Annotated in this window: 118 protein-coding genes and 2 pseudogenes; 29 read left to right on the forward strand and 91 right to left on the reverse strand. The window is 53.7% G+C overall.

Translation table 11 applies throughout. The features are described 5' to 3' along the window. Positions 1-83 precede the first annotated feature (83 nt). Together FHC48_RS01665 and FHC48_RS01670 are read right to left on the reverse strand one after the other, a co-directional pair. Positions 84-419: a hypothetical protein gene (locus FHC48_RS01665; RefSeq protein ID WP_220420490.1), complete on the reverse strand. Its 336-nt coding sequence runs from the start codon at positions 417-419 to the stop codon at positions 84-86. 79 nt (positions 420-498) lie between these two features. Beyond that, a complete protein-coding gene (locus FHC48_RS01670; RefSeq protein WP_047174609.1) occupies positions 499-1,056 on the reverse strand; it encodes a recombinase family protein in 558 nt (185 codons plus the stop codon). A 34-nt stretch (positions 1,057-1,090) separates the two neighbouring features. Here FHC48_RS01670 and FHC48_RS23660 point away from each other — a divergent pair, with 34 nt between their 5' ends. Then, the gene (locus tag FHC48_RS23660; RefSeq protein WP_310572864.1) at positions 1,091-1,855 is read left to right on the forward strand and encodes a tail fiber domain-containing protein; all 765 of its coding nucleotides are present in this window, start codon (positions 1,091-1,093) and stop codon (positions 1,853-1,855) included. Between the two features lie 27 nt (positions 1,856-1,882). Here the strand turns inward: FHC48_RS23660 and FHC48_RS01680 are convergent, their stop codons facing one another. From FHC48_RS01680 to FHC48_RS01800, 25 genes and pseudogenes are all read right to left on the reverse strand, one after another. Further along, positions 1,883-3,091 (reverse strand): tail fiber domain-containing protein, encoded by a 1,209-nt coding sequence (locus tag FHC48_RS01680; RefSeq protein WP_220420491.1) that lies wholly within the window; start codon positions 3,089-3,091, stop codon positions 1,883-1,885. Between the two features lie 62 nt (positions 3,092-3,153). Next, positions 3,154-3,387 carry a hypothetical protein gene (locus tag FHC48_RS01685; protein ID WP_045409817.1) on the reverse strand — a complete coding sequence of 78 codons (234 nt, stop codon included), beginning with the start codon at positions 3,385-3,387 and terminating at the stop codon, positions 3,154-3,156. 107 nt (positions 3,388-3,494) lie between these two features. Next, a complete protein-coding gene (locus FHC48_RS01690) occupies positions 3,495-4,166 on the reverse strand; it encodes a hypothetical protein (protein ID WP_220418828.1) in 672 nt (223 codons plus the stop codon). A 357-nt stretch (positions 4,167-4,523) separates the two neighbouring features. Beyond that, entirely contained in the window at positions 4,524-7,751 is a 3,228-nt protein-coding gene (locus tag FHC48_RS01695; protein ID WP_220418827.1) for a host specificity protein J, read from the reverse strand. 42 nt (positions 7,752-7,793) lie between these two features. After that, complete coding sequence (locus FHC48_RS01700) at positions 7,794-8,411, reverse strand: tail assembly protein (RefSeq protein WP_048993969.1); 618 nt, start codon at positions 8,409-8,411, stop codon at positions 7,794-7,796. Then, positions 8,404-9,123: a C40 family peptidase gene (locus FHC48_RS01705; RefSeq protein ID WP_220418826.1), complete on the reverse strand. Its 720-nt coding sequence runs from the start codon at positions 9,121-9,123 to the stop codon at positions 8,404-8,406. The genes FHC48_RS01700 and FHC48_RS01705 overlap by 8 nt, the downstream gene beginning before the upstream one ends. Positions 9,124-9,125: 2 nt before the next feature. Further along, entirely contained in the window at positions 9,126-9,863 is a 738-nt protein-coding gene (locus FHC48_RS01710) for a phage minor tail protein L (RefSeq protein ID WP_016063063.1), read from the reverse strand. Positions 9,864-9,918: 55 nt separating this feature from the next. Beyond that, on the reverse strand, positions 9,919-10,257 hold the full coding sequence (locus tag FHC48_RS01715) for a phage tail protein (RefSeq protein ID WP_001704112.1): 339 nt from the start codon (positions 10,255-10,257) through the stop codon (positions 9,919-9,921). Then, positions 10,254-13,391: a phage tail tape measure protein gene (locus FHC48_RS01720; protein WP_220418825.1), complete on the reverse strand. Its 3,138-nt coding sequence runs from the start codon at positions 13,389-13,391 to the stop codon at positions 10,254-10,256. Before FHC48_RS01720 ends, FHC48_RS01715 begins: the two co-directional genes overlap by 4 nt. Further along, on the reverse strand, positions 13,375-13,647 hold the full coding sequence (locus tag FHC48_RS01725) for a phage tail assembly protein T (RefSeq protein ID WP_259281111.1): 273 nt from the start codon (positions 13,645-13,647) through the stop codon (positions 13,375-13,377). The genes FHC48_RS01720 and FHC48_RS01725 overlap by 17 nt, the downstream gene beginning before the upstream one ends. A 50-nt stretch (positions 13,648-13,697) precedes the next feature. Continuing rightward, positions 13,698-14,129 (reverse strand): phage tail assembly chaperone G, encoded by a 432-nt coding sequence (gpG, locus tag FHC48_RS01730; protein WP_032677930.1) that lies wholly within the window; start codon positions 14,127-14,129, stop codon positions 13,698-13,700. 10 nt (positions 14,130-14,139) lie between these two features. Then, complete coding sequence (locus FHC48_RS01735; RefSeq protein WP_220418824.1) at positions 14,140-14,883, reverse strand: phage tail protein; 744 nt, start codon at positions 14,881-14,883, stop codon at positions 14,140-14,142. Between the two features lie 7 nt (positions 14,884-14,890). Beyond that, entirely contained in the window at positions 14,891-15,289 is a 399-nt protein-coding gene (locus tag FHC48_RS01740; protein WP_220418823.1) for a phage minor tail U family protein, read from the reverse strand. Beyond that, positions 15,286-15,864, reverse strand: a complete 579-nt coding sequence (locus FHC48_RS01745; RefSeq protein ID WP_310572865.1) for a phage tail protein — start codon at positions 15,862-15,864, stop codon at positions 15,286-15,288. The genes FHC48_RS01740 and FHC48_RS01745 overlap by 4 nt, the downstream gene beginning before the upstream one ends. Positions 15,865-15,879: 15 nt before the next feature. Further along, complete coding sequence (locus FHC48_RS01750; RefSeq protein ID WP_023292732.1) at positions 15,880-16,233, reverse strand: head-tail joining protein; 354 nt, start codon at positions 16,231-16,233, stop codon at positions 15,880-15,882. Positions 16,234-16,244: 11 nt separating this feature from the next. Continuing rightward, positions 16,245-16,658: a DNA-packaging protein FI gene (gpFI, locus tag FHC48_RS01755; RefSeq protein ID WP_048980339.1), complete on the reverse strand. Its 414-nt coding sequence runs from the start codon at positions 16,656-16,658 to the stop codon at positions 16,245-16,247. Between the two features lie 45 nt (positions 16,659-16,703). Beyond that, the gene (locus FHC48_RS01760; RefSeq protein WP_048980340.1) at positions 16,704-17,729 is read right to left on the reverse strand and encodes a major capsid protein; all 1,026 of its coding nucleotides are present in this window, start codon (positions 17,727-17,729) and stop codon (positions 16,704-16,706) included. A gap of 55 nt (positions 17,730-17,784) precedes the next feature. Next, positions 17,785-18,117 (reverse strand): head decoration protein, encoded by a 333-nt coding sequence (locus tag FHC48_RS01765; protein ID WP_023292735.1) that lies wholly within the window; start codon positions 18,115-18,117, stop codon positions 17,785-17,787. Between the two features lie 9 nt (positions 18,118-18,126). Further along, entirely contained in the window at positions 18,127-19,470 is a 1,344-nt protein-coding gene (locus FHC48_RS01770) for a S49 family peptidase (RefSeq protein WP_220418821.1), read from the reverse strand. Then, a complete protein-coding gene (locus tag FHC48_RS01775) occupies positions 19,451-21,040 on the reverse strand; it encodes a phage portal protein (protein ID WP_182278766.1) in 1,590 nt (529 codons plus the stop codon). Before FHC48_RS01775 ends, FHC48_RS01770 begins: the two co-directional genes overlap by 20 nt. Beyond that, positions 21,037-21,243: a phage head-tail joining protein gene (locus FHC48_RS01780; RefSeq protein WP_023292738.1), complete on the reverse strand. Its 207-nt coding sequence runs from the start codon at positions 21,241-21,243 to the stop codon at positions 21,037-21,039. The genes FHC48_RS01775 and FHC48_RS01780 overlap by 4 nt, the downstream gene beginning before the upstream one ends. Then, a complete protein-coding gene (locus FHC48_RS01785) occupies positions 21,243-23,165 on the reverse strand; it encodes a phage terminase large subunit family protein (RefSeq protein WP_220420492.1) in 1,923 nt (640 codons plus the stop codon). The genes FHC48_RS01780 and FHC48_RS01785 overlap by 1 nt, the downstream gene beginning before the upstream one ends. Next, positions 23,140-23,684, reverse strand: a pseudogene (locus FHC48_RS01790) (terminase small subunit). Before FHC48_RS01790 ends, FHC48_RS01785 begins: the two are co-directional and overlap by 26 nt. A 431-nt stretch (positions 23,685-24,115) precedes the next feature. Next, the gene (locus FHC48_RS01795) at positions 24,116-24,319 is read right to left on the reverse strand and encodes a hypothetical protein (protein ID WP_023292741.1); all 204 of its coding nucleotides are present in this window, start codon (positions 24,317-24,319) and stop codon (positions 24,116-24,118) included. A gap of 540 nt (positions 24,320-24,859) precedes the next feature. Beyond that, on the reverse strand, positions 24,860-25,219 hold the full coding sequence (locus FHC48_RS01800) for a cell envelope integrity TolA C-terminal domain-containing protein (protein WP_023292743.1): 360 nt from the start codon (positions 25,217-25,219) through the stop codon (positions 24,860-24,862). Between the two features lie 172 nt (positions 25,220-25,391). Between FHC48_RS01800 and FHC48_RS01805 the strand changes: the two genes are divergently transcribed. After that, on the forward strand, positions 25,392-25,745 hold the full coding sequence (locus FHC48_RS01805; RefSeq protein ID WP_220418818.1) for a hypothetical protein: 354 nt from the start codon (positions 25,392-25,394) through the stop codon (positions 25,743-25,745). A gap of 42 nt (positions 25,746-25,787) precedes the next feature. On the opposite strand, the gene FHC48_RS23435 is transcribed toward FHC48_RS01805, so the two are convergent. The 9 genes from FHC48_RS23435 to FHC48_RS01845 form a co-directional block, all read right to left on the reverse strand. Next, entirely contained in the window at positions 25,788-26,042 is a 255-nt protein-coding gene (locus FHC48_RS23435; RefSeq protein WP_227010006.1) for a hypothetical protein, read from the reverse strand. Beyond that, the gene (locus tag FHC48_RS01810) at positions 25,930-26,319 is read right to left on the reverse strand and encodes a DUF2570 domain-containing protein (RefSeq protein ID WP_220418817.1); all 390 of its coding nucleotides are present in this window, start codon (positions 26,317-26,319) and stop codon (positions 25,930-25,932) included. Before FHC48_RS01810 ends, FHC48_RS23435 begins: the two co-directional genes overlap by 113 nt. Next, positions 26,316-26,852: a lysozyme gene (locus tag FHC48_RS01815; RefSeq protein ID WP_023292746.1), complete on the reverse strand. Its 537-nt coding sequence runs from the start codon at positions 26,850-26,852 to the stop codon at positions 26,316-26,318. The genes FHC48_RS01810 and FHC48_RS01815 overlap by 4 nt, the downstream gene beginning before the upstream one ends. Then, positions 26,852-27,067, reverse strand: a complete 216-nt coding sequence (locus FHC48_RS01820; RefSeq protein ID WP_023292747.1) for a class II holin family protein — start codon at positions 27,065-27,067, stop codon at positions 26,852-26,854. The genes FHC48_RS01815 and FHC48_RS01820 overlap by 1 nt, the downstream gene beginning before the upstream one ends. 1,227 nt (positions 27,068-28,294) lie before the next feature. Beyond that, positions 28,295-28,900: a hypothetical protein gene (locus FHC48_RS01825; protein ID WP_220418816.1), complete on the reverse strand. Its 606-nt coding sequence runs from the start codon at positions 28,898-28,900 to the stop codon at positions 28,295-28,297. Between the two features lie 12 nt (positions 28,901-28,912). Further along, positions 28,913-29,932: a DUF968 domain-containing protein gene (locus tag FHC48_RS01830; RefSeq protein ID WP_220418832.1), complete on the reverse strand. Its 1,020-nt coding sequence runs from the start codon at positions 29,930-29,932 to the stop codon at positions 28,913-28,915. Further along, positions 29,932-30,300, reverse strand: coding sequence for a RusA family crossover junction endodeoxyribonuclease (locus FHC48_RS01835; protein WP_220418815.1), 369 nt, complete (start codon positions 30,298-30,300; stop codon positions 29,932-29,934). The genes FHC48_RS01830 and FHC48_RS01835 overlap by 1 nt, the downstream gene beginning before the upstream one ends. After that, complete coding sequence (locus FHC48_RS01840; protein WP_040017176.1) at positions 30,291-30,491, reverse strand: hypothetical protein; 201 nt, start codon at positions 30,489-30,491, stop codon at positions 30,291-30,293. Before FHC48_RS01840 ends, FHC48_RS01835 begins: the two co-directional genes overlap by 10 nt. A 415-nt stretch (positions 30,492-30,906) precedes the next feature. Further along, positions 30,907-31,140: a DinI-like family protein gene (locus tag FHC48_RS01845; protein WP_220418814.1), complete on the reverse strand. Its 234-nt coding sequence runs from the start codon at positions 31,138-31,140 to the stop codon at positions 30,907-30,909. A gap of 209 nt (positions 31,141-31,349) precedes the next feature. Between FHC48_RS01845 and FHC48_RS01850 the strand changes: the two genes are divergently transcribed. Then, on the forward strand, positions 31,350-31,892 hold the full coding sequence (locus FHC48_RS01850) for a GNAT family N-acetyltransferase (protein ID WP_220418813.1): 543 nt from the start codon (positions 31,350-31,352) through the stop codon (positions 31,890-31,892). A 139-nt stretch (positions 31,893-32,031) separates the two neighbouring features. Here the strand turns inward: FHC48_RS01850 and FHC48_RS01855 are convergent, their stop codons facing one another. The 8 genes from FHC48_RS01855 to FHC48_RS01885 form a co-directional block, all read right to left on the reverse strand. After that, on the reverse strand, positions 32,032-32,499 hold the full coding sequence (locus FHC48_RS01855; RefSeq protein ID WP_220418812.1) for a GNAT family N-acetyltransferase: 468 nt from the start codon (positions 32,497-32,499) through the stop codon (positions 32,032-32,034). Positions 32,500-32,720: 221 nt separating this feature from the next. Then, positions 32,721-34,562, reverse strand: coding sequence for a retron Ec67 family RNA-directed DNA polymerase/endonuclease (locus FHC48_RS01860; protein WP_220420493.1), 1,842 nt, complete (start codon positions 34,560-34,562; stop codon positions 32,721-32,723). A 647-nt stretch (positions 34,563-35,209) separates the two neighbouring features. Beyond that, positions 35,210-35,464 (reverse strand): DUF977 family protein, encoded by a 255-nt coding sequence (locus FHC48_RS01865; protein ID WP_220420494.1) that lies wholly within the window; start codon positions 35,462-35,464, stop codon positions 35,210-35,212. A 3-nt stretch (positions 35,465-35,467) separates the two neighbouring features. After that, positions 35,468-35,887: a PerC family transcriptional regulator gene (locus FHC48_RS01870; protein ID WP_220420495.1), complete on the reverse strand. Its 420-nt coding sequence runs from the start codon at positions 35,885-35,887 to the stop codon at positions 35,468-35,470. Positions 35,888-35,901: 14 nt separating this feature from the next. Beyond that, positions 35,902-36,447: a replication protein P gene (locus FHC48_RS01875; RefSeq protein ID WP_259281112.1), complete on the reverse strand. Its 546-nt coding sequence runs from the start codon at positions 36,445-36,447 to the stop codon at positions 35,902-35,904. After that, complete coding sequence (locus FHC48_RS23440; RefSeq protein WP_259281113.1) at positions 36,359-37,417, reverse strand: DnaT-like ssDNA-binding domain-containing protein; 1,059 nt, start codon at positions 37,415-37,417, stop codon at positions 36,359-36,361. The genes FHC48_RS01875 and FHC48_RS23440 overlap by 89 nt, the downstream gene beginning before the upstream one ends. Before the next feature lie 36 nt (positions 37,418-37,453). Beyond that, positions 37,454-38,008 (reverse strand): toxin YdaT family protein, encoded by a 555-nt coding sequence (locus FHC48_RS01880; protein WP_220420497.1) that lies wholly within the window; start codon positions 38,006-38,008, stop codon positions 37,454-37,456. Positions 38,009-38,010: 2 nt separating this feature from the next. Then, the gene (locus FHC48_RS01885) at positions 38,011-38,238 is read right to left on the reverse strand and encodes a YdaS family helix-turn-helix protein (protein WP_155022689.1); all 228 of its coding nucleotides are present in this window, start codon (positions 38,236-38,238) and stop codon (positions 38,011-38,013) included. Positions 38,239-38,369: 131 nt separating this feature from the next. On the opposite strand from FHC48_RS01885, the gene FHC48_RS01890 reads away from it, so the two are divergent. The 6 genes from FHC48_RS01890 (at position 38,370) to FHC48_RS01915 (ending at position 43,397) form a co-directional block, all read left to right on the forward strand. Further along, positions 38,370-38,780, forward strand: coding sequence for a helix-turn-helix domain-containing protein (locus FHC48_RS01890; protein WP_220420498.1), 411 nt, complete (start codon positions 38,370-38,372; stop codon positions 38,778-38,780). A gap of 253 nt (positions 38,781-39,033) precedes the next feature. Then, positions 39,034-39,156, forward strand: coding sequence for a hypothetical protein (locus FHC48_RS23445; RefSeq protein ID WP_259281114.1), 123 nt, complete (start codon positions 39,034-39,036; stop codon positions 39,154-39,156). Beyond that, the gene (locus FHC48_RS01895) at positions 39,153-39,398 is read left to right on the forward strand and encodes a YebW family protein (protein WP_259281115.1); all 246 of its coding nucleotides are present in this window, start codon (positions 39,153-39,155) and stop codon (positions 39,396-39,398) included. Before FHC48_RS23445 ends, FHC48_RS01895 begins: the two co-directional genes overlap by 4 nt. Positions 39,399-39,510: 112 nt before the next feature. Then, a complete protein-coding gene (locus tag FHC48_RS01900; RefSeq protein ID WP_259281116.1) occupies positions 39,511-41,994 on the forward strand; it encodes an exonuclease in 2,484 nt (827 codons plus the stop codon). A 52-nt stretch (positions 41,995-42,046) separates the two neighbouring features. Then, positions 42,047-42,292 carry an excisionase gene (locus FHC48_RS01910; RefSeq protein ID WP_072262275.1) on the forward strand — a complete coding sequence of 82 codons (246 nt, stop codon included), beginning with the start codon at positions 42,047-42,049 and terminating at the stop codon, positions 42,290-42,292. After that, on the forward strand, positions 42,273-43,397 hold the full coding sequence (locus FHC48_RS01915) for a site-specific integrase (protein WP_220420499.1): 1,125 nt from the start codon (positions 42,273-42,275) through the stop codon (positions 43,395-43,397). The genes FHC48_RS01910 and FHC48_RS01915 overlap by 20 nt, the downstream gene beginning before the upstream one ends. Before the next feature lie 56 nt (positions 43,398-43,453). Here FHC48_RS01915 and FHC48_RS01920 read toward each other — a convergent pair whose 3' ends face one another. The 3 genes from FHC48_RS01920 to icd all read right to left on the reverse strand — a co-directional run bounded on the left by FHC48_RS01920 (position 43,454) and on the right by icd (position 46,696). Further along, positions 43,454-44,587 (reverse strand): hypothetical protein, encoded by a 1,134-nt coding sequence (locus tag FHC48_RS01920; protein ID WP_220420500.1) that lies wholly within the window; start codon positions 44,585-44,587, stop codon positions 43,454-43,456. Then, the gene (locus tag FHC48_RS01925; RefSeq protein ID WP_220418741.1) at positions 44,584-45,153 is read right to left on the reverse strand and encodes a DUF4365 domain-containing protein; all 570 of its coding nucleotides are present in this window, start codon (positions 45,151-45,153) and stop codon (positions 44,584-44,586) included. The genes FHC48_RS01920 and FHC48_RS01925 overlap by 4 nt, the downstream gene beginning before the upstream one ends. Before the next feature lie 292 nt (positions 45,154-45,445). Then, positions 45,446-46,696 (reverse strand): NADP-dependent isocitrate dehydrogenase, encoded by a 1,251-nt coding sequence (gene icd, locus FHC48_RS01930; RefSeq protein WP_023292761.1) that lies wholly within the window; start codon positions 46,694-46,696, stop codon positions 45,446-45,448. 117 nt (positions 46,697-46,813) lie between these two features. On the opposite strand from icd, the gene rluE reads away from it, so the two are divergent. The 8 genes from rluE (at position 46,814) to FHC48_RS01970 (ending at position 54,623) form a co-directional block, all read left to right on the forward strand. Further along, entirely contained in the window at positions 46,814-47,467 is a 654-nt protein-coding gene (rluE, locus tag FHC48_RS01935) for a 23S rRNA pseudouridine(2457) synthase RluE (protein ID WP_008500753.1), read from the forward strand. A 9-nt stretch (positions 47,468-47,476) separates the two neighbouring features. Further along, positions 47,477-47,950 (forward strand): NUDIX hydrolase, encoded by a 474-nt coding sequence (locus FHC48_RS01940; protein ID WP_025911756.1) that lies wholly within the window; start codon positions 47,477-47,479, stop codon positions 47,948-47,950. A 40-nt stretch (positions 47,951-47,990) separates the two neighbouring features. Further along, entirely contained in the window at positions 47,991-49,103 is a 1,113-nt protein-coding gene (mnmA, locus tag FHC48_RS01945; RefSeq protein WP_021241033.1) for a tRNA 2-thiouridine(34) synthase MnmA, read from the forward strand. A gap of 28 nt (positions 49,104-49,131) precedes the next feature. Next, positions 49,132-49,761, forward strand: a complete 630-nt coding sequence (hflD, locus tag FHC48_RS01950) for a high frequency lysogenization protein HflD (protein ID WP_059363128.1) — start codon at positions 49,132-49,134, stop codon at positions 49,759-49,761. Positions 49,762-49,780: 19 nt separating this feature from the next. Beyond that, positions 49,781-51,151: an adenylosuccinate lyase gene (gene purB, locus FHC48_RS01955; RefSeq protein ID WP_008500757.1), complete on the forward strand. Its 1,371-nt coding sequence runs from the start codon at positions 49,781-49,783 to the stop codon at positions 51,149-51,151. Between the two features lie 123 nt (positions 51,152-51,274). Beyond that, positions 51,275-51,946: a two-component system response regulator PhoP gene (phoP, locus tag FHC48_RS01960; RefSeq protein WP_025911763.1), complete on the forward strand. Its 672-nt coding sequence runs from the start codon at positions 51,275-51,277 to the stop codon at positions 51,944-51,946. Beyond that, positions 51,947-53,410 carry a two-component system sensor histidine kinase PhoQ gene (phoQ, locus tag FHC48_RS01965; RefSeq protein WP_008500759.1) on the forward strand — a complete coding sequence of 488 codons (1,464 nt, stop codon included), beginning with the start codon at positions 51,947-51,949 and terminating at the stop codon, positions 53,408-53,410. It begins immediately after the preceding gene. Positions 53,411-53,501: 91 nt separating this feature from the next. Then, entirely contained in the window at positions 53,502-54,623 is a 1,122-nt protein-coding gene (locus tag FHC48_RS01970; protein ID WP_059364141.1) for a cupin domain-containing protein, read from the forward strand. 90 nt (positions 54,624-54,713) lie between these two features. On the opposite strand, the gene FHC48_RS01975 is transcribed toward FHC48_RS01970, so the two are convergent. Continuing rightward, positions 54,714-55,205, reverse strand: a complete 492-nt coding sequence (locus FHC48_RS01975) for an REP-associated tyrosine transposase (RefSeq protein WP_059364139.1) — start codon at positions 55,203-55,205, stop codon at positions 54,714-54,716. Between the two features lie 95 nt (positions 55,206-55,300). Next, positions 55,301-56,524 carry a peptidase T gene (gene pepT / locus FHC48_RS01980; RefSeq protein ID WP_023292767.1) on the reverse strand — a complete coding sequence of 408 codons (1,224 nt, stop codon included), beginning with the start codon at positions 56,522-56,524 and terminating at the stop codon, positions 55,301-55,303. 237 nt (positions 56,525-56,761) lie between these two features. Between pepT and potA the strand changes: the two genes are divergently transcribed. The 4 genes from potA to potD are packed head-to-tail and all read left to right on the forward strand — an operon-like array spanning position 56,762 to position 60,570. Next, the gene (gene potA / locus FHC48_RS01985) at positions 56,762-57,910 is read left to right on the forward strand and encodes a spermidine/putrescine ABC transporter ATP-binding protein PotA (protein ID WP_185949895.1); all 1,149 of its coding nucleotides are present in this window, start codon (positions 56,762-56,764) and stop codon (positions 57,908-57,910) included. Beyond that, positions 57,894-58,751, forward strand: a complete 858-nt coding sequence (gene potB / locus FHC48_RS01990) for a spermidine/putrescine ABC transporter permease PotB (protein WP_059364136.1) — start codon at positions 57,894-57,896, stop codon at positions 58,749-58,751. The genes potA and potB overlap by 17 nt, the downstream gene beginning before the upstream one ends. Next, positions 58,748-59,539 carry a spermidine/putrescine ABC transporter permease PotC gene (potC, locus tag FHC48_RS01995; protein ID WP_008500765.1) on the forward strand — a complete coding sequence of 264 codons (792 nt, stop codon included), beginning with the start codon at positions 58,748-58,750 and terminating at the stop codon, positions 59,537-59,539. The genes potB and potC overlap by 4 nt, the downstream gene beginning before the upstream one ends. Continuing rightward, positions 59,536-60,570 carry a spermidine/putrescine ABC transporter substrate-binding protein PotD gene (gene potD, locus FHC48_RS02000; RefSeq protein WP_059364134.1) on the forward strand — a complete coding sequence of 345 codons (1,035 nt, stop codon included), beginning with the start codon at positions 59,536-59,538 and terminating at the stop codon, positions 60,568-60,570. Before potC ends, potD begins: the two co-directional genes overlap by 4 nt. Positions 60,571-60,617: 47 nt before the next feature. Here potD and FHC48_RS02005 read toward each other — a convergent pair. Beyond that, positions 60,618-61,847: pseudogene (locus tag FHC48_RS02005) on the reverse strand (EAL and HDOD domain-containing protein). Positions 61,848-62,083: 236 nt separating this feature from the next. Here FHC48_RS02005 and FHC48_RS02010 point away from each other — a divergent pair. Beyond that, a complete protein-coding gene (locus tag FHC48_RS02010) occupies positions 62,084-64,015 on the forward strand; it encodes a methyl-accepting chemotaxis protein (RefSeq protein WP_220418743.1) in 1,932 nt (643 codons plus the stop codon). A gap of 45 nt (positions 64,016-64,060) precedes the next feature. Here the strand turns inward: FHC48_RS02010 and cobB are convergent, their stop codons facing one another. Genes cobB through lolC form a run of 5 tightly spaced genes read right to left on the reverse strand, consistent with a single transcriptional unit; the run spans position 64,061 to position 68,999 of the window. Further along, positions 64,061-64,882 (reverse strand): Sir2 family NAD+-dependent deacetylase, encoded by an 822-nt coding sequence (gene cobB, locus FHC48_RS02015; RefSeq protein WP_021240739.1) that lies wholly within the window; start codon positions 64,880-64,882, stop codon positions 64,061-64,063. A 14-nt stretch (positions 64,883-64,896) separates the two neighbouring features. Further along, a complete protein-coding gene (gene nagK / locus FHC48_RS02020) occupies positions 64,897-65,808 on the reverse strand; it encodes an N-acetylglucosamine kinase (RefSeq protein ID WP_021240740.1) in 912 nt (303 codons plus the stop codon). Between the two features lie 53 nt (positions 65,809-65,861). Then, complete coding sequence (gene lolE / locus FHC48_RS02025; protein WP_008500771.1) at positions 65,862-67,106, reverse strand: lipoprotein-releasing ABC transporter permease subunit LolE; 1,245 nt, start codon at positions 67,104-67,106, stop codon at positions 65,862-65,864. After that, positions 67,106-67,807, reverse strand: a complete 702-nt coding sequence (gene lolD, locus FHC48_RS02030; protein WP_008500772.1) for a lipoprotein-releasing ABC transporter ATP-binding protein LolD — start codon at positions 67,805-67,807, stop codon at positions 67,106-67,108. The genes lolE and lolD overlap by 1 nt, the downstream gene beginning before the upstream one ends. Then, a complete protein-coding gene (lolC, locus tag FHC48_RS02035) occupies positions 67,800-68,999 on the reverse strand; it encodes a lipoprotein-releasing ABC transporter permease subunit LolC (protein ID WP_023616594.1) in 1,200 nt (399 codons plus the stop codon). The genes lolD and lolC overlap by 8 nt, the downstream gene beginning before the upstream one ends. Before the next feature lie 256 nt (positions 69,000-69,255). On the opposite strand from lolC, the gene FHC48_RS02040 reads away from it, so the two are divergent. The 3 genes from FHC48_RS02040 (at position 69,256) to FHC48_RS02050 (ending at position 75,034) form a co-directional block, all read left to right on the forward strand. Next, a complete protein-coding gene (locus tag FHC48_RS02040; protein ID WP_032663773.1) occupies positions 69,256-70,329 on the forward strand; it encodes an acyltransferase family protein in 1,074 nt (357 codons plus the stop codon). Between the two features lie 148 nt (positions 70,330-70,477). Continuing rightward, on the forward strand, positions 70,478-73,924 hold the full coding sequence (mfd, locus tag FHC48_RS02045; RefSeq protein WP_059364127.1) for a transcription-repair coupling factor: 3,447 nt from the start codon (positions 70,478-70,480) through the stop codon (positions 73,922-73,924). Positions 73,925-74,068: 144 nt separating this feature from the next. Beyond that, on the forward strand, positions 74,069-75,034 hold the full coding sequence (locus tag FHC48_RS02050; RefSeq protein ID WP_059364173.1) for a L,D-transpeptidase family protein: 966 nt from the start codon (positions 74,069-74,071) through the stop codon (positions 75,032-75,034). Between the two features lie 76 nt (positions 75,035-75,110). Here the strand turns inward: FHC48_RS02050 and bhsA are convergent, their stop codons facing one another. Continuing rightward, entirely contained in the window at positions 75,111-75,368 is a 258-nt protein-coding gene (gene bhsA, locus FHC48_RS02055; protein ID WP_023616599.1) for a multiple stress resistance protein BhsA, read from the reverse strand. Between the two features lie 244 nt (positions 75,369-75,612). Between bhsA and comR the strand changes: the two genes are divergently transcribed. Then, the gene (gene comR, locus FHC48_RS02060; RefSeq protein ID WP_008500778.1) at positions 75,613-76,248 is read left to right on the forward strand and encodes a TetR family copper-responsive transcriptional repressor ComR; all 636 of its coding nucleotides are present in this window, start codon (positions 75,613-75,615) and stop codon (positions 76,246-76,248) included. Positions 76,249-76,307: 59 nt separating this feature from the next. On the opposite strand, the gene FHC48_RS02065 is transcribed toward comR, so the two are convergent. The 22 genes from FHC48_RS02065 to yceD form a co-directional block, all read right to left on the reverse strand. Further along, positions 76,308-76,847, reverse strand: a complete 540-nt coding sequence (locus tag FHC48_RS02065; RefSeq protein ID WP_008500779.1) for a glycine zipper 2TM domain-containing protein — start codon at positions 76,845-76,847, stop codon at positions 76,308-76,310. A 193-nt stretch (positions 76,848-77,040) separates the two neighbouring features. Beyond that, positions 77,041-78,345, reverse strand: coding sequence for an NAD(P)/FAD-dependent oxidoreductase (locus FHC48_RS02070; protein WP_008500780.1), 1,305 nt, complete (start codon positions 78,343-78,345; stop codon positions 77,041-77,043). Between the two features lie 237 nt (positions 78,346-78,582). Further along, positions 78,583-79,125, reverse strand: coding sequence for an alpha/beta hydrolase YcfP (gene ycfP / locus FHC48_RS02075; protein WP_008500781.1), 543 nt, complete (start codon positions 79,123-79,125; stop codon positions 78,583-78,585). 34 nt (positions 79,126-79,159) lie between these two features. Continuing rightward, positions 79,160-80,185 (reverse strand): beta-N-acetylhexosaminidase, encoded by a 1,026-nt coding sequence (gene nagZ / locus FHC48_RS02080; RefSeq protein WP_220418749.1) that lies wholly within the window; start codon positions 80,183-80,185, stop codon positions 79,160-79,162. Positions 80,186-80,208: 23 nt separating this feature from the next. Continuing rightward, the gene (gene thiK, locus FHC48_RS02085; RefSeq protein WP_059362923.1) at positions 80,209-81,021 is read right to left on the reverse strand and encodes a thiamine kinase; all 813 of its coding nucleotides are present in this window, start codon (positions 81,019-81,021) and stop codon (positions 80,209-80,211) included. Continuing rightward, entirely contained in the window at positions 81,002-81,649 is a 648-nt protein-coding gene (gene lpoB / locus FHC48_RS02090; protein ID WP_008500784.1) for a penicillin-binding protein activator LpoB, read from the reverse strand. Before lpoB ends, thiK begins: the two co-directional genes overlap by 20 nt. A 10-nt stretch (positions 81,650-81,659) precedes the next feature. Continuing rightward, on the reverse strand, positions 81,660-82,034 hold the full coding sequence (locus FHC48_RS02095) for a YcfL family protein (protein WP_008500785.1): 375 nt from the start codon (positions 82,032-82,034) through the stop codon (positions 81,660-81,662). A gap of 1 nt (position 82,035) precedes the next feature. Next, positions 82,036-82,395, reverse strand: a complete 360-nt coding sequence (gene hinT / locus FHC48_RS02100; protein WP_008500786.1) for a purine nucleoside phosphoramidase — start codon at positions 82,393-82,395, stop codon at positions 82,036-82,038. A gap of 246 nt (positions 82,396-82,641) precedes the next feature. Then, entirely contained in the window at positions 82,642-84,075 is a 1,434-nt protein-coding gene (gene ptsG / locus FHC48_RS02105; RefSeq protein ID WP_008500788.1) for a PTS glucose transporter subunit IIBC, read from the reverse strand. A 296-nt stretch (positions 84,076-84,371) separates the two neighbouring features. Then, positions 84,372-85,166 (reverse strand): metal-dependent hydrolase, encoded by a 795-nt coding sequence (locus tag FHC48_RS02110; RefSeq protein ID WP_008500789.1) that lies wholly within the window; start codon positions 85,164-85,166, stop codon positions 84,372-84,374. Positions 85,167-85,176: 10 nt separating this feature from the next. After that, a complete protein-coding gene (gene holB, locus FHC48_RS02115; RefSeq protein ID WP_059365190.1) occupies positions 85,177-86,181 on the reverse strand; it encodes a DNA polymerase III subunit delta' in 1,005 nt (334 codons plus the stop codon). Continuing rightward, entirely contained in the window at positions 86,178-86,819 is a 642-nt protein-coding gene (gene tmk / locus FHC48_RS02120) for a dTMP kinase (RefSeq protein ID WP_059365189.1), read from the reverse strand. Before tmk ends, holB begins: the two co-directional genes overlap by 4 nt. Next, a complete protein-coding gene (gene yceG, locus FHC48_RS02125) occupies positions 86,809-87,831 on the reverse strand; it encodes a cell division protein YceG (RefSeq protein ID WP_059365188.1) in 1,023 nt (340 codons plus the stop codon). The genes tmk and yceG overlap by 11 nt, the downstream gene beginning before the upstream one ends. A 2-nt stretch (positions 87,832-87,833) precedes the next feature. Beyond that, entirely contained in the window at positions 87,834-88,643 is an 810-nt protein-coding gene (pabC, locus tag FHC48_RS02130) for an aminodeoxychorismate lyase (protein ID WP_023327109.1), read from the reverse strand. Between the two features lie 121 nt (positions 88,644-88,764). Next, a complete protein-coding gene (gene fabF, locus FHC48_RS02135; RefSeq protein WP_008500794.1) occupies positions 88,765-90,006 on the reverse strand; it encodes a beta-ketoacyl-ACP synthase II in 1,242 nt (413 codons plus the stop codon). Positions 90,007-90,097: 91 nt separating this feature from the next. Next, positions 90,098-90,334 carry an acyl carrier protein gene (gene acpP, locus FHC48_RS02140; RefSeq protein ID WP_003857954.1) on the reverse strand — a complete coding sequence of 79 codons (237 nt, stop codon included), beginning with the start codon at positions 90,332-90,334 and terminating at the stop codon, positions 90,098-90,100. 154 nt (positions 90,335-90,488) lie between these two features. Continuing rightward, the gene (gene fabG / locus FHC48_RS02145; RefSeq protein WP_008500795.1) at positions 90,489-91,223 is read right to left on the reverse strand and encodes a 3-oxoacyl-ACP reductase FabG; all 735 of its coding nucleotides are present in this window, start codon (positions 91,221-91,223) and stop codon (positions 90,489-90,491) included. Between the two features lie 12 nt (positions 91,224-91,235). Then, positions 91,236-92,165: an ACP S-malonyltransferase gene (gene fabD / locus FHC48_RS02150; protein ID WP_008500796.1), complete on the reverse strand. Its 930-nt coding sequence runs from the start codon at positions 92,163-92,165 to the stop codon at positions 91,236-91,238. Between the two features lie 15 nt (positions 92,166-92,180). Then, positions 92,181-93,134: a beta-ketoacyl-ACP synthase III gene (locus FHC48_RS02155; protein WP_008500797.1), complete on the reverse strand. Its 954-nt coding sequence runs from the start codon at positions 93,132-93,134 to the stop codon at positions 92,181-92,183. 6 nt (positions 93,135-93,140) lie between these two features. Continuing rightward, positions 93,141-94,175, reverse strand: coding sequence for a phosphate acyltransferase PlsX (gene plsX / locus FHC48_RS02160; protein WP_021240758.1), 1,035 nt, complete (start codon positions 94,173-94,175; stop codon positions 93,141-93,143). Between the two features lie 80 nt (positions 94,176-94,255). After that, the gene (gene rpmF, locus FHC48_RS02165; RefSeq protein WP_003857964.1) at positions 94,256-94,429 is read right to left on the reverse strand and encodes a 50S ribosomal protein L32; all 174 of its coding nucleotides are present in this window, start codon (positions 94,427-94,429) and stop codon (positions 94,256-94,258) included. A 16-nt stretch (positions 94,430-94,445) separates the two neighbouring features. After that, entirely contained in the window at positions 94,446-94,967 is a 522-nt protein-coding gene (yceD, locus tag FHC48_RS02170; RefSeq protein WP_021240759.1) for a 23S rRNA accumulation protein YceD, read from the reverse strand. 140 nt (positions 94,968-95,107) lie between these two features. On the opposite strand from yceD, the gene FHC48_RS02175 reads away from it, so the two are divergent. Then, positions 95,108-95,692 (forward strand): nucleoside triphosphate pyrophosphatase, encoded by a 585-nt coding sequence (locus FHC48_RS02175; protein ID WP_032622831.1) that lies wholly within the window; start codon positions 95,108-95,110, stop codon positions 95,690-95,692. A gap of 76 nt (positions 95,693-95,768) precedes the next feature. On the opposite strand, the gene rluC is transcribed toward FHC48_RS02175, so the two are convergent. Beyond that, entirely contained in the window at positions 95,769-96,716 is a 948-nt protein-coding gene (rluC, locus tag FHC48_RS02180) for a 23S rRNA pseudouridine(955/2504/2580) synthase RluC (RefSeq protein ID WP_021240761.1), read from the reverse strand. A gap of 572 nt (positions 96,717-97,288) precedes the next feature. On the opposite strand from rluC, the gene rne reads away from it, so the two are divergent. Next, positions 97,289-100,408 (forward strand): ribonuclease E, encoded by a 3,120-nt coding sequence (gene rne / locus FHC48_RS02185; protein ID WP_059365186.1) that lies wholly within the window; start codon positions 97,289-97,291, stop codon positions 100,406-100,408. A 46-nt stretch (positions 100,409-100,454) separates the two neighbouring features. Here the strand turns inward: rne and FHC48_RS02190 are convergent, their stop codons facing one another. Next, a complete protein-coding gene (locus FHC48_RS02190; protein ID WP_404997225.1) occupies positions 100,455-101,357 on the reverse strand; it encodes a LysR family transcriptional regulator in 903 nt (300 codons plus the stop codon). Between the two features lie 145 nt (positions 101,358-101,502). Here FHC48_RS02190 and FHC48_RS02195 point away from each other — a divergent pair, with 145 nt between their 5' ends. Then, positions 101,503-102,717, forward strand: a complete 1,215-nt coding sequence (locus tag FHC48_RS02195) for an MFS transporter (protein WP_059365185.1) — start codon at positions 101,503-101,505, stop codon at positions 102,715-102,717. A 75-nt stretch (positions 102,718-102,792) separates the two neighbouring features. Here FHC48_RS02195 and flgL read toward each other — a convergent pair whose 3' ends face one another. The 11 genes from flgL to flgB all read right to left on the reverse strand — a co-directional run bounded on the left by flgL (position 102,793) and on the right by flgB (position 112,647). Then, positions 102,793-103,746 carry a flagellar hook-associated protein FlgL gene (gene flgL, locus FHC48_RS02200; protein WP_021240765.1) on the reverse strand — a complete coding sequence of 318 codons (954 nt, stop codon included), beginning with the start codon at positions 103,744-103,746 and terminating at the stop codon, positions 102,793-102,795. 14 nt (positions 103,747-103,760) lie between these two features. Beyond that, positions 103,761-105,401: a flagellar hook-associated protein FlgK gene (gene flgK / locus FHC48_RS02205; protein WP_119312071.1), complete on the reverse strand. Its 1,641-nt coding sequence runs from the start codon at positions 105,399-105,401 to the stop codon at positions 103,761-103,763. 75 nt (positions 105,402-105,476) lie between these two features. Then, positions 105,477-106,430 carry a flagellar assembly peptidoglycan hydrolase FlgJ gene (flgJ, locus tag FHC48_RS02210; protein WP_021240767.1) on the reverse strand — a complete coding sequence of 318 codons (954 nt, stop codon included), beginning with the start codon at positions 106,428-106,430 and terminating at the stop codon, positions 105,477-105,479. After that, complete coding sequence (locus FHC48_RS02215; protein ID WP_008500808.1) at positions 106,430-107,527, reverse strand: flagellar basal body P-ring protein FlgI; 1,098 nt, start codon at positions 107,525-107,527, stop codon at positions 106,430-106,432. Before FHC48_RS02215 ends, flgJ begins: the two co-directional genes overlap by 1 nt. 12 nt (positions 107,528-107,539) lie before the next feature. After that, positions 107,540-108,238: a flagellar basal body L-ring protein FlgH gene (gene flgH / locus FHC48_RS02220; RefSeq protein WP_008500809.1), complete on the reverse strand. Its 699-nt coding sequence runs from the start codon at positions 108,236-108,238 to the stop codon at positions 107,540-107,542. Between the two features lie 57 nt (positions 108,239-108,295). Beyond that, positions 108,296-109,078: a flagellar basal-body rod protein FlgG gene (flgG, locus tag FHC48_RS02225; protein ID WP_008500810.1), complete on the reverse strand. Its 783-nt coding sequence runs from the start codon at positions 109,076-109,078 to the stop codon at positions 108,296-108,298. Between the two features lie 11 nt (positions 109,079-109,089). Next, entirely contained in the window at positions 109,090-109,845 is a 756-nt protein-coding gene (locus tag FHC48_RS02230; protein ID WP_008500811.1) for a flagellar basal body rod protein FlgF, read from the reverse strand. A 20-nt stretch (positions 109,846-109,865) separates the two neighbouring features. After that, positions 109,866-111,074, reverse strand: coding sequence for a flagellar hook protein FlgE (gene flgE, locus FHC48_RS02235; protein WP_008500812.1), 1,209 nt, complete (start codon positions 111,072-111,074; stop codon positions 109,866-109,868). Positions 111,075-111,100: 26 nt separating this feature from the next. Continuing rightward, the gene (flgD, locus tag FHC48_RS02240) at positions 111,101-111,811 is read right to left on the reverse strand and encodes a flagellar hook assembly protein FlgD (protein ID WP_220420502.1); all 711 of its coding nucleotides are present in this window, start codon (positions 111,809-111,811) and stop codon (positions 111,101-111,103) included. A gap of 11 nt (positions 111,812-111,822) precedes the next feature. Then, positions 111,823-112,227, reverse strand: a complete 405-nt coding sequence (gene flgC / locus FHC48_RS02245; RefSeq protein WP_008500814.1) for a flagellar basal body rod protein FlgC — start codon at positions 112,225-112,227, stop codon at positions 111,823-111,825. 3 nt (positions 112,228-112,230) lie between these two features. Next, positions 112,231-112,647, reverse strand: coding sequence for a flagellar basal body rod protein FlgB (gene flgB / locus FHC48_RS02250; RefSeq protein WP_008500815.1), 417 nt, complete (start codon positions 112,645-112,647; stop codon positions 112,231-112,233). Between the last annotated feature and the right edge of the window lie 23 nt (positions 112,648-112,670).

Below are 112,670 nucleotides of genomic sequence, written 5' to 3' on the forward strand. Positions count from 1 at the left end.
ACGAGCGCTGAACAAAATGACGAAAGCAGGTATGCCTGAAAGCGTGCGTATTGCCTGAAAACACAACCCGCTACGGGGGAGACTTACCCGAAATCTGATTTATTCAACAAAGCCCCTTCATCATTCCAAACCGCCGAATTCAACCCCCAATAGAAGGTGAATTTTTTCCCACCTTTTTCTCTAACTGGTATCAGATTTTTACCTGACCGAGTATTAATAATTATTTCATCACCTTTTTTCGCATCATAAGAAGGCAACCAATAAGAATGCCTCAGTTTTGAAGAAATATTACCGTTATTCGTGTATGTAGTATCTTGCAACATGTAATATTGTAATTTGCAGTCTTCATTCACATCTAAAACAACGTATTCCTCTTTCGCATCCCCATGATTATGGATACTTCTTATGCTTACTTTCATTTTAACACCTCGCTTTTTAATCAATATTAGAGAGGTATTAGCCCTGAAACAACAAGGTTTTATGTGACAGTTGTCACGACTAGGTAGTTTGATCAGCTGGAAACTTCTTATAAAGAGTGCATACCGCTACATCATAAATAATTGCCACCTGCTTCCGATCCACACCATTTGCGATCAATCTGCCAGCCTGAGCCCATTGCTCTTCGGTCAACTTTGGGCGTCGCCCACCTATTCGCCCTTTCTCACGAGCTGCGGCCAGACCGGCCCGGGTGCGCTCCACAATCAACTCCCTCTCCATTTCCGCCAGGGCTGACATAATATGAAAGATGAAGCGGCCCATCGGGCTTGAGGTATCGATGCTGTCAGTGAGGCTCTTAAAGTGGATGCCGCGCTGCCGGAGTTCGTCCACCAGCAGCACCAGATTCCGCATGCTGCGCCCAAGGCGATCCAGCTTCCAGACTACCAGCGTATCCCCCTCATTCAGCGCCTTAAGAAGCTTCTTCAACGCTGGCCGGTTCGCCACTGTTCCGCTCATTTTTTCTTCGAAAATCTGCTCACATCCTGCGCGTTCGAGTGCTTGCCGCTGAAGATCCGTATTTTGGTCATTTGTTGACACCCTTACATAGCCAATTTGCATGTTTTTCACCCAGTTATTTCTGTAAAAAAATCAGGTGAAGTTATCGGCAAGGTCGCTCAAGTGCAATCTACAAAAGGTCGGTTTAGGAAACAGCGCTACCAGGGACGTTGGATCAGCGGCGGGAACGGTCGCCGCCGGAGATGATTCGAGATTTGTCACTGTGAATGGCAAAACTGGTGGTGATATTTCCACTCAGATTTCAGTGTCTGGAAATGTTTATGCAATTAATAAATCCGTCTCAGATCCAGCCTCAGGTACTGAAGTGTCAGGTAGTGCGTTCTCATCAAATTATATAGTTAACGGTGTCACACGGGTTCTTACAGGATTGTCAGGTAGATATAAATGGGGTGACTCTAATGGATATGGTCAGCTTGACGTAGCTCTTTTAGACGGCTCTGGCAACTATGTGAGGGGGGCATCGTACATTTTTTCTGGCAATGGTTCAGCAACTGCTCCTGGGTCATGGGTTCCTAACTCAGATGGTAGACTTAAGTTCGACATCAAACGCATCGAGGACCCGTTAGGAAAAATGGTTAAGCTTCGCGGCGTAACCTGGCAGCGTCTGGATAGCGTGGCCCCAGGGATTGGGTTTATTGCCCAGGAAGTGCAGGATGTATTTCCTGAATTCGTTTTCGAGGGTGGTGACCGTACTCTGGATGATGGTACGGTCGTAGAGAAGGTTTTAAGCCCTGATACCTACGGTGTGGCTGCGGCACTTCACCATGAAGCGATCCTTGCTCTCATGGATGAGATTGAAAGGCTTAAAGCACAGGTCGATAATTTGTTATTGGCTCAGTAATATATTCATAAGCCGGTAGCGGATTATTCAGCTCCCGGCCTGCATCGCCTCAACTTTTCCCGTTAGTTCTTCGATTTTACTCATCAACATGAGAATGGCTTCGTGGTGAAGAGCTGCAGCTACATCACCAGGTGATAGTGCTAATGGTTTCTCTATCACTTGTCCATCTACTGTCAAAGAACCCTCCCGGGAATGTGATACAGCTTCAGGGAACACCTCCTGCACCTCCTGGGCCACAAAGCCAATCCCAAAAGAGCCTTTCATCTGGTCATCTTTCCGCACCCAAGTATAACCACGTATTTTTTTCATTTTCTCAAATACGTCTTCAATTGGGGTGAGTTTATCTTTTATTCGGCGATCGGAGTTATTTACCCATGCCGCGGCAGCGTAAGCATTTCCGCTTGAATGGTCAAAGTACCAGTCTTTAAATGTCGACGTATCCCATACACGCAGAAATCCATATCGGGTATTCCCAGCCATCTGAGTAAACATGTGAAACTGTGAAAGGGCAGATCCGCCAGAGTTTTGAAGAACTGACTCAAGCTCGCCACCGGACGCGGGGTTGGAATCAGAAGTTCTTTTAGCAATCACAGCTCCTGTGATCCCCCCTCCCGTTTTACCTTCAAGAGTGTTGAGCCGATTGTCATTCCCAGCGGCGACCGTTCCCGCCGCTGATCCAACGTCCCTGGTAGCGCTGTTTCCTAAACCGAGGTTTTTGCGAGCGCCTGATTCGGTTGTCGAACCGGTACCGCCCTGCTCCAGAGACAGCGCTGTCGTAAGTCCGCTTAGCGAGGTAATGTCATCGTTTGCACCTTTTGCCGCCTTGCCTGAGAGAATAGTGGTAATGCTATTCCATGCTGGTCCCGTCCATTTCGTCCCATCCGGCAAAGTTACTGTTACATTGCCGTTTCCAGAAAAAATACTTTGCCAGTTCTGTTTGTCGTAATTCAGTCCACGCAGCGCTTCTGCACTTTGTGCCACCAGCGCGGCAGTTACCATGTTCAGCGCAACGCGGGGGACGGCTGACCAAGCAGCGCCGGATTGCGTTGGCCCGGTAAAGTTGCTGACCAGCGTCACCTGGGTATTACTGTCGACCGTTTTCACCGGCAGCGTGTAGGGCACACCGCCCACAGTCGAAACAATGAAATCACCTGCGGCGAGTTCGGTTGCGAATGAGGTTCCGGCACCGCCAACAACAGCGGACCCATTTGTCAGGGTGATAGTTCCTGCAGACATATGCGCTCCTTTCGGGCAATAAAAAACCCCGCCGAAGCGAGGTTTATTCAAAAATGTTTGAGTTAATGGCAGGTGGTACTACTGAACGTGTTTGCGCTGACCCATGACCAGTTAAATGGGTAACCGGCGCGGTACTGGGTCTGGTTACTTTGCTTGCGCACTCCGTAAATCTGGACGATGTTTTCCTGTCCGCCGATCAGGGCCGTTCCGGTACATATGGGTTGCTGCTTCTGAAGAACGCCAGCGCAACCGGAGAGCAATACAGCCACCGCCAGGCAAAGAATCATGTTTTTCATCGTGGTTATATCCCAGGGTATTAACGAAGATAAACAATAACAAGATGAATCAAAGGGATATAATTGATTCTGTAGATCAATTTCATAAGATTGATCGCTGAAAACGATCAATCGTAGTTGGCGCAGTTGATGGCCATAATCACGTTTCTCAGATTTGAATACGCGACGTTCTGAAGGTTTCCGCCGGGCGTTGTTTGTGGTCTGGCGAATATTCGCGTATTGCCTCCCTCAAGTTTTGCCATGCTCTTGTAAATCGCCGAGTAGGGCTGCGGCTGGCCGCCAGCCGATATCACTCCAGTAATCAAACCCAGCATGGCAGGCATACAGGCCCATTTCCCCGCCAGCGTGATATTGATGTTATAGCCTGAACTTGCATCTATCCCGGCAGTACCGAGGGTTACCACATCACTGAGTGTCCGCGTTTCGTTTGTCAAAATAAGCGTCCCTGACGCATCCCAGACGGCCAGCCCGTAGTCTGGCTTTGTCTGTGGGAAAATAGAGAAAAAATAAACGTACGCTGTGCCGGTTGCATTTGGTCTGAGGAAATCAATAGTGATGGTGTTCCCGCTTATCGTCTGGGTGATTTCCACCTCAACCGTGCAATGAACAAAGGCGACAACGGGCTGACCTGAGGGAAATGTGTGCGTCACTTTGGTATTGAAACCCGATGTCCCCTGTAGTTCTGCTGTCTTCCGTGCCTGCAACGAAATAGGCGAACTGTTAGCGGTGACCCATACTTCTCCGGCCTTCGTCGTCAGTAAAACGCCATACTGCGCCATTTATGCCCTCTCTATCTGGAAAATGAGATACGCCGCGGCCGCAGGCTCAGTCCCTGCAGAGTAGTCGGTATCGCCTACTGCCGATACCGTTGCGGTCCCACCTGAAATAGTGATCTTCCTCCGACTCGTTCCCCACTGATCGCCGTTCATGATCTGAAAATAAGTAAGCTTACACCCCGGTGGAAGCACTACGGAGTAAGAGCCTGTTTTTTCATTCTGGGCCAACTGTAGGTAGCCGCTTACACTGACAGGCTTAATTCCATAGTTGTTCACCCTGCCTGAGGCGTCCCAGGTTTCAACACCGTAATGAGCCATCGCTGTTCATCCTAAAAAAGGGCCCCACCTCAGGCCCAATGTTTACCATGTTCCCGTGATTCTGCCGATCTGCACCCTCAACACATTGTTGGCGTCACGCACACTGATTGTCTGGTTTGTCTGTTTCATGGCTCCCTCTCCAGTTGTCGAACCGTAGTTCTCAAATGTTCCTGATTTATCCAGCCTCCACCCGACAGACCCTGCAACATAATTGTTGGACTGGATAAAGTTACCGATTTTGGCATTGGTGATCGTGCCATCCTGAATAAACGCTGAGCTGATAAACACCTGACCGTTTACCACCGCGAACGGCGAATACTGGGTATCACCACTGCCGCTCATCAGCACGAACTGGTTAGCGTTGAAACCAACCCGCGTGACTACCGGCTTCCCTGCCTCTGCAAGCACTGCAATAGACATCCCGGCGTTGTACATCACCCCGTTTATTCTCACGCCCGTTTTGAGGGTGTAGATTGCCGAAGCACCGGAGGCATCTACGACAGCTGTAAGCTTGTCTTCCAGGGAAGCGGTAACATCCTCAATCTGCGCCTGCACCTGCGTCGAAAGTTCGGCCATTGCCTGATCAACTTCAGCAATGGTCGTTTTAACCACCAGGATATCGGCACGCACTTCCCCGTACTGTGCCCACTGGTGCTCAACTGTTCCGTGGTTCGCCAGGGCGTTCTGCAGTATTCCCTCAATGTTGGTATCGATGTCACCGGTGAGGCGTTCCCCGTCGGCAGAGGTTAGGAAATTGTCTGCGATATCACCCAGATAATCATCGGCGTTATCGTTTGACATGCCGCGAACCCAGTCGGTCCAATCACTCTGATTACCAATGCGGTCAACCAGGCGGGCCCGGTACCACTGATGAACGCCAGCAGGCATGGGGCCATGCTGATAATCTGCAGCCGGGTACGGCACCAGGACCAGTAGTTCAGGATTGGCGTAGTCGGCAGTTGTGGCGCGCTGAATCTCTGTATAGGCCGTGTCGCCTGAGCCATCGGGAAATTTCCAGGTCAGGTCGATATGCCAGACCACATCTTCGGTCGCCAGGAAGTTTAGCGGGGTACCCGGTTTTCCCGTTTTTCCGGAAAGATACGTTGTTTCGGCGTATCCCCATGGTGACGACGTATCCTGCGCATTCAGCGCCCGGACGCGCACATCATAGCTGCCTGAATAAATGCCCTGAAACGAGAACCCCTGCGCGCTGGTAACCGGAACGTTGATCCAGTCCCCGTTATCCTTGCGCCATTGGGCAACGTACCGGATTGCGCCCTCAACCTTGTCCCATGACACGTCAAGGCTTGCCACCGTCAGCCCCTGAGACACATGATCGCTCTCAGTAACCACGATATTCTTCGGCGCAGACAGGACGCTTATCGGCGTGACGGTGATCGGGGGCGACTCGATCCGAACGCCGTCATCGATGTAACGGTATTTGTTTGGATCGTGCTGAACGGCCGTAATCGTAAAACCGCCTGTGCTGTCGTCGTTGGCCGCGATTGAAGTGACCCGGAAGTACTGTATCGCGAGGTTATCACTGTCTATCGCCCACACAGCACCAGCGGCAGGTGCCTGACTGAAGGCTGTAGCCACCGTCACCGTTATTCTATCTGCGCTCACAGCGCTGATTGTCCGCGTCTGGGCTTTTCCATCTGGCAGGTTAACCACCAGCCGGTCTTTTGCCGAATAGTCTATTTCCCGATCCAGCGTAATCTCGCGACCGTTGACCGCCCTTATGCGTCCCCCGTTCTCCTTGCCGGAGCGGAAAGGATCGGCGACCCCGATAATTTCAGCGGGCAGCGGGATGTAACCGTCCAGCCCCACGCCAAACGATACGGTGCCGTCTTTGGCATTGGAGAGTAATACCCAGCGACCGCGCCGGTGCGCTTCACTTTGCGAGGTGCAGCCGATTGCGGTCAGGGACGCCTGCCGGACGTCGTAACGCTCTACAAGCGCCGAATCGTAGACCCCCTCAACGGTATCGCTGTAATGGTTCTGCGGATCTGACCAGGACACGAGGCAGGAGCTGTAGCGATTCTTGTATGAACCGCCCGCATAGGTAAATAGCCCATCGATAACGTTTGAGGCGTTATAAACCCAGTCAACATCGTCCTGCGGGACGTCTGCCTGGACATAAATCTGATCGTTGCCCCAGAACGTTATTCCACGAAATACCGCGGCGAGATCGTTAAGTACCCGCCAGGCGTCCTCCTGGCTCTGAATGAAAACGTTGCAGGTGAAACGCGGTTCGGTGCCACCGGCCCCGTCGGAAACCATTTCGTCACAGTACTGGGCGATTGAATACAGCGCCCACTTATCCACCATGGACGCATCCACGCGCGTGCCCATGCCGTAAATTTCATCCAGAACCAGATCGTAAAAGATCCAGGCAGGGTTATTGGACCAGGCCATTTTGAACCCGCCGGACCATGAACCAGAATAGGTTCGGGTTATCGGATCGTAATTATCCGGAACATTAATCAGCTTGCCTTTTATCTTACAGGTCACTTTCGGCGCGCTGCCGTTGAACTGGCTGCTGTCCACTTCTACATACAGGAGCGCGGTTAAAGGGTAACGAAGCTTGCTGTCAATGACTTCCGCATACGAAAACACCTTGAAGGCGTTAACCAGTTTCGAATTTGATCCGCTGGCATCAGCCGTAATACGCCTAACCCTGACAGACCAGCCGGACGTGGATTTTGGCAGATCGATACGGTGGTCACGCTGATATTCCGTCGTGGTCTTTCCGTCAAACTTGCCGTTTACAACCGTTTTCCAGGCGCCGCCGTCCGTTGATAAATCGATCGCATACTCGGTGACCGTGCCCACCATATCGCCGTTATCTTTATAGAGATACTGGACCGGAAGGCTGAGCTTGATGCGGATGGCATCGAGGGAAAGATTGGTAAACTGGCGTGTCCAGGGCGCGGTGGTGGTGACAGTTGTTCCCACCGCAAGCTCGTTATCGACCTGGGGCATCCCGGCAATATAGGTCTGGTCCTGTGTGCCCTTGCGGAACTCCCATTTCACGCCGCTGAAGTTGTATTCCCCGCTGTCATTTGCCAGCGGCGTATCGTTGAGAAAAATGTTCTGAGCAGTCAGGTCGCCCTGTATTTCCCCCTCAGAAACGGCAATGAGCATTTTTAATTTTGCGACCGACAGCAGATCGTCAGGCTGCTCAACCGGAGTATGTGAACTGCCACCTCCCCCTTTGGCACCCTGCAGGATGGTTTCTTGTTTAAGAAGCTGCATTTTTTCACCCATAAAAAAAGATGCCGAAGCACCTTTAAGTTAGTGGCCGCTGGCCTATTGCTGATCGCTCGAGTACATACCGGCGCTGACTATCGCTCCCCCTGCCTCGATCAGACCGTAGGCCAGGGGGACAGGATGCCCCATAGCGACCGTATTGACCGGCGCCCCGAAGGCGTAGTTAGGCGTATTGTCCGTGCTAGAGGATTTACCCGCGCCGAAGGATGGCTGGGGCGTGAGCATCTGGACAACGCCACCCAGCATCATTGACACCCCGACCCCAGTCAAAATTGACGTGGCGCTGATGGCTGTTGCACTCATCGCAGCCCCCCAGGCTGCCATACTCGCACCGGCGGTAAAGAAAGCAGCGACCAGCGCAACGGCACCGACAACTATCTGCAGGACGCCCGAACTTTTGGCCCCCTCATAAACGGGCACGATCCGGTACACGCTTCCACCGCGGGTCATATCAAACTCTTCCAGCCCGATATTGTTGTCACCGTTAAAAAAGGCGAAACGGATCCCCTTCATATGAGCTTCCGACATATATTTTTTGAATCCAGGAACCTGTGAACACATGGCCCTGAGCATTTCGCGCAGATCGGCAACATCAAACTGAACGCGTTTACCGAATTTTTTAGCCATTTTCCCTTCGAGAATAAGCGTCTTAACCATGCATTCGGTCCTTATGCCTGACCACCCGGACCGTTCTGTCGCGATAATATTTTCCATAAGGCGTTCGCGAAGAAAGATGCCCGAACAGATGATGGAGAATGATGTTGTCACCCACATATACCGCGGCGTGATTAGTCACCGATGCCTGCACACTCATCATGATGATGTCCCCGGGCTGCATTGCACTGGCGGCAATCTCAACGAATCCCTCGCGCTCCCAGTTGTCGTCATAGAGCCGCTCCTTGCCACTCTCCCACCATTCGTAAGGTACCGAATAGTCCCCGAGAACAATGCCGTATTCGCGCAGATAATATTCACGGATTAACGACCAGCAGTCCGCGTAACCCAGCACCCACTGCCGCCCGGCATAATCCCGGTCTTCACGCGGGGAGATCGTACAAAAGTCCCCGTCCGGCCAGGACATGATCCCCCACTCAATACCCGACCAGTCGCACTGGATCCGGTCCAGCTCTGAGGGCACCAGCCGAACCACATCCGGATGGGAATGAATTAGCATGATGATCTCACCGCGCGCGCGGGCAGCGAGCTGGTCTTCCGGGGAGAGCGTGAATGTTTCCTCGGGTTTATCGGCAATGTTGCGGCAGGGAATATAGATTTGCTGCAGGCCTAACTGAACAATCAGGCCGCAGGCTTCTTTGGGGTATTCAGCAGAGACGTGCTGACGGATAGCATCCAGCAATTTTTCACGCATTTTTATTTCCCCTGCAGGTTTGCAGCCGGAAAACCGCCGAACGGCAGCGGCGCGTCCGGGCCGTGACGATCCTGACAATCCTGCCGGCGGCCGCCACAAACATCTTTCGACGGGTCATCGGTCGGCGTACCATCTTTGGTAAAGTATTTCGTGCCGTTGTAATCGCATCCGGTCCCGCTTCGGTACCAGCCCCGCATACACCAGGTGCAGACAGGAGTAATCTGCCGTGTCGGCAGCTGCAGGCTCTGAATATCGAAAGGAGAACACAGCTCGAAATCAACCTGTACCCGCGTCTCTGCGGTTTTAGCATTGACGTAAAAGAGCTGTACGCGCTCATCGGCCGGGCTGGCACCCGGATTACCGTTTTTCCAGTTGGCGGCATCGAGATACTTCGAAAGCGTGGTATGGATTTTGACCTTAGCCCTGACCATATCGTCATATTCAAGACACAGCGCGGTGACATAGTTTCCGACGTTCCCGACGGACAGCGTGGGCGTTGGCTGGGAACCTGTACTCGATAACTCCATCCCCTTCAGTTCGTAGGGATGGGGATCGTACTGGTTTCCCTGCCAGATAATGGCGGGCAGATTTTCTGCGGCGAAGGCTGCCCACCCCTCTTCCTGAATATTGTGCGCATGAAAACGCAGCACCTGATCCATACCGAATTCAGTGCCGTCGATCTCAATCAGCTGAATAACGCTGCCGGGCTCAAGCTGTTGGATGTCTGCCGTAAAACTCATACTCCCCCCATAAAAAAAGCCGCCCGGAGGCAGCTTTCAGTGTTTGTCGATAAAATCAGGGCGCGAACGCCTGTTCAAAAGTGAAGGCCACAGTGGCTTTTTTCCCGGTAGGGAAAGAAACGCTGAACGAATCGGCCTTCATTCTGAACAGCTTTTTTTCACCCCATGGCGTGGTCCACCAGAACGATTTAGTAACGTGAGACATCAGGAAAGCGCGCAGCGCAGCCGCCTCCTGTCTGGTGCCCGTCCAGTCCAGGTTCCACGTTTCCTGTTTGTCGTTGATCCCCATCCCCGCTATCTGTTTGTAGCCATCCCCGAACTGGGCCTGCAGCGTTCGGGCTGTTTCAGTGCCCTGCGCTGTTTTTCTCGTGCGCCAGGTAAACGTGTCTGTCACGGTGTCCTCCTCGAATAAAGCACGCCGCCTGCGGACATTTCTTTTTTCAGTCGCTCGGTAATTGTCTGCTGAACAATCGCCTGCAGCTGTTTCGCCGTCCCCGTGGCATTCGCCTGATTTATGCTTCCGTCACTCCCCTGTTGGCTGATGCTGACTGGGGCATAAACACTGATCCCACCCATGCCAGCACCGGCTGCGCTCCCGCCGCCGACCAGCCCCCCCGAGGCATACCCGCGCATCAGGCGATAGAGATTAGCCACGCCGATGCGGCTGGTTGACTCTTTGGTGAAGACGAATTCCCCGCGGTGAACGATACCTGCTGGCTCGTACTTGCCGCCGTGCCCGGTAAAACCGCCCACGTCAAAACCCTGTGGCCGGTATGACGGGACCGCAAATGACTGACCTGCAGAGGAGGTTTTCGTCCCCCCGCTCACCCAGCCCATTGCGCTCTGGATGGTGTAAGCCACCAGCAGCTGGTTGATAACGGACACTATCATTTTAAGGATCGAGCTGGTGAATTCCCTGAAGCTCGCCTTCCCGGTTGTCGTCAGGCTGGTAAGCTGACCCGCAAGCCCGCTAAACGTTGCCTGCGAAATCTGCTGAACAGAGCTGAAAACGTTTGTCGCTGAATCCTGATATTCGGCCCAGCCCTGTTTAGCCCCGGCCAGCCAGTTTGCGCGCAGGGCATCTTCAGCCTCGAATGTCGCCCTTTGCTCTTCCAGAACCTTTTGCTGCGCCTGAGGGTTGTACGAATAGCTTTCGCTGAGACGCTGCAGCGTAGTTTGTCGCCCGGCTTCCCGGGTGGATACCCCCTCAGACTGAGCCTGCAGGCCCGCCCTGGCGGCTTTTTGCTGCTGCTCAAACTTCACGGCCTGATCGGCCAGCTGGTTGAGCTTTTGCTGGCTGGCAACCTTATCGCCCAGGTCGGCCAGCTGCCGCTTGTACTCGAGCGTTTCTTCCTTGTGCGCCAGCAGGGATTTTTCCTGCGCCGTAAGCTGACGACGCCCCGCGGCCTCCTGCAGAACGGTGAACTGATTTTCAGTCTGCCAGAGATCCTGACGCTGTTTACTTATGACGTCGTTCACGCTGGTGTGCTGCTCAAGCGTTTTAAGCTGGGCCTGAAGGGTGAGAAGTTCGGCCTGCGCCTTTTCCTCGGCCTTGTCTCCGGCGGGCGTTGAGTAGCTTTTGCCTTTCGGCGTTTTTGGATCCTTCCACTGCTTTTCAATCCCGGCGCGGGCCGCGGCAATGTCCTTTTCAGTCCATAGCGTGGCGACACCGTCTTTCGCATCCTGGCGGTTTTTCTCAATAAGCTGACTGAGCTTTTTCTCTGCTGAAGCCCGCTTTTCTGCCGCCGTCGCGCCGGACTCCACCAGCTGGTTAAACTGCTGCTGGCTTCGGATTGCCTGAGCCTGCTGGTCCGTTCGCATTTTTTCCCGCGCGGCTGCCAGCCCTTCCTGGGCGTATTGCTGATCGGCAAGATCGTAAGCCTGTTTTTTCAGCTCCACCTGCTGGCGCGCGTTTCTCAGCCTTTCCGCATCCGCTTTCTGCAGAACGTTGTTACCGGCATAATCCGGGTCGACCTTAAGATTGCTGAACAGCGCGCGGTACTCTTTCTCTGCTGCCTGCCATTCAGCAAAAGAGTCCTGGCGCTTCATCGCGGTGTCAGGATTACGCCCGACGCCCAGCATCGCATCCCACGCACCGAAGGCGGCATTCTTCACCCAGTTCCAGGCTTTTTCGAGGGATCCGAGATTATCCTCGACCGCCCCGGCGCGCTGAATGACCGCGTCGGAATATGCCCGCATGGCCAGCTCAGCGGCCTTCTGAGAATCCCCCAGCGCCTGAGCAGAAGCTATCTGTTCATACTGGGTGGCTGTCAGAAAATGAAGGGAATCGTTGAGCGTCGCGACCGCGTTAACCGGATCATCCTTCAGGCGTTTAAACTGATTTATGGTTTCGTCAACGGCCTGCCCGGTAGCCTGCTGCAGCCTGGCGGCAACATTGCTGACCATGCTGACGTCATTCCCGCTGAACGCGCCGCTTCCAACGACCTGTGCCAGCACGCCTGCAGCGGCATGCTGCGTGATGCCATTACCGGCCAGCGAGCGCGCCAGCGCCTGAAGCTGCCCTGACGTTTTCCCCGCGTAGCTCCCGGTCAGGATCAGCTGCCTGTTAAATTCCTCAGACTCTTTGCTGCCGTCATACCAGGCCTTACCCAGCCCGAATACCGCCGCGGCAATCCCACCAACCAGGCCGGCGATCCCCAGGCCGCGCAGCGACAGCAGCTGGTCTATCCATCCTGCCCGGTTCGCCAGCGTGATCCCGGAGCCGCGCAGCGCACCGAAGTTACCGCGCATGACCTCGCCGATAAGTACCCCGAGCTCCTGCCGGGCAGCAGCACTTTGCAGCCCCAGACCGTGCGTGGCCACTTTGGCAGCTTCAAGCTTGCGGATATAGATCTCAGCCGCATCGCTGGCACCGACCTGCGCCGCCTTCATGCGCAGCAGCTCGGTACCGGAGAGCTTTTGCTCTGCAACCTGTTGCTTCAGCTGGCTGAGGAATCGCGTGCGCGTTGCGGCCGATTTTTCCTCCACGATCTGCAGTTCTTTTTGCCGGGCCGTGGTGCGGGAAATAAGGGCGAGATAATCCTGCTGGGTTATGTTGCCCTGTGCCCTCGCTGCGCGAAAGCGCGCCTGCACGTTCGCAAGCGACTGTGTTTCACCATTGAGCTGGCGAACGCCGTCAATCTGGCGGAAAAATGATGCCGCCAGTTCATCCTGTCGGCGGGCAAGCGCTGCAGCCTGCCCGTCATTCTCACGCATGCGCTGATTAAGCTCGGTCACGCGGCGATGAGTTTCATCAACGGACCTGGAAACGTTCTGCCAGTCTTTTGTCAGCCCTTCCGTTGCGGCTGACTGACGGGCTTTCATGTCTGCGGCAGCCGCCGCGCCAGCGTCGCCCACACTCTTTAGTGCAGCGCTCTGACGGTCCGCAGCACGCTGCATTCGCGCCTGAACTTTATCAGACTCATCCGCCATTCCTGTCAGTTGCCCTTTGATTCGGGCGACCTGCTCGCTGAAGGTTGCGCGGTCAACATCCAGCTTAATAACCAGATCGCTAATCTGCTGGGCCATATCGGATACCTCCTGTTATCCCCTCAGCGGCGGTCATCAGCGTGTTATCATCCGGCTCGTCATCGCTGAAGACGACATTCGAAGGAGAAAGCAGGCTGAAATGTGCGGGGGTAAGTTCCGGTTCGCGGAAGAAAAGTGTGGAGATGGAATAAAGCAGCTCTGAGAAATGCGCATCGAGCTGCGCGTCCTGAAAATAATGCTCCCGGTAGAACTGGTGCCAGTCGCCCAGCTCACTGGAAGTCATTCCAGCCAGCATGACGCGCCAGTCGGGTCGACCGAACTCGCGCGCCAGATTCAGGACAAACTTCAGCTCGCTGGCAAGGGCTTTTCCGCCGTAACGGGTTCTGCGCTTTCGGCCTCCGCTGAGGCATCCGGATCGGCAGGATTGTCATCCTCAACCGGAACGAGCATGCCGGAGAGCAGCTTTATTTCCATTTCTGCTTTACCGATCGCCTCTGGCGGCCAGCCGCTAAGCACCTGCTGATAAAGCGTTTCCACATCCGTGCCAGCCGGATCGTTATGCCACAAAGACATCGCGATCAAACGCGCACCGCAGCGAATATTTGAGCCAATCAGCCTGGCCGTCATTTCCTGATCGCTGATGCCGTCGCTGTCAGCGCTGACGGCCTTTTCCTCTGCGGCCATAAACGTGATGTACTCAATACGCTGCAGCGCCGACAGCTCGAAGATGGTCAGGGATTCTGTTTGCCAGGTGAACTTCTCTTTTTTAAGAAACATGCGTCCTTCCTTACGCTGCAGTTACGGTGACTTTGCAGACCGCTACGAAATTACCGTCGCTGGTCATAACAATAACGTCAGCGGTGCCTGCTGCCACGCCGGTGACGGTGATCGCGTTGCCGCTAACGGTGACCGTTGCTTTTGCCCCGTCGGAGGTTGCCACGCGGAACGAGGTATCTGAGGCACTGGCAGGGTTAACCGTCACATTTAGCGTTGTGGTTGCGCCCACGACCACGCTTGCCGGGGCTTTATCGAGCGTAACGCCGGTCACGGGGATATTCGGGGTCCCGCTTTCTTCTGCCAGCTCCGGCTTGCCGGTATTGGTGATTTTCGCTGTACGGGTAATGACCTCTTTTGCCGGAATGGCTTTACCCAGGCTGCTGCACCAGCCGCGGAAAACGTCGACGGTACCGTTCGGGTATTTGATTTTGTAATAGCGCACTGAGCCATCAATAAACCATGCGACCAGGTCTTTTTGCCCTTCTTCGCCCGGCTTCCAGGCGAGGGTGAACGAGGTATCGCCAGCAGATTTTGCCCCCTGGGCGGTGGCGTTCCAGTCGGCATCCTCGTCGTCGAGGTAAGTGTCGTCATACGATTCGGCGGTCATTTCGCCCGGCGTCAGCTCTTTAATTTTCGCCAGACGGTTCCAGTCGATATCCGAGAGTGGGTTAGCGAAAGCGTTGCCCGTTCCGGTGTAAAGCCAGAGGGTGGTACCGGCGCCTTTTACAGGAGCAAGTGGATTTGGTGTTGGCATCTTTTCCTCACATTTCGTAAGTGATTGAATATTTCATATCGGCGGAGGTCCACAGCCCCATCACATCATCGCGCTGGTAATCGAAGCCTTGTGGAACCATGAGCGTTAACAGTGAATCGAGGCCGGGAACATCAGCGAGGGCCGGATAGATATGGCTCTCCATCCATTCATCCAGTTCGGAATCTGGTACCTGCGAGGACAGGAAGACCTCGATATGTAGCGTTGCCGCCCACATATCGGCATCAAGTTCTTCGCCGGTATACTCCGCATCGGTCAGATAGACCGCGACGGCAGGAAAATCCTCCTCCTCAATGACAGCCGGGCGCCCGTCAAAAAACATGACGTCGATCCCGATGGCCGCTTCAAGCACATCAATAATTTTCTGGCGAATGAGAGTGTGTTTCATCGTGTCAGATGCAACCTCAGTTGTTGCCTGAGGGCATAGCCAAGTTGTTTTGGCATTTCCTCTTCAAGCATGCGTTTCTTCTCTGCTTCGAAAGCAGTAGTGAGGGGCGCGGACAATGGGATTTTGACCACGTCGATGGGATAACGACCTTTTCCTGCAATGCGCTTCATGACGTGCCAGCGGCCGTTCGCCAGGCGCTGGATAAAGGCGTCGCGAAAAACATAACGGCCAATTCTCAGCACGCTACTTTTTCGAACCAGCGGACCTTTTCGGTTCGTCGCCCTGACCTGCGCGGCACCGAGTTTGATGGCGGGAAGGTTGCCCCGGTTAACCTTAATTCGGGCCGCTGAGTGCCCTGAAGCCGAGGCTTTGTTGATTCTCACCCTTTGTCTGACCAGCTTTACAGGTATCCCCGAAACGCGGTTATCACCGGCTACCGTTTCTTTCGCCACCCTTCGGACGGCAACCGAGACGCCATTAGCAGCAACCCGGTTCACAGCCCATGCGCTGGCATTGGGAACCATATTTCTGTCCAGGCTATCCAGGTTAGCAATCGCCTGCTCAAGACCTTTTATCGACATGAATGCTCCTTAACGACGCCGCGATCCGCCGGGAGGTGATCCACTACCCAGCCATACATGGCAGGAACCGCAATCATCCGGGCCCACGCGATCAACCCAAAATTCACGCCCGTTTACCTTCAGCGTGTCCAGACGTTCCAGCCCGCTTACATCCGATGAGTTCACAAAAAACGTCGGCCTGGTTCCGTCAATTCTGATCCCCGCTTCTGCGAAACCGATGTTCTCTGGATCGTCAAAGACCCCGCGGAGCGTGACGCCGGATAAAGATCCAGAGGTTATCCTTGCCTCTGCGCCCATCACTCCACGTATAGTGGTATCCGCGCGCGCCATCGCTTCATCAAAAAGATTATCGAAATCAGCCATTAGGCCCCCTGTCAGACTTCCCGGGCCAGCCCCTGAGAAATCAGTTCGTCAGCCTCTGCGTCGGTCACGCGAATAACGACACCAGGCTCAACAATAGAGAGGGACTCGTTGCGTGTGGCGTGAAGTGCATCAATGTGCAAGGTCACCAGTGTCTCAACCGCCACCAGCTCGCCGGGCTCCTTTGATGCAGGATTTTCGTTAATCGAGCCTGAGGTGTTCTCTGGGCAGGGCTCGCCGGAGGTACTGCTGGCAGTAGTACTGGCCACGGGCACCTCATCGCCCTCTTGTCCGTCTTCGTCGAGCTCCTCTTCGAGCTCAGAAATACGTAACGTAAGCTCCTGGATGGTGCCTGTGACGTTGACCTCACGATCAAGCTTTACGCCCAGCTCTTTCAGTCGGGCGATAAGGGTTTCTTTTTCTGTCATGGAAAATACTCCTGAAATGTGGCCCAACAGGGCCACTGGGGAAAGTTATGCCAGCTTGACTGAAACGAACGCGTCCGGATCTGGCAGCAGCATCAGCGGAGCTGACTGAATCATTGTGAACTCGCGCGCCGGGTCACCCGTCTGTACCCAGTTCTTCGGGTAACGTGTTGAGGCGTTGATACCTTCGCGCTGGGCATCTGCATCAAGAATGCAGCCATAGGTGCGCAGGCCACGGGCCAGGGTATTACCCAGGACCATAGTCAGGTCTGGCAGAGCATTCTTTTTGATGTCATTTTCAACAAGCTGGCCTGCGTAAACGACAATGGCCACATCGCCGTACATGCCCTTATAAGAAACGGCTTCACCCAGGTCTTTCAGGGCGGTTTCCAGCTCGGAGTTAGAGCCGCGACGTGTATCCAGCTTCTCCTTCACAGCGTCGAAAGAACGGAACAATGCCCAACCCTTCGGATCGAACACGATAATGTTAATTGTGCCGCTGGCGTTGAGCGCATAGGCTTCAATGTCATCGGTCGGGTCGTACGTTTTTTTGTCGCGAGAAGACCAGGCAGCTGCACCCGCCTGGATGATGTTGTTACCGGCACTGCGGCCCATATCTACTTCTACTGGCTCAAATGCTTCTCCGCTCATGGTGTATTTCCCATAGAGCACAGCTTCAATTGCTTGCTTCTCTTCCACCTGTGCAATCGCCAGCTCTTCATCTTTCATGTTCTGAAGGATGATGCGTCGACGTCGATAGGCAGGGTCTGCCAGATTTTGTGGATCTTCATCAGGCAGGCGGCGAAGAGTCATCTGCGGGTTTACTTCGTGTTTTGGCTTCACATACCCCGGCGTAAATTCCGACGTGCTGCCGCCGCGGGAACGTATCACCTTGCCGGAGACAATCGGCGACACATAAAGAGCCATGTTGACCAGGCCAGGAATTTGAGACAGATAAACTTTCTCTGTACTGAAGGGATAAGTTTCGCGAAAGAAGATGCGCAGGAAGAGCGGATCGAACTTGAATTTCTTCTCATTGACCGCCAGAAGCTGGGCTGTTGTGTAAACTGACATAGATTTTTCCCGTAAAAAAAGCCGCATAAGCGGCTTTTATGAAAGTTGAGGGTGATTAAACGATGCTGATCGCAGTACCGGCGAACGCGTTACGCTTGATATTTTCGTCGGTAACGGCAGATGGCCAGAGCACATCTTCGATGCGGAAAGAACCAGATTTATAAAATGCCAGTTCAGCACTGCTCTGATCAGCGGTAACCGCAAGAATGCCGGTTGCTGCACCTGCATGCTCGCCGTCCCAGACGGTTAGCTTGCCGGACGTAGCATCGAGCATGAGCGGGGTCATTGCCGGGGTGGATGCTGTCAGTTCGCCCGGTGCATACGCGGTGTGTGCCGGATCGCTGTTACCGAGCGGCTGGTGATGAGTAAATACTTCGGTGATTGCCATGTTAGCCTCTTAAACGGGGGTGTTTAACAAATCGTCGCCGGCTTCAGCAGAGGCATTCCCTGCTGAAAGAGCGCCTGGTGCGGTTTCCATCAGGCGATCCAGCGCCGTATCGGTACGCGCCTGGGCGCTTTGCGGCGCCGCGGCCAGAATGCGCTGTGCACTCTCGACCGTCATGCCCGGCGTTTCTGCCAGCGCACGGGCCTGTGATTCACGACCTTTTGCCTCTTCGCAGTTCAGAATACCCATGATGCGACCATTCTCGGCGGCTACGGCTGCCGATACCTGAGCGCTGAGGTCTGCCGGGGCCATTAAGGCAGCAGTTGTTGTATCAACGGTGGTGACCTGCTCAGCCGGTGCAGTCGTCTGTGTTGCTGCTTGGTCAGCTGGCTGATTGGTCGCTGCAGATGCAGAAGGTGATGGCATAGTTCCTCCAGTGGTTGTTTTTTTGCGTCTGTCGAGTGCTTCACGCATCACGCTGAGCGCGTCGGTATTGTTAACAAGTTCATCCGCCAGACCGTTATCCACGGACTCCTGACCGGAGAAGACGGCCGCTTCGGTGTCCAGTACGGCCTGCACTGACATGCCGGTATAAGCGGAAACCTTTTCGGCAAACATCTGACGAGTGGCATCGATGCGTATCTGAAAATCAGCGCGAACGTCCTTTGGTAGTTTTTCGTAGGGATTGCCGTCGACTTTATGATCGCCGCTGTAAATCAGCGTGACCTCAACGCCGTTAGTTTTCAGCGCAGCGCCATAATTACTGTGCGCCATCATGACGCCGATGGAGCCGGTTCTGGCCGTTTGCGTGACAAGCCGTCGCGATGCAGAACTGGCAATTAGCTGCCCTGCGCTGCAGTTCATATCATTTGCCAGCGCCCAGACGGGCTTGATATCCCGCATCCGGGCAATAATGTCAGCACAGTCGAAAGCCCCGGACACCATCCCGCCCGGCGTGTCCATATCCAGCAGAATACCGTCTACTCCTGGATCGCTCATTGCCTGCTGCAGTCGGGCAATGACCCCGTTATAGCCCGTCATACCGGAATAAGGCTGAAGTGACCGGGTTTTGCTGACCAGCGTCCCGGAAACGGGCAGCACCGCGATCCCGTTTGTTACCTGATAGCTCCGCGCTGGCCGGGGCCCCATTTCCTCGTCATCGCCAAACAGCGCCAGCGGCTCTGCAATTTGTTCAGCGCCGAGCGAGACGCCAGAAGCGGAATCCGTCAGTCGGGTGATACCCAGCTGGCCTGCCAGCGCGCAAAAGAAAACCCGCGCGTAGGCGGGTTCAAGCATCAGCGGCTCATTGAAGGCCATGCTGGCAATATGCGGGAGATTACGCAGCTCTGGCGTCATCTTTTACCTCCTCGTTTGATTTTTTCAGCCCAGATTCAAATGCAGCTGCCGCCCATGCCGGAGGTTTAAGTCCCGCACTCCGGCGCTCCATAGTTTCACGTACCTGCTGAGAAAATATTTCCTGATAGTCATCTCCGCGTTTGGCACACTCCTTCTCATATGTGCTGAGACCAGCCTCAATCAGCATCACGGCCTCCTGCACCTCCTTCAGCCCATCAATAGCCATGCGCCCCGAGCCAATCCAGTTTGCGTTACCCCAGGCAGTTCTCGCCTCCTGGAAGCTAAACCTGGCTTTGGACGGGAGCGTGACAACCCGGCGCGCAATCGCCTCTTCGAGCCAGCAGACGAACATCTGGCAGGCTTGCCGGGCCGCGACAAACTTGCGACGCCCCATAAAGAACGCCCAGGATTCATTGGCGCTGGCGCGCGCCGTCGAATAGCTCATCTGAGAGTAGTTACGGGAAAGCTGCTCATACGAAACACCAAGACCGGCCGAAATATAGCGCAGGAGTGATTGTTCAAAGGTGGAATAACCGTTATCGGTATCCTGTGCTGACTGAAGGTTCAGGGAATCGCCCGGCATAAGATGAGGAACTTTCGCGCCACCGAGGCGAACCGGCGCTGCAGCGTAGTATGCTGCCATTTCGCCAAGCCAGCCCGTCAGCTTATTTTGCTGCTTACTATCCGCGCCGAGGATAAAGTCCATCGCCGTATCGGTATCAAGCTCGCTCTCGATTGTCGCCGCATACATCGCCTTTACAATTGAGCTCTGGAGCTGAGTATTTTGCAGGGTGTCGAGCATTTTCATCTGCTCCATCACGCTGTAAAACACGTTTGCGCCGCGGGTCTGTCCATCCTCAAGCGGTTCAAAAATATGGATGAATGATGGCCTTCCGCCCGGCAGTTCCCGTGGTATATAGGTCCATTTTTGCGACATCCAGCCAGGATAGCTGTCTTCACTGACGTAGTACCCCAGCGCTGCGCCGCTATCACTGATTTTGACACCCGCGCGACAGTTACGCGTGTCACCTGTATTACCGGGATTACTCACGCGTTTTGGACTAACCATTTTAAATTGCGTGCGAAAAAGTCGCGATGAATCACTGTCCCAGGTGGGCTGGACGCACAGTTCACCGTTAAATGCGTGCGTCGCAACGCCTTCACGGATCATCATCGTAAAGGTACGCTTGCGCTCGGCATCAATCCCGCAAAAGTCATCCTCCGCATATTCATACCAGGCGGCCTCCACCTCCCTGGCAAATGCCCGGCTTTCCTCTTCTTTAATGCCGAGATAACGCCAGCTCGGGCAGTAACTCAGTCTGAAAAAAGACCCGACGATGTGATCCTGGTGAAGCTGAACGGCGTTTGCCGCATATCCATTGTTACGGACCAGATCATCAGCACGGGCATTCCCCCGGGCGAAGTTCGGCAGAAGTGCGGCGTCGGCACTTTCACTCTGGGGATTCCAGGCATTTAGCTGCCCACCGAATCCGCCGCCACCGGCGTGATAGCCTGCATATTCCCTCAGGGAGGTTTTCCCGTCGGGGCCAACTAAAGAAGGAATTTTCATGCGTAGAACCTTGCCGGCCCGCGGCGTCGTGAAGTGGTACCGACCTGTGACTCTAGATCGGCGATGTACTTTTTCAGATCGCTGACTGACGTCGCCGTAAATTCCACCCTTCGACCGTCTTTCTGTACCGTCGCAACCCGTTTTCCCATCATCAGATCATGTAACGCTGCGCGCGCGGCATCCAGTTCAGCCTGTGTTGCCATTATTCATCTCCCGCTAATGCCCTGGCATAATCCGCCAGAGATTTATTATTTTTACGGCCAGTGTCTTCTTCCCGTAAGCTGGCCAGAAGAGAATCCAGATCCAGCTGCCAGCGGGAGATACTTATCCGCAGAGCTGCAAGTGCATAGACAAAACAGTCAAGCGCCTCATTTCGTCGTTTTTTACTGTCCCAGACGATTTTTTTCTTCCCGTCTACCCACTTCTCAACCTGCTCTTCAGCCGTAAGCTGCTGAGCCTCAGCTAAATCATATATTTCAGGGTTATTAGGGAAGTGAACCGCTCCCGCCAGCGGTTCGTCGCCTTCTGCCACCAGCGTGAAACGGTTATAAATTTGCTCTTTCGCGGTGTCTGTTCCTACCTCAGTGAGATAAACGCCGTTCTTGTTACGCTTACGAGGCATATTCGCCACGGGCTTGCCGTAGACAGATGCGCCTTTAACGGGGATGACACGAAACAGACCATGCTTTTTCGAGCGGTTATAAACAATCGTTGGGTCTATGCCACCGATATCCCAGCAGATGCGGGAAATAAGCATCTCAACGCCGTTAGGCCTCGGATAGGTTTTGTTGATCGCCTCATCCAACCTCAGAAGCGTGGATTCATCATCATGTCGCCCCATAATGATAATTTTGTCGATAAGCCAGCTTTCCTCACCAGGCCCCCAGCCCCAGACACGCATTTCGTAACGGTCAAGCTGGGAGTCAATACCGGCAGTAAGATAGGCCACGCGCTCCGGCACCCTGGCACCGAAGTGCTCAATACGTTCGGCCATCACCTCAGCATCAGGACGCTCACCAATTTTAGGCTCCCACGTTTCACCAAGCGTTGTGTTGACGAACGTCTTACGCTTTCCCGTGTCCCCTTTGGTCTTGATCCAGTCCTTGACGATTTGTACCCAGGTTGTGAAGGGGCTATAGGCTGTCCAGATGTGAAAGGTTACGCTGTCAGGCGGATCAATTTCGGCACCCGATGATGAAAACCAGCAAAGTCCGTCGCGCGTCCAGATCCCGGTTTCATCACAGATGTACCGCGCCTGCGAAAAATCGAGCTCCTGCTGTTTAATTACGCAGGCATTGTGTTCACACAGATATATAACGCTGGCAGGATCGCCCGGCGTCCATTTGAACCCGAATGGCGTCTCTTTATCGCCGAATTTAAGGAACTGCTCCTCACCACAATGTGGGCAGGGAACATAGAAGCGCAAGAAATGCTCAGACTCCTTGGCGGCACGTTCAATCTGGCATGTCCCTTTAATTTTGGGTGTGGATCCTCGTATAGATTTAGGCCAGACCGACCCTTCAATACGTTTATCCCCCAGGAACGTTGGAGAGCCCTCTTTCTCGATATCATCGTCAAATGCCGCCAGCTCGTCATAACCCGCCACATCAACAGATTTTTCACGGTAGTTTTTTGCAGCTTTACCACCGAGGCACCAGAAACCTCGCCCATTCGAGAAACGTTTGATACTCAACGTGTTGTCCCGGTGCTTTTTACCGTACCAGGGCGCCAGCGCCAGCAGTGAGGGGATGTCCCGGATTGTCGGTTCGACATGGGATTTCATGAAGTTTTCTGCATCACCGTCGGTAGGTAACCAGATAAGCGAGTTACGCTGTTTATGCTGGATGAAATACGCATACACGCCGAGCAGCATTTTTGAATAGCCTACTCGGGCAGACTTAACAACATTGACCTCGCGGATATAGTCATTACCCATCGCATTCATTATCGCACGCTGAAACGGCAGCGTTTCCCAGCGCCCTTCCTGATAAGCAGACTCTTTTGGAAGGTAATAATTTTCGTCTGCCCACTCAACCGCCGTTTGCGGTTCTGGCCGGTACAACGAACGGAGCCCCGAGCGCGCGGAGTGCTGTAGCCCCTTAACCTGACTGTTCGATATATTCACTCAGCAACCCCGGTATCATTTCATCCAGCGCAGCTGCTTTGTTCATGGCTTTTATGATGTCCTTCTTGAGGAAATCAATATGTCGATTTTCCAGTTCCGGAAAGCGCCGCTGAACCGACAGAGGTATTCCATCAAGGATACTGGCAATTTCTCCGGCTATCCGCGACAGCACGAACGTGCAGAATGCGGTCTCCACCACCTCAGCGGACTCTTTTGCATTTTTAGTTCCTGAGCATCAGCCTGGGCTCGGGTAAGCCTATGGCGCTCATAATCAATCGTGCCAGGCACAAGGTCTGATTCTGAATCAAATCTCAGCTGTTCAACCTCTTTGCGCAGCTTTTCGTTTTCTATCGCTGCGTCACGGGCGGAATACCATTCGATTACGGCGGCAGAGTCATAAAGCACTTCATTACCTTTTCCACCACCGCGCGCAACTGGCATTCCCTGATCCTGCCAGTTCTGGATCGTGCGGATGCTGACACCAAAAATCTCTGAAAGGCGTTTTTTATTGACCTCCATGACGAACTCCAGGCGAAACACAGGGTAAGGAAACCATGCCGGGTAAAATGACTACTGCCAGGCTTTAACACTTCCTTTCTTGTGGTGGGTTATACCCAGCAAAGACAGATACTTAGCAAGAAGAAGAACGGAAAAGGCAAAATCCTGAAAATTTTCATAAATAGCGAGAACCTGCGAGGTCGCCGCCCCGTAACAAGGCGGATTGGCGGAAAGGACCCATAATGACATTGATTATCATTTACATGCATTCATCAACAATCATTTAGACATCTAAACGTCTGTTTTGCATTAATGAATGTAGGTCATATCATGCAGCGCGGCTTCGCCGCAGTGGCAGGCTCACATCTGAAAGACCTTCTTCGATCTGCACGTACGATGTACATTAAAAAGCCCCGCTAACGCGAGGCTTGGTTTGATATGGATAATGACAATCAATCTTCTTTTTTAATCACTACTTCCTGCGGCCGCATCTGCTGTATGGCTCGGACAATGCAGTAAGGAATTACTGCCCAGGCAACTCCCATGGCTGCTCCTGCTGCTTGCTGAGGTGCGCTGACAGCGCCGAAAACCCCAACGATACCTTGAACAAAACCAATAGCCCCGAAAACAACACAAATAGCCCAGAGGATTCTCATAAGCCTAACTCCTTTTATTAAAGAGCTATTAGGATAATACTGAATGCTGTTTAGTAAAGCTCTAATGCACGGCAAAGCCGCCGAAAGTTAACGGTTTGCCCAGGCTCACAGCTGCAAGACTTTCTTTGATATGCGCGTGCGATGCGCATTAAAAATGCCACCAGCGGATGCCAGTGGCCAATGAGGATAAAGTTATGCTTCGAGTTTTTGGATTGGCTGGATTGAGGTAACAACACACTGGCGACGGCTGACGTTGTTTGCTTCAGCAATACCCATCTCAGTTAACAAAACCTGAGAGTCTATATCCTGCCCCTCTTCTAATCGAAGGAAGACATTCCCCTTCTTTACTAAAATCCAATCAGCGGAGTAAATCTCCCACACTAGAAAATACAACATAAGCATCCTTATCATACAGTTATAAAAACTGTATGATAAGGCAGCGTATACTCTTCTGAAAGCATTATCACAGGCACTCCGTGAATGTCTGCTGTATTGCGATGGCGAAGGCAATACAAAAGTTATAGTGGTTCTGAGACGCGTCTATGGTTTGAAATCCAACGGAAACTCCTCACCGATAAGCTCCGGCGTAAGGGGTAATAAACCATCATCACTGGCGGTCTGTATAGCTTTAACTGCCGCTTTACACAATTCCGGGTTCCCTTCTACTACATGCATATTGGTGATTTTATTTGTTCCTTTCGGCTGATGAACACGGATAGTGCATGTATCTCCGACATATCTACTGGCATATGGAAATCTACTTTCAACTGCCTCTTTAAATTTTACAGCCCATTGATTGATTATGGGGAACTCCTGTCTCTGCTTTGGTGTTAATGTTTGTTGTTTTGGCCCCTGACATCCCACCAGGAATAATACGAGGAAACATAAAAACTTACTCATTCTGCGCTCCTTACTAAATGTTTCCGAAGTTATAACATATATACAAACGAAGAATGAACGAGCTATTCTTACTTTGTATTGCAGGCATCTACACAGGGCCTGATGTAATGCTTAACAGTCGGCAACTAGACGCTCTACAGCACGACATGCCCACCAGCAGGCGAGCTTTGTAATGGCTGCCACTATCCGAAGTAGCTCCTACAGAGAAATCATTCCTGTCAAGGAATCACATCTTTACCAAGGAGGATTAATGGTTGATGTAATGCATTACGTTGTTATCAAGAAGCATGCGATTGACCACGCACATTTAGTCGTTTATCTCTTCGAGAGCGACGGAGGCAGGTATTTTTCTGCGGCACGCGCACCAGAGGATGTTGCGTTTGAGATCGGCGATATCCTCAAACATGATGTTGCGAATATCTGGGTTCGTAGCGATGGGACAAAACTAAAATTAGAGGGTAATATTTCTTGCTATACCCTCCAAGAGGCTGAGGCCCGATTTACACAACTAATTGCCGAAATTTGATGAGAAATCTAAGGCACTCAGTGAAGAACTACTGAAGTGCCTTTATTGGCTGGCTCTTGCTTTCTCAGCCTGCCTTATGTCGGCCTTGTCGCGGTTACACTGCCCAAGCGCAGAAAGCAGGCTGACATTCAGGTCCAGACTTTGCCCCCATGACATCGGATCCAGGATAGCCGGGTAAGGCGTCTCAGCCGTGAGGTTTGCCGGAAGCGGCACCACCGGCACCTTGATGTAAACCGTCCGCGTATTGCTGCAGCCGCTTAACTGCGCCATCAGGAACAGGGCGGCGAGCACAATCATCGTTCGCAACAGCAACCTTGATATCTGCCGATGCTCCCGATGCGTCCAGTGCGATCTGCTCTTTTGCATGCTGGTTGACCTCGGAGATGGTGTTGAAAATGGTCATGTTGGTCAGGACGTTAGAGGTCACTGACTCAGCGGCGTTAATCTGCTGCTCTGCGGTTTCTGCGCGCGTCTGCTGCTGACTGGCAGCGTTGTGGTAGTGCATTGCCAGCCAGCCAAGGCAGACAATCAGGCACACCAACACCACGGAGATAATGGCGGTAAGGCGGTTCACTGATCTATCCCCCAGCATGCCAGTGCGCTTTCCTGGACGCGCCGCTCGACCTGACCGTAACAGCCGTTCTTTTGGCCTTTGGTTAGTCGGCAATCACGGCCACCGTCTTTAATCCACCAGCGGATTGCTTCGCATGCCCCTTTACGGTCACCAGCGTTGATGCGATGGTAGAATGTCGATGGATAGCATTTCCCGGGACCAATGTTGTACGGGCAGAAGGACGCAATGCCTACCTTTTGTGGCTCTGTCAGAGGCACTTTGATATTGCGATCAACCCAGGCTAATGCCTTATCGCGTTCAATAGCGTTAACCTTGCGACATTGTTCTTCAGTGGCCGTCATGCCTTTAACAACACGCCTGCCATCGATGACGGTCACGCCGTGACATAAAGACCAGACCCCACCCGGATCAACAACGGCCACCAGCGCATTGCCTTCTTTCTCGCTGATGAACTGGTCAAAAATGAGTGGAGCAGATGCACCTGATGCGATTAGTGCCAGCACTGCTGCGCTGAGTTTTGATTTATTAGACATCATTCACCTCGCGCAGCTCTTCGACGGTCTGCTTTGATTTGGAAATAGAGGTTGGTGAGAAAGGTGAGCAAGCCGAACAGTAAACTACCGATCACACCTATAGCCGCCCACTGCTCTGGGGAGTAACCGTCAAGAAGTCTTCTAAACCAGTAAATGGCACTACCTCCCGATGCGCCGTAGGAAATGCCAGTAGTTATTTTGTCCATTCGATACATGCTCTCACCTCGCTCTATGCGGGTGCTGTTGTGAGAATAAAAAAAGCCCGCTTTTGAAGGCGGGCTAATGAGTTGACTATTTGTAAGGTAGGTGTGAGTAAGGCCTATGCTCAGGAGTGAAGCTGTATCGGCTGATTCACTATCGGTCCAGGAGAACCACAGGGCATTCAGTTACTTCCCACAACTCAAAGAGTAGCAGCAGTTTGCAAAACCATAAAAAAAGGCCTGCTTTTTATGGCAGGCTCTCAAGGAATTTGAAGCTTGTATTATTGTTGTCATGGTGCCGGGTGCCTCCCGGTGACTCTACCCCAGTCAGCAAAGCCGCGCGCATACCTGCAGATAGCAGTCGACTGGAACGCCCTTTCGCTTAGAAAGGATTCACCACAGAAATAAATTACGCTGAACTTATTCCTTCGGTCAATGGGATTAGTCATTACTTCATGATGGCGGATTTACAAATGAAAAAACCTCGCCGAAGCGAGGCTATTTGAATTTGAGGCACCTCATCCAACAAACCACCCCGGTTAGTTGGATTTTGACGAGATGCTTTTGGATGAGCGCTGAACCCAAGGGTCAGTATTTTCACACAGCAATTTTGCGAAAAGCAGCGCTCACGCAAAAACATCTATGGGAGATGAAGGAAATTGGCATCGACAATGAAATCCGAGATAACATCAATGTAAATAACAACTCCAGCTATAAGGCTGGCAATCAGTATCAGGGCAATCAACCAGACGCCCATAGGTCACCTCTTCTGTGGTATTCCCAATACAATCCTTATTCATCACTACATAGAGATGAAAGTACATTGCACAGCTAACCACAAAACAGATTACCAACGCCAGCGTTTTGAGTATCTTTAACAATACATTCTCCCTGTTCATTTATTGTACGCAGTTTAATTCAAACTGGATCAACAAACTGTCAACACAAGAGATAAACCATAGCTTGCAGCACAGGGCCCTTAAAATTTTTTTACTTCGAATATGTCTGGTTAGTTCGGCGATATGACAGGGGTACTGGTGCAATACACCTTCGCGAATACCCCTGTCGTATCGCCGTAAAGCAAAAGCCCCTACTGGCGGGGCTTTTGTTATTTTCAAATTGTCGCTTAAGTTCGCTGCCATCGCGGCGCAGCTCTGCCAAGCATGAATGAATTATCTAAATTCATGGCTCGTTTTCAATATATAAATAGAATTAGAGCACAAAAAGTTAAAACCCAATCATTCAGCTCTGCTCAGCCAGGAGTTTCCGCGTAGATAAAAAGACCTTCGCCCTGAATATCTCCAGGCACCAGCGAACTCGTTTTCTGGCCTCCCAGTCCGTTAGCCACGGTGCGATAGACTGTAGTTCCCGCGTAATGTCTGAGATTTTTTTGCGTGAGGTGTAATACTGCAGACCGACGATATACACCGGGTCAGTTACATCTAGCGCCTGCAGCACCGACTGCTCTACAAAATCCACATCATCATCGTGCATAGCTTCATCAATGATGCTGGTGGCGGGCTGTGGCCACAAAATTGCGTGAGCACGATTTAACGCCTGCGGCCCTCTGAATCCCTCTGCTCGAGCTTGTTCCAGTGCAGCTGTAAAGCGAGACAATGCCTTATCCGACCATCGCCCGCCCTTAAGAACATCCCAGCATGCATGAGCGCGAGGCAATCGTGGGGCTGTTCCACCGCTTACCCCCTCGCCCCATGTTGTCAGCAATGATTTAATCCATGCCGACTGAATACCTGTAAGAAGCATGCTTTTACCCAGCCAGCTTTTACGCGGCGCACTCGCTGCTTTACCCAGCGCTTCAATATGATTACGGCGTTGACGTGGTGTCATCCTGTTCGCTCCTTACGCCAGAACGCCGAGCGCGTAGGCCCGGTCCAGCACTCTAATGATCATTTCCAGCTGCGAGCCATATTTGCGCTCGAATGCCAGGCGGTCGTTATGAAGTTCGGTATGATGTTTTCGGCAAAGTGGAATCGTGAAGATGTCGTGAGCTTTTGTTGCCATGCCACCCTGCCCCCATCCGATTAAGTGATGCGGGTCATCTGATTGCTGCTGGCAGCATTCGCAGGGCTGTGTTTTTACCCAATTCAGATAATTGCGACTTTCCCAACGCAGACGCTTCGGTCGACGCATGAAAGACTGAGGCGGCGCCGGTTCCACCATCACGCCCACCAGCGGTTCTGTCAGCGCATCAGGCAGGTCAACAGCTGAAACTAATTCCCAAAGGATGCTGCTGGCCGGTACAGAAGGCGTAATATCGCTTTCGCGACCAATCTTGCTTTCTCGAGGTAAACGAAGCGCTTCACGAACGCATGATTCTGGAAGTGCATCCGTAACCCCTTTACGTACTGTCCACCAGCAGAGCTCTGCAAGTGAGATCTCACGGCTTTTGTCCAAGCAAAGATAAATGCGGACAGAATCCAGCACATAGGCAACCACGTTATTACAGGCCAGGTCTTCCAGACCCTCGGTATGTTGTTCACGCAGCTGATTATCACAATAACCACAAAGTAAAATGGAACCCGGCTCATGGTGCATGATGGTTAATTCGTGATAATGGTAATCGCTATGAGCGTACTGGCAATTTCCTCCTCCATACTTCAGCAACCAATAATCAAGCCCGCTAATACCACCAGCAGCAGTCAGGACCTTTTCATTCAAAAAGAAGCTTCGCAACTGCTCGTTTTCAGCCAGTGGCTGCCTAGCATCGGGAACACGGCCTGTTTGATATTCGCGCATGCTTTCAGGCTGACGCTCGATCAACACTCTACCTGCGGTGAACAACTCCATCAGCTCTCTGCCTGGCTTCAACAGTACGACACCCAACTCCCGTGCAATCACAGGTTGAAGAAGCGCACGCATCACACTCTCTCCCTGATAATGATCTGCCCATTCTCGCCCCAGAGCTTTGTTATCCTTGAATCCCAGATATGCGTGTCGTCTTCGAAGAGCGCATCCATCAAAGACTTCATAAGATTATCAAGATCGGGCTTACCCTGATGGGGCTTCCCGTTCATCTCTGCCCGCTTTTTCTTGCTCCAGCTCTTCGGCATTGGAAGAACGAAGGTAACGTGTGAATTTGATTCGGGCATGCAAATGCCCAGGAGCCGGACGTGATCGCAAAAGGCCCGGTAACGCATAACTTCAGGGCGCTTCTTCCATTTGTCGGCACGCGTCATGCGTGGCTTACCCATCGGGAGGATGTTGTACACTGTCACGATCACCCCCATGCACGAGAACGCATGCTTTGCGCTGTCTTAGCTGAGGATTTTTGCTGAGGTAGTAATGCGCTGACTATCCAAAAACGAGGGTCAATATCGAGGCTTTTCTCGACGGGGACGCCTTTAGACTTGTAGCGAGCCACCAGTTCATTGGCTTCTTCGGTTGTCAGCCCGGTGTGAGTGAACCAGCTTTTCTTCATGACGCCTCCTGCAGGAGTGACATCAAAAGAAAAATGCTGGCCCGTTGAGGGGTCAGTAGGCATTTATTCGGGTTTGGTGTTTGCGCCATGGTTTCTCTCCAGTGGCGCAGCAGGTATAGGGTGTTCAGGCCTATGACGGGAGTGTAACAGAATTCTTGGAAACGCGATAACCAGCCCGTTCAAGCATCTGCGTAAAGAGTGTCGGTGCTCCTACTATCTCATCATCCTGTAACGGCATAAAGGATACTTCATCCCCACGTCTGTACATGAGCGCGCGACCACTATCAGGAAATGAGTGCAGTCGCGCAACGATAACCCCATCGTTGCATCTGATGACCGCATAGCCCTTGTTAGGTAATTCTTCTTTTTGTTCCACCAATCTCCCCTCCAAACTGGAAAATTTCTGCATGCTGTTTCAATAAAACCAGTCGTCTGCACTTTCCCAGGTCTGCTGGAGGATTTCCTCAACCGTCTTTTTAGCTTCTTTTTCGCCACCGTAAACACTTAACCCATCGGAACCTGCGCGACGCACAATCAGACAGCACTCCTCGAACTGACTCTGGAGTCGTTTTAATAATTCTCTCTCAAGTGCCGGGACTACACCCTCTGGAAGTTCTTTAGTACGATCAATGGTTAATTCAACTTTCATAAGCGCCTCCACCGCAAAAGCTGTATGTTTATACAGTACACTTATGGAGAAGTTTGATCAACGCCTTAACAGCACGAATTGTTAAAGTATGATTATGTTGTTTACAAACGAGACAGTGAGCGGTAATGTCGAAGCCAGTATTACTCACCCAATAAATTCTTCATTAAATCAGCACTATATAACTAATCTTTTATTGGAAACGACAAGCCATGAAAATAGCCACTTCACCCAGACTCATTCTTCGTTCATTTAAAGAGAGTGATGCTTTAGCTCTTCTGGACTATCTGTCTTCGCCACGTACTCCCTGTTTTCAGGATGAAACGCTCAACTCAGTTGAGGATGCCGAGGATGAGGTATGCAGAAGGGCAAAAGATCCAAGCCAATTTGCTGTTTGCCTCAAAGACACCGACCTCGTTATTGGCCATCTGTTTGCAGAAAATAGTGGCGAGCCAGATGCTAATACGTGGTCCGTAGGTTGGCACTTTAATCAGCGCTATGAAGGGTACGGGTATGCAACAGAATCAGTTGGGGCCCTGTTTAAATATTTGTTTAATGTCAAACAAGCAAGACGCCTCTACGCATACGTTGAAGACTACAACCTGTCCTCACAAAGATTGTGTTCCCGCCTTGGGATGCGACAAGAGGGTTGTTTTAAAGAGTTTGTTTCATTTATTACGGATAAAGGCGAGGAAAAATATGACAATACATTTGTTTACGCATTATTAAAAAAAGAATTTAAATCAACGAGTTAAATTACGTTTCAAGTACTTATCAGAGTATGTAAGTTTTGGCTGTGCCATATAAATCCCCTGTGCGCAAGGAGCGGACATCCATTGTACTGGTTTGTTGAGCTCAATCAGGCAAACAATGCTGCCTGCTGCAGGTTATTTATTATTTAGCCAAATGTTTTCTCATCAGTGCATTTTCTAATGTAATTCCACGGCAAATAGGAAAACCTCTCTCCACTACATGAAAGCCGTGTCGTAGAAAGAACGCTTCCGCAGCCTTACTTACATTTGAAGTAAGCTCACTAGTTCCATGTTGCCTCGCTTCCTCATGAATGCAATTCATAAGTAATGTCCCTACCCCCTGTCCTGAATAGGTTCCTGAGACATAAAAATGGTCAATGTACCCATTTGGTTGGAGATCTGCATATCCAGCTATTTCGCCTTCAACCTCTACAACAATAGGGGATAGTTTCCTCATGTGATTGGCCCATTGTTCCTGGTCGATTTCTGCCGGGGCCCAAGCATCAATTTGTTCATGTGTGTAGTAGTGTAATGCGACGGTATGTACAGAAGAATAAAACACGTTAAATAATGAGATTTCATCCCCATTACGGAACCTTCTTATTTTCATAAAACCTCATTATGAAAGCTGCTTGTAGAACAATACTACTTTTTGTGAAACAGGGTGTCATCTCCTCTCTCACAGTGGGCCCCTGCCCAGTTAGCCAGTCCGTTCCGTGCCAAAATCAGACTGATACTTCATGTTCGAACGCATTCGCTAAAACCCGCAGTTTACCGACAATCAAAACCTTACCAGTGCCTAGATTTGATATCCACCTGCTAAAAGCGAGATCACTTTATTGAATTATAGTGTTCTATCACTTTTTCTATGCGTTCTAAAAGAGGAGTAAACCGTGAAAAATCAATAATACCTTTCTGCGCCTTAACAATATGCGTCGCAAATGCTTCTTTACTTAAGTCATTAACTTTGTCACGGTCAGCGACCGTATTAAAACGCTTTCCTTTATACTCCCTGAGCCGATCAGCATCACTAAAGAAATACTCAATATCAGTCTCAGAATCTCCCGCTCCCTGAGGAGTGAGCACCAGATAAAGATTGCAAAAAATATGAACAAATTCAGACTGACGGATATCGTCCACACTTAGACCCGCTGGGAAAATATCAATACCCTTAACTCTTTTAACATCATTAATAAGGTTAATAGGGCCGGAGTCATTATCCACGAACATTATTACTGGGTGCGATGGTTTAGGTGCTTTGTAAGTATTAAACAATGCTTTGTAATTGGCTACAAAATCCCTCAGATAATCGCCACCACCAAAAAGCTCTAATAAGTATCGGGTTCGCTCATTATATTTGAAAAACTGAGTTAAAGCCTTATAAGGCTCTTTGGCACTTTTCCCACTTGCCAGTTTAGGGAATTGGACTGCGAGCTTCCATATTGCTGATTTTAAATAAATATTATCAGTCTGACCTTCAGTAAGAATCGTAGGTTTGGTGTTACCATAGAACCAGCGATAAAAAAGAAACTTACTAAATGTTGTCTCTCTGGACGTATGTAAATAACGCCTTCTTGAAGGGTTACTTTTTCTGATGGCGTCTTTTTTTAAATGATACTTAGGATTTAACTTTTCGCCCTGACGAAGCCGGTTATAATGATCAACTTGGTCAATGAAAGTCAGTTTCCCTTCGAGCCTGTGAATATTGCCAGTCACCTCAGCGCCATTTATCGTCTCTTTAAACTCGCCCGAGTTAAACAGATGATTACACTGAGCACGAACAAGCCGCCAGTATTCTTTTTTAGTATTTGGTTTTTTATTTACAACTAACCCCGTAACTTCCTGCCGGGAGTCTTTGTATTGGTCTCTCGTTTTCGATTCATTAATCGAAAATCCTGAACGGGCAATCTCTCTTCTGATGACCTTCCCTGCAACAAAAGTATGATCATCTGATTTTGCTACAGAAGAGGATAAACTTTCCCTCCTAGTTGAAAAGGTTATATCGTCTGCATATCTCGTATACGTACATGAATGCTTTGCGGCGACCGCCGCTAATTTGATATCTAAAGAATGAGTGATTAAATTAGAAATTACGGGTGAACACGGACTGCCCTGGGGCAGTTCGTTATTATAACAGGCTATTTTTGCAATCACCGTAGCTATTTCTGGTTCAAGCAAAAAGTTTCCGTTTTTAATGAAAAAACCTCTCACCCTTCCGAAATTAAAACTACCGAAGAAGTTTTCTAAATCGATATTAAAAACATGCTTTTTCCCTAAATGCATCATTGCGTTGGTAATAATTGAACGCTTTCTTTCAAATCCATGCGAAAGCGAGGGCTGTTTTATTTCTGAGCCAGAGCACTTCACTTTTAAAAAAGGAGAATTCTTTGCTTTTTGCCTCGTTATCTCTGAATCTGGGAACTTCAGAAAGATAATTTCATCCAAGCAGTCAAGTAATAAATCTGAAAGGCAGGATTGCAGTTTTTTTAGCATGCCTGAGGGAGCGCTGATAATTCTTTTACCCCCGTTTCTCTTGGGGATCTCGAATTTCACGTATTGATTTTCAGGCTTGACGATGTATAAGCAATGCGTTAATGCAGAGGGCTTGACGCCTAAAATCCTTGCTAAATCCGGCTTTGTCTTTGCCGATTTTAATAATAAAAGTCTATTCACTGTACGTCACCATTTGAAAAGGTTTATGGGCACTCTTACGCAAACTTGACAAGAATCTAAGTAGCGCCAGGACAATGAGTTCCTGAAAGGGCAATCCTATCGGACATTTTTTTCACTGATCGCGAAACGCGACCCAAAATCTGCCCATAAACCTTCTTCAATATATCAAAAATCGGGCGACTTGCAATTTATCTGTTCCTGCTCGACTGACATTTTGTGATTTCAGCAGCATCCGCTTCTTGTACATAGGGACGTTGTTCACATTTCACGACCTGACCGCCCCTGATTTTTTTTCTTTCCTTTCGGTAAAACGCCAATTCTATCTAATCCGCCTGATACAGCTCAGAGCTCTATATATTGTGCCTCTCTCAGAAGGGAGACATACCAGATATAGGGGACTGGCGGTCGGCACCGAGCAAGAACGCGCCGGTTTGCCTGCTGCACCATTCGGTGAAACTCCGAGCTTTAACCGAGTACGATTTACCGCCAGCTGAGCTTTTACCTTCCTTTTTTACAGACTTCACAATAGTTAGGTGGAGTTAGAAAATGTGATTGCTGACATTAATCAAATGTCCGCTGTGCGCTCAAAGCGGACCTTCATGAGCATGAGATGCCGCGGTTAAGCGGCATTCTCTTCTACATTCACCTTACTTTCTGGTGTGTGAGAAGCGTTTCAGGTCGAAATCGATAATTGCTCGTTGGTCACGGAAAATGCCGCAACGACCGTAACGGATCAATTCGTCCCGTGCAATGGCTATTCGTATGTATTTCTCTGCGGTTGTGCGATGCAGATCGAACAGCGCAATGACTTCTTTTGTCGTGATACGGCCATGCTTTTTCACCAACTCAATGATCCTTGAAATGATTTGATTGCGTTCACTCTGTGTTTTTGGTCTCGGCATTGGTTACACCCTCCCCGCCTGGCGCAGGCAGTCTTTACGACGCTTAGCGATACGGGCTACTTCAACAGCGCTACCGGCGATACCAAACATGTCCGAATATACTGCTGCTGCTCTTCGCCAAAGCCCCCTCTCCTCTAGCTCCTTCGCTTTCTGCTCGGCAGCCTGCATCCTGACCGGATCACTTTTTTCAACCATGCATGGGAGGATTACGTCTGGAATTTCTGCGTGCGGTACCGCCCGGTATGTGTACTGAACGCTGTCACGTGAGCGAATAATCACGCCTTCGTCACTGAGTTCGCGCAGCAGCCTTCCGGCTGTACCTCCAGTCATGTCCAGCGCTTCGGAAACATCGCCAACGGTGCAGTTCGGTCGGTAGCGCACAAATACCGCCACCTGCTCTTTTTGTGTTAATGCTTTGGTCATTGGTCAATACTCGATTAGTTGGTTAAACCTGCCGCTTTGAGGCGTTGGTATTCTTCCATCAGTAGCTGTGCCGGAGTTGGCCCTGCCGGATGCTGCGGTGCAGCTAGCTGTCGACGGATTGGTGGAACTGAAAGCCCGTTGCTTACGTGCTTCGTCCATTTGATTAATAATTTCTCTGCCAGTTTTTTAAGTTCCCCCTCGGTCATCTGACGCTCAATACCAGTTCTGCGCATTTCTATGCAGATGTGATACAGCACCGGCTGCGGCCACGGATATTTGTCGCTACCCGAAAAACGATACGACTCGTTACGCCAGCGACGGTATTCACTCATCACCCGGTCAGATGTCAGCCCGAACGGATTGGCACCACTCTCTGAAGTCAGCGAAACGAACTCAGCAAGATCCGGGGGCCATGTATTTCCTACTGCGCAACGGTCCATGCATTGCCGACAAACCAGTTTGATCTGGCCCTCAGTCATCGAACCTATCTGAGCTATCCACAGGGCCGTGGGTTCTACCCCATTCTTCTGCGTCCAGCGGTTCGAGAAGATTTCCCCCATCACCTGCCATAGCCGCCACGCCGTCTCCGTCGCCATCAAGTCCGTTCCGGCGTCGCCACTCTGCGTGTGCTGATTGGATTTGCTGAACAGCTCGGGACGCTGCTGGCTGTGGTCTAACTGATGCATTCTCGGTACCTCCCGTTTGTGGTGCTTTAAGAACCTTTGCGCGATCCAGGTGGCGAGCGAACTTCTGCTCCCACTGAATTTGATGAAACACTTTCCCTTCGGCTTGCCAGTAAGCGATGAAGCTGCTCAGCTCGGCTTCGATATTTATGCCCGCCTTGATCGGCATGCCCCACAGATTTGCCTGTCGAGCAAAGTCGGCTGTTGGATTCCAGTTTTCAAACATCCGGAATTTGCCGATTGTCTGCTGTTGCCCAATTCCGAGACCTGGCTGATCCGGATAATCAGGAATAACAGGTTCGACCAGTTCTCTATGTGTGGGGTTTAGATCTTTATGGTTCATTGGTAGATTCCGTGTCCCGTTTTTGGGACTGTTTAAAGGGAAAAACGGTACTCTTTGGTTAAAATCTGAACTATTAACAATCCCGTTTTTGGTACCCTTATCACCTGAAATAGTCCCGTTTATGGCACTGTTTGTATTAACAGTTCCGTTTTCGGTACGGTTCAAATTAACCGTCCCGTTTTTGGGATCCTTTAAAGAGTTCCAGTTTTGGGTCTGTTCGGAATCGGGGATGCTTTCCTCAACACCGACCAGCTTGTACACAGGAATTTGCTTTGTCCTGCCGCGCCGTTCGCCTGTATCGACAACCAGGCCGATTTCCTGCAGATGCTGCAAGCCTGCAAGCACCGTCTTTCTGTCCATCTCAGTAGCCTCTGCAAGCGCAGCGACGGATGGGTAAGCGCACAAGTCAGCGCCGCACATATCAGCCAGCCAGGTCAGGATCGCCTTACTGGAGGATTTTCCGGTCTTAACTTTCTTGGCCCACCGCATTGCATCAATGCTCATGAAGCCTCCGGGCAGAATTCATTGATCAAAACTCGATTAAAAAAATTGCGGCGCTACGGCGCTGATACTCGCCAGTAGTGGTCCCGCCGCGTCAGCAGGTAACATGTTGAATAAAGCGATTGCCGCTTCGCGGATCTCCTTCTCAAGCTTTTGCAGCGGTGCGCCCAGCAACTTCGCCTGATGTGCCTCACTGCATTCTTTGATAGCGCTCGCCACCAGCTCGGCTTCCGTTCTGGCATTACTCAGGCCATGCTTTCTGGCAAGCTCAATGGGCATAGCGGCGACGATTGCCCCCGACAACTGCATGACGTAAGCGGTGTATTTTTCCGAGCCACCTTCGTTTTTCAGATACCGGAATAGATTCTGCTTGTTGACCGCGATACCGCGGCCCCCTTCCTTCGCCCACTGCTCTGCCACCAACTGAGCGATTTTTTCCTGCGCCTGGCCGGGCAAAGTGGATTCCCACTCCCGAACTGCAACCTGTATTGAACGGTGCTTAAAGCTATCTCGCCGATGCGCCATAAATTGATTTTGAGTTTTCAGCGGTCCGGCCAGGCGTTGGTTATGATGTTGATATGTAGCTGACTGCATGATTAAGCCTCCTTCTGAGGTAAACCATCTTTTGGATTGGGATAAAGATCAGGACGTAATTCATTAGGAGTAACTTGCCAATCGACGGCCTTACTCACTTTGAGCACCAGCTCTCCGGGAACTTTGTTTTTAAACCAGCCGTTTACAGTTTGGGCTCTCCTTTTCATCCGGCGTCCTAGCTCAGCCTGACTGCAAATCGATAAGAGCTTTTTTTGAATTGATGTCTTCATCAGTTGTTCTCAGTAGTTAACGATGAGTGACAATAAAACAAATTAAATCGATATAGTCAAATTATTTCGATAGTAAGAGCTACAGAAAAAATCTGTATAATTGCTAATAACTAGATGAATTGGATGAAGAGATGAACTTCGGTAAGAGATTGCAAAAGGCGATAAAAGATCTCGAAATATCACAATCTGAGCTGGCACGCAGACTGGGAGTCAAGGCTCAATCTGTTAATGGCTGGTGCAATTCTGACATTTTACCCAGATCTGAAATACTGAATCTTCTTCCCGCTGCGACTGGGTATCCACTCTCATGGTTCTTTATGGAGGATGGTGAGACCCTCGAAGAGCACGATCCTTGGGCACCAAAACCAAAAGTTAAGCCGTCAACAGAACTTCAAGAAAGACTTCTGGATGCATTCGAACAATTGCCAACAGATGATGAAAAAGAACGAATTATCAAGATAATAGACCTTAGACTTGAAGAGCTCGATAATTTTGCAAAGACTTATCTGCAGAAACGTAATCTGATCCCGCCAACCAAATAGCCTTTCTTTTAATTCACCCTCTTGTGCTCGGGTCATCAATGACCCTAGGTTTTTCTCGCCCCAAGCTATCGATTTAATTTGACACATATCGATTGTATTGATAATAATATCTCTATCGCAACGAGTCATCGAGGCAGGACGCCCACGAAGTAGCTGCCGGCGGCATACGAAACACCGGATGAGATGGCAAGACAATCGCGCAGCAGGTTTACCGTTCCGCCAGCCTGGCGTTAAAGGCACACAGGAGTTAACCATGATCGATTTCGCACGCAAAAAAGCTGGCCCCCAAGCCGTTCGCTTAAATCTGTTTGAAGTTCTGGTTCGTAAGCTTTGCTACTTACTGGCCCAAAAAGGCAATCCAGAGCTAAAAGCATGAGCTCGTTCTTTGCCCTGATCGTTACCGTCTGTGCCCTCACCGGGGAATGCTCAGACATCATGCTCGGTGTATACAAAACCGATATGGCTGTGATGCAGCTACCAAAGAGCAGCACATTAAAGGAGAGTGTTACCCGTACAAATCGGCTGACGACCAACAGCCAGCTTTCAAATTTTAATCGAGTTGTGACCAATGGCTGCTACCAGCCCCTAAAAGCACAAAACCCGCGCAAGGCGGGTTAAGTACCCGGTCAGCCGACCAAAGCTTTCCGGAATCGAGTTTTGACCAATGACCACTACCCAAGGCGGCAATCACTAGCTACGGGTATCTTACAACCAAAATTAAGGACCCGATATGGAATTCTTTCATTTAATCAAGGCAACACAGAAATCCGGCAAAGAAGATGCCGTCATCTGGTTCACTGCTAAATCAGAAGCGCGAGCCAATTTGCAGCTGGATGTAGAGCTTGAAGATGCTGGCATTGAAACCGGCCGGGGCAAGGATTATAGCAAGCCTGTCCGTACCGATTTCCCTGTTTACAACGACCTACCGGAAGAATGCACAGTGGATTACACCTGGTGCAAACGCTACGAACTCCAGGACGATGGACGCACCTGGCTGCCAAAGGCTGGTGCGGAGTCTACTGGAGCCGTGGACAACAACACTGCCGCTCCGGAAGCGACCACTACAGTTGAAACCACCGTCGAGAGTGTCCCGCTTGAAAACCGCACTCCAGCAGTACGTTTTGCCGTTCACCTGACCAGCGACAAGTATCAATCACACATCACAAAAGAGCAGCAGCTTGCTGCCAGCGAAATGTCACTGGATGAAGGCAACACCTATCTTCAGAACCTGCTGCTGGCGAAGAGCGACATCCCTGAAGTTGCCGAACTCAGCCCGAACGCTGAGTGGAAACTCGTTCAGGCGATTAAGCAGGTATTCGCGCCAGATGAAACGCACGAAACTGAAGATATCGCTGCATTCATGGCTGACTGGGCTAAAGCAGATGCCAGCGCTCGCAACCAATTAGTGGAAGACTGGCGCAGCGGCAAATTTCCCCCTCTGAAATCTGAAAGCACCAGCGACACTGGCGTTATAGCAGGTCAGGGTCTTGAACCTGATAACGCTATCCAGATTGACGAGAATGATGACGAAACCACACGTTATCCAGTCGTTCGTATGCCCTTCCGCAAGCAGCTACTCGCCCAGTTCACCGCCGACGAACTGCGCCACCACTTAACCCGCGAAGAATACGAAGGTATCAGCGCGCTTGAGATGGACACTGACAATAGCTATGTCCAGAACCTGTTGCTGGCGGCAGAAAACTGCGAACAGGTAAAGGGTTACGACACCAAAGACCTGTGGCGCTATACCGATGCCATTCGCAAGGTGTTCGGACAAGAAAAGCGTCACGAACTCGCTTTGGTTCTCCGATTCACCAGAATCTGGGCGGCGACTGATTACATTGACCGCGGCCTGCTGGTAAAAGAATGGGCTAAAGGTAGTCGCGTTGCAGAAATACAGCGCACTGAAAGCGGTACGAATGCTGGCGGAGGCAACAAGACCGACAGAAACCCTGACCTTAAACATGATCTCGACACTCTCGATTTAGAGATTGCGCTGGCCACGTTACCAATGGATTTCAACATTTATGATATCCCTGGTGGTGTTTTCCGTCGGGCAAAAGAGATCGTTAGTAAAAAAGAAAGTCCATTCAAAGAATGGTCTAGAGCTCTTCGCGCAACTCCGGGGGTTTTGGACTACTCGCGTGCAGCTATCTTTGCACTTATCCGCAGCGCTCACCCAGAGCATTACCTGTACCCGGCACGTCTCAGCGGATTCATTAACGCGAACCTGACTGAAAGCGATCATTCTGCTCCATCAGACGAAACTCTTGCGGCTGCGCGCCATAACCCTGAGGTGAGCTGGACAAACGAGGTAGCGACTGATTCTGATGTTGAAACTGGCGGCCAGAATGAAGGGACACATGTCGACGACGGCACGCAGCCGGCTCTCGAAAAAGTTAGAAATGGCCTTTTTTCTATTGAAGGGTTGGCCACCAGCAACGCTGAAATCGACCAACAAGATACCGCGGCGGAGTACGTTGATAATATGCAGATGGAAGAAACTGGCAATGATGAAACCCCGGACGGTGCTGCGTTATCAGAAGGCACGGAAGAAACTATCTCAAGCGCAAGCGCTACTGAAACTTATAGCAGCACAACTGCCATAAATAATGATTCCGGTCATCATAATCATGCCGAGCCTGAAATGCTTTATACACACCTTATGATCGACATTGAAGCTTTTGGTAAAAAAGCTGATTCACCAGTCGTATCTATCGGGGCCGTGTTCTTTGATCCATCTACAGGTAATACCGGATCGGAATTTTACAAAGTTATTAGCCTGGAATCTTCAATGGCCAGCGGCGGAGTTCCGGATGCATCTACCATTATCTTCTGGCTAAAAGCTTCGCCCGAAGCGCGCTCTGAGTTGGTAATGGATGACGCTATTCCGCTCGATGATGCATTACTGCAGCTAAATGAGTTTATAGGCGAGAATGCGGTTAACGGCCACGATTCTGTTCAGGTCTGGGGGAATGGTGCCACTTATGACAATGTCCTGCTTGAGGCATCTTATGACCGGACGGGGATCCCCTGCCCATGGAAGTTCTGGAATAACCGGGATGTAAGAACCATTGTCGAGTTGGGTAAAGCCGTTGGCTGCAAGCCTCGCTATGAGATCCCATTTGAGGGTGAACCTCACAAGGCTATTTCGGATGCTCTTCACCAGGTCAAATACGTGTCAGCAATCTGGCAGCGTCTGACAGAACACTGATTTTTTAATTTCAGAAAATGGCCCTGATATGGGCCATTATGAGGTAAATCACATGCTTCAAATGCTGACTTTAGAAGAATGGGCTGCGGAAAAATACCGGAGTAATCCTCCAAGTCTGAATACTTTACGCCGATACGCTAAAGAGAGCATGTTCACTCCCCCGGCCACCAAAGAAGGAAGATACTGGCGGGTAAGAGAAGATGCCGAGATTACAGGTAATTTAACCAAGCCCGTTATTAAAAAATCTGATTCTCCTATGCTTCAAAGGATACTGTCTGATGGCTGCCCGACCACGTAAAAACAACGTTAAGATACCTAATCTTTATCCGCTCTACAGTCGTAAGGTAAATAAAATCTACTGGCGCTATAAGCATCCTGTTACTGGTAAATTTCACAGCCTCGGAACTAACGAGGCTGAAGCAACAGCAATAGCAATCGAAGCTAATGAGCGACTAGCTGAACAGCGCACTAGGCAAGTTTTGGCTATCAGTGACAAGATCGCCACCAGCAAAGGAAAGGCGATAACAACAAATACGTGGTTAGATCGTTATTGGAAAATTCAGGATGAAAGACTGGAGAACGGTGATATCAAGCCGAACACTCATAAGCAAAAGGCTAAACCAGTAGCCCTACTTCGTGAGAGCGTGGGAATGAAATTGATTTCATCCGTCGATGTTCGGGATGTTGCCCAGATACTGGAGTCCTATGTTGCAGAAGGCCAGCCGCGAATGGCTCAGGTCATACGCTCAGTGTTAATAGATGTCTTCAAAGAAGCACAGCATTATGGCGAGGTACCGCCGGGTTATAACCCGGCTCTTGCTACAAAACAACCACGCCGACGGATTACCCGACAACGTCTTAACCTTGACGAATGGAAAAAGATTTTCGAGATTGCAGACGCTAATCACCAGTACATGGGCAATGCAATGCTATTGGCTCTCGTTACTGGTCAACGCCTTGGGGATATTTCCAACATGAAGTTTAGCGATATTTGGGATGACCATCTTCATGTCGTACAGGAGAAGACGGGGAGCAAGCTAGCGATTCCGCTATCCCTCAGACTTAACGCGATTGACTGGAGTTTAAGGGATGTAGTTGCTCGTTGCCAAGATTATGCAGTGAGTCCATACCTAATCCACTTCTTCCGGGCAACCTCAATGGCAGAACGAGGGGCACAAGTGAAGTCGAACACATTAACGATGAATTTCAGTAAGGCACGGGATAAAGCAGAAATAAATTGGGGGGATGGAACACCGGCTACTTTTCATGAGCAGCGTTCTTTAGCAGAACGTCTGTATGAAGCCCAGGGTATTGATACCCAAAAATTATTGGGACACAAGTCCCCTAATCAGACTGCTCGGTACCATGATGATCGAGGGAAGGACTGGATTAAAGTGATTTAATTATATCCTTGTTAAGGAAAACATCGAAAAAATCAATGAAAACCCGCAAAAGCGGGTTAATCAACAAGTAATTTTATATTTCTTTTAAAAATTCGAGGATTCGTTAAATATGACTTCCGGCCAGAAACAACCAACACTCCTTTAAGATGTAACCTTAAAGATTTACTATGAGCTTCGATTGCTTGATTATATAATCCCTCATCAAGTAGACACTCCACTGTACGTCTTTTAATGTTTCGCTGATTTTTTTGTTCAATAATAGTTGCTATACCATTACCGATATCATTTTCTCTAGCAAGCTTGATAACTTTCCCGATTAATATGTAATTTGGAATTGTGTATTGGTTTAAATAATAACCCTTAGCGCGTTTAATAAATGGAATATCAGTAGCGCATATTTTTATAGCTTTGGAACGTAAATTTTCCGTATCAGCATATGGTGAAGGCTGCACTGATATTTCAATTGAACGGGTGTGATTCGAGCCGCTCAGGCCAATAATGGCGGAGCATAATGACGCATTAACACCATGCCTAATAATTTCTTCGAAATACATGAAGTTATTATTATCTTTGAATAGGTTTACGGCTTGGCCTAACTTAGATACACTGTCAATAACTCGCTCGGAAACACTACGGCCAAATGGTTTTGAACAATAGTCTTCTTGATCACTATTAGTGAAGCAAATCGGAGATTCAACCTTCAAAACATAGCTACCAATCTCTGTCTGAGACAATTTCAAACCATCAAAATATTCACTAACTATTGTCGGTGCTTTACCACCATACATACCTTTCTGGGTTTTGATTAATGATCTTGCAGCTGATATCAAAAGCTCTTTCGTTTTAACAAATAATTCAACTCCATCATTGAATGGAATGGAACCATCAGCTACATCTTCATGTATAACTCTAATACGTATAACATCATCACTGATTTCATTTATTTCAGAAATAATGTTGTCAATGCTTTTATTTTGAGTTATAGACAACACGTCAATTAGATCAAGTACTCTTCTCTTAAAATCTGAGGCGGTAGGGATGAGTGGCTGCAAGATCTCATAATTAGAATGATCATCAGACTCCCATATATTAAAAATATTACTCTTACTCGAGATTAAACTCCAGCCATTGAAAGATAAGTATTTCCCAAAATCAGCCGTAGCAATGAATTTCTCGTTTTCAATCTTCATGCTTCTAGCCCCATAACGCTAGCCTGCTTCATCAAATTCTTAAGCAAAGAAACTGTAACCTTTTGAGCTTTTGGTATCTTAACCCTTACAGTTGATGTGTTTGAAGATGCTGGAAAACCACGCAATGATAACCAGTAGCATTTATTGTTAAGAGTAATTCCGTTGCCAGTTTCATCAATCCAGTCACTCACCGACTCAGGCAAGTGTAAAACCATTAAGTATTGAGGAGAAGACACATATTCATCACGTAAATGATCATAGTTCCTGAGATTAAGATCATAAAGATAAAAGTCGCCTTGTTCTTCAAAACGCTGTGTAGCCTTCAATTGTATATCAATGCAAGGGTTACGCCTTCCAGGCCTTGGATAGTCCACGCCTTTTAAAGTCACATCTATACAATCGTTATCTACATCCCATCGTCCAGTGTCAAATCCTGCACAAGAGACTAGGGCTTTAAGATATCCAACCTGAAACTGTTCTTTTTTATGAGATATGTACATTATTCGAGGTTCTACTTTCGTTAGTGAAAGAATAAGACCTATCACTTCTCGGAAATTATTAGCCATTGTGTCAATATCATATCAATCTAAAGTCAGTTTCGTTATATGTGTATTTGATCAGCATCCACGCCTGTTCATATACACAGTATAGACTGTTACCGGATTTTTTATGTAGCACATTTACATAGGTGATTACGACTGTGTAAATATACCATCCATTACAAAATGCTCACTAAAACAATATTATAAGAATTTCGTTTTGATAAATCATTTTGATAAAATTTTGATAACCGTTCGAAAACTATTAATAAAAACGGGAACCAATTGGCTCCCGTTCTTTTTTAACCCAGCACGTGGATTACATGTTCGCGATAATCGCGTCGCCAAACTCTGAACATTTCAGCAGCTTAGCGCCTTCCATCAGACGTTCGAAGTCATAGGTGACGGTTTTCGCGTTGATCGCGCCTTCCATACCTTTGACGATCAGGTCTGCGGCTTCGAACCATTCCATATGACGCAGCATCATCTCTGCGGACAGGATGATAGAGCCCGGGTTCACTTTGTCCTGGCCTGCGTATTTAGGTGCAGTACCGTGGGTAGCTTCGAACAGGGCGCACTCGTCACCGATGTTCGCGCCAGGGGCGATACCGATACCGCCAACCTGAGCTGCCAGGGCGTCAGAGATGTAGTCACCGTTCAGGTTCATACAGGCAATCACGTCGTATTCCGCAGGACGCAGCAGGATCTGCTGCAGGAACGCATCGGCGATCACATCTTTAATGACGATCTCTTTGCCGGTGTTCGGGTTTTTGATCTTCTGCCATGGGCCGCCGTCGATCAGCTCACCGCCGAACTCTTCTTTCGCCAACTGGTAGCCCCAGTCTTTGAACGCGCCTTCGGTGAACTTCATGATGTTGCCTTTGTGAACCAGGGTCACAGAGTCACGGTCGTTGGTGATCGCATATTCGATGGCCGCGCGCACCAGACGCTTGGTCCCTTCTTCGGAGCACGGCTTAATGCCGATACCGCAATGCTCAGGGAAGCGAATTTTCTTCACGCCCATCTCTTCGCGCAGGAATTTAATCACTTTCTCTGCATCAGCAGAGTCCGCTTTCCATTCGATACCCGCGTAGATGTCTTCTGAGTTTTCGCGGAAGATGACCATGTCGGTCAGTTCCGGGTGCTTAACCGGGCTTGGGGTGCCCTGATAGTAACGAACCGGACGCAGACAGACGTACAGGTCCAGCTCCTGACGCAGTGCCACGTTCAGGGAACGGATACCGCCGCCAACTGGCGTCGTCAGTGGGCCTTTGATAGCAACGCGGTAGTCGCGGATCAGGTCCAGCGTTTCGGCTGGCAGCCAGACGTCCTGGCCATAAACTTGCGTCGATTTCTCACCGGTGTAAATTTCCATCCAGGAAATTTTACGCTCGCCTTTGTAGGCTTTCTCAACAGCGGCATCAACCACTTTCAGCATTGCCGGGGTAACGTCTACACCGATACCATCACCTTCGATGAATGGAATGATCGGATTGTGAGGAACGTTAATCTTGCCGTTTTGCAGGGTGATCTTTTTACCTTCCGCCGGAACAACTACTTTGCTTTCCATTAACCTCTCCTTCGAGCGCTTCTGGTTGTTACTGATCTTATGTTAATAAATTGTAATGAGCCCTTCGATAGTACCTGATTGTCCGACGCCATGAAAGGTCTTCGTTATTAGGCTATAATGCGGCAATTGATAACGCCTGAAAATACCATGAAGAAAACTTCTTTTACAAAACACCGGGTTGAGCGATTCAGCTCGCGACAAGCCGCCAGACGACCGCAAGAAACCCAGCCAAAGCGGGTGATTCTGTTCAATAAACCCTACGATGTTTTGCCGCAGTTCACCGATGAAGCCGGACGCAGCACGCTTAAGGACTACATCCCGGTTCAGGGGGTCTACGCGGCCGGGCGTCTGGACCGCGACAGCGAAGGCCTGCTGGTCTTGACCAACGACGGCGCGCTGCAGGCGAAACTCACGCAGCCGGGGAAACGCACCGGCAAAATTTACTTCGTCCAGGTAGAAGGCGAGCCGGATGACGAGACGCTGGAAAAATTGCGCAAAGGCGTCACGCTCAACGACGGTCCCACCCTGCCGGCAGGTATTGAACGCGTGAATGAACCGGAGTGGCTGTGGCCGCGTAACCCGCCTATCCGCGAACGCAAATCGATTCCGACAAGCTGGCTCAAAATCACCCTTTATGAAGGCCGCAACCGCCAGGTTCGGCGCATGACCGCACACGTCGGCTTCCCCACCCTGCGCCTGATTCGTTACGCCATGGGCAACTACACCCTGGAAACGCTGGCAAATGGTGAATGGCGGGACGTTACCTCTTAAGGAGTCACTATGTTTAAACCTCATGTCACGGTTGCCTGCGTGGTCCACGCCCGGGGGAAATTCCTTGTTGTCGAAGAGAGCATTAACGGCAAAGCGCTGTGGAATCAGCCTGCCGGGCACCTTGAAGCCAATGAGACCCTCCTGCAGGCGGCAAAACGCGAGCTGTGGGAAGAGACCGGTATTCACGCCGAGCCCCAGCACTTCATTCGTATGCACCAGTGGATTGCCCCCGACCACACGCCGTTCCTGCGTTTTTTATTTGCCGTTGAGCTTAGCGAAACGTGCGCCACTGAACCGCAGGATAACGATATCGACCGCTGTCTGTGGGTCACCGCCGACGAGATCCTGAACGCGCCAAACCTGCGCTCGCCGCTGGTTGCGGAAAGCATCCGCTGCTGGCAGTCAGGCGCACGCTTGCCGCTGGATGTCATCGGCGCATTTAACTGGCCGTTTACAGAGGGTGCCAATGGTGGGGGGGCGTGATAGAATACGCCGCCTTGAAGTTCAATGTCGTGAGTATTCCATGTCAGATAACAGCCAGAAAAAAGTGATCGTCGGCATGTCCGGCGGTGTCGATTCCTCCGTTTCCGCCTACCTGTTACAGCAACAGGGCTATAAGGTGGAGGGCCTGTTCATGAAGAACTGGGAGGAAGATGACGGCGAGGAATACTGCACTGCCGCAGCGGATCTCGCCGATGCGCAGGCCGTGTGCGATAAGCTCGGCATTGAACTGCACACCGTTAACTTTGCCGCAGAATACTGGGACAACGTTTTTGAACTCTTCCTCGAAGAGTACAAAGCGGGCCGCACTCCGAACCCGGATATTCTGTGCAACAAAGAGATCAAATTTAAGGCCTTCCTGGAATTCGCCGCGGAAGATCTGGGCGCAGACTACATTGCGACCGGTCACTACGTGCGTCGCGCTGACGTGAATGGCAAAAGCCAGCTGCTGCGCGGTCTGGACGGCAACAAAGATCAAAGCTATTTCCTCTATACGCTGAGCCACGAGCAAATCGCCCAGAGCCTGTTCCCGGTCGGCGAGCTGGAAAAGCCTCAGGTGCGTAAAATCGCCGAAGAGCTGGACCTCATCACCGCGAAGAAAAAAGACTCTACCGGCATCTGCTTCATCGGCGAGCGCAAATTCCGCGATTTCCTCGGACGTTACCTGCCCGCACAGCCGGGTAAAATTGTCACCGTCGACGGGGAAGAGATTGGCCAGCATCAGGGGCTGATGTACCACACCTTAGGCCAGCGTAAAGGCCTGGGTATCGGCGGGACGAAAGAAGGTAGCGAAGATCCGTGGTACGTGGTCGACAAAGATGTCGAAAACAATATTCTGGTTGTTGCTCAGGGCCATGACCATCCGCGTCTGATGTCCGTTGGCCTGATCGCGCAGCAGCTGCACTGGGTCGATCGTGAGCCGCTGAAAGGCACGCTGCGCTGCACGGTGAAAACACGCTACCGTCAGACCGATATTCCTTGCACCGTTACCGCGCTTGATGACGACCGCATTGACGTGCGCTTCGACGAGCCGGTCGCCGCCGTCACCCCGGGTCAGTCCGCTGTCTTCTACAGCGGCGAAATCTGCCTGGGCGGCGGGATCATTGAACAGCGCCTGCCGCTGCCCGCTGTTTAACAGCGTTTGCACACATAAAGGAGACCGTGTGGCGAAGAACTACTATGACATCACCCTGGCCCTGGCGGGAATTTGCCAGTCAGCCCGTCTGGTGCAACAGCTGGCGCATCAGGGTCATTGCGACGCTGATGCCCTGCACGTTTCACTCAATAGCGTTATCGACCTCAACCCCGGTTCGACCCTGGGCGTGTTCGGTGGCAGTGAAACCAATCTTCGTCTCGGTCTTGAAACCCTGCTTGGCGTGCTTAACGCCAGCAGCCGTCAGGGGTTAAACGCAGAGCTGACCCGCTACACGTTGAGCCTGATGGTGCTGGAGCGTAAGCTGAGCGCAGCACAAGGTGCGCTTAATACCCTGGGCGATCGCATTGCCGGGCTACAGCGTCAGCTTGACCATTTTGACCTGCAGTCCGACACGCTGCTGAGCGCCATGGCTGGCATTTATGTTGACGTCATCAGCCCGCTGGGCCCACGGATTCAGGTCACCGGCTCCCCTGCCGTGCTGCAAAGCCCGCAGGTACAGGCAAAAGTACGCGCCTCCCTGCTGGCAGGGATCCGTGCCGCCGTACTGTGGCACCAGGTTGGCGGTGGCCGCCTGCAGTTAATGTTTTCTCGTAATCGCCTGACCACTCAGGCAAAACAAATTCTTGCTCATTGTTAACCTCCCGGAGTTGCGAATTATGGAATTATCCTCACTGACCGCCGTATCCCCTGTCGATGGACGCTACGGCGATAAAGTCAGCGCGCTGCGCGGGATCTTCAGCGAATATGGTTTGCTGAAGTTCCGTGTTCAGGTTGAAGTACGCTGGCTGCAAAAGCTGGCCGCCCAGGCAGCAATCAAGGAAGTTCCTGCTTTTGACGAAAAGGCAAACGATTACCTTGATAAAATCGTTGCCGAGTTTAGCGAACAAGACGCCGCGCGCATTAAAACCATTGAGCGCACCACCAACCACGACGTGAAGGCGGTTGAGTACTTCCTGAAGGAGAAAGTGGAAAGCGTTCCTGCGCTGCACGCCGTGTCTGAGTTCATTCACTTCGCCTGTACGTCTGAAGACATCAACAACCTCTCTCATGCGCTGATGCTCTCCACCGCGCGCAAAGAGGTGGTGCTGCCTTACTGGCGTAAAATCATCGACGCGGTGAAAGCGCTGTCCGTGGAATACCGCGACATTCCGCTGCTCTCCCGTACCCACGGCCAGCCAGCCACCCCATCCACGATGGGTAAAGAGATGGCGAACGTCGCGTACCGTATGGAGCGCCAGTACCGTCAGCTGGAACAGGTTGAAATTCTGGGCAAAATCAACGGCGCGGTCGGTAACTATAACGCCCACATCGCCGCGTATCCGGAAGTGGACTGGCACCAGTTCAGCGAAGAGTTCGTGACCTCGCTGGGCATTCAGTGGAACCCGTACACCACCCAGATTGAGCCGCACGACTACATCGCCGAGCTGTTTGACTGCATCGCGCGCTTTAACACCATCCTGATCGACTTCGATCGTGACGTGTGGGGCTACATCGCCCTGAACCACTTCAAGCAGAAAACCATCGCCGGTGAAATCGGCTCTTCCACCATGCCGCACAAAGTGAACCCGATCGACTTCGAAAACTCCGAAGGTAACCTGGGTCTGGCGAACGCCGTGCTGCAGCATATGGCGAGCAAACTGCCGGTATCCCGCTGGCAGCGCGACCTGACCGACTCCACCGTACTGCGTAACCTGGGCGTGGGCATCGGCTACGCGCTGATCGCGTATCAGTCCACGCTGAAAGGCGTGAGCAAGCTGGAAGTGAACCGCGATCGTCTGCTGGACGAACTGGATCACAACTGGGAAGTGCTGGCGGAGCCGATTCAGACCGTGATGCGTCGTTACGGCATCGAAAAACCGTACGAGAAGCTGAAAGAGCTGACCCGCGGCAAACGCGTTGATGCCGAAGGTATGAAGCAGTTTATCGACGGCCTGGCGCTGCCGGAAGAAGAGAAAACCCGCCTGAAGGCGATGACTCCGGCGAACTACATTGGCCGCGCCATCACCATGGTTGACGAACTGAAATAATCCCTTCTCCCCCCTTTCCGCCCGGAAAGGGGGTTGCTTTTCCCCGGTTTACTCAATGTTTATCCCCACAGCAAGATAATCAGCGTTAAACTATTCATACTATTTATTCTGGGAGAAAAGATGATGCGCGTACTGGTTGTTGAGGATAACGCATTGCTACGCCATCACCTGAAGGTTCAGCTTCAGGAGATGGGACATCAGGTGGACGATGCTGAAGATGCAAAAGAAGCCGATTATTATCTCAATGAACACCTGCCGGATATCGCCATTGTCGATTTAGGGTTGCCTGACGAAGACGGCCTGTCGTTGATTCGCCGCTGGCGCAGCCACGATGTTTCCCTGCCGGTTCTGGTGCTGACCGCTCGTGAAGGCTGGCAGGATAAAGTTGAAGTGCTCAGCGCGGGCGCAGATGATTACGTCACTAAGCCGTTCCATATTGAAGAAGTGGCGGCCCGCATGCAGGCGCTGCTCCGTCGCAACAGCGGGCTGGCGTCGCAGGTTATTTCCATCCCGCCTTTCCAGGTCGATCTCTCCCGCCGCGAGCTCTCAATTAACGATGAAGTCATCAAGCTGACCGCATTCGAATATACGATTATGGAAACGCTGATCCGCAACAGCGGCAAGGTGGTGAGTAAAGATTCTTTAATGCTTCAGCTCTACCCTGACGCTGAACTGCGCGAGAGCCATACCATTGACGTGCTGATGGGACGACTGCGTAAGAAAATTCAGGCCCAGTACCCGCAGGATGTGATTACCACCGTCCGCGGTCAGGGCTACCTGTTTGAATTACGCTAAATGAGACGGATTTTGCGTCATCTTCTGCCCCTCTCACTGCGGGTTCGTTTTTTACTGGCAACGGCTGCGGTGGTGCTGGTGCTGTCGCTCTCCTACGGCATGGTCGCCCTGGTGGGGTACAGCGTCAGCTTCGATAAAACGACCTTTCGTCTCTTACGCGGCGAAAGCAATCTGTTTTATACCCTTGCGAAATGGGAAGACAACCGAATCACCGTCGAAATGCCGGAAAACCTTAATCAGCAAAGCCCCACCCTCGCCCTGATTTACAACGAAAAGGGAAAGCTGCTGTGGGCGCAGCGCGACATTCCGTGGCTGGTCAAAAGCATTCGTCCGGAGTGGCTTAAAACCAACGGGTTTCACGAAATTGAAGCCGATCTCAACACCACCAGCTCGCTGATCCGTGAAGATCGTTCCCTGCAGCAAAAGCTGAACGAGATCCGCGCCGACGACGCCGAAACGGAGATGACGCACTCCGTTGCGATTAACCTCTATCCGGCGACGCTAAACATGCCGCAGCTGACCATCGTGGTGATCGACACCATTCCGGTCGAGCTGAAGCGTTCTTATATGGTCTGGAGCTGGTTCATCTACGTTCTGGCGGCAAATCTGCTGCTGGTGATCCCGCTGCTGTGGATAGCGGCGTGGTGGAGCCTGCGCCCCATTGAATCACTGGCGAAAGAGGTTCGCGAGCTGGAAGAACATCATCGCGAAAAGCTAAATCCGGAAACCACCCGCGAGCTCACCAGCCTGGTGCGAAACCTCAACCGCCTGTTGAAAAGCGAACGCGAACGCTATGATAAATACCGTACCACGCTTACCGATCTGACCCACAGCCTGAAAACCCCGCTCGCGGTGATGCAAAGCACCCTGCGTTCCATGCGCAGTTCGAAGCTGAGCGTCGACGATGCCGAGCCGGTGATGCTGGAGCAGATCAGCCGTATTTCCCAGCAAATTGGCTATTACCTCCACCGCGCCAGCATGCGTTCCGGTAGCGCCCTGCTGAGCCGCGAGCTGCATCCGGTCGCCCCGCTTCTGGATAACCTCACGTCCGCCCTCAACAAGGTGTATCAGCGTAAAGGGGTGAATATCAGCCTCGATATCTCGCCAGAGATAAGCTTTGTGGGTGAAAAAAATGACTTCATGGAAGTGATGGGCAACCTGCTGGATAACGCCTGCAAATACTGTCTGGAGTTCGTGGAAGTGTCGGCGCGCCAGACGGATAACGAACTGCATATCATCGTGGAGGATGATGGCCCGGGGATCCCGCGCAATAAACGAGATGTGGTGTTCGATCGCGGTCAGCGCGCCGATACGTTGCGTCCTGGCCAGGGCGTTGGATTAGCCGTCGCCCGGGAGATTGTCGACCAGTACGACGGGAAAATCGAAACCAGCGAAAGTTTGCTGGGCGGCGCGCGAATGGAGGTCATTTTTGGTCGCCAGCAGCCCACTTCGAACGATAGTTAACCCGTTATGTGAAAAATGCGAGGATCTCGCAGCCGGGGGGCTGAGCTTCCGTTATAATCCGAGTCAGTAAGAGCCTGCGGAATAAAAAAATATGGATTATCACTTAACGCTTAACTGGCCCGAGTTTATTGAACGTTACTGGCAAAAACGCCCGGTCGTTCTGAAACGCGGGTTCAGCAATTTTGTCGACCCTATCTCGCCTGACGAGCTGGCCGGTCTGGCCATGGAAAACGAAGTCGACAGCCGCCTGGTCAGCCACCAGGACGGGAAATGGCAGGTTAGCCACGGTCCTTTCGAAAGCTACGATCATCTCGGTGAAAACAACTGGTCGCTGCTGGTACAGGCTGTCAACCACTGGCATGAGCCGACGGCCGCATTAATGCGTCCGTTCCGCGCCCTGCCCGACTGGCGCATGGACGATCTGATGATCTCCTTCTCCGTGCCGGGCGGCGGCGTGGGCCCGCATCTGGACCAGTACGATGTGTTCATCATTCAGGGTACGGGCCGCCGCCGCTGGCGCGTGGGCGAAAAAGTGCCGATGAAGCAGCACTGCCCGCATCCGGACCTGCTTCAGGTTGACCCGTTTGACGGGATTATCGACGAAGAGCTGGAGCCGGGCGACATTCTCTACATCCCGCCGGGATTCCCTCATGAAGGCTACTCCCTGGAGAACTCCCTCAACTACTCCGTCGGGTTCCGCGCGCCAAGCGGCCGCGAGATGATCAGCGGATTTGCCGACTATGTTCTGCAGCGCGAGCTGGGCAGCTATCGTTACAGCGATCCCGACGTGCCTGCGCGTGAGCACCCGGCAGACATCCTGCCTGAGGAGCTGGATAAGCTGCGCGGCATGATGCTGGATCTGATCAACGAGCCGGAACATTTCCGTCAGTGGTTTGGCGAGTTCATCAGCCAGTCCCGCCACGAGCTGGACGTTGCGCCTCCGGAGCCGCCGTATCAGGCGGACGAGATTTACGATGCGCTTCAGCAAGGCGACAAGCTGACGCGCCTGGGCGGGTTGCGCGTGCTGCGCATTGGTGAGGACGTGTTCGTCAACGGCGAGAAGCTGGACTCTCCGCACCGACCGGCGCTGGAAGCGATTGCCAGCCATCTGGTGCTGACTGCGGATACCTTTGGCGATGCGCTGGAAGACCCGTCCTTCCTCGCGATGCTGGCCGCGCTGGTCAACAGCGGGTACTGGTTCTTTGAGGACTGAGTCGCTTTAGTGCCCAGTGGCGCTTCGCTTACCGGGCCTACGGGATCGAGCTTTTGTAGGCCGGGTAAGGCGTAGCCGCCACCCGGCTTTTCACTTCCGCTCCCCCGCGGCAAAATCCTCAATCTCTCCTGCCCAATCCACCGGATACAACCCTTCAGCCACGTCCCGATGAAACGTTGAAAACGGCCAGTCGCTGACTTTACTGACATAGCCATGCTTCAGCGGATTGATATAAATGTAATCCACATGTCGCCGGTAGTCCTCTTCGTTGCGGATAGTGTGCCCCCAGAATCGTGGCTGCCAGATATAGCGCATGTCGATGCTGCGGCTGAATGTCTTTTTGATATCCCGCCAGCGGGCGGAAAAATCACTGTCCCCGTCCGGTAGGCTCCAGATACAGTGCATATGTTCAGGCAAAATAACCCACGCGTTGATGGTGAAGGGCTTCGCACGCTTAACCGTTGAGGTGGCGGAACGCAGGCTATCGATATGGCGGGTAAGCAAATCGCTCTGACGGTTTTGCAGGTTGACGGTGAAGAACCAGGTTCCACCGGGGACGTAATGGCGACGGTAGTTTGACATGGGCACTCCTTGCCTCATTGCCGGGTGGCGGCTTTGCCTTACCCGGCCTACATTCGGATCGTAGGCCCGGTAAGCGCAGCGCCACCGGGCATTTTTTAGCGTTTAGCGGTCAACTCAGCTATCCGCACTATCACCTTCACCGCCTTTTCCATCCCTTCCAGCGTCACAAACTCATGTTTACCGTGGTAGTTATAGCCACCGGTAAACAGGTTCGGGCACGGTAGCCCCATGAATGACAGCTGAGAACCGTCGGTACCGCCGCGAATCGGTTTTAATATCGGTTCAATATCGCAGTCGCGCATCGCCTGCTGGGCGATATCGAGAATATGCGGATGGGCCATCACCTTCTCGCGCATATTGTAATAGCTGTCTTCGATGATGAGCTCAATATAGCAGTCAGGATGTAATCCTTTACCAACCTTCTTAGCGATCTCCATCATCTTACGCTTGCGCGCCTCAAAGGCTTTACGGTCAAAATCGCGGATGATGTAGTGCATCTGCGCGCTGTCCACGGTGCCTTTGATGCTGGTCAGGTGGTAGAAACCTTCATACCCTTCGGTCTGTTCGGGGCTCTCTTCCGCCGGGACTTCCGCGTGAATTCGCGACGCCAGCGACAGCGCGTTGACCATGACGCCTTTGGCAGAGCCTGGGTGGACGTTGTTGCCGACAATTTTGATCGTGACTGACGCGGCATTGAAGTTTTCATACTCCAGCTCACCGACGCCGCCACCGTCGACGGTGTAGGCCCACTGGGCGTTAAAGGCGTCCACGTCGAAGTGCTTCGCGCCCTTGCCGACCTCTTCATCCGGCGTAAAGGCCACGCGGATATCACCGTGCGGAATATCGTTGCCCTTCAGCACCGCCAGCGCCGTCATGATCTCCGCGATGCCCGCTTTGTCATCCGCCCCCAGCAGCGTTTTACCATCGGTGGTGATCAGCGTCTGACCGAGCAGCTGGTGCAGCACCGGGAACATGACGGGTGAGAGCACTTCGTCGCCAATGCCCAGCGCAATGTCGCCGCCGCGGTAGTTTTCAACAATCTGCGGGTTCACATGTTTACCGCTAAAATCCGGAGAGGTGTCGACATGGGAGATAAAGCCAATCGCCGGAATGTCGCCCGGGACATTCGCTGGCAGCGTTCCCATCACAGTGCCTTTCTCGCTTAACGTGACGTTGACCAGCCCCATGGCGTCAAGCTGCTCTTTAAGCAGGTTTAATAGCTTCCACTGGCCTTCGGTGCTCGGCACCTGGCGAACACCCGGCTTAGATTGGGTATCCAGCGAAACGTACTGTAAAAAACGCTCAAGTAATTTATCCATGCAGTCACCCTCACTTTTTGTGACAACATTATCAATAAGCATCAAAACGCAAATATTGCGTCAGGTCACTTTTATCCCGCAAACGAGAATATTTTCCGTTTATATCGTTGTGCGTTAGTAAATGTAGCTTATGAATCAGTGACAAGGATTGGCGATTGCGGGGGATTGCCGTAGAATGTCCGCCCTCATTACGAGTCACCAAGGTGGTTACACACAAACCCCGCTTCAGTCTGCTGCCTGAGGCGTCTATATGGGACAGCGCAAAAATTGAATACACAATCCCGTTCACGTTCACCGCTGGTGCAACTGGAACGAATTCGTAAAAGTTTTGATGGCAAAGACGTCATTTCCGACCTCACTCTCACCATCAATGACGGTGAGTTTCTGACGCTGCTTGGCCCCTCCGGCTGCGGCAAAACCACCGTACTGCGCCTTATCGCCGGGCTGGAAAGCGTCGATAATGGCCATATCCATCTTGAAAGTCAGGACATCACCCAGGTTCCCGCCGAAGACCGCCACGTCAACACTGTCTTTCAGAGCTATGCCCTCTTCCCGCACATGACCGTGTTTGAAAACGTGGCGTTTGGCCTGCGGATGCAAAAAACCCCGGCGGGTGAGATCGAACCGCGCGTCACCGAAGCCCTGCGCATGGTACAGCTCGAGACGTTTGCCCAGCGAAAACCGCATCAGCTTTCCGGCGGCCAGCAGCAGCGCGTGGCCATCGCCCGCGCCGTGGTCAACAAGCCGCGTCTGCTCCTGCTGGATGAATCCCTCTCCGCGCTGGATTACAAGCTGCGCAAGCAGATGCAGAACGAGCTTAAAGCCCTGCAGCGCAAGCTCGGCATTACCTTTGTCTTCGTCACCCACGACCAGGAAGAAGCCCTGACCATGTCCGACCGCATCGTGGTGATGCGCGACGGCAAAATCGAGCAGGACGGCACGCCGCGTGAAATCTACGAAGAGCCGAAAAATCTCTTTGTCGCCAGCTTCATTGGTGAGATCAATATCTTCGACGCCACGGTGATCGAGCGTCTGGACGACCAGCGCGTTCGCGCGTGCGTCGAAGGACGCGAGTGCGCCATCACGGTGAATTTCCCCGTCGAAAAGGGACAAAAGCTCAACGTTCTGCTGCGCCCGGAAGATCTGCGCGTCGATGAAATCCACGGCAATGCCGAGGCCGAAGGGTTAATCGGCTATATCCGCGAGCGCAACTACAAAGGGATGACGCTGGAGTCTGTCGTCGAGCTGGAGAACGGCAAAATGGTGATGGTCAGCGAGTTCTTTAACGAGGACGACCCGGACTTCGACCACTCTCTCGACCAGAAAATGGTTATCAACTGGGTAGAAAGCTGGGAGGTTGTACTGGCTGATGAAGAACACAAGTAAGTTCCAGAATGTGGTGATTGCCACGATCGTCGGTTGGCTTGTGTTGTTTGTCTTTTTACCCAACCTGATGATCATCGCCACCAGCTTTCTGACCCGTGACGACGCAAACTTCGTTTCGCTGGTTTTTACGCTGGACAACTACGCGCGCCTGCTCGATCCGCTCTATTTTGACGTGCTGCTGCATTCGCTCAATATGGCGCTGATTGCCACCATTGCCTGCCTGGTGCTGGGTTATCCGTTCGCATGGTTCCTCGCGGGTCTGCCGCAAAAGGTGCGTCCGCTGCTGTTGTTTCTGCTGATTGTGCCGTTCTGGACCAACTCGCTGATTCGCATCTACGGGCTGAAAATCTTCCTCAGCACCAAAGGCTACCTCAATGAATTTATGCTGTGGCTGGGGGTGATTGATACGCCGATCCGCATCATGTTTACCCCGAGTGCGGTGATTGTGGGTCTGGTCTATATCCTGCTGCCGTTTATGGTGATGCCGCTCTACTCCAGCATTGAGAAGCTGGATAAACCGCTGCTGGAAGCGGCAAAAGATCTGGGTGCCAGCAAGTTCCAGACCTTTATCCGCATTATCATTCCGCTGACCATGCCCGGCATTATCGCGGGCTGTCTGCTGGTCATGCTTCCGGCCATGGGTCTGTTCTACGTTTCGGACCTGATGGGTGGCGCGAAAAACCTGCTGATTGGGAATGTGATCAAGAGTCAGTTCCTCAACATTCGCGACTGGCCGTTCGGCTCCGCCACCAGCATTACGTTGACGGTGGTGATGGGTCTGATGCTGCTGGTTTACTGGCGCGCCTCACGGCTGCTGAACAAGAAGGTGGAACTCGAATGATCGGTCGACTGCTTCGCGGCGGTTTCATGACCGCCATTTACGCTTACCTGTATATCCCGATCATTATTTTGATCGTGAACTCGTTTAACAGCTCGCGCTTTGGGATTAACTGGCAGGGCTTTACCACCGACTGGTACAGCCTGCTGATGAACAACGACAGCCTGCTGCAGGCCGCTCAGCACTCGCTGACGATGGCGATCTTCTCCGCCACCTTCGCCACGCTGATTGGCTCCCTGACCGCCGTGGCGCTCTATCGCTATCGCTTTCGCGGTAAGCCGTTCGTCAGCGGCATGCTGTTTGTGGTGATGATGTCGCCGGACATCGTGATGGCGATTTCGCTGCTGGTGCTGTTTATGCTGCTGGGCGTACAGCTTGGCTTCTGGTCGCTGCTGTTTTCCCATATCACCTTCTGCCTGCCGTTTGTGGTGGTGACCGTCTTTGCGCGCCTGAAAGGGTTCGACGTGCGCATGCTGGAGGCGGCGAAAGATCTGGGCGCCAGCGAGATGACCATCCTGCGCAAAATCATCCTGCCGCTGGCGATGCCCGCCGTGGCGGCCGGATGGCTGCTGAGCTTTACCCTGTCGATGGATGACGTAGTGGTCTCCTCCTTCGTGACCGGGCCGAGCTATGAAATTCTGCCGTTGAAAATTTATTCGATGGTGAAAGTCGGCGTTTCACCTGAGGTGAACGCGCTGGCGACCATTCTGCTGGTGTTTTCGCTGGTTCTGGTGATCGCCAGCCAGGTTATTGCTCGTGATAAAACAAAATCTCAGGGGACAATGAAATGAAAAAAATGCTCGCCGCTGCGGCGCTGGTGCTTGGTATGGGTGCCGCACACGCTGATGACAGCAAAAAGCTCTACTTCTACAACTGGACCGAGTACGTGCCGCCGGGCCTGCTGGAGCAGTTCACCAAGGAGACGGGCATCAAGGTGATCTACTCGACCTACGAGTCGAATGAAACCATGTACGCCAAGCTCAAAACCTATAAAGATGGCGCTTACGATCTGGTGGTTCCGTCCACCTACTTTGTCGACAAAATGCGCAAAGAGGGCATGATCCAGAAGATCGACAAAACGAAGCTAACCCATTTTTCAAACCTCGATCCTGAGATGCTCAACAAGCCGTTTGACCCAAATAACGACTACTCCATTCCGTATATCTGGGGGGCAACCGCGATTGGCGTTAACAGCGAGGCCGTCGATCCGAAGTCGGTGACCAGCTGGGCCGATCTGTGGAAACCGCAATACAAAGGCAGCCTGCTGTTGACCGACGACGCGCGCGAAGTCTTCCAGGTGGCGCTGCGCAAGCTTGGCTACTCTGGCAACACGACGGATCCTAAAGAGATTGAAGCGGCATATGCCGAGCTGAAAAAGCTGATGCCTAACGTGGCGGCGTTCAACTCTGATAATCCGGCTAACCCATATATGGAAGGCGAAGTGAATCTGGGGATGGTGTGGAACGGCTCCGCGTATGTGGCCCGCCAGGCCGGTACGCCGCTTGAGGTAGTCTGGCCAAAAGAAGGCGGGATCTTCTGGATGGACAGCCTCTCCATTCCGGCTAACGCGAAAAATGTGGATGGGGCGCTGAAGCTGATTAACTTCCTGCTGCGCCCGGACGTGGCGAAACAGGTTGCCGAGACGATTGGCTACCCGACGCCAAACCTGGCCGCACGCAAGCTGCTGAAGCCGGAAGTGGCTAACGATAAGTCGCTCTACCCGGATGCGGAAACCATCAGCAAAGGTGAGTGGCAGAACGATGTCGGCGACGCCAGCCGGCTCTACGAAGAGTATTACCAGAAGTTAAAAGCGGGCCGCTAACCAGTATCGCGCTCTTCCTCACGCCGCCTGCGCGGCGTGAGGAAGGATTAACTGACCGTATTCTCTCCAGCCCAGAGCGTCGCTTTTCGCATCGCCTCAACCACCTCTTCATCTGACAGGCCCAGCGCCTGACGAACCCGGGTCGCCTCGTCCCACCGCTGCTGTTCATAGTAACGGCAGAGGTTAATCATGTCGGCTAACCGTCCCTCCTGGTGGCACAGCGCGTTGCTCACGCTCTGCGGCACCGCAATTTGCTTCATCAGCTCTGCCATCGGAAGCTCCAGGAGGGTATCGAGCAGAGAAAACAGGCCGCACATGAACGCATTTTCAGCCAGAGTAGGTTCGTTCATCGTCTCAGCCAGCAGTTCGCAGAATTTGCCGCGCATCATGCTCAGCGGGTAAAGCTCGCTGACGGTGTCATTGCCCGCACTGGCGAGGACCACGACGGCAACAAACCGTCGGAGCTGGTTTTCGCCAAGATACCTGAGCACCTCGCTCAGGGTTAACTTACTGAAATTACAGGCGCCGACATGTTTAAACGCCGTATGCTTCATATAGCGCATGATTTTATAAGAGAGCGTGAGATCGGTTTTTATCAACGACTCGATGATTCGAAAATCAGGTTTATTGCGTCCGACCTCCATTTGCAGCCGAAAAATCGCCAGCTGATTTTGCGACAGCCGTTTATATTTAATGACCTCCGGACGGCAGAAAAAATAGCCCTGAAAAAGGGAAAATCCCTCGTTTCTGTATTGGTTGAATTCCTCTTTAGTCTCAATTTTTTCAGCAAGATATTTAATATGACCGGTCAGATGTTTGCGTGCTTTCAGATACGCTTTAATTTGCGCTAAGGTATAATTTCTGACGTCAAATTTCAGGATTGAAATATAGGGTAAAAAAACATCCCATTCTGGCGCAAGGGTGAAATCATCAAGCGCAAACTGATAGCCGTGCGCATTCATCTCCCTGACGGCCTGCAGCAGTTCGGCCCCCGGCACAGCATCTTCAAGGATTTAAATCACCACGCTCTCTTTATCAAGCGCTTCTCCACTGCGGTCAATAACCATCCTTGAAGGGAAATTAATAAACGACGTATGTGCCCCGGCAATGCGCTGGGACGGCACACATAAGAACTGATCTGATATCATCCTGGACGTGGCATATTCTGCCGACACATCCGGAAAACGATTTGTCATCCCGTCTCTGAAAAGCAGCTCATAGGCTACGGTATTCATTTCAGGGTTAAAAATGGGTTGTCGCGCGATAAATCCGTACATATCCCATCCTCCTCTACCACTTTATATTTATTAGCATCCTCTTTCTACACGACGATAACGAGTTTTATCGAGCACTATTTTGATTGAATGCACAAAATAAAAGCATCCACACTAATTAACGGGAATTAACCGTCTGGATTTAAATTAAATATATCCTTCGCTCTACAGAAAGGGGATGAAATATCCGATAAGTACTTTGTGCCTGCCCGACATGCACGACATTACGGGAGATGAGAATGAAAGACGCCATGGTCCGAAGACAAAAAATAAGAGTCAAGACGTTGATGCTATTGTCCATTTTCCTCACCGTGACGGTGGGCTTTACGGCAACGATCGGGTTTATGATGTGGCAATGGATGGCGCAGCAAGAGGTGCTGGCCAAAAACCATATCCGCCAGATAGCCGAGGTACACGCTTTACAGGTCAGCAAACAGCTGGATTCTGCCCTGACTGCCGCCCGGGATATGGGCAGCAGCGCCCTCGCGCTACGCGAAGCGGGCATTTCCGACCGCCAGAGCCTGAACCAGCTGCTCGTCCACTTCCTCTCGGCTCACCCGTCGTTTCTCTCCATGTCGATGGCCTTTGAGCCCAATGCGTTTGACGATAAAGATGCCGTCTTTGCCGGTCAGAGCGGCGAAGATCCTGCCGGGCGCTACGCCCGCTACGTCGACCGCGATGCCACCGGCAAACCGGCGTTGCACCTGCTGACGGACATCGAAACGCCCGGCAGCGGCGATTACTATCTGTTGCCGAAACAGCGGCATAAAGATGTGATCATCGAACCCTATATTTACCCCTACAACGGCGTGGACGTGATGCTCACCTCAATTGCCGCCCCCATCATGCGTGACGGTCAGTTTCTGGGCTCAGTCACCTCTGACTTCTCGCTCGCCACGCTGCAGTCCATGATTGGCGCCATTAAACCGTGGAACGGCACAGGCTACGCCCTGCTCCTGTCTGCGGGCAATAACGTGGTGTCCAGCCCGGAAAAAGGTGCGGCAGGCAAGCCTTACGCGGGTCACATTGCAGGACATGACGTCACTCGGGTAAACGATCCGCTGCTGAAAGAAGAGGTGTTTATCACCTGGCAGGCGATCGCCGTCGGTAATAGCCAGACGCCGTGGAAACTCGCCATCATCACCCCGGTCAGCGAAGTGATGGCCGAAGCGCGCGCATTTTTACTGAAGGCCATCGTCATGATGGTGTTAAGCATCGTTGCGGTTAGCCTGGTGATGGCCCAGATTTTTACCCGCAAGGTTGACCGTCCGGTGGGGGGAGAACCTTCCGAGGCCGCCGGGATCGCCCTGGCCGTCGCCCGCGGGGATCTGAACAACACCATCCCGGTGCGCTCCGGAGATACCCACAGCATTTTTTATGCCCTGCACACCATGCAGACGCAGCTCAAGCGCATCGTCGACAACATCAGCGAAGCCAGCCACTCCGTGCACGGCGGGACCAGCGAAATTTCGGCGGGCAACCTTGACCTCGCCTCGCGTACCGAGGAACAGGCGGCGGCGATTGTTGAAACCGCTGCCAGTATGGAAGAGATTTCGGTTACGGTGAAGAACAATGCCGATAACGCCCACAAGGCGACCACGCTGACCGATCGCGCCGCGAGTCTTGCGGGGCATGGCGAAACGCTGGTGAACGACGTGGTCGTGGTGATCGGCGAGATTGATGAGAGCGCGCGCAAGATCGGTGAGATTAACAGTATCGTCGATGGCATCGCCTTCCAGACCAATATCCTGGCGCTGAATGCTACCGTTGAAGCGGCGCGCGCAGGTGAACAGGGACGCGGTTTCGCGGTAGTCGCAGGTGAAGTACGCAACCTTGCGCAGCGAAGCGCCAACGCGGCCAAAGAGATCTCTCAGCTGATTGCCGAGTCCTCAGGCCGCGTCAGCAAAGGCGTTGAGCTGGTCAATGAAACCGGCGTGATGATGAAACAGGTGATTGAAGCGGTGTCGCATGTGCATCTGGTCATCAACGACATTGTTCAGGCGCTGGACGAACAGAATCGGGGGATTAGCCAGGTCAGTACCGCCGTCAACCAGATGGACAGCACCACCCAGCAGAACGCTTCACTGGTTCAGCAGATCTCAGCGGCGGCGCTCTCGCTGGACGAGCAGGCTAAATCGCTGGAGAAGACGCTGGCGTTCTTTCATTCTTAAATAAAAAGGCACCCGCCCGGCGGGTGCCTTTTCACGCGATTCGCGTTACAGACCTTTCAGCAGCTTGTCGACAAATTCCGGAACAACCGTGCTTGCCAGACCGTAGTGTTTCTCTTCAAACTCGCTGCCCACCTGGCTTGGCTCAAGATTGAGTTCAACCGTATGCGCACCGTGCAGCCGCGCTTCGTGGACAAACCCCGCCGCCGGGTAAACATGGCCGGATGTGCCGATGGCGATAAACACGTCGGCCATCGCCAGCGCGCTGTAGATCTCATCCATTCCCAGCGGCATTTCTCCGAACCAGACCACGTGCGGACGCAGGCGCGACGGGAACTGGCAGCAGTGGCACTTATCCTCCGGCAGCACGTCCTCTTTCCAGTCCAGCACCTGACCGCTCCAGGCGCAGCGAACTTTGAGCAGCTCGCCGTGCATATGGATGATGTTCTTGTTACCGGCCCGCTCGTGAAGGTTGTCGATATTCTGCGTCACCAGCAGAAAACGATCGCCCAGCGCCTCTTCCAGCTTCGCCAGCGCCAGATGCGCGGCATTCGGCGCGACGTCAGGCTGCTGAAGCTGACGACGGCGGGCGTTGTAAAACGCCTGCACAAGATCCGGGTCACGGGCAAAGCCTTCCGGCGTGGCGACATCCTCCACGCGGTGCTCTTCCCACAGCCCGTCCGCCGCGCGGAAGGTTCGAATACCTGACTCGGCGGAGATCCCCGCCCCGGTCAGCACCACCACTCTGGGTTTATCCATCGCTTCTGGCATCATTCTGTCTCTGAAAAAGATCCGCTGGCGCAAGCGCTCACGCAAGCGGCGTTTATTTTTGCGAAAACGGCTGAGTCGACCCTGGCGACGCGACAGCATAGAAACCTCGTAAACTAATCGGTGAGATGAAGGAATGCGGCTCCGCGCATGCCTCCTGCGTCCCCGTGTCGCGCGCGTTCAATACGCGGCACGCGGGCAACCGGCAATAAATGTCGGGGCAAACGCCCGGACAACCGTTCCGTAATCGCGGTAAAGTTTGAGAGCCCTCCCCCAATCACCAGCAGATCCGGGTCGACGATGGTGAGAATATTGCCCAGACACACCGCCAGCAGATCCAGATAGCGCTCGACGTGCTCACGCGCCTGCGCATCCCCTTGCTCCCACAGGGTAATGATTTGAGGGGCCTCAAGTTTCTGATGATAGAAGTGTTCGTAAAGCCATGCAAACCCGCGGCCAGACAGGTAGTTCTCAATACAGCCGTGCTGCCCGCAGCCGCAGCGGGTCAGCGGGAAATCACGGCCGACGACCTCCAGCGCATCCACCGGCAGGCGGATATGACCAAACTCGCCGGTGATGTAGCTGCGGCCGGTGATGGGCTTACCATTGATGACGATTCCTCCGCCGACGCCGGTACCGAGGATCAGCCCCATCACCAGCGGATATTGACGGAACTCATCATCCCAGGCTTCGGAGAGCGCAAAGCAGTTGGCGTCGTTATCTAAACGCACGTCGCGTTCAAGGAGCGCGGAGAGATCGGCGCGCAGCGGTTTACCGCTGGCGGCAGGCACGTTGGCCGCATAAAGCGTACCATCGTCGGTTTCCGGCATGCCCGGAATACCAATGCCGACGCTGCCTTTCACGCCAAAGCGTTCATCAGCCTGCGCCACCAGCGCGGCAATGGCGGTTAAAAATTCGTCGTAGCTGTCGCGCGGCGTGGGAACGCGGGTTTCCCACTGCAGTTTGAGGTCTTTATCAAACACGCCGAGCGCAATCTTGGTGCCGCCAATATCAAATCCATAATACATAACGCATTCCTCTTTCGATCTGGCGACCCGAAAGCCGCTAGATCGTGACGTAATTACTGGCCACTTAATACCCTCGCCGGATCAATTCGGCTTGCGCGACGCGCCGGATACCAGCTTGCCAGCAGACTCAGTAAAAGTGCTGTAAGCAGCACATAAAAAACATCCAGCCAGTGCAGTTCAGACGGCAGGAAGTCAATAAAATAGATATCACCCGACAGGAACTGGTGACCAATAAGCTTTTCAATGCCGTTGATAATCGGCGTTAGCTGCAGGGAAACCACCACGCCAATCACCACGCCGCACAGGCTGCCGAACAGCCCCGCCAGCAAACCGTACCAGACGAAAATGGCGCGAATAAGGCCGTCTTTTGCCCCAAGGGTACGCAGCACGGCGATGTCGCCGCTCTTGTCTTTGACCGCCATCACCAGCGTCGAGACGATATTAAAGCACGCAACACCGATCACCAGCACCATCGCCAGATACATAATGGCGCGGATCATCTGGATATCACGGTACATATAGCCGTAAGTGCCGATCCAGCTTTTGATGTAGACATAGTTATTGGTCACGCTGCCCGCGTCGCGCACCAGTTTGTTAGCGTTAAAGACGTCGTTCACCTTAATGGCAATGCCCGTCACGCTGTCGCCCATGTCGAGATACTGGCGTGCATCCTCCATCGGCACCATCGCAAAGCTGTGGTCAAGCTGACCGCTCAGCTGAAGAATACCGGTAACGTGCAGGCGCACGCGCTTTGGCTGCTGCAGTTTGTGATCGGCGCTGGCATTCGGAATCATGATTGACACCCAGTCGCCCTGCTTCACCTTCAGGGCATCAGCAACGCCTTTACCCATGATGATCTGCTGCTCGCCCGCCTTGAAGTTGGCCCACGCGCCGTTCTGCACGTAGTTCGGCAGCGCGCTGAGGCGCGCTTCCTGCGTCGGATTCACCCCTTTCACCTGGATGGCGCGCAGGTTTACCCCGCTCTCCACCAGCCCGGTAAAGTTAATGTAGGGCGCAGCCGCGGCGATACCGGGCACTTTTTCCACTTTGTTCAGGGCGTCGCTCCAGTTCGTCCACGGCTGGTTAACCGGTTCGATCTCCCCGTGCGGCACGACCGCCAGAATACGGTTATTCAGCTCGCGCTCGAAGCCGTTCATGGCGCTCAGGCCGACGATCAGCACCGCCACACCCAGCGCAATACCGATGGTCGAGATAACGGAGATCAGCGACACCATGCCGCCGCGACGGCGGCCGCGGCTAAAACGTAAACCGATGAGTAACGATAACGGTGACGCCATTACTCTGCTCCCATCAGGGTCAGTTCCGCGTTCAGATGGCCGTCGCGCATCTCAAGCTGGCGCCCCATGCGTTTTGCCAGCTGCAGATCGTGGGTCACCACCAGAAACGCGGTGCCCTGCGAGGCGTTCAGCTCGCCCAGAAGCTGGAAAATACTGTCCGCGTTGCGGGCGTCCAGGTTACCGGTAGGCTCATCCGCCAGCACCAGACGCGGGTTGTTGACCAGCGCACGGGCAATCGCCACGCGCTGACGCTCGCCGCCGGACAGCTCCGACGGACGGTGGTTTCCGCGATGGCCCAGCCCTACCGCTTTCAGCATGTCGCTGGCGCGGGCGTTAATCTCAGCCGGTTTCTTTTTGCCAATCAGCAGCGGCATCGCCACGTTTTCCAGCGCCGTGAAGTCCGGCAGCAGGTGGTGGAACTGGTAGATAAAGCCCAGCTCGCGGTTACGCAGCTCGGCCTTCGCCGCCGAGGACATTTTGCTCATCGGCTGGCCGGAGAAAATCACGTCGCCGTTGGTTGGGGTATCCAGCCCGCCCAGCAGATGTAATAAGGTACTCTTACCGGAGCCGGAGCTGCCGACAATCGCCATCATCTCGCCTTCACCCACGCTAAAGCTCACATTGTGCAGCACGTCGGTTTGCACAGTGCCTTCCTGATAGCGTTTGGACAGGTTGTCGCATTGCAACAGGATCTTATTCATAACGTAAAGCCTCAGCGGGTTGAGTGGCGGCGGCGCGCCAGGAAGGATAAAGCGTTGAAAGCAGCGCAATGGCCATCGCGGCCAGCGCAATACCGACCACCTGCAGCGGCTCGATGGCCACCGGCAGCGCCGCGCCGTCAAGCAGCGCGCCGATGATCGGCATTAAATTGTTGAGCTGGCTGGCAAGCAGCGCACCCAGCACCGCCCCGAGCAGCGCGCCGATGATACCGGCGCTGGCCCCCTGCACCATAAACACGGCCATGATCTGCCGCGGCGTCAGCCCCTGGGTTTGCAGGATAGCGACCTCGCCCTGCTTCTCCATCACCATCAGCCCCAGCGAGGTGATGATGTTAAAAGCAGCCACGGCGACGATCAGGCTCAGCAGCAGCCCCATCATGTTTTTCTCCATCCGCACGGCCTGGAACAGCTCGCCTTTACGCTCGCGCCAGTCCTGCCATTTGGTGCCGTCCGGCAGTTTTTGCTGGCTGAGGGTATCGACCTTCAGCGGCGCGTCGAGCCACAGGCGCCAGCCGGTGATATTGCCGGCCGGGTAGCGCATCAGGCGTGACGCGTCCTGAATGTTAACCAGCATCTGGTAACCATCGACTTCACTGTTGGCGGCAAAGGTCCCAACCACGGTAAACAGGCGTTGGCTTGGCAGGCGCCCCATCGGCGTAAACTGGCTGGCTGAAGGCACCATCACGCGGAGCTGGTCGCCGCGGTTGACGCCAAGCTGACCGGCAAGCTGCTCACCCAGAATCACGTTGTATTTTCCGGCTTCCAGGTCAGTCTGCTTCACGTTTACGAGATACGGCGTCAGCGGGTCTTTTTGCGCCGGGTCAATACCCAGCATCACGCCGACCGCCACGCTGCGGGCGCTTTGCAGCACCACGTCGCCGGTGGTCAGTGGCGCAACGCGCGTGACGCCCTGTAACTTCGCCGCGCTTTCCGGCAGCTGCTGTGGGTTAACCGAACCGTTAGTCGATGAGAGTACGGCCTGCGGCATCAGCCCCAGGATGTTGTTTTGCAGCTCGCGCTCGAAGCCATTCATGACGGAAAGCACCGTCACCAGTGCCATCACGCCAAGCGTAATGCCAATAGTCGAAAGCCAGGAGACAAAGCGACCGAAGCGGTCCGCGGCGCGCCCACGCATGTAGCGTAAGCCTATGAAGAGTGCGACAGGTTGATACATGAAGTCCGTCTGTTTGCTGATAGCAGACCCACGAGTATATAAGCGAATCCGTTAAGCGTAAATGACTGAAACCGTAAGCTTTGGTAATCATTTTTCCAAAAAATTCAGATAAATCAGGATACTAATATCTGAAACCGCCCCTCGCAACCTCCACCTTTTCCGAAAAACCTCCTGATACAGACTGTTACCCATTACAGCCCGGTTTCGTTTAACAACAATTGCTCGTTCGTCTATGGCAATAAGGTAGTTGCGAACAATGAAGCAAAAAGCATTATGGATTAACCAGATAAAAGGGCTGTGCATCTGCCTGGTGGTTATCTACCATTCAGTTATCACGTTTTATCCGCACCTGATCGGGCTGCAACACCCGCTCTCTGGCCTTCTCGCCAAATGCTGGATCTATTTTAATCTCTATCTCGCCCCCTTCCGTATGCCGGTCTTTTTCTTTATCTCCGGCTATCTGATCCGTCGTTATATTGACGAGGTGGACTGGCGAACCAGCCTCGACAAGCGAATCTGGAGCATTGTCTGGGTTCTGGCGCTGTGGGGGATTCTGCAATGGCAGGCGCTGACCCACCTGAACGCCTGGCTGGCGCCCGATCGCGAGGTTGCCACCTCGTCGAACGCGGCCTACGCCGATTCGCTCCTGGGATTTGTGCAAGGGATGCTCACCGCCAGCACCAGCCTGTGGTATCTGTATGCCCTGGTGGTCTACTTCACGTTGTGTAAGCTGCTGAGCCGCTGGAAGCTGCCGATGCTGGGACTGCTGGCGCTGGCAAGCATCGCGATCAACTTCCTGCCGCTGCCGTGGTGGGGAATGAACAGCGTGGTACGCAACATGATCTACTACAGCCTCGGGGCGTGGTATGGCGCTGAGCTGATGGCATGGATGAAAAATCTAAACCTGCGCCGCACCTGGCTGGCAACGGGCGCTTTCGCCGCCGTCTCCGTGGTGCTGTGGTTTGCTAACGTTCCGCTGCTGCTCTCCTTGCTGTCGATTGTGCTGATCATGAAGCTGTTCTACAGCGTTGAGCAGCGCTATGCCGTTCACCCTGACAACCTGCTGAACGTGATTGGCTCCAATACCATTGCGATTTATACCACCCACCGCATCCTCATTGAGGCCTTTAGCCTGTTCCTGATTGGCGAGATGAATGCCGCGTACTGGCCGCTCTGGGCTGAACTCACCTTAATTCTGGTCTACCCGTTTGCCAGCCTGCTTATCTGTACCCTGGCCGGGCTGGGGGTGCGTAAACTCTCCACCGCGCTGTTCGGGGACATTTTCTTTTCTCCGCCTTCGACGCTTACGCTCTCGCCGACCACTCGTTAATGCCCTCTCCGCCCCCTTTCGGGGGCGTATAACCCCGCCGTGCGGTTACGATTTGCTTATGTAAAACGATCGAGGATAATAAAGACATTGCGTATCAGTGATATGCCCCAATACTGTTGGTATATCCATAAGAGACTCTGACATAGCCATGCCTGAACACTATCGTTATTCCTTGCCTGTCAAAGCGGGCGACCAGCGCCAGCTGGGTGAACTCACGGGCGCAGCGTGCGCCACGCTGGTGGCGGAAATTGCTGAGCGTCATCCTGGCCCGGTGATACTGGTTGCCCCGGATATGCAAAACGCCCTGCGCCTGCACGATGAAATTCGCCAGTTCACCGATAATCTGGTGTTCAGCCTGGCCGACTGGGAAACGCTGCCCTATGACAGCTTCTCTCCGCACCAGGAGATCATCTCCTCGCGCCTGTCGACGCTCTATCAACTCCCGACCATGCAGCGCGGCGTGCTGATTGTGCCGGTAAACACCCTGATGCAACGCGTCTGTCCGCACAGCTACCTGCACGGTCACGCGCTGGTAATGAAAAAAGGTCAGCGCCTGTCCCGTGATGCCCTGCGGGCGCAGCTTGACGGCGCCGGGTACCGCCACGTCGATCAGGTGATGGAGCACGGGGAATATGCGACCCGCGGCGCGCTGCTCGACCTTTACCCGATGGGCAGCGACCAGCCGTATCGTCTGGACTTTTTCGATGATGAAATCGACAGCCTGCGCGTCTTCGACGCCGACACGCAGCGCACGCTGGAGGAAGTGGAGTCCATCAATTTACTGCCCGCGCATGAGTTCCCGACGGACAAAACCGCTATCGAACTGTTCCGCAGCCAGTGGCGCGATAAGTTCGAGGTGAAGCGCGACGCGGAACATATTTATCAACAGGTCAGCAAAGGCACGCTGCCTGCCGGGATCGAATACTGGCAGCCGCTGTTCTTCAGCGAGCCGCTCCCTGCCCTGTTCAGCTACTTCCCGGCGAATACCCTGATTGTTAACACCGGGGATATCGACGCCAGCGCCAGCCGCTTTGAAAGCGAAACCCGCGCTCGCTTCGAAAACCGGGGCGTTGACCCGATGCGTCCGCTGCTGCCGCCGGAAGCGCTGTGGCTGCGTACCGACGAGCTCAACGCCGAGCTGAAGCGCTGGCCGCGCATGCAGCTGAAAACCGATTCGCTTGCCGATAAGGCCGCTAACACCAACCTCGCCTTCCGGACGCTGCCGGACCTGGCCGTCCAGGCGCAGCAGAAATCCCCGCTGGATAATCTGCGCAAGTTCCTGGAGTCCTTTACCGGCCCGGTGGTGTTCTCCGTTGAGAGTGAAGGCCGTCGCGAAGCGTTAGGTGAGCTGCTGGGACGCATTAAGGTGGCGCCGAAGCGCATCCTGCGCCTGAGCGAAGCGACCGGAAACGGCCGTTACCTGATGATTGGCGCCGCCGAGCATGGGTTCATCGACACGCTCAACAACCTGGCGCTGATTTGCGAAAGCGACCTGCTGGGCGAGCGCGTCGCGCGCCGTCGTCAGGACAGCCGTCGAACCATCAACCCGGACACGCTGATCCGCAACCTGGCCGAACTGCATCCGGGCCAGCCGATTGTTCACCTGGAGCATGGCGTTGGACGCTATCAGGGGATGACCACGCTCGAGGCGGGCGGCATTAAAGGTGAATACCTGATGCTGACCTACGCGAACGACGCCAAACTGTATGTCCCGGTGTCGTCCCTGCATCTGATCAGCCGCTACGCGGGCGGTGCCGAAGAGAACGCGCCGCTGCACAAGCTGGGCGGCGACGCCTGGGCGCGCGCGCGCCAGAAGGCCGCGGAAAAAGTGCGCGACGTGGCCGCCGAGCTGCTGGATATCTACGCCCAGCGCGCGGCCAAAGAGGGCTTCGCCTTTAAGCATGATAAGGAACAGTATCAGCTCTTCTGCGACAGCTTCCCGTTTGAAACCACGCCGGATCAGGCTCAGGCTATTAATGCCGTGCTGAGCGACATGTGCCAGCCGCTGGCGATGGACCGTTTAGTGTGCGGCGACGTCGGCTTCGGTAAAACCGAAGTGGCGATGCGCGCCGCCTTCCTTGCGGTGGAAAACAACAAGCAGGTGGCGGTGCTGGTGCCAACCACCCTGCTCGCTCAGCAGCACTTCGACAACTTCCGCGACCGCTTCGCCAACTGGCCGGTACGCATCGAGATGCTGTCACGTTTTCGCAGCGCCAAAGAGCAGACGCAGATTCTGGAGCAGGCCAGCGAAGGCAAGATTGATATTCTGATCGGCACCCATAAGCTGCTGCAAAGCGACGTGAAGTGGAAAGATTTGGGGCTGCTGATCGTCGACGAAGAGCACCGCTTCGGGGTGCGTCATAAGGAACGCATCAAAGCGATGCGCGCCGACGTCGATATCCTGACCCTGACCGCGACGCCGATCCCGAGAACCCTGAACATGGCGATGAGCGGCATGCGCGATCTGTCGATTATTGCCACGCCGCCGGCGCGCCGTCTGGCGGTAAAAACCTTCGTCCGCGAGTACGATAATCTGGTGGTGCGTGAGGCCATTCTGCGTGAAGTGCTGCGCGGGGGTCAGGTCTATTACCTGTACAACGACGTGGAAAACATCCAGAAAGCGGCCGACAGGCTGGCGGAGCTGGTGCCGGAAGCGCGCATTGCTATCGGTCACGGGCAGATGCGCGAGCGCGAGCTGGAACGGGTGATGAACGACTTCCACCATCAGCGCTTTAACGTGCTGGTGTGTACCACCATCATCGAAACCGGGATCGACATTCCGACGGCGAACACCATCATCATTGAACGTGCGGATCACTTTGGCCTGGCGCAGCTTCACCAGCTGCGCGGCCGCGTCGGGCGTTCGCACCATCAGGCCTACGCCTGGCTGCTGACGCCGCATCCGAAAGCGATGACCACCGATGCGCAGAAGCGTCTGGAAGCCATCGCCTCGCTGGAAGACCTCGGCGCAGGCTTCGCGCTGGCCACGCACGATCTCGAGATCCGCGGTGCCGGCGAGCTGCTGGGTGAGGACCAGAGCGGCTCGATGGAAACCATCGGCTTCTCGCTCTATATGGAACTGCTGGAAAACGCGGTTGATGCCCTGAAGGCCGGGCGCGAGCCGTCGCTGGAAGATCTCACCAGCCAGCAAACCGAGGTCGAGCTGCGTATGCCTTCCCTGCTGCCGGACGATTTTATTCCGGACGTGAATACCCGACTGTCGTTCTACAAGCGCATCGCCAGCGCGAAGAAGGAAAGCGAGCTGGAAGAGATTAAGGTTGAGCTGATCGACCGCTTTGGTCTGCTGCCCGATGCGGCGCGAAATCTGCTGGATATCGCGCGCCTGCGCCAGCAGGCGCAGAAGCTGGGCATTCGCAAGCTTGAAGGCAACGAAAAAGGCGGCGTGATTGAGTTCGCCGAGAAGAACCACGTCAACCCGATGTGGCTCATCGGTCTGCTGCAAAAACAGCCGCAGCATTTCCGTCTGGATGGCCCAACGCGTCTCAAATTTACCCAGGAGCTGACGGAGCGCAAAACCCGCATGGACTGGGTGCGTAACTTTATGCGCCAGCTGGAAGAGAACGCGATCGCCTGACCTCCCTTCCCCCGTTAGCCCAGCGCTAACGGGGGACAATTTACAAACTCTTTGCACTTCACCCGATCTTCCCGACACACCCATTCGCCATAATTATCGTTAACGCCTTATAAAACAATAACCTTATCATTTACATGGATTATGGTGATGATCTCTTCGCGTATGACTCGCTGGTTAACCCTGTTTGCGCTGGCAGCCACCGTTGCGGTTGCGCTTCCCGCTCGCGCAAATACCTGGCCCCTTCCTCCGTCCGGCAGCAAGGTGGTGGGGGAAAACCGCTTTCATGTGGTTGAAAATAATGGCGGTTCGCTGGAAGCCATTGCCAAAAAATATAACGTTGGTTTTCTGGCCCTGCTGCAGGCGAACCCTGGCGTCGACCCCTACGTCCCGCGCGCGGGCAGCGTATTGACTATCCCGTTACAGACTATCCTGCCGGACGCTCCGCGTGAGGGGATCGTCATAAATCTGGCGGAGCTGCGTCTGTACTATTACCCGCCGGGTAAAAATGAGGTGACCGTCTACCCGATTGGTATTGGTCAGCTGGGCGGCGACACCCTGACGCCGACGATGGTCACCACCGTCTCGGATAAACGCGCGAATCCAACCTGGACACCAACGGCCAATATTCGTGCACGGTATAAAGCTCAGGGCATCGATCTTCCAGCCGTGGTGCCAGCAGGCCCGGATAACCCGATGGGTCACCACGCGATCCGTCTGGCGGCCTACGGCGGCGTTTACCTGCTGCACGGAACGAATGCGGACTTTGGCATCGGCATGCGCGTCAGCTCGGGCTGCATTCGTCTGCGCGATGACGATATCAAAACGCTGTTTAACGTCGTTACGCCGGGTACCAAAGTCAATATCATCAATACGCCGATCAAGGTTTCTGAGGAGCCGGGCGGCGTGCGGCTGGTTGAAATTCACCAGCCGCTATCGAAAAACATTGGCGATGACCCGCAGACGCTGCCCATTAACCTGAATGCCGCGATGGTAAGCTTCAAAACGAATGCGAATACCAACAGCGAGGTGATGGAGCGCGCAATGGAGGCCCGTTCAGGCATGCCGACCGACGTCACCCGGCATCACGATGTTATCCAGCAATCGATGTAAATCATAAATAAAAAAACGCCCTGCTAAGCAGGGCGTTTTTTTATTGCAGTGGCATAAATGAGGGTTTATGCCCGGCTTATTTGTAGATGACGGCGGTGCCGTGCAGGGTGTTAGGACCGGTCACAGAGGTGATGCGGTAAGATTTTGCACCCATCTCTTGCGCTTTTTGCGCCAGCTGATCTTCCAGTGAACCCAGGTTAGTCCCGGCAGAGGCAGAGATCGTGCCGACTTTATGCTGATCGGCTGGAGTGGACTGTACCTGTACAGCCGCAAAGCTTGCGAAAGAGAGTGAACTCAGGACAGCAGCAGCGATGAGGGTTTTTACGTTTTTCATGATGTTTACCTTTAGCAGATGAATTTGGAGGTCGTTAGCTATTTAGTTAACGATCGATAGGTAAATCATAAATGTGATCCACCTCACACGTCAACATAATTTTATAATGGTCGTTAACTTAATTTTAAAGTCGTTATTTTTCATACTCATATGATTAATTTATTTTTAAGCATTCAGCGCTGGTGGTGACTTGCGTTTATTTTTATAATGGTCATTCAACAAACCAACAGAGGACCAACGGCACATGACAACCGACGTCACGAGTTGTGCAAAGAAAAGCCGTGGCCGACCAAAAGTGTTTGACAGGGATGCAGCGCTTGATAAGGCCATGACTCTCTTCTGGCAACATGGGTATGAAGCAACCTCGCTTTCCGATCTGGTAGAAGCCACCGGCGCCAAAGCGCCGACGCTCTATGCCGAATTTACCAATAAAGAGGGGCTGTTCAGGGCAGTGCTGGACAGATACATTTCGCGCTTTGCGGCGAAACACGAAGCCCAGCTGTTTTGTGAAGAGAAAAGCGTCGAACAGGCGCTTCGGGATTACTTCACCGCCGTCGCGACCTGCTTCACCAGTAAGGACACGCCTGCGGGCTGCTTTATGATTAACACCTCTGCCACCCTGGCGGCGTCCTCGAAAGAGATTGCCAATACGGTGAAATCGCGTCATGCCATGCAGGAGGAGACGCTGAGCGCCTTTCTGGCTCAGCGGCAGCAGCGCGGTGAAATCCCTGCACAGTGCAACCCTCAGCTGCTGGCGCAATACCTGAGCTGTATTTTGCAGGGGATGTCGATCAGCGCCCGTGAAGGGGCAACGCTGGAAAAACTGCAGAATATCAGCGACACCACGCTGCGGCTGTGGCCTGAGCTACTCAAAATCTGAAGCAAAAAAAAGCTCCTCAGCCTGAGCGCATGAGGAGCTAAATTCAGAGAACATCTTTTTTACACTTTGTTATTCAGAACCAGCTGGCCATTTCCATCGAGCGGAATTTGCGTGCCCGGGTCTTTATCCATGCGGATTTTGCCCTGCTGATCGCCAATTTTGTACGTCACGTCATAACCCAGCATTTTTTCCGACTTGTCATAGACGGTTTTGCAGCGTTGCTGAGTCGTGGTGTAGGTATCGTTATCCTGCATCGCGCCCTGCACCTGGTTACCGGCATAGCCGCCACCCAGCGCGCCGACCACGGTCGCTACATCTTTACCCCGGCCGCCGCCAAACTGGTGACCAATCACGCCACCCGCTACCGCACCCAGAACAGAACCGGCGATACGGTTTTCATCCTGCACCGGACGACGATGCGTCACGGAGACGTTACGGCACTCCTGACGAGGCGTTTTTACCGTTTCTTTAATCGGTGTAGCAGAAACCACCTGCGCATACTGCGGGCCGCGGTCTAATACGTTGAGACTGGCAACGGCAGCCACACCTAACGCAGCCGCGACGCCAATCCCTATACCCGCCAACATTGATTTATTCACGGGACTTCCTCCTTTGTTGCTATTGGTAACAATTTTGCAATGGAGGCACGGCTTCGCCAATCAGATAAAGGATCAAAAAAGGGGCATAGCGAGGAGATATATTCTATTTAGGAGAACTCTGAAGCAGTCAAACTGTGATCTACAGCATGAAATGCTAAAAACTCCCTCCGGAGAGCCCGGAGGGAGTGAAAGATTAGTGCAGCTTCAGACGCGGACGGATCACGCGGTTGATTCTGCCCACCAGCATCATCAGCCCGGTTTTGAAGTAGCCGTGCAGCGCAATCTGGTGCATACGGTACAGGGAGATGTACACGAAGCGGGCAATGCGCCCTTCTACCATCATTGAGCCGCGCATCAGGTTGCCCATCAGGCTGCCGACGGTTGAGAAGTTTGACAGAGACACCAGAGAACCGTGGTCTTTGTAGACATAGGCCTTCATTGGCTTGCCTTTGTACTGCGCCAGAATGTTGTGCAGGACCAGGCTTGCCATCTGGTGTGCAGCCTGGGCGCGCGGCGGCACGAATCCACCTTCAGGACGGGCGCAGGAGGCGCAGTCACCAATAGCAAAGATTTCAGGGTCACGCGTGGTTTGCAGCGTTGGCTCCGTGACCAGCTGATTAATGCGGTTGGTTTCCAGGCCGCCGATATCTTTCATAAAGTCAGGCGCTTTGATACCTGCCGCCCAGACCATCAGATCCGCTTTGATATACTCGCCGTCTTTGGTGTGCAGGCCGCCTTCGTCGGCGCTGGTCACCATGGTCTGCGTCAGCACCCGCACGCCCAGCTTGGTGAGTTCATTGTGCGCCGCACCGGAAATACGCGGAGGCAGCGCAGGCAGAATGCGTTCACCGGCTTCGACCAGCGTGACGTTCAGCGCTTCGTTCGTTAACCCTTTGTAACCGTAGCTGTGCAGCTGCTTCACCGCATTGTGCAGCTCAGCGGACAGCTCAACGCCCGTCGCACCGCCGCCGACAATGGCGATATTGACCTTACCGTTCGCACCCATATTGCTGGTGTACTTCAGGAACAGGTTCAGCATTTCCTGATGGAAACGACGCGCCTGGTGCGGGTTATCGAGGAAGATACAGTGCTCTTTCACGCCCGGCGTGTTGAAGTCGTTGGAGGTACTGCCCAGCGCCATGACCAGGGTGTCGTACGGCAGCTTGCGCTCAGGAACCAACAGCTCCCCTTTTTCATCACGCAGTTCTGCCAGAGTGATGGTTTTGCTTTCACGGTTGATGTCCACCACCGAGCCCAGCTGGAACTGGAAATGATGGTTGCGCGCGTGTGCCAGATAGCTGAGCGCGTCCACGCCCTCGTCCAGAGAGCCGGTCGCTACTTCGTGCAGCAGCGGTTTCCACAGGTGGCTGTGGTTACGATCCACCAGCGTGATTTTGGCTTTTTTACCGCGCCCCAGCTTCTTACCCAACTGTGTCGCCAGCTCCAGCCCGCCAGCACCACCGCCTACAATCACTATCTTTTTCAATGGCGTAGTCAACGTGACCCCCTCAAATTATTAACCAATTGTTAATTAAAAGTTATAAAAATAACCCTTAATTAACAACAGGTTACAGCACTGAAACCATTCAGGTGCATTGAGAATACCACGTCAGGCGCATTGGTCATACCAAAATTGATATGCATCAAGTTTTGATGGCTTAAAAGTAGACAATTCTGGACAAAAAGAAACCCGGTGCGCGTTCGCGACCGGGTTTCTGAAGCGGCAGGCTGTGGTTTAGCCCAGCGTTTTAAAGGCTTTGATGCGCTGGAGGTGCGGGGAGATATTCTTAAACTTGTGGGTCTGTTCTTCGTCCCAGACGATCTCATAGTAATGATGCAGCAGTTCTGCAGCCCGGTGGCTGTTGAGCGCCTCATCGTTACGCGACAGGATCACCAGGCAGCGGTCACGGTTTTTCTCCCGAAAATTGCTGACGCACTTGGTCGCAATATCGACATACTCTTCCGGGCGGTCGATTTTGCCTTCCATGTTTTCGTTCGGGAAAAGGTTGGGATTGAATACCACCTGACGGATGTCACACAGGAAGCCAATCCGCTCTGCCCAGTAGCCGCCCAGCCCCACGCCGCAAATCAACGGCCGATCGTCGACGTTGAGCTGCAACATCTTGTCCACCTCTTTGAGCAGGTGCTGCATATCATGCTTCGGATGGCGCGTGCTGTAGCTGATCAACCGGACATCCGGATCGATAAACTGCAGCTGCAGCACCTTCTCATGATTACCAGGACTGTTTGAGTCAAAACCGTGTAAATAGATGATCATCGTCTTCTCACCACGCTACGCCTTCCGGGAGGGTTTACAGGCTGGCTTTATGTGCCTGCCAGCGCTCATTCAGGTCTTCAAGCCGGGCGTTGACCGTCTTCCAGCGCGCCGAATCCATCAGCTCCTGACGGCTAAATGAACCTTTATGATACAATTGCGTAACACGCTCTGCATTGATCGGCGACAGGTTATCCAGCACGCTAACGGCACCTTTACGATTATTGCAGACCAGGATCATATCGCAACCTGCATCCAGCGACGCCTGACCGCGTTCAGCGTAGCTGCCCATAATCGCCGCCCCTTCCATTGATAGATCGTCAGAGAAAATCACGCCATTGAAGCCCAGCTCCTGACGCAGAACGGTTTTCAGCCAGTGCGGAGAGCCGCTGGCAGGACGCGGATCAACGTCGCTGTAAATCACGTGCGCAGGCATGATGGCATCCAGCTTGTTGTCGGTGATAAGCGACCTGAACACCGACATATCTTTGGCGCGAATTTCTGCTTCCGGACGCGGATCGCGCGGGGTCTCTTTATGCGAGTCCGCCGTCACCGCCCCGTGGCCAGGGAAGTGTTTCCCGGTGGTTTTCATCCCGGCATCGTGCATGCCGTCAATGAAGCGGGTCGCCATGGCCAGCGCAATGCGCGGATCGTCATGGTACGAGCGCTCGCCAATGGCGGCGCTGATATGCCCCACGTCCAGCACCGGGGCAAAACTGATGTCGATATCCATGGCAATCATTTCGCTGGCCATCAGCCAGCCGGCCTCCTGCGCCAGTGTCCCGCCCTCTTCCGTGCCGAGCAGCGCGGCAAAAGACTGGGCCGCCGGCAGGCGGGTAAACCCTTCGCGAAAACGCTGCACCCGGCCGCCTTCCTGATCGACGGTGACCACCAGATGGTTGCGCGACGCGGCGCGGATCTGACGCACCAGCTCGCGCAGCTGCGCCGGATCGTGATAGTTGCGGGTAAACAGGATCAGGCCCCCCACCAGCGGATGCGCCAGAATTTCACGCTCCTCCGCATCCAGTTCAAACCCTTCTACATCCAACATGACTGGACCCACATCCACCTCTCTTATCCTTTCGTTTATAACTGACGCCAGGCATCGTCTGCCAGCGCAATAAAATGTTTGTCTCTTGACTGCTGATAGCGCATTTCAAACCAGCCAGCCATTAACATGACGACCCATGGCCGCCAGCGTTTGACCTGACGCCTGAGCGCGTCGGCGTCAATGTGCGCCACCTCGGCGTAGTTCCTGATAAGCGTCTGCCGCGCGTCGTCACTCTCCGTCCAGACTGCCGCCAGCTCCAGCGCCACATCGCCATCTCCGGCGTATTCCCAGTCGATGAGCCTGATGCCCTCTGCCGTATGCACAATATTTCCGGCATGAACATCCATGTGCAGCGGCGATAGCCGAATCGGCTGCGGCTCGCCTGCTTTACGCAACCACTTGAGATGTGCCAGCCACACTGGAGTGCGTCTGTCAGGCGCGGCCTGCTGCCAGTAGCGTTCAAGCAGCGGGTATAACATGATTCGCCATCCCAGACGTGGCTGCCGGTGCAGATGATACAGCATTGCCACGAGCGTCGGCGTGTCCGGCAGCGCGCTTTTCACGTCACCGTCCAGATAGTCGACGGCCATCCAGCTCTCTCTGAAAAAACGGGGGGCAGGCACGAGATCTGACGGAAGACGCCTCAGGGCGCGAAACTGACGACGGAAATGGGAGGCAGGCGCATAGGGGTCGTGATGTTGCCGCAAGACCAGGCGTCGTTCCCCCTGCGCTATAATGCAACTCGCGCCGCCAAGCCCGGAGTGGGCCTGCGGCGCGATAAGGCGGTACTGAGGAAAATAGCGCGTCAGAATCTCTTCACGCGTGCTGTCATTGTTGCGTAACCGCACCTTTACCTGACCAGATAATTTCGCCTGTCTGAACCAGCATCAGCTGCATCTGCAGGGCCGGTGTATTCACGTTACCGGTAGCGTTAGAGTACAGCACATACTGTGCGCCAACGTTACGGGCAATGCCGATCGCCTTGCTGCGTGTGCCGAGGCTGTCCTGTGGCGACAGGCCAAGCTGCTGTTTGGCTACCGCGAGCTGCTGGGCGGAGACCAGCGTAAACTTACCGTTGTTTGCCAGCGCATTGCGCAGCGTTTCCGTCGCTTCGCCCGCGTTCAGCGAACCGTTGGTACGGTTGTTCACGCTATCAACCAGCAACACGCTACCTGCCGTCACGCCCTGTGCCTGCAGCATTTTGCCGACCATGGGCTGCATTGCGCCGTTCCAGTCGTAATGGCGCACGCGCGGCGTGGGCTGTGACGTCTGGTCTGGATGCTCAATCGGGCCAGGCTGTGACGGAATAGACGGCACAGACGGCACGGTTGGCTGCGGCTGCGTTGGCTGTGTCGGCTGTTCAGTGCCCGGTTTCGCCTCTTCCACAGGCGCTGGCTGTTCAGTTCGGGTCACACACCCCGCCAGGAACAGCGCGAAAGCTGTCACGAGCGCATAGCGGCTCAAGTTTTTAATCAAGGTTCACCCCTTAGAGATAAAGATAAAGTCTCACCTTATGCGCACCCAGATAGTTGGCGCTGCCATAGAGCGTTACCGACGATCTGGCCGGAATGGTGACGCTGCGCGGCGCCTCCAGCGGATGCATTTCAAGACCTCTTACGTCATACCAGAAAAAACGGTAGTGGACCGTCACGGGTTCATGTCTTTCATTAAAGAGCGTAGAGGAGGCAGAGGAATTGATTTCACTGATGGTCAGCACGGGTTGTTGCGCCGTGATGCCCGCGGCAAGCACGGAGGATTCCATCACCAGCGTCTGTTCATCGTTCACGGGTATTGCCGGGCGCGAGCTGCACCCCACAATCATCATCGTCAATACCAGCGCTGCAATACGCCCTTTACGCATATCAAAGACCTTTATGTGCCAGCATCGGCCCCAGAGGACGTCCACCCAGCAGATGCATGTGAATATGATAAACTTCCTGGCCACCATGACGGTTGCAGTTCATGATCAGACGGTAACCGTCTTCTGCAATGCCTTCCTGTTCAGCGATTTTCGCGGCCACCGTCAGCATACGACCTAACGCCACTTCATGCTCGGTTTTTACGTCGTTTACGGTCGGAATCAGAATATTGGGAATGATAAGGACGTGCGTCGGTGCCTGAGGGGAAATATCCCGGAAAGCCGTTACCAGTTCATCCTGATAGACGATATCCGACGGGATTTCGCGACGGATAATTTTACTGAAAATCGTTTCTTCAGCCATGACCTTTTCCTTTTTTGTTTAATCTGGCGCGAGCAATTGCTGTTAACACACGCTCTGGTTGAGTGCGTGACACAATTCAAGAGTATGAGCGAGTTTCTCCTGTCCTTTCAACCTCCTCCCTCGATTTCTTTCCTGAATGTTCATCAGCTGAACGAAGAGTGACCGTTAAAGCGTGCTGCTGCATTTTTTTAAGACAGAAATAAAAAAGGCAGCCATTCGGCTGCCTTAGTCTCCCCAGGTCACAGCTTAGTTGTTGCGGATGTATTCATCCATTTCGGTTTTCAGGTTATCGGATTTCGTACCGAAAATTGCCTGTACACCAGAACCTGCAACAACCACGCCCGCTGCGCCCAGTTTTTTCAGACCCGGCTGGTCTACTTTCGCGACGTCGGCAACGCTCACACGCAGACGAGTGATGCACGCGTCCAGGTTAGTGATGTTCTCTTTACCGCCGAACGCGGCAACCAGTGCCGGAGCCATTTCGCTGGTCGCGCCAGCTTTGCTGTCTTCTGTCGCATCTTCACGGCCTGGGGTTTTCAGGTCCAGTGCTTTAATCAGCACGCGGAAGATGGTGTAGTAAACAACGGCGTAGCACGCACCCACGATTGGGAACAGCCACAGTTTGCTGCTGTTACCGGACAGAACGATGAAGTCGATCAGACCGTGAGAGAAGGACGTACCGTCACGCATACCCAGCAGAATACAGATTGGGAACGCCAGGCCCGCCAGAATCGCGTGGATAACGTACAGGATCGGCGCAACGAACATGAAGGAGAACTCGATCGGCTCGGTGATACCGGTCAGGAACGAGGTCAGCGCTGCGGAGATCATGATACCGCCCACTTTTGCACGGTTCTCTGGCTTAGCAGAGTGCCAGATAGCAATCGCCGCTGCTGGCAGACCGTACATTTTGAACAGGAAGCCACCAGACAGTTTACCTGCAGTTGGGTCACCCGCCATGTAACGTGGGATATCGCCGTGGAATACCTGGCCTGCTGCGTTGGTGAATTCACCAATCTGCATCTGGAATGGAACGTTCCAGATGTGGTGCAGACCGAATGGCACCAGGCAACGCTCGATGAAGCCGTAGATACCAAACGCCACGACCGGGTTCTGGTAAGCAGCCCACTGAGAGAAGGTCTGGATAGCGGAGCCGATTGGTGGCCAGATGAAGGACAGGATCACGCCAGTGAAAATCGCTGCCAGACCAGAGATGATCGGAACGAAACGCTTGCCCGCGAAGAAGCCCAGGTACTCAGGCAGCTTGATGCGATAGAAGCGGTTGAACATGTACGCTGCAATCGCACCGGAAATGATACCGCCCAGAACACCGGTGTCCGCCAGGTGTTTCGCGGCGATCTCTTCTGCCGGTAAATGCAGAACCAGCGGCGCAACCACAGCCATGGTTTTCACCATGATGCCGTAAGCAACCACTGCAGCCAGCGCAGATACGCCGTCGTTATTGGTGAAGCCCAGAGCCACACCGATCGCGAAGATCAGTGGCATGTTAGCAAAGACAGAACCGCCTGCTTCGGCCATCACATGGGACACTACGGCTGGCAGCCAGCTGAAGTTAGCAGAACCGACACCCAGCAGGATACCTGCGATAGGCAGTACGGATACTGGCAGCATCAGCGATTTACCGACCTTTTGCAGGTTAGCAAATGCATTCTTAAACATAATTGAGAGTGCTCCTGAGTATTTGTGCTTTTTTTACGCTTTCACGCATTGGCCCGGGGGGAGTACCGTGCCGTGGACAGGACATCTAAGCGCCCTTTATTTATTACACAGAGTAAAATAATTCCCTCTGAGTTTGTTTGACGGCTATCACGTTTCAGCTTAAGGCGGTCGAAAAACTTTCAGTTATTTACAAAAAGCATGTCCGGATGTGTCTAAAAACACCCTCACCGCCCCAAATGAGGCGGTGAACTTTACTCGTTTTATTTATTAATTACGAGCCTAAAAAAACAGGTGTATCAGACAGATTGCAGGCGGGCGGGGTCAATATGGAACAGCGTTGAGAAGTTTTCCGTGGTCACGCGGGCCAGCTCTTCGATGCTGACGCCCTTCAGTACGGCCATGTACTCAGCCACGTCTCGCGTCATCGCCGGTTGGTTCTCTTTACCGCGATGCGGTACCGGGGCCAGATACGGAGAGTCTGTCTCCACCAGAATGCGATCGAGCGGAACATAACGCGCGGCATCCCGGAGCTGCTCAGCGTTACGGAACGTCACGATCCCGGAAAACGAAATATAAAACCCTAAATCAAGCAGTTTACCCGCCGTTTCTCTGTCTTCTGTGAAACAGTGTAGTACGCCACCGCAATCCGTCACGTTTTCTTCCCGAAGGATCGCCAGGGTGTCGGCACGCGCATCGCGGGTATGCACAATGACCGGCTTGTTCAGTTCGCGGCCAATGCGGATATGATGGCGGAAGGACTCCTGCTGCCGCGGTTTCGTTTCCGGCGTGTAAAAATAGTCCAGGCCCGTCTCCCCCATCGCCACCACGCCCTCTTCTGCTGCCAGTCGGCGCAGTTCCTCAACGTCATACGCCTCGTCCTGATTCAGCGGATGCACGCCGCAGGAGAACACCACGTTGTCGCGAACGCCCACCAGCTCACGCATGGTGCGATAACCCGGCAGCGTCGTCGCCACCGCAAGGCAGAATTTCACATCGCGGGCAGCGGCTTTTTCCAGCACGTCATCCACGTTTTTATGCAGGGATTGATAATCCAGGCCATCAAGATGGCAGTGTGAGTCGACTAAAAACATAATGTCTCTCTCAGAGATGGGAAACTGGCGGTGTGACGCCGGGTTGCAGGTAATGTTCAATGCGCAGTAACTGGTCGGTCAGTAAAAGCTCGCGATTAAGACCCGTCACGGTTAAAAGCTGTTCGCGGCTCTGGCAAACTTCATGAAGCATCGCGTGAAGAATCGCGCCGGAGAGGCGGTTCGCCAGCGTACTCACCAGTGGCCACGCGTCAGGGTTAGTCAGCAGCGTTGCCCCTTGCTGAATTTTAAGGGCATCCAGCAGCAACGCGGCCAGCCAGTGCAGACGCTCAACGGCACTATCGCTGTTAAGTGTCGGGAGTAAGCTTAGCCAGTCGTTGTTATTCAGCGCCGCTTCGACGGCCCGGCAGAGCGCTTCTCGCTGTGACCAGACGTCAGGTTGCAGCAAGGCCAGCGCCGCCGCGGGCGCGCCGCTACTCAGGCGCAAGGCGGACAGCGCACTTTCAGGTGACGTTGTCACCTCTCGCTCCAGCCAGCTCAGCGCCCATGATTCCTGAGGCACCGCAAGGTGATGAAGACGGCAGCGGCTGCGCAACGTCGCCAGCAATCGTCCCGGATCGCGGCACGAGAGGAAAAACCACGTTTTTTCCGGCGGCTCTTCAAGAGTCTTAAGCAGGGCGTTAGCCGCCGCCTCGGTCAGCAGGGTGGCGTCTTTGAGCAAGACGACCTTAGCGCCACCCAGACGCGCATGTTCGTACAATTTTTCACTGACCTCACGCACGGCATCAATACCCAGCGCGCTCTTGCCCTTCTCAGGCTCAAGGGTGTAGTAGTCAGGATGTGTGCCCGCATGCATCAGCTGGCAGCCGCGGCACTTACCACAGCTTTTGTGCCCTTCCGGCTGCTGGCACATCAGAAAACGGGTGAGGGCATAAATTAACGCCTCATCCCCCATCCCTGGCAATGCCTGAATCAGTAACGCATGATGCCCCCGCCCCGCCTGATAGCTGCCGATCAGCTGCTCAAAGTGCGGACGCAACCATGGATACCATTTCATGTCTGCTGCTCCTGTACCCACTGCGTAACGGTCTGCTGGATGTTGTGCGTGACGTCATCCAGCGACTGCGTCGCATCGATGGTACGAATAGCGCTATCCTGTGCCGCCAGCTCAAGATAGCGCGCACGGGTGCGGTTAAAGAAATCAAAGGACTCTTGTTCAATGCGGTCCAGCTCGCCGCGCGCGCGGGCGCGTTTGAGGCCCACTTCCGGCGTAACATCCAGATAGAGGGTCAGGTCGGGGCGAAAATCACCCAGTACGGCATCGCGCAGCGTTGCCAGCATCGTCTGGTCAATACCGCGTCCCCCGCCCTGGTAGGCCTGAGTCGACAGATCGTGGCGATCGCCGATCACCCATTTACCCTCGGCCAACGCGGGTTTGATCACCGTCTCAACCAGCTGTACGCGCGCCGCGTAGAACATCAACACTTCGGCTTTGTCAGTGATAACTTCGTCGCCAACGGATTTAATATCCAGCACCAGGCTGCGCAGTTTCTCCGCAAGTTGTGTACCGCCCGGCTCGCGGGTGAAGACCATGTCGGCGACGCCAAGCGATTTCAGCGTGTCCACCACTACGTTGCGGGCAGTGGTTTTACCCGCCCCTTCGAGTCCCTCAATGACAATGTATTTACTGCGCATTTTTTTCCTTAAGTGCCTTCAGATAGTCCTGAACAGAGCGATTGTGGCTGGCAAGGTTGGTGTTAAAGGTATGCCCCCCTTTTCCATCAGCCACAAAATAGAGATACGGTGTTTTCGCCGGGTGCGCGGCGGCTTTGAGAGAAGCCTCGCTCGGCGTGGCAATCGGGCCAGGCGGTAAACCGCTAATCACGTAGGTATTATACGCCGTTGGCGTTTCCAGATCTTTTCTGGAAATCTTGCCCGTATAGTTCTCTCCCATGCCGTAGATGACGGTAGGGTCGGTTTGCAGGCGCATACCAATGCGCAGACGATTGATAAATACTGACGCCACCCGATCGCGCTCGGCGGCAACGGCGGTTTCTTTTTCGATAATCGAGGCCATGGTGACAAACTCGTTTTTATCTTTATAGGGTAAGCCATCCATTCGCCCTTCCCAGGCGGCATCCACGGCGGCGACCATTTTTTTGTGTGCCCGCTTCAGGATCGCCACATCGGTCGTGCCTGCGGTGTACATCCAGGTATCCGGCCAGAACCAGCCCTCTACCCACTCGGGATGCTCAAACTTGAGCACGTCGGCCACCGTCTGGTAGCTGTCGTCCTTCAGGGTATGTTTGATATACGGCGCATCGCGCAGCTGTTTGAGGTAATCGCTCAGGCGCATACCTTCGACAAAACGCAGCGGGAACTGGGCTTCTTTACCGCTTTCCAGCAGTTGCAGCATCTCTCTGACTGTCATGCCGGGCGTAAAGCGGTAGGTACCGGCCTTGAAGTGAGATAGATCAGGCTCAATACGCAATAACCACTGGAACACACGAGGACGGTTAATGATTTTAACCCTGTAAAGCTGCTCGCCCAGCGCCATCCGCCCGGTACCGGCTTTCAGGGTAAAAATCGTCTCGTCTTTAATCAAGATTTTACTGTTCGCCAGCTGGCGGACTTTCCATACTCCCGCTCCGCCAGCAATACCCAGCGCAATAATAAGGAGAAGGACAAAACGCAACATTTTCTTCATGACTATCTGGTTTGCTCACATATCGGGGCTAAAAACTGGAACAGCTCGCGCGAAGACCAGCGCTGTTGGTCATACGCACGGACGGCGATAACAGGCATCAACGCATTGCAGATAACGACTTCATCGGCGGTATGTAGCGCGTCTTCTCCTGCGCAAACTTCGACAATGCGAAAGTCTGAACGTGCGAGCTGCTGTAAACAAAACTGGCGCATGATGCCGTTAACGCCAGCCTGCGCCAGCGAAGGCGTAAAGACGTCGCGCCCCTTACGCCAGAATAAATTAGCCGCACAGCATTCCGTAATGCGCCCTTCACTGTCAAGGACTAGCGCCTCATCGGCGTCCGTCTGTTCAAGATGAGTACGAATAAGCACTTGTTCCAGGCGATTAAGATGTTTTAGTCCGGCAAGCATCGGGTTTCGCCCCAGCCGCACCGGGCTCAGCGTCAACGTCACGCCCTCTTCACGCCAGCGCGCATAGTGAGCAGGATAAGCTGAAACAGAGAGAATACGTGTTGGATGCTGACAGGCGGCACCGCTGTACCCCCGCCCACCGCTGCCTCGGCTAATGATAACTTTTAAGACACCGCTGGTTTTACCTGACGCCAGCTGACGCATCTCATTTTCAAGAATTTCCCACTGCGTAAAAGGGATCAGTAACGTCTGGCAGGCGTCTTGTAAACGGCGGAGGTGTGCATCAAGCAAGCACACGTCGCCTTCCAGAATACGCGCAGTCGTAAAGCAGCCATCGCCAAACTGCGTCGCCCTGTCGCTTGCCGGCAGCGTGTCTTGCTCAAGGCCATTAATTAAAAACATGGTGGCTCCTTATGCGTGGGCGTTTAGTCTGGCAGGATGCCATGCAACCGACAAGAAGATTAGGCTTAATAAAAAAGGCCCGGCAAGCGGACCTTTTTTTATAGCTTTCGGGCCGTCAGGCTCAGACCTTTTTGAAGATCAGAGAACCATTCGTGCCGCCAAAGCCGAAGGAGTTACACAGGGTGTACTCCATACCGCTAACCTGGCGCGCTTCATGAGGAACGAAGTCCAGATCGCAACCTTCATCCGGGTTATCCAGGTTGATGGTTGGCGGAACAGCCTGATCGCGCAGCGCAAGGATAGAGTAGATGGACTCTACTGCACCCGCAGCACCCAGCAGGTGACCGGTCATAGATTTCGTGGAGCTAACCAGTACGCGGCTGGCAGACTCGCCGAAGATAGACTTCACAGCCTGCGCTTCAGCTTTGTCGCCTGCTGGCGTAGAGGTACCGTGAGCGTTAACGTAGCCAATCTGCGCTGGGGTAATACCCGCATCACGGATCGCGTTTTCCATCGCCAGCGCAGCACCCGCACCGTTCTCCGGAGGAGAGGTCATGTGATAAGCATCGCTGCTCATACCAAAGCCAACGACTTCAGCATAAATTTTCGCACCGCGTTTTTTCGCATGTTCGTACTCTTCCAGCACGAGCATACCTGCCCCGTCACCCAACACGAAACCATCGCGGTCTTTATCCCACGGACGGCTCGCCGCCTGAGGATTATCGTTACGGGTAGAAAGCGCACGCGCTGCACCAAAGCCACCGACACCCAATGGGGTACTGGCTTTTTCAGCACCGCCCGCAACCATAGCATCTGCATCGCCGTACGCAATGATACGCGCGGCCTGGCCGATGTTATGCACGCCAGACGTACACGCGGTAGCGATAGAAATGCTTGGCCCACGCAGGCCGAACATAATGGTCAGGTGACCTGCCACCATGTTAACAATCGTGGACGGAACGAAGAACGGGCTGATCTTACGCGGTCCGCCATTCATCAGCGATGTATGGTTTTCCTCGATCAGGCCAAGACCGCCAATCCCGGAGCCGATAGCAGCGCCGATACGGGTTGCGTTCTCTTCCGTAATCTCAAGGCCAGAATCCTGCATGGCCTGAACGCCAGCGACAATTCCATATTGAATGAAGGCATCCATCTTGCGCTGTTCTTTGCGCGAGATGATCTCTTCACAGTTAAAATCCTTTACTAAGCCAGCAAATTTCGTTGCATAGGCGCTAGTATCGAAATGGTCGATTAGGCTGATGCCGCTCTGACCGGCAAGGAGAGCTTTCCAGGTGGACTCTACGGTATTGCCGACAGGAGACAACATGCCAAGTCCGGTCACAACTACACGACGCTTAGACACGTTTGTCCTCCAGGGAGGGATAAAAAAAGAGATTCGTGGGACTAAAAAAGATAAAACTCAGGCGGTCGAATGACCGCCTGGAGATGTTCACTTACGCCTGGTGGCCGTTGATGTAATCAATGGCAGCCTGAACGGTGGTGATTTTCTCAGCTTCTTCGTCCGGAATCTCAGTATCAAACTCTTCTTCCAGAGCCATTACCAGCTCAACGGTGTCAAGAGAATCTGCGCCCAGGTCTTCAACGAAGGAAGCGGAGTTCACAACTTCTTCCTGCTTAACGCCCAGCTGTTCGCCGATAATTTTCTTAACGCGTTCTTCGATAGTGCTCATACTCTTAAATTTCCTATCAAAACTCGCTTTCGCGATGGTTTTCGTAGTGTATAAAATGTTGAAAAATTTGCAACTAAATCCCGGCAGGTCTTACCACGATTTTACGTTATTTTGAGGCCATTTGCCCTAATAACGCAAATATTTTCGATCGTGATTAAACCATGTACATCCCGCCGTTGACGTGGAGGGTCTCACCAGTGATGTAACCCGCTTCGTCAGAGGCTAAAAATGCAACCGCACTGGCGATTTCTTTAGGGTCGCCAAGACGACCCGCCGGAACTGCCGCCAGTGTACCCGCACGCTGCTCATCGGTCAGCGCACGCGTCATGTCCGTTTCAATAAAGCCCGGAGCAACAACGTTTACAGTAATCCCGCGGGACGCGACTTCACGCGCCAGCGATTTACTGAAACCGATCAGACCTGCTTTCGCCGCAGCGTAGTTAGCCTGACCAGCATTTCCCATGGTACCAACCACAGAACCAACAGTGATAATACGACCATGACGCTTTTTCATCATAGCGCGCATTACCGCTTTTGACAGACGGAATACAGATGACAGGTTGGTTTCGATAATATCGTTCCACTCGTCATCTTTCATTCGCATCAGAAGGTTGTCGCGAGTGATCCCGGCATTATTGACCAGAATATCCACTTCACCAAACTCTGCGCGAATATTTTCCAGAACAGATTCGATAGATGCTGGTTCGGTCACATTCAGTACCAGACCTTTACCGTTCGCACCCAGATACTCGCTGATGGCCTGCGCGCCATTCTCGCTGGTTGCTGTACCAATCACCTTCGCGCCGCGCGCAACCAGTGTTTCAGCAATTGCACGCCCGATACCGCGGCTTGCGCCAGTCACCAGGGCGATTTTTCCTTCAAAACTCATGGTATTCCTCTTTTATTGCGAGAGTGCCGCTGACATCGCTTCCGGCTCGTTAATCGCCGAGGCTGTCAGGGTGTCAACAATACGTTTCGTCAGACCGGTGAGGACTTTCCCTGGGCCGACTTCATATAGATGCTCAACGCCCTGAGCGGCCATAAACTCAACGGTTTTGGTCCACTGTACCGGGCTGTAGAGCTGGCGAACCAGTGCGTCGCGGATAGCTTCCGGCGCGGTTTCGCATTTCACATCGACGTTGTTCACAACGGCAATCGTCGGTGCGTTAAACGTAATTTTTTCCAGCTCAACCGCCAGTTTCTCGGCGGCTGGCTTCATTAACGCACAGTGGGACGGCACGCTGACCGGCAGCGGCAGCGCGCGTTTCGCGCCAGCAGCTTTACAGGCAGCACCGGCACGCTCAACCGCTTCTTTATGACCAGCGATAACCACCTGGCCCGGCGAGTTGAAGTTAACCGGTGAAACCACCTGCCCTTCAGCAGATTCTTCACACGCTTTTGCAATCGCAGCATCATCCAGACCGATGATAGCAGACATGCCACCTGTGCCTTCTGGCACCGCTTCCTGCATGAATTTACCGCGCAGTTCCACCAGACGTACGGCGTCAGCAAACGCGATCACACCGGCACAGACCAGCGCTGAGTATTCACCCAGACTATGGCCCGCGAGCAGCGCTGGCGCTTTACCGCCCTGCTGCTGCCAGACACGCCACAGCGCAACGGACGCTGTCAGCAGCGCTGGCTGTGTCTGCCAGGTTTTGTTCAGTTCTTCGGCCGGGCCCTGCTGGGTCAGCGCCCATAAATCATAACCCAGTGCATCAGAAGCTTCACGGAAAGTCTCTTCAATGACCGGATAGTGTGCTGCCATTTCAGACAACATCCCAACGGTTTGAGAGCCCTGCCCCGGGAACACAAAAGCAAATTGCGTCATTTTTTATTCCTTATCCTAGAAACGAACCAGCGCGGAACCCCAGGTGAACCCGCCACCGAAGGCTTCAAGCAAGACCAGCTGGCCCCGTTTGATTCGCCCGTCGCGTACCGCTTCATCAAATGCGCACGGTACTGACGCCGCAGAGGTGTTGCCGTGACGATCCAGCGTCACCACAACGTTATCCATCGACATGCCCAGCTTTTTCGCGGTCGCGCTGATGATACGCAGGTTCGCCTGATGCGGCACCAGCCAGTCGAGCGCGGAGCGCTCAAGGTTATTCGCTTCCAGCGTTTCATCAACAATGTGCGCAAGCTCAGTCACCGCCACCTTGAACACCTCGTTCCCTGCCATGGTCAGGTAAATCGAGTTGTCCGGATTAACGCGATCGGCGTTAGGCAGGGTCAAAAGCTCACCGTAGCTGCCATCAGCATGCAGATGCGTAGAGATGATACCCGGCTCTTCGGACTGCCCCAGCAGCACCGCGCCCGCACCATCACCAAAAATAATGATCGTTCCGCGATCGGTTGGATCGCAGGTACGCGCCAGCACGTCAGCACCGATCACCAGCGCATATTTGACGGCTCCGGACTTCACGTACTGATCGGCAACGCTCAGCGCATAGGTAAAACCTGCGCACGCAGCGGCAACGTCAAACGCCGGGCAACCTTTAATGCCGAGCATATTCTGCACCTGGCATGCCGCGCTTGGGAAAGCATGTGTAGCAGACGTCGTGGCCACCACGATCAAACCGATCTGTTCTTTATCAATGCCCGCCATCTCGATAGCACGCTGTGCGGCTTCGTAACCCATGGTGGACACGGTTTCGTCTGGCGCGGCGATACGACGTTCACGGATACCTGTGCGCGTGACAATCCACTCGTCAGACGTATCTACCATTTTTTCCAGATCGGCGTTGGTACGCACTTGTTTTGGCAGGTAGCTGCCGGTACCTAAAATCTTCGTATACATGTACGCTCAGTCACTTTTAGCTAATACAGATTCCAGGCGAGCGGCAATCCGCTGAGGGACTTGTCGCTGCACCGCCTGCACTGCCTGTTCAATGGCGACAGAAAATGCTCGCTGATTGGCGGCGCCATGACTCTTAATCACGATGCCGCGCAATCCTAACAGACAGGCGCCATTATACTGGTCGGGGTTGAGGTGACTGAATCGCCGCGTCAGGCTCTTTTGTAACCAACGCTTCAATAAAATCAGCCACCAGGCGCTTTTTTTGCCCTCTCCCTGTGATTTCAGCAGAGAAAGAAACATCCGCACGACCCCTTCCATGGTCTTCAACGTTACGTTTCCGGTGAAGCCATCGCAGACCAGAACATCCGTTTTACCCGTCAACAACTCATTGGCTTCGAGATAACCAATATAGTTGATGGAGGGAACCTGTTTGAGCAATTCAGCTGCTTCGCGAATGCTGTCCAGGCCTTTGGTCTCTTCTTCACCAATGTTCAGTAACGCAACACGGGGAGTATTGATCCCGACCACTTCTTCTGCCAGCACCGATCCCATTACGGCAAACTGAGCCAGCATTGTACTATCACAATCGACATTCGCGCCCAAATCTAGCACCACCGTCTTGCCCTTCTGCTGATGCGGCAACACCGTCACCAGCGCCGGGCGCTCAATACCGTCAATCGGTTTGAGCAACAATTTCGCCAGTCCCATCAGCGCGCCGGTATTACCCGCGCTGACGCAAGCCTGGGCTCGTCCTTCTTTCACCAGCTCCAGCGCTATCCGCATCGAGCTGCCGCGGCTATTGCGAATCGCCTGCGAGGGTCGGGCATCACTGGCAATAACTGACTGCGCAGGAATAATCTGCAGACGTGAACGTTGTTCAAAGTCAGCTTTTGCAAGTAATGGCGTGATTGCGTCGGGATTGCCGACTAAAAGAAGAGTGAGTTGCGAATTAGAATTCAGTGCCTGCAATGCTGCAGGCACTGTCACGGAAGGGCCAAAATCTCCCCCCATGACATCTAACGCCAGGGTTAGACGTGTCAAGGTATCGTCGCAGCCTGGTTCGGTAAGTTCCCCGTTTGCACGGGGAGCTCCTCACTAAGCCTAATCACGCTGACGCGTGATTACTTAGTGATAACCTTGCGGCCGCGGTAGAAACCGTCAGCGGTGATGTGGTGACGCAGGTGTTTCTCACCAGAAGTCTTGTCTACAGACAGGCTGGTAACTGCAGTCAGCGCGTCATGGGAACGACGCATGCCACGTTTGGAACGGGTTGGTTTATTCTGTTGTACGGCCATGGACCTTACTCCTCAATTACTTACGCTTTAAGCTGGCTAATACGGCAAATGGGTTTGGTTTTTGCGCTTCATCAGGCAGTTCCCCAAAGACCATGTCCGCCTCGGACACTTCACAGTGTTCAGAATCATGCACCGGAACGACTGGCAAGGAGAGGATGATTTCATCTTCAACCAGAGCCAGAAGATCGATTTCACCGAATTCGTTAACCTCAATCGGCTCATACGCTTCCGGGAGTGCTTCAGCCTGTTCGTCAGAACGAACCGGACTGAAACAATACGTTGTGTGAACATGCTGTACAAACGGTTTCCCGCAACGCTGACACTCGAGCGTTACCGTCACCTTTGCATCACCGGTTAACACGGCGAGGCGCTGGTTGTCGATAGCGAACGACATGGAGCATTCTACATCACTGTCCACACTGACTACGGATTCGGCAATACGCTCAGCCTGATCGGAAGTATAGATACCTTCGTAATCGAGGCGTTTTTGAGCCGTACGAACCGGATCAAGAGTCAGGGGTAATTTTACCTTTTGCATAGGGCGCGCATATTAACTTTGTAACGTCATAGAGTCAAAGAAAAAGGCAACCAGAGCTGCCTTTTGCCAATTATTCGCACACATTGCGGCCTGTAGTTTAAAATGGCTGGCATCGATACGCTATATCTGGTGATAAAAATATGCCAAATCTCGTCCTTGCTTCCACGTCTCCCTACCGCCGAATGCTGCTGGAAAAGCTTGGGATCCCGTTTGAATGCGCTGCTCCAGACGTGGATGAGACGCCACAGCCGGGCGAGTCACCGCGCCATCTGGTGACGCGTCTTGCTAAGGAGAAGGCGCAGTCGCTGGCCGCACGCTATCCTTCGCATTTGATTATAGGCTCCGATCAGGTTTGCGTGCTGGACGGCGAAATCACCGGCAAGCCGCATACAGAGGAAAATGCCTGCCAGCAGCTTCTGCGCGCGCGCGGTACTATCGTGACCTTCTATACGGGCCTCGCCCTCTATAACGCCGCGTCTGGCCATCTGCAAACCGAGTGCGAGCCGTTCGACGTACACTTCCGCCATCTCAGCGAGCAAGAGATTATGGATTATGTGCGTCGTGAGCGTCCGCTGAACTGCGCGGGGAGCTTTAAAAGTGAGGGGCTGGGGATTGCGCTGTTCGACAAGCTGGACGGTCGGGATCCGAACACCCTGGTGGGGTTACCGCTGATTGCCTTGTGTCAGATGTTACGGCGAGAAGAGTGTAATCCGCTGACGATGTGACCTTCGCCGGGTGGCGCTGCGCTTACCCGGCCTACAAAACCGTAGGCCCGTGCAAGCGCAGCGCCACCCGGCAAAATCAGCCGCGCAGAACCTTCAGGCAGCGTTTCAACTGCTCATCCAGCGGCGCTTCAATACGGATGACTTCACCGGTATTTGGGTGGGTAAACTTCAGCGCTGCCGCATGCAGGAACAGACGCGATAGCCCCGTTCCCGCCAGCTGCTTATCAAACTCGCGGTCGCCATAGCGGTCATCAAACGCGATGGGGTGCCCTGCAAACTGCGTATGTACGCGGATCTGGTGGGTACGACCGGTCACCGGACTGCAGCGCACCAGCGTGGCAAACTCATAGCGCTCTTCAACCTTAAAGCGCGTCTCAGACGGTTTCCCTTCCTGGCTGACGCGGACAATACGCTCGCCGCTTTGCAGAATGTTCTTCAGCAGCGGCGCCTGCACCACTTTTACATGGGACTGCCACTGGCCGCGCACCAGCGCCAGGTAGTCTTTCTGCATCCCTTTTTCACGCAGCTGTTCATGCAGGGAACGCAGCGCAGAACGTTTTTTCGCTACCAGCAGCACGCCAGAGGTGTCACGGTCAAGACGGTGCACCAGCTCAAGGAAACGCGCTTCCGGGCGCAGGGCGCGGAGCCCTTCAATCACACCGAAGCTCAGGCCGCTACCGCCATGGACTGCCGTTCCTGACGGTTTATTCAGCACCAGAATGTGGTCATCTTCGTAAAGGATGACATCGCTCAGGGCCGCCACTTTCTGTAGCTTCGGTGAAACGGTCTCTTCTTCACGCTCTGCCACGCGCACCGGCGGAATGCGCACTTCATCGCCCGCCTCGAGTTTGTACTCGGGCTTCACGCGTTTTTTGTTCACCCGCACTTCGCCCTTACGCAGGATGCGGTAAATCATGCTCTTTGGCACCCCTTTCAACTGGGTGCGCAAGAAGTTATCGATACGTTGCCCCGCTTCATCTTCGGCGATGGCAACCATTTTTACGGCTGGAGTCTCTGTTTTCATGGTTGGCGATTCTAAATATCGTCAGCCATTAGCGCCACTCATTTTTCTATGCTTATATTTACTTTTATCCGGCCTGCGCCCCGTTTCACGCAATCGATTTGGTGGTTATTAAACCAATCACCACCTTGAGGTGAAGAAACTGTGAGTAACCGGGTGATAATTGGTAAAAGTCATCTTGCTATAACCCGGCGAGCAGTGGAATAATGAGGTCGTTTTCCGCGTTAAATCCGGGTTTTGTAAGGATGTCGACGGAATGACCAATTTTGTCTGACCGATCATCCACGCAGCAATGGCGTAAGACGTATTGATCTTTCAGGCAGTTAGCGGGCTGCGGGTTGCAGTACTTCCCGGTATAAGGATTGTTCTCTGGAGAGTTCTACCCAGGCAATTCCCCTGATAATTGCGCTGTGTTTCCGTATGAAACACAGGCAACCGACACTCTGCGCCTCTTAAGCGAGCGACAACCGTGAGGTTGGCGACGTGAACAGACACGAGGCCATCGGTTCATACCCCGGAAAGCGTCACCTTGCCCGCAGCTTTGTCGTCAATGTAAGAATAACGAGTAAGTTACGATGAAAAGAATGTTAATCAACGCAACTCAGCAAGAAGAGTTGCGTGTCGCCCTTGTGGATGGGCAGCGCCTGTACGATCTGGATATCGAAAGTCCTGGACACGAACAGAAAAAAGCGAACATTTACAAAGGCAAAATCACCCGCATTGAACCAAGCCTTGAAGCTGCATTTGTCGATTACGGTGCTGAGCGTCATGGTTTCCTCCCTCTGAAAGAAATCGCCCGCGAATATTTCCCTGCAAACTACAACGCCCATGGCCGCCCAAACATCAAAGATGTTCTGCGTGAAGGTCAGGAAGTTATCGTTCAGATTGATAAAGAAGAGCGTGGCAACAAAGGTGCCGCACTGACAACCTTTATCAGCCTGGCGGGGAGCTATCTGGTGCTGATGCCAAACAACCCGCGTGCGGGTGGTATCTCTCGCCGTATCGAAGGTGATGACCGTACCGAGCTGAAAGAAGCGCTGGCAAGCCTTGAACTGCCTGACGGCATGGGGCTTATCGTGCGTACCGCAGGCGTCGGGAAATCCGCCGAAGCGCTGCAGTGGGACCTCAGCTTCCGTTTGAAACACTGGGAAGCCATCCAGAAAGCAGCGGAAAGCCGCCCTGCTCCGTTCCTGATCCACCAGGAAAGCAATGTGATCGTGCGTGCCTTCCGTGACTACCTGCGTCAGGACATCGGTGAGATTCTGATCGATAACCCGAAAGTGCTTGAGCTGGCGCGCCAGCACATCGCCGCGCTGGGCCGTCCGGATTTCACCAGCAAAATTAAGCTGTATACCGGTGAAATCCCGCTGTTCAGCCACTATCAGATCGAATCCCAGATTGAGTCCGCCTTCCAGCGTGAAGTGCGTCTGCCATCCGGCGGTTCTATCGTTATCGATACCACTGAAGCGCTGACCGCTATCGACATCAACTCCGCGCGTGCAACCCGCGGCGGCGACATCGAAGAGACCGCTTTCAACACCAACCTTGAAGCCGCTGATGAAATCGCCCGCCAGCTCCGCCTGCGCGACCTGGGTGGTCTGATTGTTATCGACTTCATCGACATGACCCCTGTTCGTCACCAGCGTGCGGTAGAAAACCGTCTGCGCGAAGCGGTGCGTCAGGATCGTGCGCGTATTCAGATTAGCCATATCTCACGCTTTGGCCTGCTGGAGATGTCCCGTCAGCGTCTGAGCCCATCGCTGGGTGAGTCCAGCCATCACGTCTGCCCACGCTGCTCCGGCACCGGTACAGTGCGTGATAACGAATCGCTGTCCCTCTCTATCCTGCGTCTGATTGAAGAAGAAGCGCTGAAAGAGAATACCAAAGAGGTTCACGCGATTGTGCCTGTGCCAATTGCGTCCTACCTGTTGAACGAAAAACGTGCTGCGGTCAGTGCCATTGAAGCACGTCAGGGTGGTGTTCGCTGCATCATCGTGCCAAACGATCAGATGGAAACCCCGCACTACCACGTGCTGCGTGTCCGTAAAGGCGAAGAGACGTCAACGCTCAGCTACCTGCTGCCTAAGCTGCACGAAGAAGAGATGGCCCTGCCATCTGATGACGAGCCAGCAGAGCGTAAGCTGCCAGAGCAGCCTGCGTTAGCGACCTTCATCATGCCAGAAGCCCCACCGGAAGCCGCCCTGGAAAAACCAGCGGCCAAACCTGCGGCGCAGAAACCAGAAGCGACGGCCGCGAAAGCCCAGCCTGCGCAGCCGGGTCTGCTGAGCCGCTTCTTCGGCGCGCTGAAGAAGATGTTTGCCGGTGAGGAAGTTCAGCCAGAGCAGCCGAAAGAAGAGCCAAAAGCGGCCAAGCCTGAACGTCAGCAGGACCGCCGTAAGCGTCAGAACAACCGCCGCGACCGTAATGACCGTAGCGATCGTAATGAGCGCAACGAGCGTCGTGACAACCGTGACAACCGCTCTGACAATAACGAAGGCCGTGAGCAACGCGAAGACAACCGTCGCAACCGTCGCGAGAAACAGCAGCAGAATGTTGAAGATCGTGAAATTCGCCAGCAGGCGGGCGATGAGTCTGAGAAGAGCAAACAGCGTGACGACCAGCAGCCGCGCCGTGAACGCAACCGTCGTCGTAACGACGAGAAGCGTCAGGCACAGCAGGAAGTAAAAAACCTGAACCGCGAAGAGCCTGTTGAGCAGCAGGACGGCGAGCAGGAAGAACGTACTCAGGTCATGCCGCGCCGTAAGCAGCGCCAGCTTGCTCAGAAAGTCCGCTTCGCCTCTGAAGCAACCGAAGAGACAGCAAACGTTGCGGTTGAAACTCGCGAGAGCGCAACCGGTACGCAGCTGGCAAAAGTTGACCTGCCAGCGGTCGTTGATAACAATATTGAGCAGGATGAAAACGGTGAAAACCGTGATAACGCCGGTATGCCGCGCCGTTCACGTCGTTCCCCACGTCATCTGCGCGTCAGCGGTCAGCGCCGTCGTCGCTATCGTGACGAGCGGTACCCGACTCAGTCTCCAATGCCGCTGACCGTTGCCTGTGCTTCACCAGAAATGGCTTCCGGCAAAGTCTGGATCCGCTACCCTGTTGCTCGCCCGGAGCAGGTTGTTGAAGAACAGCCGGTAACGGAAGAGGTCATTGCACCTGTAGCAGCGGTAGAAGAGGTCGTGACTGAAACGGCAACCGTGGTTGAACCTCAGGTTGTTGAAACTGAAGCACCTCAGGCCGCGGACGTCGAAACCACGCATCCGGAAGTGATTGCCGCGCCGGTTGATGCCGCACCGCAGCTTATTGCTGAAGAAGATGTCGTGGTGGCTGAGGAAATTGCTGAAGAGGCTGAACCTGTAGCCGCGGTAGAAGAAGCCGCTGAAACTCTCGACGAAACCACCGCTGAAGAGGTCGTTCAGGACGTTGAGATTCAGGTTGAACCGCTTGTTGAAGAGCCAAAAGCGCCAGAAGTGAAGCCTGAGCCGGTTGTTTCTGCGCCAGCCGCTGCCCACGTAGCGACAGCACCAATGACCCGCGCCCCGGCGCCGGATTACGTGCCTGAAGCGCCGCGTCACAGCGACTGGGTTCGCCCGGCCTTCAGCTTCGAAGGTAAAGGCGCAGCCGGTGGTCATAGTGCAACGCATCAGGCGACTGCACCGGCAACGCGTCCACAGTCTGTCGAATAACGACAAACGACACTAAAGTAAAAAGCCGACCCTTGGGTCGGCTTTTTTATGGCTGCTGAACAGGCTTTCTCATCCCGGTCACCTCCGGCATGACCTGCCGCATCAACTCCAGAAATCGCCGCAGGCGTGCCGGATAATAACGGGACCAGGGATAAACCAGATGTACCGGTAGCGCCGCGGGCTGCCACTCGGGCAGCAAATGCACCAGTCGCCCTTCCCGAATATCGTCCTGTACCGTCCAGCTGGATACCACGGCCACGCCAAGGCCGGTAAGTGCCGTATTGCGTGCGACATACAGGCTGTCGGTGCTGAGCCGTGGCGTAATAGCAATCCGCGCGGTGGCGGACGAGGCATCGTGAAAAAGCTCCACGTGGCGCTGGTAGAAAGAGCTGATGGCTATCCAGGGAAACTGCTGCAAATCCTCCGGCGTATTCACCGCCGGGAAGCGGGCCAGCAGTGCCGGAGAAGCCACCACCGAGCGCGGCACCTCCGCCAGCAGTACGGTTACGGTTGCCGGATCGACCTCCACGCCCACCCGAATAGCACAGTCAAGGTTGTCGCCGAGGAAATCCGCCGACCGATCGTTGAGCATCCACTCAATCGAAAGCTGCGGATAGCGTTGCAAAAATTCGGTTACGGGTTTCAGAAGCTGATCCTGACCAAACGCGTGCGGCGCCCGCACCCGCAGCACGCCTACAGGCTCATCTTCCGTCTGCCCTACCTCATCCTCCAGCGCCAGCCAGCTGTCAATCACCCGACGGGCGTGCTGATAGCAGCGCTCGCCGTCATCCGTTAGCCGCGTCGTGTGGGTGGTGCGCAACAACAGGCGCACGCCCAGCATGGTTTCAAGCGACTGCAACCGTCGGCTTACCGTGGCCTGGGTTGTTGCCAGCTGTCGCGCCGCCGCTGAGAGCGAACCCGCCTCGACAATGCGGACAAACGTCCGCATTAGCTCTACCCTGTCTATACGCTCAACTCTTTTCATCGCATTTTCATTTATACGTTCAACGTATAAGCGTTTTACCACCGGGCCCGCTACCGTCGCAAGGCGTACTGATAAAAAATAGCCTCACACGATGAATGAGGAACAAATTATGAACACAACAACGACTTCCCATGCTGTAAGCCGCTGGGTGATCTTTATGCTGGCTCTGGGGGCTGGCTTCAGCGTGGCATCAATCTATTACGCGCAGCCCCTGCTGCCGCTGATGGGTGCCGACCTGCATTTGAGTATTGAAGGTATGGGCCTGGTGCCAACATTAACGCAGGCAGGCTACGCGCTTGGCATCCTGTTCCTGCTTCCTCTGGGCGATCGCCACGACCGCAGGACGTTAATTTTGATCAAAAGCGCGGCGCTGGCGCTGTTTCTTCTCGGCTGTAGCCTGACCGGGCAGATCCATTCCCTGCTGCTGGCAAGCCTGCTTATCGGCATGGCCGCCACCATGGCACAGGATATCGTCCCTGCCGCGGCCATTCTTGCGCCGGAAGGCAAACAGGGAAAAACCGTAGGTACAGTAATGACCGGGCTGCTGATGGGTATCTTATTATCCAGAACCGTGAGCGGCGTGGTGGGCGAAGCGTTTGGCTGGCGCGTCATGTACCAGCTGGCAGCGGCGAGCATTGCGTTCATCGGGGTAATGATGTGGTTTGTACTTCCCCGTTTTGCCATTCACTCCACGCTGAGCTACCCCGCGCTGATGCGCTCGATGGAACACCTGTGGCGTCGCTACCCGGCGCTGCGCCGCGCGGCGCTGGCTCAGGGTTTCCTGTCGATTGCCTTTAGCGCCTTCTGGTCAACGCTTGCGGTCATGCTGCTGGAACGCTATCACCTGGGTAGTGCCGTCGCAGGTGGTTTTGGTATTGCCGGTGCCGCGGGTGCGTTAGCTGCCCCACTGGCGGGGGGTCTGGCGGACAAACTGGGGGCAGGAAAAGTCACGCAGCTTGGTGCCGTTCTTGTGACCGTCTCTTTCGCCCTGATGTTCCTGATGCCCGCGCTGGGCGTTCATGGACAGCTGATGCTGATCGCCATCTCTGCCGTCGGGTTCGACCTGGGCCTGCAGTCCAGCCTGGTCGCCCATCAGAACTTGGTGTACAGCCTTGAACCGCAGGCGCGTGGTCGTCTCAACGCCCTGCTCTTTACGGTCGTCTTTATCGGGATGGCGCTGGGGTCCGCGTTAGGCAGCAATATCTACTCGCTAGCTGGCTGGACGGGTGTGGTCGCACTGGCCACCGTCTGTGGCGTCATTGCGCTGGTCATCCGTCTGATAGAAAGCGCGCGTGTCGCCTCAGTAACAGCAGAAGTCGCATAAAAAAAATGCCCAATCCAGACGGATTGGGCAGCAAAACATGCCCAGTTTCAAGACATGTTCTAAGAGGTCAAGATGTTATTTGTTCAGCTGGAACAGAGACATGCCCTGCATATCGCTAAACGCTTTATAAGACGCCTGCAAGGCCGCCTGCTGCATGGTGTAAGAGGAAATTGCCGCATTCCAGTCAACGTCCACAAGGTCACTCATTTGCGAAGTCTGTGCGAGTGACCGGTCGTTACTCAGTGTGTTCAGTTTATCCAGTTCGTTAAGTTTGGTACCCAAATCGGCCCGTACAGTTAATACATTATCAAGCGAGTTACGCAACCCCCGGTTCGCAGCATCAATGGCTGCATTTTCCTGATCGACCTTCGCTTGATCGTCACCGACCGGTGTGTTCAACGAGGTGATAGCATTATCCAGTATCTTGAATAAATTCTTTTCAGGTGTTCCACCACCCGGCTCCGGTGTTGCATTGCTGGTAAACGTGGCGAAAACCTCTGTGCCAGTGTGGCTGATTTGCATATTTCGTGCAGAATCCACCTGTTGGTTAACTGGGGTAGTACCACCGATATAATTGCCGCTGGTTTGGTCAAAAGCGACATTCTCCGTCTTGTACCCTGCGAAGATATATCGTCCATTACCGTCAGTGCTGTTGGCGAGGTTCATAAGCTGATCGCGTATGCCTTGCAGGTCTGTCGCCAGAGATGCCCGATCGCTGTCACTTAATGTCCCATTCCTCGCATAAACGACTTTTTCCTGAGCGCTCTGAATGGCCGTTGTAACCTGTGAAAGGACACTCTCCTCAAGCGATACTTTCTGCGTTGCAAAGGTACGCGCAAGATCGAATTGGCTATTCTGCGCCTGAGCCTGTGATAGAACAATCGCCTGCGACGCCGCGATAGGATCGTCCGACGGACGATTAACGCGCTTACCGGTGGACATTTGTTCCCCGTAATTTAGCCATTTGCTTTGGGAATCGGTGATCCCCCGCATGTTCTGGTCGTACATCATTTGGGTGCTAATACGCATTGTTCACCTCAACCTTAGCGAATATTGATAATTGCGTCGAAGAGCGTACTAGCAGTTTGTAACACCTGCGCGTTGGCAAGGTAATACTGCTGATAACGCTGCAAATTGCCATACTCTTCGTCGAGGTTTACCCCTGAGATGGACTGCTGTTGTTTGGTTAACTGTGTTTCCACATTCGCTTTCGTCTGGCTGCTCACCTTCAGTGACGCCGTTGAGCTACCGACTGTACTGACGAGAGAGGCATACGCATCGTTAAAGGTTTTATTCCCACCCACAACTTTCGCGTTTTGAAGATCAAGCAGTTTCTGGCCATTACGGTTATCACTTTCGCCGCCGTTCTGCACTGACGCCATCGCCAGTTTGGACTCGTCGCTGATCGCCAGATCCATGTTCATGATGACGTCGGAAACCGGCTTCACGGTAAAGCTGTCTTTGGTATTTGCCGTGCCGCTCACGTTGACGTTAAGACCATCAAACGACAGGTTGCCGCTGGCATCCGGGCTCATCGTAAAGCTGGTTTTGTCTGATGTACGGGTGATCGTCCAGTCAGTGCCGTTGAACTGCAGCTTATAGTCTGTCGCCTGGACCTGTTTGCTGTCCGCCACAGAGGCCGTAACAACCGCCGACCCGCCGTTCTTGCTGTTGGACAGCACCGCCGGAGAACCAAAGTTGAACAGCTTACCGCCCGCATCACCGTTAGCGTCAAAGCCGGCTTCATGCTGCGTGTTCATCGAATCGGCAAAGGCCAGCGCCATCTGGTTCAGGGTGTTACGAGCTTTATCCAGATCTTCCGTGCGGAAGGTCAGTAAACCGCCCAAAGAACCGGTGGTGATCATCTTTTCCGGGATCTCTACGTTCCCGGCCACGTCATCGACATAGGCCACGGTGGTACGGGACGGATCGGCGCTGGACTTCACGGCCGCCAGCTGGTTAGCTTTGCTGCCCTGCACCAGGCTGTAACCGTTGCCGAAAGAGATGTTATACGTGCCGCTATCCTGCACAGACACTTCCACGCCGACGATTTTGTTCAGCTCAGTGACGAGCTGATCGCGCTGGTCAAGCAGATCGTTAGGCGATGCGCCCGCACCGACGCCGGTCAGACGGGAAATCTGATCGTTCAGATTGGCAATCTGTTTGGCATAGTTGTTGATCTGAGAAACGCTGGTGCTAATCGCGGTATTCACCTGCGTATCCTGGTCACGAAGATACTGATCGTTGGTTTTGAACTGATTGACCAGACCGCCCGCTTTACCCAGCACCGTCTGACGCGCCGCCGGATCTTCCGCGTTGCTCACCAGGGTTTGCAGACTTTTGAAGAAGTCCTGCAGCGTGGTGGAGAGCGAATTGGTGGTATCGGAGAGCACATCGTCGATTTTTGACATCTGCTGGTAGCGCGTCGTCAGGCCGCTGCTCTGCGTCTGCGCGGCACGCAGCTGATTGGTGATGAAGGCGTCATACTCACGCTGGGCACCGGAGACATACACCCCGTTACCCACCCAGCCACCGCCGGTCAGCGTGCTGTTAGATGCGCCCAGCACCGTGGTCTGGCGGGTATAGCCTGCCACGTTATAGCTTGAAATATTATTACTGACGGTATTGAGTGCCGACTGCGCAGCACTGAGGCCACTCATGGCGCTGTTAATCAAACTGGACATGGGGGTTCCTTTTATACGTTCAGATACGAGTCCTGATGAAGGTTATCGGCAACCTCCACCGGGACTTGAGAACTTTCAGAACAGATTTTCAATATCTGTGCTATAGGCTTTGCTGACCTTCTCGCCCATGGATTTCAGCTGCTGGATCATGCTGGTGAGCTTGCGCGCATAGTTCGGGTCGGTCGCGTAGCCCGCGTTTTGCAGCGCCTGAGCGCCCTGCTCCGCCGTCGCCGCCTGCGTCACGGCGGTATAGCGCGGATTTCGGCTCAGCAGGCCAACATAATCGGACAACGCTTCCAGATACGAGCTGTAGACGCGGAATTTGGCTTTGACCTTCACCGCCGCACCGTTCTCGTATTCGGTGGTTGTGATCTCCGTAGTTGGCCCCTTCCAGCTGGAGGTGGCTTTCACACCGAAGATGTTGAAGCTCGGTTCGCCGTTTTCCTTGCGGATCTGGCGCTGACCCCAGCCCGACTCCAGCGCGGCCTGCGCCAGAATCAGGTGATGCGGCACACCGCTCTGTTCACTGGCAAGGCGCGCAGGCAGAGAAAGCTGCGCCAGGAAGTCTTTGCTGTCACCGGAGAGCGGCTCATCGCCGCTGCCCGTGGCTTTCGGCATGGCTTTACGCACCATTTGCGTCAGAGCCTGGTTCTGATAGCTGGTCACCGTTTCCAGGTCGAATTTCATCGGTACCTGCTGCGGCTGATCCTGAGGCTGAATGCCCTGCGCCGCTTCGGTCTGCTTGACAATCATGTCAGCCAGACCGAGGCCTTTGCCGGCGGTCATCTGCTGCGCAATCTGCTGGTCATACATGCTGGTGTAGAGACGCGTTGAATCGCTGCTGAACATCCCGTCTTTCGGCAGGGTTTCGCGCATGCTCTTCAGCATCATCTGTACAAACATTCCTTCCACCTGGCGGGCGACCGGGCGGATATTCGCCGCCGGGTCTTTGCCTGCTTTGGTTTTCAGTTCGTTGAGCGACTGGGCGTCCCAGGCTGCACTGGTCAACAGTTTGCTATCGGTCAGCATTAGATGATTTCCAGTTTGGCGCGCAGGCAGCCCGCGCTTTGCATGGATTGCAGAATGGACATCAGATCCATCGGCGTTGCGCCCAGGGCGTTCAGGGCGCGCACCACGCTGTTCAGGTTGGCGCTTGATCGCACGCTCTGTAAAGACCCACCGCTCTGACGTAAATCAATCTGCGTTTGCGGGGTTACCACCGTCTGACCACCGCCAAACGGCGTGTCCGGCTGGCTCACGTTAGCGGAGCGGTTCACCGTCACCGACAGGTTCCCCTGCGCCACGGCACAGCTGTCGAGCGACACTTCCCGGTTCATCACCACCGAGCCGGTACGGGAGTTGATGATCACCTTCGCATCCTGGACCGGAACGTTCACTTCCATATTCTGGATATCGGCCAGCATGCGCACCTGGTTGCTGCTGCCGGTGGAGGTACGGATCTGCACGGTGCGCGCATCGAGTGCCGTGGCATTACCGTAGCCGCGGCTGCGGTTGATGGTATCGGCAATCTGCTGCGCCATCGTGAAGTCTTCATTATTGAGCTGCAGGTTAATGGTGTTGCCCGCGCCAAACTGGGTCGGCAGTTCACGCTCAATGATCGCCCCGTTGGTAATCCGTCCGCCGTTGAGCTGGTTCACCTGCACGCTGCTTCCGCCTGCGGATGCACCCGCACCGCCGACCAGAATGTTCCCCTGCGCCAGCGCATAAACCTGGCTGTCGACGCCTTTCAGCGGAGTCATCAGCAGCGTACCGCCGCGCAGGCTTTTGGCGTTACCCATTGAGGAGACTACCACGTCAATGGTCTGTCCCTGACGCGCAAACGCCGGGTAGGACGCGGTGACCATTACTGCCGCCACGTTTTTCAGCTGCATGTTAGTTCCCGCCGGCACGGTAATGCCGAGCTGGGAAAGCATGTTGTTCAGACTTTGGGTGGTAAAGGGGGTCTGGGTCGTCTGGTCACCGGTACCGTCCAGCCCCACCACCAGGCCATAGCCAATCAGCGAGTTTTCACGCACGCCCTGAACGCTGGTGAGATCGCGAATACGGTCAGCCTGGGCAAAGGTAGCCACCAGCGCGAGCGCCACGGCGAAGATCGATTTAAACATGGGTCACCTCGCTTACATCGGCGATAAGTTAAGGAAGAAGCGCTGCAGCCAACCCATATTCTGCGCTTCATTGATGTAGCCGTTACCGACGTACTCAATGCGCGCATCCGCCACCTGGGTGGACGGAACGGTGTTGGTGCCGCTGATGGTGCGAGGGTTAACCACGCCCGAGAAGCGAATGAATTCAGTGCCCTGGTTGATGGCGATCTGTTTTTCACCCACAACGTGTAAGTTGCCGTTAACCAGTACCTGGTCAACTGTCACCGTCAGCGTGCCGCTGAAGGTGTTGCTGGCGTTCGCGCCACCTTTACCGTTAAAGGTGTTGCCGCCAGAGGCATCGACATCAGCACGCGCGTTGCCGAACAGTCCCTGCAGGTAGCGCGGGACGGTATCGAAGCCAAAATTCGTTTTGCCATCACGGCTGGCGTTCGCCGACGAGCTCTTGCTCGCGCTGACGTTTTCCTGCAGCACAATGGTCAATGTATCGCCGACGTTACGCGGGCGGCGATCTTCAAACAGCGGCTGATAGCCGTAATTAATCGGCTGCGCGGTCTGGAAAATGGAGCCGTTGACTACTGGCGCAGGGCCAGGAACGGGTTGGGCAGTCGTCGCACCCTGGACCAAAGGTTTAGACGGGATCCAGGCACACCCGCTGAGGGTGACGGCCAGAACAGTCAGAATCGGATAACGAAACGCCGCGTTTTTTTGCATTGCCTTCATCTTCGAAAACAGGGAGCCGGCGCGGCGTTTACCGCACCGGGCTACACCTTAGAGTTGCGTCAGTTTCTGCAGCATCTGGTCGGTCGTCGACACTGCTTTACTGTTAATTTCATACGCGCGCTGAACCTGGATCATATTCACCAGCTCTTCCGCCACGTTCACGTTGGAGGTTTCAACATAGCCCTGATACAGCAGGCCCGCGCCGTTCAGGCCCGGGGTGCTCTCATTTGGCGTACCGGAGGATTGCGTCTCGGTGTAGAGGTTCTCACCAATGCTTTCCAGACCGGTATCGTTCATGAAGGTGGTCAGGTTGAGCTGCCCAACCTGAACCGGCGCAGCCTGCCCCTGCTGGGTTACGCTGACCACACCGTCACGTCCGATGGTAATGCTCAGGGCGTTCGCCGGGATGGTAATCGCAGGCTGAACCTGGAAACCGCCCGCCGTCACCAGCTGGCCGTTCTGATCGACCTGGAACGAGCCGTCGCGGGTGTAGGCAGAAGTCCCGTCAGGGAGTTGCACCTGGAAGAAGCCCTGGCCTTTGATCGCCACGTCTTTGCTGTTGTTGGTCTGAGACAGGTTGCCCTGGCTGTGCAGACGCTCGGTCGCCACCGGACGAACACCGGTACCGATCTGCAGGCCCGATGGCAGCGTCGTCTGTTCAGAAGACTGCGCGCCCGGCTGGCGGATGGTTTGATAAAGCAAATCTTCGAAAACGGCGCGTTGACGCTTGAAACCATTGGTGCTCACGTTTGCCAGGTTGTTGGCAATCACGTCCATATTGGTTTGCTGGGCGTCCAGGCCAGTTTTCGCGATCCATAAAGAACTGATCATAAGGAATCCTGTTAGCTCATAGCCAGAAGTTGGTTAGCCTTGCCCGCGTTTTCATCGACGCTGCTGATGATCTTCATCTGCATTTCAAAACGACGGGCGCTGGCGATCATGTCGGTCATGGCTTCGACCGGCTTGACGTTACTGCCTTCCAGAACACCAGACATCACGCGGATGCTCGGATCGGCCTGTAAGGTGGCACCCCGCGTCGCCTGCGCCGCCTGGGTCAGACGGAACATACCGTCGTCGCCACGCTGCACCTCTTTGCCTTCCGCCTTAACCAGCTTCAGACGACCGACGGGCGCAACGGTATTGGCCGGGTCGCCCGGGTTGAGCGCCGAAATAGTGCCGTCCGCAGCGATAGTCAGCTCAGAACCTTCCGGTACGGTCAGCGGACCCGCTTCCCCCATCACCGGATGCCCCTGAATCGTCAGCTGGCCCGTCGCGCTCACCTGGATGTTCCCGTTACGGGTATAGCCTTCGCTACCGTCCGCCGTTTGCACCGCCAGCCAGCCGTCCTGCTGCAGAGCCACGTCCAGCGGGCGTGAGGTGTAATCCATCTGCCCTGGCGTCATATCGGCGCCAGGGGTTGATGCGGTCACCAGCGTACGGGTCGGCAGGGAAAGTCCTTCTACCGGCACCGCGCGCAGCGCATTAAGCTGCGCGCGAAAGCCCGGCGTTGAGGCGTTTGCCAGGTTGCTGGCGGTAACGGCCTGCTGATTGAGCGTCTGACTTGCCGCGCCCATCGCGGTATATATTGCGTGATCCATTGCGCTTTCCTGTTAGCCGCTTAACGCAGGTTAACCAGCGTGTTGAGGATCTGATCCTGGGTTTTGATGGTCTGCGCGTTCGACTGATAGTTACGCTGCGCGACGATCATGTTCACCAGCTCTTTACTCAGATCGACGTTAGAGGCTTCCAGCGCGCCGTTGGTCAGCGTGCCGAAGTTACCGCTTCCGGCAGTACCCAGCAGCGCCACGCCGGAGGACTGGGTGGCAGACCAGACGTTGTCGCCTTCCGATTTCAGACCTTCGTTGTTGGCGAAGTTTGCCAGCACGATCTGGCCAAGAACCTGGGTCTGTTCATTGGAATAGTTACCGACCACAGTGCCGTCGTCATTGATTTGGTAGCTCACCAGGTCGCCTGGTTTAAAACCATTCTGGCTGGTCGCGACGATATTGTTCGCACCGGTGTTCTGCTGCATGGAGTTAGCAAAACTCATGGCGAAGGTCGCTGGCGTCGCACCTGGGATGGTCGCGGTAGTGATGTTGATATTTCCACCACCGGTCAGCGTACCGTTATTATCGAAGGTCAGCGTGGTGGCCAGTGCCGCCGTGCTGCCTGCGACGCTACCGTCCTGGGCATACACTTTCCAGGAGTTAGCCGGGGTCGCATCTTTGACATAAAACAGGTTCATGTTGTGCGCATTACCCTGGCTATCAAAGACGGTCACCGTACCTTTTTTGTTGTACGTGTCCGGGTTAGCCGGATCAAAGGCGGTGGTCGGCGCGGTATCGGTGGAATTCAGGTTAATCTGCTGGGAAGCCGTGGTGGTGGACTTCGCGGCCATCAGCGTGGTTGGGATATTAATGACCTGTGGGTTCGCCCCGGTCTGAACCGTTGATGGCGTCCCGGCAACCGGATACCCCGTTAACTGCATCCCCTGCATGTTCACCAGGTTACGGTTTTCATCCAGCTTGAACTGGCCGTTACGGCTGTAGAACACAGAGCCGTTGGAGTCGACCATACGAAAGAAACCGTTCTGGCTGATGGCAACGTCCAGGCCACGACCGGTGTTAGTGGTGGTGCCGTCGCTAAAGTCCTGAGTGATGCCCGCAACTTTCACGCCCAGGCCGACTTTGGAACCGGCAAACATGTCTGCAAAGGAAGCAGAACCGGATTTAAAACCATAGGTCGCGGAGTTGGCGATGTTGTTGCCAATGACGTCCAGGTTGGTGGCCGCAGCATTCAGGCCGCTGACCGCTTGAGAAAAGGCCATGACTTACTCCTGATAAGTGTTAAGGCTTAGATAATCTGCCGAACTTCGTCGAGTGTGGTGGAACCAGAGGTTCCCAAATCCAGTTTGTTGCCGTCGCTTCCTTTAATCACGCCCTGGACCAGCGCGAACTGCAGCGGCTGCGCCACCAGCTGGGTCGTCCCGTTGCTGGCGCTGATCGCGACTTTGTAAGCACCGTTTGGTGCTTTCGTGCCGTCGGTCAGGCTGCCGTCCCACGTAAAGGTGTGAACGCCCGCCTTCAGCTCGCCGATATTAATGGTGCGCACGACAGTGCCGTTGCTGTCGGTAATGGTTGCGGTAACTTTCTCCGCCGCCTGCTGCAGCTCAACGCCAAACGGCGTTGTGGTCGTGGTGGTGTTGCCTTCGGTAGTGCTGGTGCCCGCAAGAATCGTGGTTCCCGGGATCATCACCCCGTGGCCAATCAGGCTTGCCGCCTGCAGAGACTGGGCGCTATTAATCTGTCCAGAGACGGAACCAAGGGTGGTGTTGAGTTTCTCAATGCCGCTAACGGTGCTGATCTGCGCAAGCTGCGTGGTCAGTTCGTTGTTCTGCATCGGGTTAGTGGGATCCTGGTTCTTAAGCTGCGCCACCAGCAGCGTCAGAAAGCTGCCCTGAAGATCGGCGGCGTTACTTCCCGTCAGGGAGTTAGAACCCGTCGTACTCTTTGTGTTGTTAACACCCGAGTTCGTCGGATCATTCACATTTACGGCGATGGACATGCATGTCTCCTTTACTGGCCGAGAGTGAGTGTTTTGAGCATCATGCTCTTCACGGTATTAAGCACTTCGACGTTGGCCTGGTAGCTACGGGAAGCCGACATGGAGTTCACCATCTCACCCACCACATCCACGTTTGGCATCTTCACGTATCCGCTGGCATCCGCCAGTGGGTTACCCGGCTCATACACCAGTCTGTCCGGGGCCTGGCTCTCCACCACATCCGAGACCTTCACGCCGCCCGTCGCCGCGCCTGGCGCAGCATCGACCTGAAAGACAACCTGTTTGGCACGATAAGGCTGACCGTCGGGTCCGGTGACGCTGTCGGCGTTCGCCAGGTTACTGGCGGCCACGTTCAGGCGCTTGGACTGTGCGGTTAACGCCGAACCGGCGATATCAAAAATATTCAGCAAGGCCATCTATCAGTTCCCCCCCTGCAGGACGTTCATCATGCCTTTGATTTGTCCGCCGAGTACGGTCAGACCCGTCTGGTATTTCAGGCTGTTGTCGGCAAACTGGGTACGCTCCCGGTCCATATCCACGGTGTTACCGTCGAGTGAGGGCTGATCGGGAATGCGATAAAGTAAATCGGTCGCTGGCGCGGTCATCGCCTGAGCAGGAATATGGCGAGAGGATGTCATGGCAAGTGCAACACCCGTTCCTTCGGCACGTCCACGCTCCATCACCTTTTTGAGTTCACTGGAAAAATCAATATCGCGCGCCTGATACCCCGGGGTATCGGCGTTAGCGATATTGGCGGCTAAAATCTCCTGCCGCTGGGCGCGTAAGTTGAGCGCTTCCTGCTGAAAACGTAACGCGGCGTCGAGTTTATCGAGCATGTCTCCTCCGCTGATGGCAAAAT

Source organism: Enterobacter sp. EC_50 (assembly GCF_019584525.1).
In the GTDB taxonomy this organism is placed as follows: Bacteria; Pseudomonadota; Gammaproteobacteria; order Enterobacterales; family Enterobacteriaceae; genus Enterobacter; species Enterobacter roggenkampii.

What these genes read in the sequence shown, in the direction of transcription:
- FHC48_RS01665 (WP_220420490.1), bottom strand. Translation starts at nt 419, where the DNA reads ATGAAAGTAAGCATAAGAAGTATCCATAATCATGGGGATGCGAAAGAG.
- FHC48_RS01670 (WP_047174609.1), bottom strand. Translation starts at nt 1,056, where the DNA reads ATGCAAATTGGCTATGTAAGGGTGTCAACAAATGACCAAAATACGGAT.
- FHC48_RS01680 (WP_220420491.1), bottom strand. Translation starts at nt 3,091, where the DNA reads ATGTCTGCAGGAACTATCACCCTGACAAATGGGTCCGCTGTTGTTGGC.
- FHC48_RS01685 (WP_045409817.1), bottom strand. Translation starts at nt 3,387, where the DNA reads ATGAAAAACATGATTCTTTGCCTGGCGGTGGCTGTATTGCTCTCCGGT.
- FHC48_RS01690 (WP_220418828.1), bottom strand. Translation starts at nt 4,166, where the DNA reads ATGGCGCAGTATGGCGTTTTACTGACGACGAAGGCCGGAGAAGTATGG.
- FHC48_RS01695 (WP_220418827.1), bottom strand. Translation starts at nt 7,751, where the DNA reads ATGGGTGAAAAAATGCAGCTTCTTAAACAAGAAACCATCCTGCAGGGT.
- FHC48_RS01700 (WP_048993969.1), bottom strand. Translation starts at nt 8,411, where the DNA reads ATGGTTAAGACGCTTATTCTCGAAGGGAAAATGGCTAAAAAATTCGGT.
- FHC48_RS01705 (WP_220418826.1), bottom strand. Translation starts at nt 9,123, where the DNA reads ATGCGTGAAAAATTGCTGGATGCTATCCGTCAGCACGTCTCTGCTGAA.
- FHC48_RS01710 (WP_016063063.1), bottom strand. Translation starts at nt 9,863, where the DNA reads ATGAGTTTTACGGCAGACATCCAACAGCTTGAGCCCGGCAGCGTTATT.
- FHC48_RS01720 (WP_220418825.1), bottom strand. Translation starts at nt 13,391, where the DNA reads ATGGCCCAGCAGATTAGCGATCTGGTTATTAAGCTGGATGTTGACCGC.
- FHC48_RS01725 (WP_259281111.1), bottom strand. Translation starts at nt 13,647, where the DNA reads ATGCTGGCTGGAATGACTTCCAGTGAGCTGGGCGACTGGCACCAGTTC.
- gpG (WP_032677930.1), bottom strand. Translation starts at nt 14,129, where the DNA reads ATGTTTCTTAAAAAAGAGAAGTTCACCTGGCAAACAGAATCCCTGACC.
- FHC48_RS01735 (WP_220418824.1), bottom strand. Translation starts at nt 14,883, where the DNA reads ATGCCAACACCAAATCCACTTGCTCCTGTAAAAGGCGCCGGTACCACC.
- FHC48_RS01740 (WP_220418823.1), bottom strand. Translation starts at nt 15,289, where the DNA reads ATGAAACACACTCTCATTCGCCAGAAAATTATTGATGTGCTTGAAGCG.
- FHC48_RS01750 (WP_023292732.1), bottom strand. Translation starts at nt 16,233, where the DNA reads ATGGCTGATTTCGATAATCTTTTTGATGAAGCGATGGCGCGCGCGGAT.
- gpFI (WP_048980339.1), bottom strand. Translation starts at nt 16,658, where the DNA reads ATGACAGAAAAAGAAACCCTTATCGCCCGACTGAAAGAGCTGGGCGTA.
- FHC48_RS01760 (WP_048980340.1), bottom strand. Translation starts at nt 17,729, where the DNA reads ATGTCAGTTTACACAACAGCCCAGCTTCTGGCGGTCAATGAGAAGAAA.
- FHC48_RS01765 (WP_023292735.1), bottom strand. Translation starts at nt 18,117, where the DNA reads ATGGCAATCACCGAAGTATTTACTCATCACCAGCCGCTCGGTAACAGC.
- FHC48_RS01770 (WP_220418821.1), bottom strand. Translation starts at nt 19,470, where the DNA reads ATGACGCCAGAGCTGCGTAATCTCCCGCATATTGCCAGCATGGCCTTC.
- FHC48_RS01775 (WP_182278766.1), bottom strand. Translation starts at nt 21,040, where the DNA reads ATGAAAATTCCTTCTTTAGTTGGCCCCGACGGGAAAACCTCCCTGAGG.
- FHC48_RS01780 (WP_023292738.1), bottom strand. Translation starts at nt 21,243, where the DNA reads ATGGCAACACAGGCTGAACTGGATGCCGCGCGCGCAGCGTTACATGAT.
- FHC48_RS01795 (WP_023292741.1), bottom strand. Translation starts at nt 24,319, where the DNA reads ATGAGAATCCTCTGGGCTATTTGTGTTGTTTTCGGGGCTATTGGTTTT.
- FHC48_RS01800 (WP_023292743.1), bottom strand. Translation starts at nt 25,219, where the DNA reads ATGAGTAAGTTTTTATGTTTCCTCGTATTATTCCTGGTGGGATGTCAG.
- FHC48_RS01805 (WP_220418818.1), top strand. Translation starts at nt 25,392, where the DNA reads ATGGCTGCCACTATCCGAAGTAGCTCCTACAGAGAAATCATTCCTGTC.
- FHC48_RS23435 (WP_227010006.1), bottom strand. Translation starts at nt 26,042, where the DNA reads ATGATTGTGCTCGCCGCCCTGTTCCTGATGGCGCAGTTAAGCGGCTGC.
- FHC48_RS01815 (WP_023292746.1), bottom strand. Translation starts at nt 26,852, where the DNA reads ATGTCTAATAAATCAAAACTCAGCGCAGCAGTGCTGGCACTAATCGCA.
- FHC48_RS01820 (WP_023292747.1), bottom strand. Translation starts at nt 27,067, where the DNA reads ATGTATCGAATGGACAAAATAACTACTGGCATTTCCTACGGCGCATCG.
- FHC48_RS01825 (WP_220418816.1), bottom strand. Translation starts at nt 28,900, where the DNA reads ATGACACCACGTCAACGCCGTAATCATATTGAAGCGCTGGGTAAAGCA.
- FHC48_RS01830 (WP_220418832.1), bottom strand. Translation starts at nt 29,932, where the DNA reads ATGCGTGCGCTTCTTCAACCTGTGATTGCACGGGAGTTGGGTGTCGTA.
- FHC48_RS01835 (WP_220418815.1), bottom strand. Translation starts at nt 30,300, where the DNA reads ATGGGGGTGATCGTGACAGTGTACAACATCCTCCCGATGGGTAAGCCA.
- FHC48_RS01840 (WP_040017176.1), bottom strand. Translation starts at nt 30,491, where the DNA reads ATGAAGAAAAGCTGGTTCACTCACACCGGGCTGACAACCGAAGAAGCC.
- FHC48_RS01845 (WP_220418814.1), bottom strand. Translation starts at nt 31,140, where the DNA reads ATGAAAGTTGAATTAACCATTGATCGTACTAAAGAACTTCCAGAGGGT.
- FHC48_RS01850 (WP_220418813.1), top strand. Translation starts at nt 31,350, where the DNA reads ATGAAAATAGCCACTTCACCCAGACTCATTCTTCGTTCATTTAAAGAG.
- FHC48_RS01855 (WP_220418812.1), bottom strand. Translation starts at nt 32,499, where the DNA reads ATGAAAATAAGAAGGTTCCGTAATGGGGATGAAATCTCATTATTTAAC.
- FHC48_RS01865 (WP_220420494.1), bottom strand. Translation starts at nt 35,464, where the DNA reads ATGCCGAGACCAAAAACACAGAGTGAACGCAATCAAATCATTTCAAGG.
- FHC48_RS01870 (WP_220420495.1), bottom strand. Translation starts at nt 35,887, where the DNA reads ATGACCAAAGCATTAACACAAAAAGAGCAGGTGGCGGTATTTGTGCGC.
- FHC48_RS01875 (WP_259281112.1), bottom strand. Translation starts at nt 36,447, where the DNA reads ATGGGGGAAATCTTCTCGAACCGCTGGACGCAGAAGAATGGGGTAGAA.
- FHC48_RS23440 (WP_259281113.1), bottom strand. Translation starts at nt 37,417, where the DNA reads ATGAGCATTGATGCAATGCGGTGGGCCAAGAAAGTTAAGACCGGAAAA.
- FHC48_RS01880 (WP_220420497.1), bottom strand. Translation starts at nt 38,008, where the DNA reads ATGCAGTCAGCTACATATCAACATCATAACCAACGCCTGGCCGGACCG.
- FHC48_RS01885 (WP_155022689.1), bottom strand. Translation starts at nt 38,238, where the DNA reads ATGAAGACATCAATTCAAAAAAAGCTCTTATCGATTTGCAGTCAGGCT.
- FHC48_RS01890 (WP_220420498.1), top strand. Translation starts at nt 38,370, where the DNA reads ATGAACTTCGGTAAGAGATTGCAAAAGGCGATAAAAGATCTCGAAATA.
- FHC48_RS23445 (WP_259281114.1), top strand. Translation starts at nt 39,034, where the DNA reads ATGATCGATTTCGCACGCAAAAAAGCTGGCCCCCAAGCCGTTCGCTTA.
- FHC48_RS01895 (WP_259281115.1), top strand. Translation starts at nt 39,153, where the DNA reads ATGAGCTCGTTCTTTGCCCTGATCGTTACCGTCTGTGCCCTCACCGGG.
- FHC48_RS01900 (WP_259281116.1), top strand. Translation starts at nt 39,511, where the DNA reads ATGGAATTCTTTCATTTAATCAAGGCAACACAGAAATCCGGCAAAGAA.
- FHC48_RS01910 (WP_072262275.1), top strand. Translation starts at nt 42,047, where the DNA reads ATGCTTCAAATGCTGACTTTAGAAGAATGGGCTGCGGAAAAATACCGG.
- FHC48_RS01915 (WP_220420499.1), top strand. Translation starts at nt 42,273, where the DNA reads ATGGCTGCCCGACCACGTAAAAACAACGTTAAGATACCTAATCTTTAT.
- FHC48_RS01920 (WP_220420500.1), bottom strand. Translation starts at nt 44,587, where the DNA reads ATGAAGATTGAAAACGAGAAATTCATTGCTACGGCTGATTTTGGGAAA.
- FHC48_RS01925 (WP_220418741.1), bottom strand. Translation starts at nt 45,153, where the DNA reads ATGGCTAATAATTTCCGAGAAGTGATAGGTCTTATTCTTTCACTAACG.
- icd (WP_023292761.1), bottom strand. Translation starts at nt 46,696, where the DNA reads ATGGAAAGCAAAGTAGTTGTTCCGGCGGAAGGTAAAAAGATCACCCTG.
- rluE (WP_008500753.1), top strand. Translation starts at nt 46,814, where the DNA reads ATGCGGCAATTGATAACGCCTGAAAATACCATGAAGAAAACTTCTTTT.
- FHC48_RS01940 (WP_025911756.1), top strand. Translation starts at nt 47,477, where the DNA reads ATGTTTAAACCTCATGTCACGGTTGCCTGCGTGGTCCACGCCCGGGGG.
- mnmA (WP_021241033.1), top strand. Translation starts at nt 47,991, where the DNA reads ATGTCAGATAACAGCCAGAAAAAAGTGATCGTCGGCATGTCCGGCGGT.
- purB (WP_008500757.1), top strand. Translation starts at nt 49,781, where the DNA reads ATGGAATTATCCTCACTGACCGCCGTATCCCCTGTCGATGGACGCTAC.
- phoP (WP_025911763.1), top strand. Translation starts at nt 51,275, where the DNA reads ATGCGCGTACTGGTTGTTGAGGATAACGCATTGCTACGCCATCACCTG.
- phoQ (WP_008500759.1), top strand. Translation starts at nt 51,947, where the DNA reads ATGAGACGGATTTTGCGTCATCTTCTGCCCCTCTCACTGCGGGTTCGT.
- FHC48_RS01970 (WP_059364141.1), top strand. Translation starts at nt 53,502, where the DNA reads ATGGATTATCACTTAACGCTTAACTGGCCCGAGTTTATTGAACGTTAC.
- FHC48_RS01975 (WP_059364139.1), bottom strand. Translation starts at nt 55,205, where the DNA reads ATGTCAAACTACCGTCGCCATTACGTCCCCGGTGGAACCTGGTTCTTC.
- pepT (WP_023292767.1), bottom strand. Translation starts at nt 56,524, where the DNA reads ATGGATAAATTACTTGAGCGTTTTTTACAGTACGTTTCGCTGGATACC.
- potB (WP_059364136.1), top strand. Translation starts at nt 57,894, where the DNA reads ATGAAGAACACAAGTAAGTTCCAGAATGTGGTGATTGCCACGATCGTC.
- potC (WP_008500765.1), top strand. Translation starts at nt 58,748, where the DNA reads ATGATCGGTCGACTGCTTCGCGGCGGTTTCATGACCGCCATTTACGCT.
- potD (WP_059364134.1), top strand. Translation starts at nt 59,536, where the DNA reads ATGAAAAAAATGCTCGCCGCTGCGGCGCTGGTGCTTGGTATGGGTGCC.
- FHC48_RS02010 (WP_220418743.1), top strand. Translation starts at nt 62,084, where the DNA reads ATGAAAGACGCCATGGTCCGAAGACAAAAAATAAGAGTCAAGACGTTG.
- cobB (WP_021240739.1), bottom strand. Translation starts at nt 64,882, where the DNA reads ATGCTGTCGCGTCGCCAGGGTCGACTCAGCCGTTTTCGCAAAAATAAA.
- nagK (WP_021240740.1), bottom strand. Translation starts at nt 65,808, where the DNA reads ATGTATTATGGATTTGATATTGGCGGCACCAAGATTGCGCTCGGCGTG.
- lolE (WP_008500771.1), bottom strand. Translation starts at nt 67,106, where the DNA reads ATGGCGTCACCGTTATCGTTACTCATCGGTTTACGTTTTAGCCGCGGC.
- lolD (WP_008500772.1), bottom strand. Translation starts at nt 67,807, where the DNA reads ATGAATAAGATCCTGTTGCAATGCGACAACCTGTCCAAACGCTATCAG.
- lolC (WP_023616594.1), bottom strand. Translation starts at nt 68,999, where the DNA reads ATGTATCAACCTGTCGCACTCTTCATAGGCTTACGCTACATGCGTGGG.
- FHC48_RS02040 (WP_032663773.1), top strand. Translation starts at nt 69,256, where the DNA reads ATGAAGCAAAAAGCATTATGGATTAACCAGATAAAAGGGCTGTGCATC.
- mfd (WP_059364127.1), top strand. Translation starts at nt 70,478, where the DNA reads ATGCCTGAACACTATCGTTATTCCTTGCCTGTCAAAGCGGGCGACCAG.
- bhsA (WP_023616599.1), bottom strand. Translation starts at nt 75,368, where the DNA reads ATGAAAAACGTAAAAACCCTCATCGCTGCTGCTGTCCTGAGTTCACTC.
- comR (WP_008500778.1), top strand. Translation starts at nt 75,613, where the DNA reads ATGACAACCGACGTCACGAGTTGTGCAAAGAAAAGCCGTGGCCGACCA.
- ycfP (WP_008500781.1), bottom strand. Translation starts at nt 79,125, where the DNA reads ATGATCATCTATTTACACGGTTTTGACTCAAACAGTCCTGGTAATCAT.
- FHC48_RS02095 (WP_008500785.1), bottom strand. Translation starts at nt 82,034, where the DNA reads ATGCGTAAAGGGCGTATTGCAGCGCTGGTATTGACGATGATGATTGTG.
- hinT (WP_008500786.1), bottom strand. Translation starts at nt 82,395, where the DNA reads ATGGCTGAAGAAACGATTTTCAGTAAAATTATCCGTCGCGAAATCCCG.
- ptsG (WP_008500788.1), bottom strand. Translation starts at nt 84,075, where the DNA reads ATGTTTAAGAATGCATTTGCTAACCTGCAAAAGGTCGGTAAATCGCTG.
- FHC48_RS02110 (WP_008500789.1), bottom strand. Translation starts at nt 85,166, where the DNA reads ATGTTTTTAGTCGACTCACACTGCCATCTTGATGGCCTGGATTATCAA.
- holB (WP_059365190.1), bottom strand. Translation starts at nt 86,181, where the DNA reads ATGAAATGGTATCCATGGTTGCGTCCGCACTTTGAGCAGCTGATCGGC.
- tmk (WP_059365189.1), bottom strand. Translation starts at nt 86,819, where the DNA reads ATGCGCAGTAAATACATTGTCATTGAGGGACTCGAAGGGGCGGGTAAA.
- yceG (WP_059365188.1), bottom strand. Translation starts at nt 87,831, where the DNA reads ATGAAGAAAATGTTGCGTTTTGTCCTTCTCCTTATTATTGCGCTGGGT.
- pabC (WP_023327109.1), bottom strand. Translation starts at nt 88,643, where the DNA reads ATGTTTTTAATTAATGGCCTTGAGCAAGACACGCTGCCGGCAAGCGAC.
- acpP (WP_003857954.1), bottom strand. Translation starts at nt 90,334, where the DNA reads ATGAGCACTATCGAAGAACGCGTTAAGAAAATTATCGGCGAACAGCTG.
- fabG (WP_008500795.1), bottom strand. Translation starts at nt 91,223, where the DNA reads ATGAGTTTTGAAGGAAAAATCGCCCTGGTGACTGGCGCAAGCCGCGGT.
- fabD (WP_008500796.1), bottom strand. Translation starts at nt 92,165, where the DNA reads ATGACGCAATTTGCTTTTGTGTTCCCGGGGCAGGGCTCTCAAACCGTT.
- FHC48_RS02155 (WP_008500797.1), bottom strand. Translation starts at nt 93,134, where the DNA reads ATGTATACGAAGATTTTAGGTACCGGCAGCTACCTGCCAAAACAAGTG.
- rpmF (WP_003857964.1), bottom strand. Translation starts at nt 94,429, where the DNA reads ATGGCCGTACAACAGAATAAACCAACCCGTTCCAAACGTGGCATGCGT.
- yceD (WP_021240759.1), bottom strand. Translation starts at nt 94,967, where the DNA reads ATGCAAAAGGTAAAATTACCCCTGACTCTTGATCCGGTTCGTACGGCT.
- FHC48_RS02175 (WP_032622831.1), top strand. Translation starts at nt 95,108, where the DNA reads ATGCCAAATCTCGTCCTTGCTTCCACGTCTCCCTACCGCCGAATGCTG.
- rluC (WP_021240761.1), bottom strand. Translation starts at nt 96,716, where the DNA reads ATGAAAACAGAGACTCCAGCCGTAAAAATGGTTGCCATCGCCGAAGAT.
- rne (WP_059365186.1), top strand. Translation starts at nt 97,289, where the DNA reads ATGAAAAGAATGTTAATCAACGCAACTCAGCAAGAAGAGTTGCGTGTC.
- FHC48_RS02190 (WP_404997225.1), bottom strand. Translation starts at nt 101,357, where the DNA reads ATGCGGACGTTTGTCCGCATTGTCGAGGCGGGTTCGCTCTCAGCGGCG.
- FHC48_RS02195 (WP_059365185.1), top strand. Translation starts at nt 101,503, where the DNA reads ATGAACACAACAACGACTTCCCATGCTGTAAGCCGCTGGGTGATCTTT.
- flgL (WP_021240765.1), bottom strand. Translation starts at nt 103,746, where the DNA reads ATGCGTATTAGCACCCAAATGATGTACGACCAGAACATGCGGGGGATC.
- flgK (WP_119312071.1), bottom strand. Translation starts at nt 105,401, where the DNA reads ATGTCCAGTTTGATTAACAGCGCCATGAGTGGCCTCAGTGCTGCGCAG.
- flgJ (WP_021240767.1), bottom strand. Translation starts at nt 106,430, where the DNA reads ATGCTGACCGATAGCAAACTGTTGACCAGTGCAGCCTGGGACGCCCAG.
- FHC48_RS02215 (WP_008500808.1), bottom strand. Translation starts at nt 107,527, where the DNA reads ATGTTTAAATCGATCTTCGCCGTGGCGCTCGCGCTGGTGGCTACCTTT.
- flgH (WP_008500809.1), bottom strand. Translation starts at nt 108,238, where the DNA reads ATGCAAAAAAACGCGGCGTTTCGTTATCCGATTCTGACTGTTCTGGCC.
- flgG (WP_008500810.1), bottom strand. Translation starts at nt 109,078, where the DNA reads ATGATCAGTTCTTTATGGATCGCGAAAACTGGCCTGGACGCCCAGCAA.
- FHC48_RS02230 (WP_008500811.1), bottom strand. Translation starts at nt 109,845, where the DNA reads ATGGATCACGCAATATATACCGCGATGGGCGCGGCAAGTCAGACGCTC.
- flgE (WP_008500812.1), bottom strand. Translation starts at nt 111,074, where the DNA reads ATGGCCTTTTCTCAAGCGGTCAGCGGCCTGAATGCTGCGGCCACCAAC.
- flgD (WP_220420502.1), bottom strand. Translation starts at nt 111,811, where the DNA reads ATGTCCATCGCCGTAAATGTGAATGATCCGACGAACTCGGGTGTTAAC.
- flgC (WP_008500814.1), bottom strand. Translation starts at nt 112,227, where the DNA reads ATGGCCTTGCTGAATATTTTTGATATCGCCGGTTCGGCGTTAACCGCA.
- flgB (WP_008500815.1), bottom strand. Translation starts at nt 112,647, where the DNA reads ATGCTCGATAAACTCGACGCCGCGTTACGTTTTCAGCAGGAAGCGCTC.